At 50.1% G+C, this 114232-nt stretch carries 109 protein-coding genes, 5 tRNA genes, 1 other RNA gene, 1 pseudogene and 1 riboswitch (2 of these 117 only partly in view); of the genes and pseudogenes, 64 read left to right on the top strand and 52 right to left on the bottom strand.

All coding sequences use genetic code 11. The features are described 5' to 3' along the window. A protein-coding gene (locus tag GY634_RS06310; protein ID WP_166407841.1) for an FMN-dependent NADH-azoreductase crosses the window boundary here: on the bottom strand, positions 1-524 show its 5' portion. 109 nt of this gene lie to the left of the window's left edge; the window shows 524 of its 633 coding nt (coding positions 1-524); its start codon is at positions 522-524; its stop codon lies off the left edge, out of view. Positions 525-678: 154 nt separating this feature from the next. Beyond that, a riboswitch (yybP-ykoY riboswitch) is annotated at positions 679-846 on the top strand. A 10-nt stretch (positions 847-856) separates the two neighbouring features. Here GY634_RS06310 and GY634_RS06305 point away from each other — a divergent pair. The 20 genes from GY634_RS06305 (at position 857) to GY634_RS06210 (ending at position 24140) form a co-directional block, all read left to right on the top strand. Next, on the top strand, positions 857-1423 hold the full coding sequence (locus GY634_RS06305; RefSeq protein ID WP_166407697.1) for a TMEM165/GDT1 family protein: 567 nt from the start codon (positions 857-859) through the stop codon (positions 1421-1423). Positions 1424-1691: 268 nt separating this feature from the next. Beyond that, a complete protein-coding gene (gene speE, locus GY634_RS06300; RefSeq protein WP_166407696.1) occupies positions 1692-2948 on the top strand; it encodes a polyamine aminopropyltransferase in 1257 nt (418 codons plus the stop codon). A gap of 261 nt (positions 2949-3209) precedes the next feature. Next, complete coding sequence (locus GY634_RS06295) at positions 3210-4691, top strand: ABC transporter substrate-binding protein (RefSeq protein ID WP_166407695.1); 1482 nt, start codon at positions 3210-3212, stop codon at positions 4689-4691. Further along, positions 4688-5602, top strand: coding sequence for an ABC transporter permease (locus GY634_RS06290; protein ID WP_166407694.1), 915 nt, complete (start codon positions 4688-4690; stop codon positions 5600-5602). The genes GY634_RS06295 and GY634_RS06290 overlap by 4 nt, the downstream gene beginning before the upstream one ends. Next, positions 5602-6498 carry an ABC transporter permease gene (locus tag GY634_RS06285; protein ID WP_242683623.1) on the top strand — a complete coding sequence of 299 codons (897 nt, stop codon included), beginning with the start codon at positions 5602-5604 and terminating at the stop codon, positions 6496-6498. Before GY634_RS06290 ends, GY634_RS06285 begins: the two co-directional genes overlap by 1 nt. A 1-nt stretch (position 6499) precedes the next feature. Then, complete coding sequence (locus GY634_RS06280; RefSeq protein ID WP_166407693.1) at positions 6500-7489, top strand: ABC transporter ATP-binding protein; 990 nt, start codon at positions 6500-6502, stop codon at positions 7487-7489. Next, positions 7486-8466, top strand: a complete 981-nt coding sequence (locus GY634_RS06275) for an oligopeptide/dipeptide ABC transporter ATP-binding protein (protein WP_166407692.1) — start codon at positions 7486-7488, stop codon at positions 8464-8466. Before GY634_RS06280 ends, GY634_RS06275 begins: the two co-directional genes overlap by 4 nt. 22 nt (positions 8467-8488) lie before the next feature. Next, positions 8489-10084 carry an ABC transporter substrate-binding protein gene (locus tag GY634_RS06270; RefSeq protein ID WP_166407691.1) on the top strand — a complete coding sequence of 532 codons (1596 nt, stop codon included), beginning with the start codon at positions 8489-8491 and terminating at the stop codon, positions 10082-10084. Between the two features lie 29 nt (positions 10085-10113). Beyond that, positions 10114-11712: an ABC transporter substrate-binding protein gene (locus GY634_RS06265; protein WP_166407690.1), complete on the top strand. Its 1599-nt coding sequence runs from the start codon at positions 10114-10116 to the stop codon at positions 11710-11712. Then, on the top strand, positions 11709-13268 hold the full coding sequence (locus tag GY634_RS06260) for an amidohydrolase family protein (RefSeq protein ID WP_166407689.1): 1560 nt from the start codon (positions 11709-11711) through the stop codon (positions 13266-13268). The genes GY634_RS06265 and GY634_RS06260 overlap by 4 nt, the downstream gene beginning before the upstream one ends. Positions 13269-13356: 88 nt before the next feature. Then, complete coding sequence (locus GY634_RS06255; RefSeq protein WP_166407688.1) at positions 13357-14031, top strand: GntR family transcriptional regulator; 675 nt, start codon at positions 13357-13359, stop codon at positions 14029-14031. After that, on the top strand, positions 14021-14551 hold the full coding sequence (locus GY634_RS06250; RefSeq protein WP_166407687.1) for an ureidoglycolate lyase: 531 nt from the start codon (positions 14021-14023) through the stop codon (positions 14549-14551). The genes GY634_RS06255 and GY634_RS06250 overlap by 11 nt, the downstream gene beginning before the upstream one ends. Then, complete coding sequence (locus GY634_RS06245) at positions 14538-15443, top strand: polysaccharide deacetylase family protein (protein ID WP_166407686.1); 906 nt, start codon at positions 14538-14540, stop codon at positions 15441-15443. Before GY634_RS06250 ends, GY634_RS06245 begins: the two co-directional genes overlap by 14 nt. A gap of 88 nt (positions 15444-15531) precedes the next feature. After that, positions 15532-16899, top strand: a complete 1368-nt coding sequence (locus tag GY634_RS06240) for an amidohydrolase family protein (protein ID WP_166407685.1) — start codon at positions 15532-15534, stop codon at positions 16897-16899. 24 nt (positions 16900-16923) lie between these two features. Further along, positions 16924-18294, top strand: coding sequence for a dihydroorotase (locus GY634_RS06235; protein WP_166407684.1), 1371 nt, complete (start codon positions 16924-16926; stop codon positions 18292-18294). Continuing rightward, positions 18291-19568: a Zn-dependent hydrolase gene (locus GY634_RS06230; RefSeq protein WP_166407683.1), complete on the top strand. Its 1278-nt coding sequence runs from the start codon at positions 18291-18293 to the stop codon at positions 19566-19568. Before GY634_RS06235 ends, GY634_RS06230 begins: the two co-directional genes overlap by 4 nt. A 203-nt stretch (positions 19569-19771) precedes the next feature. Further along, entirely contained in the window at positions 19772-20563 is a 792-nt protein-coding gene (locus GY634_RS06225) for a DeoR/GlpR family DNA-binding transcription regulator (RefSeq protein ID WP_278249018.1), read from the top strand. A gap of 438 nt (positions 20564-21001) precedes the next feature. After that, positions 21002-21514: a hypothetical protein gene (locus GY634_RS06220; protein WP_166407681.1), complete on the top strand. Its 513-nt coding sequence runs from the start codon at positions 21002-21004 to the stop codon at positions 21512-21514. A 71-nt stretch (positions 21515-21585) separates the two neighbouring features. Continuing rightward, positions 21586-21949: a transfer-messenger RNA gene (ssrA, locus tag GY634_RS06215) on the top strand. Positions 21950-22142: 193 nt separating this feature from the next. Further along, complete coding sequence (locus tag GY634_RS06210) at positions 22143-24140, top strand: DUF4139 domain-containing protein (RefSeq protein WP_166407680.1); 1998 nt, start codon at positions 22143-22145, stop codon at positions 24138-24140. 48 nt (positions 24141-24188) lie between these two features. On the opposite strand, the gene modD is transcribed toward GY634_RS06210, so the two are convergent. From modD to GY634_RS06195, 3 genes are all read right to left on the bottom strand, one after another. After that, the gene (modD, locus tag GY634_RS06205) at positions 24189-25052 is read right to left on the bottom strand and encodes a ModD protein (protein ID WP_166407679.1); all 864 of its coding nucleotides are present in this window, start codon (positions 25050-25052) and stop codon (positions 24189-24191) included. A gap of 153 nt (positions 25053-25205) precedes the next feature. Beyond that, complete coding sequence (locus GY634_RS06200) at positions 25206-25562, bottom strand: DUF6693 family protein (RefSeq protein WP_166407678.1); 357 nt, start codon at positions 25560-25562, stop codon at positions 25206-25208. Positions 25563-25715: 153 nt separating this feature from the next. Then, positions 25716-26057: a two pore domain potassium channel family protein gene (locus GY634_RS06195; protein ID WP_166407677.1), complete on the bottom strand. Its 342-nt coding sequence runs from the start codon at positions 26055-26057 to the stop codon at positions 25716-25718. A 201-nt stretch (positions 26058-26258) separates the two neighbouring features. On the opposite strand from GY634_RS06195, the gene GY634_RS06190 reads away from it, so the two are divergent. Continuing rightward, positions 26259-27029 (top strand): class I SAM-dependent methyltransferase, encoded by a 771-nt coding sequence (locus tag GY634_RS06190; RefSeq protein WP_166407676.1) that lies wholly within the window; start codon positions 26259-26261, stop codon positions 27027-27029. Between the two features lie 139 nt (positions 27030-27168). Here the strand turns inward: GY634_RS06190 and GY634_RS06185 are convergent, their stop codons facing one another. Then, positions 27169-28179: a GlxA family transcriptional regulator gene (locus GY634_RS06185; protein ID WP_166407675.1), complete on the bottom strand. Its 1011-nt coding sequence runs from the start codon at positions 28177-28179 to the stop codon at positions 27169-27171. A 115-nt stretch (positions 28180-28294) separates the two neighbouring features. Here GY634_RS06185 and GY634_RS06180 point away from each other — a divergent pair, with 115 nt between their 5' ends. From GY634_RS06180 to GY634_RS06160, 5 genes are all read left to right on the top strand, one after another. Beyond that, on the top strand, positions 28295-29323 hold the full coding sequence (locus GY634_RS06180) for an ABC transporter substrate-binding protein (RefSeq protein WP_166407674.1): 1029 nt from the start codon (positions 28295-28297) through the stop codon (positions 29321-29323). Positions 29324-29422: 99 nt separating this feature from the next. Continuing rightward, positions 29423-30457, top strand: coding sequence for an ABC transporter ATP-binding protein (locus GY634_RS06175; protein WP_166407673.1), 1035 nt, complete (start codon positions 29423-29425; stop codon positions 30455-30457). A gap of 3 nt (positions 30458-30460) precedes the next feature. Further along, positions 30461-31291, top strand: a complete 831-nt coding sequence (locus GY634_RS06170; RefSeq protein WP_166407672.1) for an ABC transporter permease — start codon at positions 30461-30463, stop codon at positions 31289-31291. After that, positions 31291-32079 carry an ABC transporter permease gene (locus tag GY634_RS06165; protein WP_166407671.1) on the top strand — a complete coding sequence of 263 codons (789 nt, stop codon included), beginning with the start codon at positions 31291-31293 and terminating at the stop codon, positions 32077-32079. Before GY634_RS06170 ends, GY634_RS06165 begins: the two co-directional genes overlap by 1 nt. A 26-nt stretch (positions 32080-32105) precedes the next feature. After that, the gene (locus GY634_RS06160; RefSeq protein ID WP_166407670.1) at positions 32106-33119 is read left to right on the top strand and encodes a proline racemase family protein; all 1014 of its coding nucleotides are present in this window, start codon (positions 32106-32108) and stop codon (positions 33117-33119) included. Between the two features lie 54 nt (positions 33120-33173). Here the strand turns inward: GY634_RS06160 and GY634_RS06155 are convergent, their stop codons facing one another. Continuing rightward, positions 33174-33923, bottom strand: coding sequence for an SDR family oxidoreductase (locus tag GY634_RS06155; protein ID WP_166407669.1), 750 nt, complete (start codon positions 33921-33923; stop codon positions 33174-33176). A gap of 173 nt (positions 33924-34096) precedes the next feature. Between GY634_RS06155 and GY634_RS06150 the strand changes: the two genes are divergently transcribed. From GY634_RS06150 to GY634_RS06140, 3 genes are all read left to right on the top strand, one after another. After that, the gene (locus GY634_RS06150) at positions 34097-34792 is read left to right on the top strand and encodes a tellurite resistance TerB family protein (RefSeq protein ID WP_166407668.1); all 696 of its coding nucleotides are present in this window, start codon (positions 34097-34099) and stop codon (positions 34790-34792) included. Positions 34793-34958: 166 nt separating this feature from the next. Beyond that, positions 34959-36098 carry an acyl-CoA dehydrogenase family protein gene (locus tag GY634_RS06145; protein ID WP_166407667.1) on the top strand — a complete coding sequence of 380 codons (1140 nt, stop codon included), beginning with the start codon at positions 34959-34961 and terminating at the stop codon, positions 36096-36098. A gap of 97 nt (positions 36099-36195) precedes the next feature. Further along, positions 36196-36951 carry a class I SAM-dependent methyltransferase gene (locus GY634_RS06140; protein WP_166407666.1) on the top strand — a complete coding sequence of 252 codons (756 nt, stop codon included), beginning with the start codon at positions 36196-36198 and terminating at the stop codon, positions 36949-36951. A gap of 79 nt (positions 36952-37030) precedes the next feature. Here GY634_RS06140 and bfr read toward each other — a convergent pair whose 3' ends face one another. Further along, entirely contained in the window at positions 37031-37507 is a 477-nt protein-coding gene (gene bfr / locus GY634_RS06135; RefSeq protein WP_166407665.1) for a bacterioferritin, read from the bottom strand. A gap of 146 nt (positions 37508-37653) precedes the next feature. After that, positions 37654-38124: a MarR family winged helix-turn-helix transcriptional regulator gene (locus tag GY634_RS06130; protein ID WP_166407664.1), complete on the bottom strand. Its 471-nt coding sequence runs from the start codon at positions 38122-38124 to the stop codon at positions 37654-37656. Between the two features lie 215 nt (positions 38125-38339). On the opposite strand from GY634_RS06130, the gene GY634_RS06125 reads away from it, so the two are divergent. Further along, on the top strand, positions 38340-39491 hold the full coding sequence (locus tag GY634_RS06125) for an FAD-dependent monooxygenase (protein ID WP_166407663.1): 1152 nt from the start codon (positions 38340-38342) through the stop codon (positions 39489-39491). A 67-nt stretch (positions 39492-39558) separates the two neighbouring features. After that, the gene (locus GY634_RS06120; protein WP_166407662.1) at positions 39559-40872 is read left to right on the top strand and encodes an MFS transporter; all 1314 of its coding nucleotides are present in this window, start codon (positions 39559-39561) and stop codon (positions 40870-40872) included. A 73-nt stretch (positions 40873-40945) separates the two neighbouring features. Here GY634_RS06120 and GY634_RS06115 read toward each other — a convergent pair whose 3' ends face one another. From GY634_RS06115 to GY634_RS06095, 5 genes are all read right to left on the bottom strand, one after another. Then, positions 40946-41836: a DMT family transporter gene (locus tag GY634_RS06115; protein ID WP_166407661.1), complete on the bottom strand. Its 891-nt coding sequence runs from the start codon at positions 41834-41836 to the stop codon at positions 40946-40948. 148 nt (positions 41837-41984) lie between these two features. Next, positions 41985-42599, bottom strand: coding sequence for an isochorismatase family protein (locus GY634_RS06110; protein WP_166407660.1), 615 nt, complete (start codon positions 42597-42599; stop codon positions 41985-41987). Further along, positions 42592-43638, bottom strand: coding sequence for a 2,5-dihydroxypyridine 5,6-dioxygenase NicX family protein (locus tag GY634_RS06105; RefSeq protein ID WP_166407659.1), 1047 nt, complete (start codon positions 43636-43638; stop codon positions 42592-42594). The genes GY634_RS06110 and GY634_RS06105 overlap by 8 nt, the downstream gene beginning before the upstream one ends. Positions 43639-43650: 12 nt before the next feature. Further along, positions 43651-44481 (bottom strand): alpha/beta fold hydrolase, encoded by an 831-nt coding sequence (locus tag GY634_RS06100; RefSeq protein ID WP_166407658.1) that lies wholly within the window; start codon positions 44479-44481, stop codon positions 43651-43653. Further along, positions 44478-46754, bottom strand: a complete 2277-nt coding sequence (locus GY634_RS06095) for a xanthine dehydrogenase family protein molybdopterin-binding subunit (RefSeq protein ID WP_166407657.1) — start codon at positions 46752-46754, stop codon at positions 44478-44480. Before GY634_RS06095 ends, GY634_RS06100 begins: the two co-directional genes overlap by 4 nt. A gap of 221 nt (positions 46755-46975) precedes the next feature. On the opposite strand from GY634_RS06095, the gene GY634_RS06090 reads away from it, so the two are divergent. From GY634_RS06090 to GY634_RS06080, 3 genes are all read left to right on the top strand, one after another. Further along, entirely contained in the window at positions 46976-47446 is a 471-nt protein-coding gene (locus GY634_RS06090) for a (2Fe-2S)-binding protein (RefSeq protein WP_166407656.1), read from the top strand. Between the two features lies 1 nt (position 47447). Further along, the gene (locus tag GY634_RS06085) at positions 47448-50279 is read left to right on the top strand and encodes a cytochrome c (protein ID WP_166407655.1); all 2832 of its coding nucleotides are present in this window, start codon (positions 47448-47450) and stop codon (positions 50277-50279) included. 116 nt (positions 50280-50395) lie between these two features. Beyond that, positions 50396-51004 carry a flavin reductase family protein gene (locus GY634_RS06080; protein WP_166407654.1) on the top strand — a complete coding sequence of 203 codons (609 nt, stop codon included), beginning with the start codon at positions 50396-50398 and terminating at the stop codon, positions 51002-51004. Between the two features lie 22 nt (positions 51005-51026). Here GY634_RS06080 and GY634_RS06075 read toward each other — a convergent pair whose 3' ends face one another. From GY634_RS06075 to GY634_RS06045, 7 genes are all read right to left on the bottom strand, one after another. Beyond that, positions 51027-51917 (bottom strand): LysR substrate-binding domain-containing protein, encoded by an 891-nt coding sequence (locus GY634_RS06075; protein ID WP_166407653.1) that lies wholly within the window; start codon positions 51915-51917, stop codon positions 51027-51029. Between the two features lie 43 nt (positions 51918-51960). Continuing rightward, the gene (locus GY634_RS06070) at positions 51961-52716 is read right to left on the bottom strand and encodes a maleate cis-trans isomerase family protein (RefSeq protein WP_166407652.1); all 756 of its coding nucleotides are present in this window, start codon (positions 52714-52716) and stop codon (positions 51961-51963) included. A gap of 222 nt (positions 52717-52938) precedes the next feature. After that, positions 52939-53955, bottom strand: a complete 1017-nt coding sequence (locus GY634_RS06065; protein ID WP_166407651.1) for a TRAP transporter substrate-binding protein — start codon at positions 53953-53955, stop codon at positions 52939-52941. 47 nt (positions 53956-54002) lie between these two features. Then, positions 54003-55283 (bottom strand): TRAP transporter large permease subunit, encoded by a 1281-nt coding sequence (locus tag GY634_RS06060; protein WP_166407650.1) that lies wholly within the window; start codon positions 55281-55283, stop codon positions 54003-54005. Between the two features lie 8 nt (positions 55284-55291). Then, entirely contained in the window at positions 55292-55834 is a 543-nt protein-coding gene (locus GY634_RS06055) for a TRAP transporter small permease (RefSeq protein ID WP_166407649.1), read from the bottom strand. Between the two features lie 128 nt (positions 55835-55962). Continuing rightward, positions 55963-56793: a class II aldolase/adducin family protein gene (locus tag GY634_RS06050; protein ID WP_166407648.1), complete on the bottom strand. Its 831-nt coding sequence runs from the start codon at positions 56791-56793 to the stop codon at positions 55963-55965. Positions 56794-56919: 126 nt separating this feature from the next. After that, positions 56920-57822, bottom strand: coding sequence for a LysR family transcriptional regulator (locus GY634_RS06045; protein ID WP_166407647.1), 903 nt, complete (start codon positions 57820-57822; stop codon positions 56920-56922). Positions 57823-58028: 206 nt separating this feature from the next. Here GY634_RS06045 and GY634_RS06040 point away from each other — a divergent pair, with 206 nt between their 5' ends. Genes GY634_RS06040 through GY634_RS06030 form a run of 3 tightly spaced genes read left to right on the top strand, consistent with a single transcriptional unit; the run spans position 58029 to position 60893 of the window. Continuing rightward, positions 58029-59327, top strand: a complete 1299-nt coding sequence (locus tag GY634_RS06040; RefSeq protein WP_166407646.1) for an MFS transporter — start codon at positions 58029-58031, stop codon at positions 59325-59327. A gap of 19 nt (positions 59328-59346) precedes the next feature. Then, complete coding sequence (locus tag GY634_RS06035; RefSeq protein ID WP_166407645.1) at positions 59347-60459, top strand: aminotransferase class V-fold PLP-dependent enzyme; 1113 nt, start codon at positions 59347-59349, stop codon at positions 60457-60459. Positions 60460-60473: 14 nt separating this feature from the next. Next, positions 60474-60893, top strand: coding sequence for a hypothetical protein (locus GY634_RS06030; protein WP_242683621.1), 420 nt, complete (start codon positions 60474-60476; stop codon positions 60891-60893). 6 nt (positions 60894-60899) lie between these two features. Here GY634_RS06030 and GY634_RS06025 read toward each other — a convergent pair whose 3' ends face one another. Continuing rightward, positions 60900-61430: a helix-turn-helix domain-containing protein gene (locus GY634_RS06025; protein WP_166407644.1), complete on the bottom strand. Its 531-nt coding sequence runs from the start codon at positions 61428-61430 to the stop codon at positions 60900-60902. 120 nt (positions 61431-61550) lie between these two features. On the opposite strand from GY634_RS06025, the gene GY634_RS06020 reads away from it, so the two are divergent. Next, positions 61551-61790: a hypothetical protein gene (locus tag GY634_RS06020; protein ID WP_166407643.1), complete on the top strand. Its 240-nt coding sequence runs from the start codon at positions 61551-61553 to the stop codon at positions 61788-61790. Positions 61791-61868: 78 nt separating this feature from the next. Here GY634_RS06020 and GY634_RS06015 read toward each other — a convergent pair whose 3' ends face one another. The 5 genes from GY634_RS06015 to dtd all read right to left on the bottom strand — a co-directional run bounded on the left by GY634_RS06015 (position 61869) and on the right by dtd (position 65785). Then, complete coding sequence (locus tag GY634_RS06015; RefSeq protein ID WP_166407642.1) at positions 61869-62375, bottom strand: SUKH-4 family immunity protein; 507 nt, start codon at positions 62373-62375, stop codon at positions 61869-61871. Positions 62376-62611: 236 nt separating this feature from the next. Further along, positions 62612-62688: transfer RNA gene (locus tag GY634_RS06010), tRNA-Met, on the bottom strand. Positions 62689-62810: 122 nt separating this feature from the next. Further along, the gene (locus tag GY634_RS06005; RefSeq protein ID WP_166407641.1) at positions 62811-64541 is read right to left on the bottom strand and encodes an FMN-binding glutamate synthase family protein; all 1731 of its coding nucleotides are present in this window, start codon (positions 64539-64541) and stop codon (positions 62811-62813) included. A 383-nt stretch (positions 64542-64924) separates the two neighbouring features. Then, positions 64925-65332 (bottom strand): HIT domain-containing protein, encoded by a 408-nt coding sequence (locus GY634_RS06000; RefSeq protein WP_166407640.1) that lies wholly within the window; start codon positions 65330-65332, stop codon positions 64925-64927. Positions 65333-65344: 12 nt separating this feature from the next. Further along, positions 65345-65785 carry a D-aminoacyl-tRNA deacylase gene (dtd, locus tag GY634_RS05995; protein ID WP_166407639.1) on the bottom strand — a complete coding sequence of 147 codons (441 nt, stop codon included), beginning with the start codon at positions 65783-65785 and terminating at the stop codon, positions 65345-65347. Positions 65786-65893: 108 nt separating this feature from the next. Here dtd and GY634_RS05990 point away from each other — a divergent pair, with 108 nt between their 5' ends. After that, on the top strand, positions 65894-66709 hold the full coding sequence (locus GY634_RS05990) for a siderophore-interacting protein (protein WP_166407638.1): 816 nt from the start codon (positions 65894-65896) through the stop codon (positions 66707-66709). 27 nt (positions 66710-66736) lie between these two features. Here GY634_RS05990 and GY634_RS05985 read toward each other — a convergent pair whose 3' ends face one another. Together GY634_RS05985 and GY634_RS05980 are read right to left on the bottom strand one after the other, a co-directional pair. Next, positions 66737-67759: a PTS sugar transporter subunit IIC gene (locus tag GY634_RS05985; protein ID WP_166407637.1), complete on the bottom strand. Its 1023-nt coding sequence runs from the start codon at positions 67757-67759 to the stop codon at positions 66737-66739. A gap of 53 nt (positions 67760-67812) precedes the next feature. Continuing rightward, complete coding sequence (locus GY634_RS05980) at positions 67813-68610, bottom strand: BUD32 family EKC/KEOPS complex subunit (protein WP_166407636.1); 798 nt, start codon at positions 68608-68610, stop codon at positions 67813-67815. A 109-nt stretch (positions 68611-68719) separates the two neighbouring features. Here GY634_RS05980 and GY634_RS05975 point away from each other — a divergent pair. The 8 genes from GY634_RS05975 to GY634_RS05940 all read left to right on the top strand — a co-directional run bounded on the left by GY634_RS05975 (position 68720) and on the right by GY634_RS05940 (position 74879). Continuing rightward, positions 68720-68804 (top strand) — tRNA-Leu (locus GY634_RS05975). Positions 68805-68881: 77 nt separating this feature from the next. Next, positions 68882-68966 (top strand) — tRNA-Leu (locus tag GY634_RS05970). 259 nt (positions 68967-69225) lie between these two features. Continuing rightward, positions 69226-71646 carry a ribonuclease R gene (gene rnr, locus GY634_RS05965; protein ID WP_166407838.1) on the top strand — a complete coding sequence of 807 codons (2421 nt, stop codon included), beginning with the start codon at positions 69226-69228 and terminating at the stop codon, positions 71644-71646. Between the two features lie 14 nt (positions 71647-71660). Then, a complete protein-coding gene (rlmB, locus tag GY634_RS05960; protein WP_166407635.1) occupies positions 71661-72410 on the top strand; it encodes a 23S rRNA (guanosine(2251)-2'-O)-methyltransferase RlmB in 750 nt (249 codons plus the stop codon). Positions 72411-72542: 132 nt separating this feature from the next. After that, complete coding sequence (locus GY634_RS05955; RefSeq protein ID WP_166407634.1) at positions 72543-73772, top strand: cystathionine gamma-synthase family protein; 1230 nt, start codon at positions 72543-72545, stop codon at positions 73770-73772. A 303-nt stretch (positions 73773-74075) separates the two neighbouring features. Further along, positions 74076-74348 carry an HU family DNA-binding protein gene (locus GY634_RS05950; protein ID WP_166407633.1) on the top strand — a complete coding sequence of 91 codons (273 nt, stop codon included), beginning with the start codon at positions 74076-74078 and terminating at the stop codon, positions 74346-74348. Between the two features lie 81 nt (positions 74349-74429). Beyond that, positions 74430-74505, top strand: a tRNA-Val gene (locus tag GY634_RS05945). A 298-nt stretch (positions 74506-74803) separates the two neighbouring features. Then, positions 74804-74879, top strand: a tRNA-Val gene (locus tag GY634_RS05940). 223 nt (positions 74880-75102) lie between these two features. Here GY634_RS05940 and GY634_RS05935 read toward each other — a convergent pair. Next, positions 75103-75876, bottom strand: a complete 774-nt coding sequence (locus GY634_RS05935) for a MipA/OmpV family protein (protein WP_166407632.1) — start codon at positions 75874-75876, stop codon at positions 75103-75105. A 271-nt stretch (positions 75877-76147) separates the two neighbouring features. Between GY634_RS05935 and GY634_RS05930 the strand changes: the two genes are divergently transcribed. From GY634_RS05930 to GY634_RS05905, 6 genes and pseudogenes are all read left to right on the top strand, one after another. After that, the gene (locus GY634_RS05930) at positions 76148-77209 is read left to right on the top strand and encodes a sulfate/molybdate ABC transporter ATP-binding protein (protein ID WP_166407631.1); all 1062 of its coding nucleotides are present in this window, start codon (positions 76148-76150) and stop codon (positions 77207-77209) included. Between the two features lie 146 nt (positions 77210-77355). Then, entirely contained in the window at positions 77356-78159 is an 804-nt protein-coding gene (locus GY634_RS05925) for an energy transducer TonB (protein WP_166407630.1), read from the top strand. 12 nt (positions 78160-78171) lie between these two features. After that, positions 78172-79188 (top strand): MotA/TolQ/ExbB proton channel family protein, encoded by a 1017-nt coding sequence (locus GY634_RS05920; protein ID WP_207625528.1) that lies wholly within the window; start codon positions 78172-78174, stop codon positions 79186-79188. Positions 79189-79190: 2 nt separating this feature from the next. After that, the gene (locus tag GY634_RS05915) at positions 79191-79670 is read left to right on the top strand and encodes an ExbD/TolR family protein (protein WP_166407629.1); all 480 of its coding nucleotides are present in this window, start codon (positions 79191-79193) and stop codon (positions 79668-79670) included. A gap of 112 nt (positions 79671-79782) precedes the next feature. Next, positions 79783-80457, top strand: coding sequence for a response regulator (locus tag GY634_RS05910; protein WP_166407628.1), 675 nt, complete (start codon positions 79783-79785; stop codon positions 80455-80457). A 67-nt stretch (positions 80458-80524) separates the two neighbouring features. Beyond that, positions 80525-81567, top strand: a pseudogene (locus GY634_RS05905) (sensor histidine kinase). On the opposite strand, the gene GY634_RS05900 reads toward GY634_RS05905, so the two are convergent. From GY634_RS05900 to GY634_RS05870, 7 genes are read right to left on the bottom strand one after another with little or no spacing between them, the layout of a single operon-like run. After that, the gene (locus GY634_RS05900) at positions 81552-83147 is read right to left on the bottom strand and encodes a TerC family protein (RefSeq protein ID WP_166407627.1); all 1596 of its coding nucleotides are present in this window, start codon (positions 83145-83147) and stop codon (positions 81552-81554) included. The pseudogene GY634_RS05905 and the gene GY634_RS05900 overlap by 16 nt on opposite strands. A 58-nt stretch (positions 83148-83205) precedes the next feature. After that, positions 83206-83607, bottom strand: coding sequence for a monovalent cation/H(+) antiporter subunit G (gene mnhG / locus GY634_RS05895; protein WP_166407626.1), 402 nt, complete (start codon positions 83605-83607; stop codon positions 83206-83208). Beyond that, the gene (locus GY634_RS05890) at positions 83604-83885 is read right to left on the bottom strand and encodes a K+/H+ antiporter subunit F (protein ID WP_135866849.1); all 282 of its coding nucleotides are present in this window, start codon (positions 83883-83885) and stop codon (positions 83604-83606) included. The genes mnhG and GY634_RS05890 overlap by 4 nt, the downstream gene beginning before the upstream one ends. Next, on the bottom strand, positions 83882-84370 hold the full coding sequence (locus GY634_RS05885; RefSeq protein ID WP_166407625.1) for a Na+/H+ antiporter subunit E: 489 nt from the start codon (positions 84368-84370) through the stop codon (positions 83882-83884). Before GY634_RS05885 ends, GY634_RS05890 begins: the two co-directional genes overlap by 4 nt. Further along, positions 84367-85998, bottom strand: coding sequence for a monovalent cation/H+ antiporter subunit D (locus tag GY634_RS05880; protein WP_166407624.1), 1632 nt, complete (start codon positions 85996-85998; stop codon positions 84367-84369). The genes GY634_RS05885 and GY634_RS05880 overlap by 4 nt, the downstream gene beginning before the upstream one ends. Further along, positions 85998-86345, bottom strand: a complete 348-nt coding sequence (locus GY634_RS05875; RefSeq protein ID WP_166407623.1) for a Na+/H+ antiporter subunit C — start codon at positions 86343-86345, stop codon at positions 85998-86000. The genes GY634_RS05880 and GY634_RS05875 overlap by 1 nt, the downstream gene beginning before the upstream one ends. Then, positions 86345-89296, bottom strand: coding sequence for a monovalent cation/H+ antiporter subunit A (locus tag GY634_RS05870; RefSeq protein ID WP_166407622.1), 2952 nt, complete (start codon positions 89294-89296; stop codon positions 86345-86347). Before GY634_RS05870 ends, GY634_RS05875 begins: the two co-directional genes overlap by 1 nt. A 206-nt stretch (positions 89297-89502) precedes the next feature. Between GY634_RS05870 and hemN the strand changes: the two genes are divergently transcribed. Together hemN and GY634_RS05860 are read left to right on the top strand one after the other, a co-directional pair. After that, positions 89503-90933 carry an oxygen-independent coproporphyrinogen III oxidase gene (hemN, locus tag GY634_RS05865; protein ID WP_166407621.1) on the top strand — a complete coding sequence of 477 codons (1431 nt, stop codon included), beginning with the start codon at positions 89503-89505 and terminating at the stop codon, positions 90931-90933. Positions 90934-90957: 24 nt separating this feature from the next. Beyond that, positions 90958-92124 carry an NAD(P)H-dependent flavin oxidoreductase gene (locus GY634_RS05860; RefSeq protein ID WP_242683620.1) on the top strand — a complete coding sequence of 389 codons (1167 nt, stop codon included), beginning with the start codon at positions 90958-90960 and terminating at the stop codon, positions 92122-92124. A 2-nt stretch (positions 92125-92126) separates the two neighbouring features. Here GY634_RS05860 and GY634_RS05855 read toward each other — a convergent pair whose 3' ends face one another. Beyond that, entirely contained in the window at positions 92127-92621 is a 495-nt protein-coding gene (locus tag GY634_RS05855; RefSeq protein WP_166407620.1) for a hypothetical protein, read from the bottom strand. 150 nt (positions 92622-92771) lie between these two features. Between GY634_RS05855 and argG the strand changes: the two genes are divergently transcribed. Then, complete coding sequence (gene argG, locus GY634_RS05850; RefSeq protein WP_166407619.1) at positions 92772-94103, top strand: argininosuccinate synthase; 1332 nt, start codon at positions 92772-92774, stop codon at positions 94101-94103. Positions 94104-94210: 107 nt separating this feature from the next. Here the strand turns inward: argG and argF are convergent, their stop codons facing one another. Next, the gene (gene argF / locus GY634_RS05845; protein ID WP_166407618.1) at positions 94211-95152 is read right to left on the bottom strand and encodes an ornithine carbamoyltransferase; all 942 of its coding nucleotides are present in this window, start codon (positions 95150-95152) and stop codon (positions 94211-94213) included. A gap of 196 nt (positions 95153-95348) precedes the next feature. Here argF and GY634_RS05840 point away from each other — a divergent pair, with 196 nt between their 5' ends. Further along, a complete protein-coding gene (locus GY634_RS05840; RefSeq protein WP_166407617.1) occupies positions 95349-95639 on the top strand; it encodes a DUF3579 domain-containing protein in 291 nt (96 codons plus the stop codon). A 168-nt stretch (positions 95640-95807) separates the two neighbouring features. Here GY634_RS05840 and rpsT read toward each other — a convergent pair whose 3' ends face one another. The 9 genes from rpsT to GY634_RS05795 all read right to left on the bottom strand — a co-directional run bounded on the left by rpsT (position 95808) and on the right by GY634_RS05795 (position 102325). After that, entirely contained in the window at positions 95808-96074 is a 267-nt protein-coding gene (gene rpsT, locus GY634_RS05835) for a 30S ribosomal protein S20 (RefSeq protein ID WP_166407616.1), read from the bottom strand. 55 nt (positions 96075-96129) lie between these two features. Next, the gene (murJ, locus tag GY634_RS05830; RefSeq protein ID WP_166407615.1) at positions 96130-97683 is read right to left on the bottom strand and encodes a murein biosynthesis integral membrane protein MurJ; all 1554 of its coding nucleotides are present in this window, start codon (positions 97681-97683) and stop codon (positions 96130-96132) included. Next, entirely contained in the window at positions 97683-98441 is a 759-nt protein-coding gene (locus GY634_RS05825) for a 3-hydroxyacyl-CoA dehydrogenase (RefSeq protein ID WP_166407614.1), read from the bottom strand. Before GY634_RS05825 ends, murJ begins: the two co-directional genes overlap by 1 nt. A gap of 71 nt (positions 98442-98512) precedes the next feature. Then, the gene (gene adk / locus GY634_RS05820; RefSeq protein ID WP_166407613.1) at positions 98513-99169 is read right to left on the bottom strand and encodes an adenylate kinase; all 657 of its coding nucleotides are present in this window, start codon (positions 99167-99169) and stop codon (positions 98513-98515) included. Positions 99170-99261: 92 nt separating this feature from the next. Beyond that, positions 99262-100026 (bottom strand): 3-deoxy-manno-octulosonate cytidylyltransferase, encoded by a 765-nt coding sequence (gene kdsB, locus GY634_RS05815; protein WP_166407612.1) that lies wholly within the window; start codon positions 100024-100026, stop codon positions 99262-99264. Beyond that, positions 100023-100205, bottom strand: coding sequence for a Trm112 family protein (locus GY634_RS05810; protein WP_166407611.1), 183 nt, complete (start codon positions 100203-100205; stop codon positions 100023-100025). Before GY634_RS05810 ends, kdsB begins: the two co-directional genes overlap by 4 nt. 70 nt (positions 100206-100275) lie before the next feature. Continuing rightward, positions 100276-101319, bottom strand: a complete 1044-nt coding sequence (gene lpxK, locus GY634_RS05805; RefSeq protein ID WP_166407610.1) for a tetraacyldisaccharide 4'-kinase — start codon at positions 101317-101319, stop codon at positions 100276-100278. Further along, on the bottom strand, positions 101316-101723 hold the full coding sequence (locus tag GY634_RS05800; protein ID WP_166407609.1) for an ExbD/TolR family protein: 408 nt from the start codon (positions 101721-101723) through the stop codon (positions 101316-101318). The genes lpxK and GY634_RS05800 overlap by 4 nt, the downstream gene beginning before the upstream one ends. Then, positions 101720-102325, bottom strand: a complete 606-nt coding sequence (locus tag GY634_RS05795) for a MotA/TolQ/ExbB proton channel family protein (RefSeq protein WP_242683619.1) — start codon at positions 102323-102325, stop codon at positions 101720-101722. Before GY634_RS05795 ends, GY634_RS05800 begins: the two co-directional genes overlap by 4 nt. Positions 102326-102722: 397 nt before the next feature. Here GY634_RS05795 and xseA point away from each other — a divergent pair, with 397 nt between their 5' ends. Further along, positions 102723-104051, top strand: a complete 1329-nt coding sequence (xseA, locus tag GY634_RS05790; RefSeq protein WP_423227289.1) for an exodeoxyribonuclease VII large subunit — start codon at positions 102723-102725, stop codon at positions 104049-104051. A 57-nt stretch (positions 104052-104108) separates the two neighbouring features. Continuing rightward, positions 104109-104690, top strand: a complete 582-nt coding sequence (gene sodB, locus GY634_RS05785) for a superoxide dismutase [Fe] (RefSeq protein WP_166407606.1) — start codon at positions 104109-104111, stop codon at positions 104688-104690. A gap of 111 nt (positions 104691-104801) precedes the next feature. Here the strand turns inward: sodB and GY634_RS17320 are convergent, their stop codons facing one another. Then, complete coding sequence (locus tag GY634_RS17320) at positions 104802-105266, bottom strand: DUF192 domain-containing protein (RefSeq protein ID WP_166407605.1); 465 nt, start codon at positions 105264-105266, stop codon at positions 104802-104804. Positions 105267-105297: 31 nt separating this feature from the next. Further along, the gene (locus GY634_RS05775; RefSeq protein WP_166407604.1) at positions 105298-105540 is read right to left on the bottom strand and encodes a cold-shock protein; all 243 of its coding nucleotides are present in this window, start codon (positions 105538-105540) and stop codon (positions 105298-105300) included. Between the two features lie 157 nt (positions 105541-105697). Between GY634_RS05775 and clpS the strand changes: the two genes are divergently transcribed. The 5 genes from clpS to GY634_RS05750 all read left to right on the top strand — a co-directional run bounded on the left by clpS (position 105698) and on the right by GY634_RS05750 (position 112018). Further along, positions 105698-106021, top strand: coding sequence for an ATP-dependent Clp protease adapter ClpS (gene clpS, locus GY634_RS05770; protein ID WP_166407603.1), 324 nt, complete (start codon positions 105698-105700; stop codon positions 106019-106021). An 87-nt stretch (positions 106022-106108) separates the two neighbouring features. Then, positions 106109-108445, top strand: coding sequence for an ATP-dependent Clp protease ATP-binding subunit ClpA (gene clpA, locus GY634_RS05765; RefSeq protein ID WP_166407602.1), 2337 nt, complete (start codon positions 106109-106111; stop codon positions 108443-108445). Between the two features lie 5 nt (positions 108446-108450). After that, positions 108451-109725: a paraquat-inducible protein A gene (locus GY634_RS05760; protein WP_166407601.1), complete on the top strand. Its 1275-nt coding sequence runs from the start codon at positions 108451-108453 to the stop codon at positions 109723-109725. A 2-nt stretch (positions 109726-109727) separates the two neighbouring features. Then, on the top strand, positions 109728-111401 hold the full coding sequence (locus GY634_RS05755) for a PqiB family protein (RefSeq protein ID WP_166407600.1): 1674 nt from the start codon (positions 109728-109730) through the stop codon (positions 111399-111401). Further along, positions 111401-112018, top strand: coding sequence for a PqiC family protein (locus GY634_RS05750; protein ID WP_166407599.1), 618 nt, complete (start codon positions 111401-111403; stop codon positions 112016-112018). The genes GY634_RS05755 and GY634_RS05750 overlap by 1 nt, the downstream gene beginning before the upstream one ends. Before the next feature lie 10 nt (positions 112019-112028). Here GY634_RS05750 and dut read toward each other — a convergent pair whose 3' ends face one another. The 3 genes in view from dut to lspA are tightly spaced (at most 19 nt apart) and all read right to left on the bottom strand, a layout consistent with a single transcriptional unit that may run on beyond the window. Then, positions 112029-112478: a dUTP diphosphatase gene (gene dut, locus GY634_RS05745; RefSeq protein WP_166407598.1), complete on the bottom strand. Its 450-nt coding sequence runs from the start codon at positions 112476-112478 to the stop codon at positions 112029-112031. Between the two features lie 9 nt (positions 112479-112487). Then, positions 112488-113684, bottom strand: coding sequence for a bifunctional phosphopantothenoylcysteine decarboxylase/phosphopantothenate--cysteine ligase CoaBC (coaBC, locus tag GY634_RS05740; RefSeq protein WP_166407597.1), 1197 nt, complete (start codon positions 113682-113684; stop codon positions 112488-112490). A 19-nt stretch (positions 113685-113703) separates the two neighbouring features. Beyond that, a protein-coding gene (gene lspA / locus GY634_RS05735) for a signal peptidase II (protein ID WP_423227288.1) crosses the window boundary here: on the bottom strand, positions 113704-114232 show its 3' portion. 29 nt of this gene lie beyond the right edge of the window; only the last 529 of its 558 coding nucleotides appear in the window; the start codon falls outside the window, past its right edge; its stop codon occupies positions 113704-113706.

Below are 114232 nucleotides of genomic sequence, written 5' to 3'. Positions count from 1 at the left end.
TCTACGTCAGTAATGCCCATGAAGCCGAAGATCACGCGCAAGAAGCTTTCTTGGTGCTCCATGGCTTGGCCTTGCTCAGATATGCTGTATACGCCGCCACGTGAGGACGCAATAATTACTTTTTTACCACCTGCCAAGCCTTCAGGGCCATTGGCGGTGTAGTGGAATGTGCGACGTGGTTGCAAGATGCGGTCTACCCATGCCTTAAGCTGGCTAGCAATGGTGAAGTTGTAGAAGGGGGCGCCCAACACAATCACATCTGCTGCTAAAAATTGGCTAACCAGGGCTTCGGACACCGCATTTTCACGAGCGGCTTCTTCTAGTACTGAGGCGGGCATGTCTGGTGTGCGAAAGCCTATAGCGATTTGGCTTAAGTGGTTTGGGGCTGATACAGCCAAGTCCAAGTAATCAACACGTGTATCAGGGTGACGTTCCAGCCACTGCTCAACGATAAAAGCGCTAAGTTGACGAGAAACAGATTTGTCGCCGTTGATGCTGGAGTCAATATGTAGCAAGGTTTGCATGATGTGTAGTACCCATAAGTCATTTGATGGGATCATTATGCAATTTTTTAAAGTAATGATTTAGATCATCAATATCAATTAGTAATTGTTTAAATGGCAACAATTGGCTTTAGACCACATGGGTTGGTCTTTATGGTTAATAGCTGCTATGATGACGCTCGTCATTGGGGAGTAGCCGCTCTTCTTCTAGAGGCACATGTCAACACACTTGCAAGTTCGCTTGCATGGCATGCGCAGCACATAGCCTGGCAAGACCTTTGACTACACCATCCCCGGAATGGCCGGAGGGGTGGCGTAGTCAATCGTCCTAAATCCGGCCAGGAATATGTATCATGCAGGCTTTTCTTGTTTCTACCGGTATAGTCGCGTTAGCCGAAATCGGTGATAAAACCCAACTCTTGGCATTTATTCTTGCCGCACGATTCAAACGACCCTTACCCATTATTGCCGGTGTGCTGGTAGCAACACTGCTGAACCACGGTTTGGCGGGCGGTTTGGGAGCCTGGTTATCTGATGCCCTTAATCCACAAGTCTTAACGTGGATATTGGCGATTTCTTTCTTAGTGATGGCGGGCTGGATGTTGATTCCAGATAAGCTGGATGAGGACACCAGTATCACTGCACGCCACGGTATTTTCGTCACCACTGTCTGTACCTTTTTTATTGCCGAAATGGGCGATAAAACGCAGTTGGCAACCGTGGCATTGGCGGCTCAATACGAAGCCTTCTGGTCGGTAGTGATAGGTACTACATTAGGCATGATGATTGCTAACGTGCCCGCTATTTTCATTGGTCAAAAATTAGCAGAACGCTTACCCGTCAAAATGGTGCATGCCATAGCGGCCTGTGTGTTCTTGGTTTTGGGTGTAATCGCCCTATACAGCGCGATACAGGGCTAAACACCCTTAAAAGTTATGGGGGAATTGCTCCCCCTAACTTGCAATATCTGAGGCTTATTTACGGTTATTGCATCCTATTTCCAACGGAAAAGAATGTAATTGCTGTTAAGCTGTTTTTTTTGAATAAACTTATATTTATTTCGCTATATGTTGTTGTATAGTGATGTGTTTTTCACGTGAAGCCAATGTTAGCGATCTAGCGGCTGGCTTCGGCCTTTTTTCAGCCCATCCTCGGGTTGGATTCCTTTCCCCAAGGAGCGATTGTCTTATGCAAGGCCTGCACCTTACAGCAGATTTGTACCAGTGCGCTGGTGACCGCGCGTTCTTCGTAGACGAAGACGCTTTAGCCGCTTTGTGTCGTCAACTGACAGAGCAGTCCACGCTTACCATCGTAGGTGAGAAATGGGTAACCTTTCCTGAGTATCAAGGTGAACCTGGTGGCGTAACGGGAACGTTGCTTTTAGCAGAGTCCCATTTAGCGTTGCATACTTGGCCTGAACGGGCGGGTGTGACGTTAGACGTGTATGTTTGCAACTTTAGTTCAGACAACTCGGCCAAAGCACAGTTGTTAATCGATGGCTTAATTGAGGCCTTTAAGCCCGGCCAAGTACAACGCAACAACCTGTTGCGTGGCGACGAGCATGGCCCCGTGGGCAGTGGCGAATTGTTGCTGGAAAACCTGAACCAACACGCGGTGTATGGCTTCCGTTTCCCAGAACGTTTGCTGGCCAAACAAACGCAATACCAATACTTAGAATTGCTGGATTCTCCAGAGCTAGGCACGACGCTGCGCTTGGATGGCTGTTTAATGACAGCCGAGAACGAAGAATTCTTCTACCATGAAGCGCTGGTGCACCCCGCCATGCTAAGTCATCCAGATCCACGTTCAGTGCTGATTATTGGCGGTGGTGATGGTGGTGCATTGGAAGAAGTGCTGAAGCACGATACCGTTCAACAAGCCACCTTGGTAGATTTAGACGGTGATGTGATTGAAGTAGCGCGTAAGCATCTGACCAGCATTAACCGTGGTGCTTTAGATAGCCCGCGTGCGAAGGTGTTGGTTGGCGACGGTGCCGAATTTGTACGCACCACCGAGCAACGCTTTGATGTAGTGCTGTTAGACCTTACCGACCCTGAAACACCAGCCGGTCCGCTGTACACCATTGAGTTTTTCGAGTCCTGTAAAGCGGTGCTGAAACCTGGTGGTGCGGTAGTGTTGCACATCGGTGCACCATTCTACGAGCCAGAACAAATCAGCAGCATGCTTAACAAGCTGGGTACCGTGTTTGAGCAAGTCAGCCCGTTTGGTCTGCATATCCCCTTGTACGGTGCGTACTGGGGCTTGGTTGTGGTGTCAGATAGCTTGGCACCTAAAACTGTGGCTGCCGAGGTCATAGAGCAACGCTTGGTAGACCGTGATATTACCGACTTGCAGTACTACAACAGTGAAATACATGGTGCGCTTTTTGCGTTGCCTAACTACTATAAAAACTTGGTGCCTGAACTGGTAACCACAGAAGCTTAAGTAGGTAGATAAGCCAATAGGCTTATTACAAAAAAAGCAGCAGTATCTAAACGCCTGAATACGGTTAACGCCGATTCAGGCGTTTTTTTTTCGCCTATTTTTAACGCGGTTGTCGTGCTTGTTAGTCATGGGAACTTGTTAATAATTAATAGGTTATGTGTGGTAAGGGTTTTCCTGATCCGTTTTATTTTCCAGCTCAAATTTTTTTGGTGTAATCTTGGTATACCAAGAAAATACATGAAAGTGCGATGGGGAGTAAGGATGGAAAGAGACAAAAAAGCACGCCGTTTGAGGGTATTGCTTAAGCACGAAACTATAGCGTTGGTACCCAATGGGTTTAACTCAGACTCAAGCAGTTCTACGGCTATTTTGCGCCTCACCTGCCAAGGTTTGCTGAAGCAGGATTTTGATGGAAGGTTGGTGCCCGATTTGGCGCAAAGTTGGAGCGTGTCAGACGATTTGTGCAGATACCGCTTTCAGCTACGTCCTGGGTTGACGTTTCACAATGGCAGCGCCTGTGATGCGCGCAAAGTGGCATGGAACTTTACACGCTTGTTCAGTGGGGCAGTAGATAGTCTGCTGACGCGTGATTATCAGGATATTGAAGCCATTCATGTTCTGAATGACCATGAACTAGAGTTCGTGTTGAAACGTCCTAACGAGGCTTTTCTGCCGAACTTGGCATGGCGTACCTACATCGTGGACGACACCTATGATCAGCCCTGTGGCACAGGGCCATTGCGCTTGCAAGCATGGCAACGAGGAAGCCACGTACTGCTCAGCCGTTTTGATGGTTATCAGGGGCCACATGCTGCGCCTGATGTGGACGAAGTGTATTTGGAATTCGCCCCCGGAGTAGAGCAGCGTTTAGCCCGCATTCGGCAAGGCGATATAGACATAGTAGAAAGTGTGCCCACCTCTGCTGCGGCAGCGCTAGAAGCAGATGGCGTATTACATGCTCAGTTAACAGCCTCTAAGCATCGCAGTGTGATGTATTTCAACTGCCGTGCGGGCAGCGTATTGCAAGACCCTAAGGTGCGTTTGGCGTTGGCGCATGCAGTGAACCGCGAAGCCTTAATGCAGGCTGTCACTGGTGGTTCGGGTGAGGTGGTGGATGGCATGTTAGCTGCAGCAGACCCATTTTTTGTCGCCACAGACCCTATTGAATACAAACCAGAGCGAGCTCGTCAGTTATTAGCAGAAGCGGGTATTGATAGCAGTCAGGTGTTTCGTATGGTGACTACCAATACAGCGCCTTTCTCGCTGGTGGCGGAACACGTAGGTAACGACTTGCGTGCTGTAGGGCTAACGGTGCAGTTCACTGGCTATGACGACCCACCATGGTGGCCGTATATGTATCTGCGTGGTGGTTGGGATATTTGTTTGCAAGGAACGCCCGCTAGACCGCATCTGGATACGTTGTTGGGGCGCGAGTTGCATAGTCAAGGTGGCTTTAATGCGGGGGGGTATACCTGCGCAGAAATGGATGCCTTGATTGATGGTGTTAGGGGGGAGGTAGATGGCCAGAAACGCCGCCAAAGTTATGCACGTATTCAACATAAGGTTCAGGCGGAGCTGCCATTTTTCTCGTTATTCGCCATGGACAATATGGTGGGCTGGTCGCCTCTGGTCACAGGGTTCACACCACATCCCAGTGGTGGCATAGATCTGAGTGGTGTGAAAAAGCTGGATACCCAGATGGCACCACCACATCAGTTCGCTACAGAAGGGGAGCGACGATGATTAAGTTAATTCTGGTTCGTCTGTTTCAGGCGTTCATGACGGTATTGATGACTAGCCTCATTATTTTTGTATTGGCGCGTTCTTCTGGTAGCCCTGCTGACTTGGTGTTGCCGGCCGACTCTACACCGGCTGAGCGTACGGAATACATAGAGCGTATGGGGTTGGATAAACCTATTGCTCAGCAGTATTTGATCTTTTTGGGTGATGCGATTCAAGGGGATTTCGGGCGTTCTATACGAACGGGGGCTCCCGCTACAGAACTGGTGTTTGAACGTATAGGCCGCACGCTGATTTTGGCGACCTCGGGGTTGTTAGTTGCCATCATTATTAGTATTCCGCTAGGAGTATTAGCGGCCACCAACCGAGGAAAAGGGTGGGATAAGTTCAGCATGAGCTTTGCCTTGTTGGGGCAATCTACGCCGGCTTTCTGGCTAAGTGTGATGTTGATACTGATTTTTGCAGTGCATCTGCGGTGGTTGCCCAGCTCGGGAGCAGGCTCGTGGAAGCACTTTGTACTGCCTAGTCTAGTGTTGGGCTGGAGTATTAGTGCCGGGATTGTACGGTTGCTGCGCTCTTCGATGTTAGAGGTATTGGGTGCCGAGTTTGTGAAGTTGGCGCGTGCCAAAGGCCTGAAAGAAAACAAAGTGGTGTGGAAACATGCGTTGCGTAATGCGTTGATTCCTGTTGTCACATTCATTGGCTTTATGTACGGCGTGATTATCGCGTCAGGGGTGGTAATTGAGGTGGTGTTTGGTTGGCCAGGGTTGGGGTATCTCGCCTATGAGTCGACGTTGTGGCGTGATTTCCCTGTGCTACAGCTGTCGGTGCTGGTCTACACCGTTTTAATTGTGGGTATCAACTTTTTGGTGGATTTGGCCTATGGCCTGATTGATCCACGTGTACGGAGCTGATGATGCAAGCCTCTATTACTCAAAATACGGCCCCTGTAGGCCGACTACGAAAAATCATCACGCAGATACGGCAAAGCAAAGCCCCGTGGGTGGGGTTGTTGATGGTGCTGATCACGATGTTGGTGGCATTGTTTGCGGACTACTTAGTCTTGCATGATCCACTGGCTATTAACCCTGCTGCCGCATTGCGTGCGCCGGTGTTCCTAGAGGGTGGGGATTGGACATACCCATTAGGCACAGATCGTTTAGGCCGTGATGTACTTAGCCGCATTATTTTAGGCACACAGGTGTCCCTCAGTATTGCCATTGTGACCATTGTGTTGGGTGGTGCTTTGGGAACGGGGTTGGGGTTATTAGCTGGCTACCGTGGTGGCTGGGTAGATGCCTTGATTATGCGTACCGCCGATGGTTTCTTGGCCTTTCCTAGTATTTTGTTGGCCTTGGTATTGGCCGTCACTGTAGGCCCTAGCTTCTGGGTGGTGGTGATTGTGCTGGCGTTGGTGTTGTGGGCGCGTTTTGCCCGCTTGGTACGGGGTGATGTGCTCGCGCTTAAAGACAGAGACTTTGTGTTGTTGGCCAGAGTAGCGGGTGCGGGTGGTTTCCGTATTGTGTTTAGACACATTTTGCCCAACGTCGCGAACACCTTGTTGGTATTGGCAACGCTGCAGGTGGGTTGGGCCATTATCGTTGAAGCCTCGTTGACCTTCCTGGGGGCGGGGGTGCCACCGCCTACTCCTACATGGGGTGGGATGGTTGCTGAAGGCTTGGATTATGTGGAGTCAGCATGGTGGATTTCCACTATGCCTGGGTTAGCCATTTTGTTTGTGGTGTTCTCCTACAACCTAGTAGGCGATTGGGTGCGTGACGTGCTTGATCCTCAGTTGCGGAATATCTGACATGACTACACAACATAAATCAGCGCCTGTTTTGGCGGTAGAAAATTTACAAACACGGCTCTACAGCAAACGTGGTGTGGGCTATGCCGTAAACGATGTGAGCTTCGAGCTGTACGCTGGCCAAACCTTAGGTTTGGTAGGCGAGTCGGGTTCTGGGAAAAGTTTGACCTGCTTATCGGTACTGCGATTAAACCCGCAACCGGCTTCTAAAGTAACGGGGGGGAAAGCTCTCTTTAATGGCAACGATTTACTCAAGATGAGCGATGACGAATTGCGCTCCTACCGGGGTAAGCATATTGCCATGATTCTGCAAGACCCTATGCGAGCGTTGAACCCGGTACTCACCATTGGCGAGCAGATGAATGAAGCGTTGATACTGCATAGGCAATTGCAGGGTGAGGCGTTGCATTCGGCGGCCTGTGAGCTGCTAGAGAAGGTGCGTATTCCTAATCCAGCAGAGGGCTTAAAAGCCTACCCGCATCATTTCAGTGGCGGCATGCGACAGCGTGTAGTGGGGGCGATGGCGATGGCGGGGAATCCCCAAGTCATTATTGCCGACGAGCCTACCACGGCATTAGATGTGACTGTGCAGGAAGAGTTTTTGGCACTGTTAAAACAATTGCAAAACGAGGCAGGGTTGGGTGTTTTGCTGGTGACGCACGACTTTGGTGTGGTAACCCGAATGTGTGATCGGGTTGCGGTAATGTACGCAGGGCGCATCGTAGAGCTGGCAGAAACTGGCGAGCTGTTCGATAAGCCTTTACACCCGTATACCCAAGCGTTGTTGAAATCAGTGCCCGATGTATCCAGTAGGGATGAGCGCTTGTTCTCTATAGAAGGGCAGCCGCCATCGGTGTTTGCTCCCTTACCAGGTTGTGCTTTTGCACCGCGCTGCCCACAGGCAACGGCGCGTTGTCATCAAGAGCGTCCCGAGCAAGTGCAGATAGGAAACCGAAAAGTAAGTTGCTGGTTGTACGAGGAGGCGTTATGACTCAAGTCGCGTTGCTAGAAGGTAGAAAACTACAAAAAACCTACCGACGTAAAGGCGTGTTTACTAAAGGGGCTGAGATACGCGCAGTAGAAGAAATCTCGCTGTCTGTAGCCAGTAAAGAAACGGTGGCTGTGGTGGGAGAATCCGGCTGCGGAAAAAGTACTACTGCCAAAATGCTATTGGGCTTAGAGGAACTGAGTGCGGGTGGGGTGTACTTCGAGGGGGAGGACCTTGCCGGTGCGAATGCGGATCTGCGTAGACGGTATAGATCAGGTGTGCAGGCCGTTTTTCAGGACCCATGGAGCTCGTTGAATCCACGCATGCGGGTCTACGACATTATTGCGGAACCCATGCTGATTAATGGCTTTGATAAAGCCCATATTGATCGTGCTGTGTACCAAAGTTTGGACGAAGTAGGTCTGGAAAAAGCGGCTGCTAATAACTTCCCGCATGAGTTTAGCGGTGGTCAGCGTCAGCGTATTGCCATTGCTCGAGCGGTGGCATTGCGCCCGCGAGCCATTGTGTTGGACGAGCCTGTTTCGGCATTAGACGTGTCGGTACGTGCACAGATCATGAACCTGCTTAAAGACTTGCAGCAGTCTTTGGGTATGGGTTATGTGCTGATTTCTCACGATTTGGCCACAGTACGATTTTTAGCCACGCGTGTGGTGGTGATGTACAAGGGGCGCATTGTAGAGCAGGGCGAATCGGAAGCGTTGTTCCGTGACCCTAAGCATCCCTACACCGCGAGGTTAATAGAGGCGGCGCGCATACGTAAGCCAGGTGATATTACCTCGGCTGCGCCTTTGCACAATAGCCCGCCACCTGGAGTGAGCAAAGCAGGATGCATGTTTGCAGAAAGGTGTGCCGTAGTGATGCAGAAGTGCTGGCAAGAACGTCCAGAGCTGCTGCCGGTGGCTACGGATTACGAGGTGGCTTGCCACCGTTGCGATATACAGGGCAGCGCACTGTCCTAATCAGTATGGCAGGGGAGACAACATGACAATGACATTTAAAAAACTATCAGCCGCCTTGTTTTTAGCGGGGCTTTCTATGACGGCTACGGTGGTGCAAGCCGCCCCCGAAGGGACCTTGACCGTAGTAGTGCCTAACTTTGGCCGTGAGGTGCTGGATTTGGGTAAAACCTCTACCCAAGATTTGCAATATACCGGCCACATACACGAACCCTTAATTGGGGCAGATGTGGATGGAAAGCTATCGGCGGAGCGCGGGTTGGCGAAAAGTTGGTCCATGAGTGAAGACGCTCGTACCTACACACTGAATTTGCGCGAGGGGGTGAAGTGGCACGATGGTAAACCCTTCACCGCAGACGATGTGGTGTTTAGTTTGACCGAGCGTTTTGTGGCGCCCGATGCGGTATGCACATTTTGCAAGCAGTTAGAGCAAGTAGAGCAAGTGGAAGCGGTAGATGATCACACGGTGAAAATCATGCTTAAAGAGCCAGACCCTGCATTCTTAGCCGTACTCACTGCCCGGGATGGCGACATCCGCATGTTGCCTCGTCATGGTTATCAGAAGGTAGAGGGCGGCTATGAAATGGTCGGTGACCCTATAGGTACCGGGCCATGGAAATACAAAAACTTTGAGCGCGGCATGGAAATGCTGCTGACGGCGAATACGGAATACTGGGATGCTGATCGCGTCCCCGATTTTGAAACCCTACGTTTAGTGCCACGTAGTCAGCCCAGCACACGTTTGGCCATGGTACGAGCAGGTGAAGCAGACATGGCATTTGTGGACCCTCGCCAAGTCATAGAGGCCAAGAATGCAGGCTTGAATGTATTGGTGGCTAAAGGTTCTGCCTTGGGCACGTTGTCTTTCTATGGGTGCTGGCAAGAGCAGATGTTGTGTCACCAACAGGCTTTTAGGGAAGCCATGGTGAAAGCCATTGATATGGATGCCGTAATTAAAAGCATTTACCCCGAAGGAACGGGGGAGCGCTTAGCAACGGTGTATTGGACAGAAGGGTCGCTAGGTGATGATCCAGCACTCAAACCCTATGCGTATGACCCAGCTCGTGCGGCCGAGATTCTAAAAGAAATTGGCTATACCGGTACGCCAGTGAAGTTGTGGTCAGTGCGCACCAATGCCATGCCAGAAGCTCCTGAGATTATCGAGTTGGTGGATGGTTACTTGCGTGCAGCAGGGTTTAAAACTGAAGTTACCCCAATGGAGTTTGGGGCATTTCGCCCCCGTTATGCTTCCAGCCCTCAGCGCTGGGAAACCAATTACGCGGCACATTTGTACTTAAATGGTGCAGGTCCGCGTCCCACCATCATGCCTAATCTTAAGGTGGGCATGATCAGCCATGAAAAAGGAGGGTTGATTCAAAGCTACTGGAATATGCCGTGGATGGATCAGCAATGGGATCACCTGAGCAGCTTGACCTCATTGGAAGAACTGGATGTGGCCTTACGAGACCTTAACCGTCAGGTCTACAGCGAATACAGTTTCCACCCCGTAGTGATGCGTAACCAAGTAGCGGTAGCTGGACCGCGTGTACAGAGCTGGGCGCCTACCCCTTATGGATTTGCTTGGCACCTTGAAACCGTACGTCGCAATGATGCGCAATAAACCAAAAATCAACGATACGGAAGAGACAAATGAATACGAATCTGAATATGTTGAGCAAGCTGTTAGGGGCTACGGTGTTGACGCTGGGAGCCTTGGTACAGACTTCGCCTGTGGTGGCTGCACCCGAAGGTACGCTAACGGTAGTGGTACCTAACTTTGGTAGAGAAATGCTGGATATGGGCAAAACCTCTACGCAAGACTTGCAGTACACCGGTCACACCAATGAACCCTTAATTGGGACGGCGCCTAATGGTCAACTAGCGGCCGAGCGTGGTTTGGCTGAATCGTGGACGATGGATGATGGTGCTAAAGTCTTCACCATTACGTTGCGTCCTAATGTGCTGTGGCACGATGGCAAGCCTTTCACCGCAGACGATGTGGTGTTTAGCTTGGGTGAGCGCTATGTGGCAAAGGATGCCATCTGCACGTTTTGCCGTTTGCTGCAAGTGATAGACACGGTGACAGCCGAGGATGATCTCACCGTTAAGATAGTGTTAAAAGAGCCGGATCCATCTTTTATGGCCGTGCTAAGCGCGCGTGATGGCGACATTCGCATACTACCTCGCCACAACTTTAAGCCTACCGCAGAGGGGTTTGAGATGATTGCAGGGCCTATTGGTACAGGGCCTTGGAAGTTCGCCGAGTTTAATCGCGGCGTTGATATGTTGCTGACAGCCAATGAGTCGTACTGGGATCCAACCCGTATTCCTGATTTTGCAGAGTTACGGTTAATTCCACGTAGTCAGGCCAGCACACGTTTGTCTATGGTGCGAGCCGGTGAAGCCGACATGGCATTTATTGATCCTCGTCAGGTGATTGATGCCAAAGCAGCCAAGCTGGATATTTTGACTAACCGTGGGTCCTCTAAAGGAGGGCTATCGTTCTACGGGTGCTGGCAGGAAGAAATGCTGTGTCATCAGCAAGACTTCCGTGAAGCACTGGTGCGAGCCATCGACATGGATGCCATCATGAAAAGCATCTACCCCGAAGGTACGGCCGAACGCTTAGCAACAGCTTACTGGACAGAAGGTTCTCTGGGGTATGACCCCGCACTTGAGCCCTATAAGTATGATCCGCAACGTGCTGCAGAGTTGCTGAAGAAAATTGGCTATGACGGTACGCCGGTAAAACTGTGGTCAGTACGTACTAATGCCATGCCTGAAGCACCAGAGATTATGGATTTGGTGGACGGTTACTTACGTGCTGCGGGTTTCAAAACGGAAGTGACGCCTATGGAGTTTGGAGCGTTTAGACCGCGTTATGCCTCAAGCCCACAGCAATGGGAAACCAATTACGGTGCTCACCTGTATTTGGATGCCGGTGCGCCACGACCGTCTGTGATTCCAGCACTGCGTGTGGGAATCATTAGCCAAGAAAAAGGTGGTCTGATCCAAGGCTATTGGAACCTGCCAAAAATTGATGCGGAATGGGATAAGTTGATTTCGCTCACTACCTTAGAAGAACTGGATGCGGAATTGAAGCAATTGAATCACCAACTCTATGGTGAATTTAATAGTTATCCAGTGGCCTTGCGTTATGAGGTCACTGCAGTGGGGCCAAGGGTAAAAAGCTGGACACCTTCCGCCTTTGGCTTGGCATGGCATTTGGAAACGGTTAAGAAAAAATGACGACTGCACAGACTTTTTCATCAGCCTCACTGGTACGTGGACGTTACATCATCTGTAAGGTAACGGGGCGCGATCAGGTAGAGCTACTGGAAAATGCTGCGCTGTACCAAGAGGCCGGGCGCATTGTCGCCCTAGGCCCTTGGGAACAGTTACGAGCACGTTATCCAGAGGCTCAAGTTGTAGGCGATGGTAGCCATGTAGTGATTCCTGGTTTGGTGAATGGCCACCATCATGTAGGGGTGACGCCGTTTCAGTTGGGGTCTCCCGATTTGCCATTAGAGCTGTGGTTGGCACATCGACTACGTGCTAGAACAGTAGACCCTGAACTCGATACGTTGTATTCAGCATTCGAGCTGGTGGCCTCTGGGGTGACTACCGTGCAGCATTTGCATGGCAGGGTGTTACCGCCTATTAGTCAAATTGGTGCTTATGCAGATACGGTAATAGGGGCCTATGCCAAGCTGGGTATGCGGGTGTCGTACTCCTATGGTTTACGGGATCAAAACCGTTTGGTGTACGAAGCAGACGACCAGTTTGCTCAGCGTTTGCCTGCGGGGCTGGGTGATGCCTTCAGGCAGTGGTCTAGCGCACAGCACATGCCGCTAGAAGACAACTTTAGTCTATTCGAGACGCTGCATCAGCGCTATAAACAACATCCTTTGGCACGTATACAGCTGGCACCAGTAAACTTGCATTGGTGTTCCGATCAGGCCTTAGAACGTGTGGCAGCGTGTTCGGAAACGCACCAAGCGTGTATGCATATGCATTTGCTGGAAACACGTTATCAGTGGGAGTATGCTCGACGCCGCACCGGAGGTTCTGCCGTTAAGTATCTGGATAAGTTTGGCTTGCTAAATCCCAGAATGACGTTAGGGCATGGCGTATGGCTAGAAGAAGACGAGCTGGATTTATTGGCCGAGCGTGGTGTGGGGGTGTGCACCAATGCCAGTTCAAACTTGCGTTTGCGCAGTGGCATCGCTCCTTGGCGGCAGTTCCAGAAACGCGGTATTTCTGTTGCGCTGGGTATTGATGAAGCTGGTATTAATGAAGACCGTGACATGCTGCAAGAGATGCGCTTGGTGAAGCATTTGCATCGTGTTTCAGGTATGGATCCTTCTGATGTGCCTACGGCAGAAGATGTCTTGCAGATGGCGACCGAAGGGGGCGCGAACAGCACGCCTTTTGCGGCAGATATTGGTGTGTTGGCGGTTGGTAAAGCGGCGGATGTGGTGCTGCTTAACGATGCGTTATTGCGCTATCCGTATTTGGATCCAGTAGTAAGCGTGGTGGATGCCATCTTACATAGGGCACAGCGTAATGCTGTGGAAACCGTGATGGTAAACGGGCAGGTGATTTACGCGGATAAACGTTTTGTTAAGGTGGATCAGCAGGCCGTTTTGGAAGCGTTGGCAGATCAATTGAAGCAGCCATTGACGCCGGCAGAGCACGAACGTCAGGCCTTCTCCGAGGCGTTATTACCGCACGTGCAGCAGTTTTATGCGCACTATTGTGCAGATTGTGGAAAAAAACACTGGCCTTATCGTGCCATTGATTGAGTAGGAGAATCAGGGCAGTGGGGCTGACAGAGACAGATCAGAATAATTTCCCAGGTTCAATGGGACCTCAAGAAAAAGAGAGAAAGTAGTGAGTGAAAAAACCAAAATTGTGCCGACAGCAGCCTTAAGCGCGACGGAGCGTACGTATCGCGATGTGTTGAATTGGATTGAAAATCGCGAACTCGCTGCGGGCGATGTGTTGGATGAGCGCCGGTTGTCAGAGGCCTTGAGTGTGTCACGCACTCCACTACGCAGCGCATTAAGCCGACTGTTGGGGGAGGGCTACTTGGTACGTTTAGCCAATGGTGCAATGGTGGTGCGGGAAATCGGTGTAGGAGAGGTTCTAGAACTGCTGTATATACGGCGTTTATTGGAGCCAGAAGCTGCCATGTTGGCAGTCGAGCGAATTCCCCAACAACGCTTACATAACCTGAGAGAAGAGTTGAGCAACCCCCATGTGATGGACCAAGGTGGTCCTGAAAGCTGGCGTAAGGGGGATGACGTGCACGATCTGATCACCGAGTTTTGCAGCAACCGTTCGCTTGCTGATGTGATTGACCAAGCCAGAAAACGTATACGTGTGTCCAACATCGAGCGAGTACCGGGTCGAGGCGACCATGCCGATGACGAACACTTAAGCATTGTGCAGGCCATGATAGATCGCAACCGCGAGGCCGTACATACCAGCGTGTTGAAGCACTTGGACAACATACGTGATGGGTTCTTAGCTGCTTTTGGAGTGGGCATACAACATGACCGATAAATTACGTGCAGTACAAGTAGAGCCCTTATCCGCAGAGATGTTCCGCCCCTATGGTCGGGTCATTGAGTATGGCGGAGTACCAGGCAGGCACTATGTGCCAGAGGCCTTTGATAGAGCCTGCGACTTAACCTCGCCCAGCTTGTGGTTGCGCCGCGTGAAAGGACGTCGCGATTTACCCATGTTGGTGCGCCATTTAGAACGTCACCCCTATTCGGCCCAGACCTTTTTGCCTACACGCGAATTTAGGCATTTGGTGGTGGTGTGTGCAGCGCAGGCAGATGGTAACCCCGACCTCTCTACCCTAAAGGTGTTTGCCGCAGGCCCAGGGCAGGGCGTGTGTTATGCCCGTAATGTGTGGCACCACGGGTTGACCATCTTGGATGATGAGGCCGATTTTATTGTGGTGATGAGCCTAACAGGTAAAGGGGAAGACGACGTGTTCATGGATTTGGCACAGCCCATAGAAATTCATGACCAGTCGGGGGTGTTACGGGAGGCCAAAGGACATGAACCAGCATGAGGTTGTACGTGATTTCATCGGCTATGGTGCAACACCACCACAGGCACAGTGGCCGGGTGGTGCGCGTCTAGCTATTAATTTCTGCCTGAACTTTGAAGAGGGCGCTGAACTGTCTGTGGTAGATGGTGATGCCATTACCGAATCCGCGTTAACCGAAGGTGGTGCAGGAGTGGCTGGGCAGCGTGATTTGGCGGCGGAGTCCATGTTTGAATATGGCAGCCGCGTAGGCTTCTGGCGTTTGGATAGGTTGTTGGCAGAGCGCAATATGCCAGCAACGGTAATGGCCTGTGCCCAGGCGTTGGCGAGACACCCAGAGGCGTGTGCGCGAATTAATGAACGTAATTACGATATTTGTGCGCACGGTTTGCGGTGGGAACATCATCAGGGTTTAGCGATGGATGAAGAGCGTTCGCGCATACAGCAAGCCTTGGCATTGATACAGCAAAGCTTGGGTAGACCTGCCGAAGGCTGGTATTGCCGTTATGGTCCTAGTCCAAACACCCGCCGGTTGGTGGTGGAGCAAGAGGGGCTGCTGTATGACTCAGATGCCTACAACGATGATCTACCGTATTGGGTGAATGTGCAGCAACGCTCGCATTTGGTGGTGCCGTACAGTTTGGTGAATAACGACACTAAATTCATGCGTGGTGCCCTAGCGTCTGGTTCTGACTTTTATACGGCCTTGCGTGATGCTTTTGATTTCCTCTACGAGGAATCGGCACATACCCCGCGCATGATGTCGGTGGGGTTGCATTTACGCGTAGCGGGGCACGCAGGGAGAGCGGCGGGGTTAGCCCGTTTCTTAGACCATATCGCCACCAAACAGGATGTATGGGTGTGTAGACGTGCAGACATTGCACGGCACTGGATGACAGTGCATCCCCCTTCCTAGGATTTCCTCGCAGTACTGATTCTTTTTGATGAACTGATATCCCCAAAAAAGCGGGAGGGTGACGTGCGCCCTAAAAAAGGAGACAACCATGACATATGTGATTCACGGAGCAACACTAGTTCAGTGCGACCAGAAGGGCACGATTATCAATGATGGGGCTGTGGCCGTAGTAGATGGAAAAATTGCTGCGGTAGGGCGCTCTGCCGATATTCTGGCGCGTTACCCCACAGTAGAGCGTATTGATGCGACAGGCAAAGCGTTGTTGCCTGGTTTTATTAACTCGCACACGCATTTAGTGCTTACCGTTATGCGCGGCACCATTGAAGACTATATGGGCGAGGTGATCTATGGCTATATGGGGCCTATCACCTTCATCATGACCCCAGAGGAGCGTGCTGCGATGGCAAGGCTGGGGGCTTTAGAGGCATTACGTTCAGGCACCACTACCGTTAGCGATTCCAGTCGTTTTGTAGGCAGTTATGCGGATGCTGTGGTCGATACTGGACTGCGTGTGGTGTTTAGCGAGTTGGGGGCGGATGCGCATAACTTAAAAATGGCCTCTGGCGAATACCACTATGAGCGAGATTGGGGCCAACAATACCTAGACCGTACTGAGGCATTAATTGAGCGTTATCACGGTGCCAAAGGTGGGCGTATCCAATGTCAGGTAGCATCACATGCTCCCGACAATTGCTCACCGTGGATGCTAAAAGAACTACTGGATATTGCGCATAAACATAATGTGAAGCGTAACGTGCATTTGGCGCAGTCGCGCGCTGAGCTGAAACAAATACACCAACTGACGGGCAAAACGTCGGTGGAGTATTTGTTGGATCAGGGCTGGCTAGATGCAGATTTAACGGCGGCGCACTGGACACACTGCACTGAAGCAGACATTGATATTTTGGCCCGTCAAGGCGTGCACATGGCACATTGCCCAGCAAACTCCTCCAGACGTGGTCCGCATCAGGTGAAAGTGGGTTATGCCATGAAGCAAGGCGTAAACATTGCTTTTGGTACCGACAACATGACTGAAGACATGTTTAAAGCCATGCAGTTTGGCATTGTGGTGCATAGGGGGAGTGCCGGAGGTGGCGTAACACCTCAGCCACAAGAAATTCTGAATTGCGCCACGCGTAATGGGGCGCAGGCCTTAGGGCGTGTGGATGAACTGGGCTCTATTGAGGTAGGTAAACTGGCGGACATGACGTTGATCAGCTTAGCGCATGCTCGTATGCGTCCTGTAAACCAGATTGTTTCGAACATTGTGCATTACGCCGATCCAGGTGTGGTGGACTCCGTCATTGTCGAAGGGGAATTCTTAATGCGTGACGGCAAGGTAGTAAGCATGGACGAGGCGTTGGTATTAGAGCAGGCCGAAAATGCAACAGCGCAAGCGTGGGAGCGTTTGCTGGCCAGCAATAAAGCCTTGCCTTCACTACGAGCACCTCGTTAAGCGCACAGAAACTAGGAGACAACAATGAGTGAATTTGATTTGGTGGTACAAGGCAATATTGTGGGCGCAGACCGCATACGCTTTGATGGTTGGTTTGCCGTGCGTGATGGTAAAGTTGTAGCCACTGGCGATGCCGCGAATCGACCGGCTGCACGTGAGTTTATGGATGCCAGAGGGCGCTGGGTGATTCCTGGCGTGTTAGATGGGCAAGTGCACTCGGGTAGCCAAGCTAATCAAGAAGGCATAGGAATGGCGTCGCGAGCGGCAGCAGCAGGTGGCATTACCACCATGGTAGAAATGCCGTATGACGATCCCGAACCCGTGGCCTCACGCCCCCAGTTGGATAGAAAAATCCAACTGATAGAAAAAGACAGTCATGTGGATGTGGCGGCTTACGCCACCTTAAATAACGAACATGGTTTAGAAGCTATACCTGGCTTGATTGAGGGTGGTGCCTGCGCGTTTAAGTTTTCTACGTTCGAAGCCAGCCCTAATCGTTTTCCTCGTGTAGAGGAGGACGTGTTGTACGAAGCATTTAGGCTAATCGCCCCGTCGGGGTTGGCGTGTGGGGTGCATAATCAGAATCAGGAGATCACACGTAAAAACATTCTGCGCATGACTGAAGAAGGTGATACGGGTTGGGATGCCTTTTTACGTGCTCATCCACCGCTAGTAGAGAATTTGGCAACGGCCACTATTTACGAGTTAGGGGCATTAACGGGGGCTAGAGCACACGCTGTACACGTATCGCTGTCGCGTGGTTTTGAGCTTTGCAATATGTATAAGCAAGCAGGTACAGCAGCCAGCATAGAAACCTGCGTGCAATACTTAATGCTAAATCACGAGGAACACACTAAACGCTTTGGTGCCTTAACCAAGCATTACCCACCTATTCGCCCCAAAGCAGAAGTAGAAAAACTGTGGACTCACATAGGCAATGGGGAATGCACCTTCGTCTCTTCTGACCACGTGAGCTGGGGCTTAGAACGTAAATCAGACCCCAATGTGTTTAAGAATTCCTCTGGTGGTCCGGGCTTGGAAACTTTATTGCCAGCTTTATGGACAGGCTGCATAGAGCATGGTTTGTCACCCACGATGGTGGTGCAACTGCTGTGTGAGGGCCCTGCCAAACACTTCTTGTTAGAACACCGTAAAGGACATTTGAATCCAGGGGCAGATGCCGATTTTGTGATTGTGGATCAAGAGCGTTATGTGTTTGACCCAGCCAAGAGCCTGTCTGCGGTGACATGGAGCTCGTTTGAAGGGCGCGAATTCATGGTGAAAGTGGCGGCTACCTTCTTACGAGGCCAATTGGTGTGGGATGGTGTTGCTGTACGCAACCACGCTGGTGATGGGCAGTTTATTCGGCCGCATCGAGCAGGGGGCACTGTATGAGTCACACCCTTACAGCCATGCAAGCGTTAAGCAGTCAACGTTTATGGCAGCGTTTAGAAACGCTGTCCACCTTTACTGACCCGGATCGCCCCTGGACACGTAGGGCGTTTAGCCCACGTTTCATGGCATCACGTGAGTGGCTAACCGAGCAAATGCAGCAAGCAGGTTTGTCGGTACGCATAGACAGTGGTGGCAATCTGATAGGCCGTTTAGAGGGGACGCAACCCCATGCCAAACCCATCATGACAGGCTCGCATTCGGATACGGTGTTTGATGGCGGTAGGTACGACGGTATTCTTGGTGTGCTAGCGGGAATAGAAGTTGCTCACGCCTTACACGATAGCAATCAACAGTTAGAACACCCTTTTGAGGTGGTGGATTTTTTGTCTGAAGAGCCTAGCGATTTTGGTGTGTCGTGCGTAGGCAGTCGAGCCATGGTAGGCGCGTTAAGTGCTGACATGCTGGCGCAGCGAGCTTCGGGCGCAGGTACCTTGGCCGAGGCGATCACATTAGTGGGCGGAGACCCAACGCAACTCACACAACCTTTATATAGCTCGGGTGACTTACATGCTTTTGTGGAGCTGCACATCGAGCAGGGGCCTGTACTAGAGCGCCAAGATATTCCTATTGGTGTAGTGACCGACTTAGTGGGAATACGACGCTTTAGAGTCGTCATTACTGGGCAGCCTGATCATTCAGGCACTACCCCTATGGATCACCGTAAAGATGCACTGGTTGGGGCCGCCATACTGATACAAGCTACCCAGCAGAAAGCCATACAGATGAACTCTGAACAGCGCTATGTGGTATCTACCGTGGGGTATTTGTCCGTTATGCCCAATTCCTCTAACGCGGTGCCGGGCAAGGTAGAGCTCATGCTAGAAATACGTAGCAATGAAGACCACGTGGTAGAGCATTATGGCGAACAGCTATTTAGCATGCTACAGCCAGAGTTGCAGGCTCTGGGGCTACAACTGCACACCGAATCAGTCAGTCACGGTAAACCCACCCGTTTTGATGCTGAGGTAGTGGATAGGATTGAGCACTCGGCTGGAGTACTGGGTTATCCCTCTTTACGCTTACCCAGCGGAGCAGGGCATGATGCCGTGTATTTGGCGGGTATTGCGCCAGCAGGCATGGTGTTTATTCCGTGCTTGAATGGCCGTAGCCACTGCCCCGAAGAGGGTATACAGCTAGCGCATATGGAAGCGGGGCTAAAGGTGCTGTTGCAAAGCATACAGACCATAGATCAGCATGTGTTTAATCAGAAATAGAGAGAAATGCTGCCGATACGCAATGCTTTTCGGCAGCAGTAAGCACGTTACAAGCCGATGATTCTGGGGGCATTTACATAAAGAGTAAGGGATGTTGGCGCTAGATTGGCGAAGTTGAATGTAAACCCTGATGCTATTCTGTAGAGAATTAAGCAAGAGGCGGGTTGGAATAGGCCTGTCCATTTTGAAGATCTGGGTTTGCTATGTTGCCTGTTGTTCCTCCCTCGTTAAATCATCGTCGTGCCAGCATATTGGAGATGATTCAACATCGTGGCTATGTAACGATCGAGGCACTGGCTGCGCATTTCAATACATCCCAGCAAACCATACGGCGCGATTTCAGCTATTTAGCTGAGCGTGGTTTGGTGCAGCGCTGCCACGGCGGCGCGATGAAGGCAGCCATTACTTTCCAGAAATTACCGGTTGAGCGGGCATGCGCTATTCGGCCTTTGGCAGAGTTGGCCGTAGCGCATATACAGCCAGGCATGACTATCTATTTGGACGCGGGCGAAGAGAGTAGTGCCGTCGCCTCAGCATTGTTGGCCAGCCAGACGCGTTGCAGAGTGATTAGTAATAATTTAGATATAGCTCAGCGCTTAAGTGCCAGCCCTGCGATTGAGGCCATTATCCCCGGTGGCTCAGTGAAACGCTTAACTAAGCGCGATGTCTTTATTGCGCATGGCGACTTAGTGATGAATATCGTACGTATGTTTCACTACGATATTGCGTTCATGAGTGTGCAAGCTTTTGATGAAGAAGGCACCGTCATGCAAGAGGATCTAAGCGAGGTGGCACTAACGCAGGGGGTCATTGAGCAAACCGATAAAGTGATCGCTTTATCTTCTCAAATCCGGCAGGACGCTAAAGCCAATATACGGGTATGCAAAGCAATAGCATTTGATGGCTTCATTTGTAATGAAGCCTTGCCTGGTTGGCTCGCTGATGCGATGAAGCAAGCAAATGTTGCTGTACAGGTTGCCAATACCAGTATGTGAGCCTGATCGTACTCAGTAATCCCGGCTAAGCAATAACACTAGAACAATTGTTGAGCCAGAAGCAATCAGAATAGCAGGGAGCAGATCTGTGCTGAGATAGTAAAGATCAATCATGGGGTCCCTCAAATATTTAACTATGTTGTCCAAGTTGGGCAATAAATACTAAGGTGCTACATAGGTCCACAAGTGCTACAAAAGTCTACATAAAGTTGCATTGGTAGATGTTTGTATTACATCAGAAAACTTTGCTTTCGTTAACGTTTGACACTTAAAAGAGTTGTAACTATTTTTAAGTATTATCGCAATAATCACCCCATTATGGGGGTGGACTATTTGCGCTGGCGCAAGAAACCGCAGAATAAGATGTGGGAGTGGTGGTACAGACAAAGGCGCAGGTACACTATCTGCTACGATTCCTTTTTTGAATTTTGGTGATTTATGATTGGTCTAATTGTGGCGGGCGCAGTAGGGTTGTATTCCATCTACGTGTTGATACGCTCTGGCGGTATCCTGTTTGGTGTGGCCGATGTAAATGCTGAACAACGTAAGCGCGCGTGGACCCAAGGTGGTGTTGCTGCCGTAGCGTTATTGTTGTGTGTGTTTTGGTACAACCTGTATTACGACAGCCCAGAAGCCAAGCAAGAGCGCACTCTAGCCGCACAAGAAACGCGCTGCACAGATGTATTGGAAGCGTACAAAGCCACGCAAATTTTGGTGCGTGAAGCCAGCAAAGCAGACATGACCTTATCTTTTGCTTTTGTGCCTACGCACGAATCTAAAATGGTCAGAGCATGCGAGTTCATTATTCAAGCCCCTGCTGATCGTGTCATCATTGAAACAGGTCGTAGCGACAACGCGATATTCACAGCAAGCGTGCGTTATATGAAAGACAGCGATGCATGGGAAATGACTGGCTTGGAATGGCAAGAAAACAGCACGGCAACAGAGTAAAAAAATTGCAGCGGCATTGGTGCTAGCAGCGCTAACCATGTATACTAGACACACTGCATAAACGAACATTTGGGGCCGATCTGGCTTCGACGTGGGTCGCGAAGCAGAGCAGGGCATGTCGAGCACCAGTAAGCTCGTAAATCCACTGGAAAACTTTAAACGCAAACGAAGAGCGTTTCGCACTAGCCGCTTAAGCGGCTTTGCCGCTGCACTAATTTGTTCTTGGGTTAGGTTAGGCAACTAACAGCAGCGTCACTTACAAGAAATCGAATTTGGTTGGTTCGCTCAATCAAGTTTTAAATCTAAGCGAATCGCTAAGGAAAGGCCTGTTGATGGGCATAATCCGAGGTTAAATTCTAAAATATATCAACTAAACATGTAGAACTGCCTGTAGAGGGCTTGCGGACGCGGGTTCAATTCCCGCCGGCTCCACCAGTACATACTACGCTGCTAGCGTAGTTAAAAGGGTCAGACGAAAGTCTGGCCCTTTTTTGTGCCTGTGGGTGGCGTGTGATATCGCTTTCCCCCTGCCAATAGTGTTAGCTTTACTTACCTTGCAGCATGACACTGTGCCGCTCAATACTACATAATGTTCCTATCTTGTTTCTTGCTTGTTAGGAATACGTTTATGTCCGCTTTACCTTTGTCTATTGCTAGGCTTCGCACTACCACTCAGTTAGGTCTTACTCTTGGTCTTTGCTTGTGGGGAGGTACAACGTGGGCTGATTCTATACGTGAAATTAGCCTGTCTACAGCAGGGATTGCCGAAGTAGTACGCCAAGTCAACATTCCTGAGCAAGGCCCAGTCAGCTTAACCGTGCCGTTGGATCAAGTTGATGATGTGCTTAAGACCTTGTTGATCAGCGATGCAGAACAACGTATTCAAAGCCTAACCTTGGCGGGTAAAGCGCCACTAGACAGCAGTTTGGCAGGATTGCCTTTTAACGAATCTAGTCTTAGCTCTATTCATGCCTTGGCCAGTAGCTTGCGTGGGGTAGAGGTACAAGCGTATTCGCAAGGGCGTAGTGTGCGAGGCACGCTATTGGGTGTAGATGTTCAGGAACAGGATCAAAAAACGGTTTATTCCCTGTCGTTACTGAGTGCAGAAGGGCAAGTGCAAACGGTAGAGCTAGGCCCTGACAGCAGCTTGCAAGTACTGGATTCCCGTATTCAGGCACAGTTACAGCAAGCTAGCCAAATTTTGGCACGACAAACCAACGACAACAGCCGAGAGTTGCATCTTTCTTTAGCGCCAACCAAAGCCAAAGAGCTAGAGTTGCGCTACCTCATCGCGGCACCCATCTGGAAAACTACCTATAGGCTGTTGCTAGACAACGAGAATAAAGCGCGTCTGCAGGCATGGGCCGTTGTAGAAAACACGACGGGGGAGGACTGGAGGGATATTAGTCTAACGCTGAGTTCGGGGTCGCCCGTGGTGTATCAGCAAGCCTTGTTGCAACAGTATTGGCATACGCGCCCTGAACTTCCTGTTGCGGTAGGTAGCAGTACAGCGCCGGCACCGGATAACTTTGGGGCTAGTGTTGCCAATTTTGCGCCTGCGCCTATAGCGGCCGCTAAGATGGTGATGCGAGAAGATCGCAGCATGGACATGAGCGATAGGGTCAGGCAGCGTAGTGGGGCTTCGGCTGGTGTGGCTGGCGGTGTAGCAGCCATTGCGGATGAAGGCCAAACGGTTGTGCGTTTTACCATTCCTAATCCCGTGAATGCGGCAAGTGGCCAAACTATTTCCGTGCCTTTCCAGGACCAGCAGGTACAAGCCGAGGACGTGTCTGTTTATTTTCAGAACCAAAACAGCCCGCATCCTAGTGCAGCGATTTATCTGAAAAATACCTTAGACAGTAGTTTGCCGCCTGGGATTATCACTGTGTTTGATCGCCAGTTAGGTCATATTGGTGATGCGCAACTAACGGGCTTGCCCAGTGGTGAGGCGCGTTTGATTTACTTTGCTAGGGATAACAAAGTACAAGTTCATCAAGAGCGTAGTTCTGCTCGTGAAATCACGCAAACCCAAGTGGCCAATGGGGTGGTGCTCAGTACATGGAAACAAAGCCAGCTCTGGACGTATAACGTACAGGGTGCTGCGAAAGAGGCGCGTCAGGTCATTATTGATATGCCGCGACAAGAAGGGTGGGAGTTTTCTAGCTCAGCTACTACAGAGCAAACCAGCCAGAGTTACCGCTTAAGAGTCACGGTTCCCGCAGGGGAAACGGTACAAGTGCAGGCCACCTTTAGTCGCCTGGATGCTGAAGAGCTTAGGTTGGATGAGGTGGATGAGAGCGTACTGTATAACTGGAATCAGGGCGGGTTAAATGCCAAATGGAAAGCGGCTATGCCAGAGCTTGTTGCCTTACGTGAAAAACAAAGTGTAGCGGCACAAGAGTGGCAACACACACGTGCATTATTGGATGAGCAAGTCTCAGAGCAGGAGCGCGTACGTGAAAACCTAGCTGCAGTGAGTGATCAAAGCAATTTGGGTCAGCGTTTTGCACAACAGCTAGAGGCTTTGGAAGACAGAATTGCCGAATTGCGCAAGCAAGCACTGGAGCAGGATGCAGTGTGGCAAGCAGCACGTAAGAAATTCCAAGAAGCGCTAAGTAAGCTGTAGAAGCATGTCAGCGGGGCTGTATGACAGCAGCCTCGCCTTGGTGCCAGTCTACAGGCGTTCAACAACTACACTAATATCCGCAGGTGGGCCGTAGTACAGGCTGCTGGTGACTAAACCATCAACACCACAATTCGCGTAGTTTGCGGCGTTGTCTGTAGTGATACCCCCAGCAGCCAGCAGTTTTAGTGCGGGAAATTGCTGACGTAAGGTCGCGCACCACTCTTGCAAGTGGGCTGGGGCAACTTTATCAAACTGTATAACGTCAGCGCCTGCGTCAACGGCGAGTAAGGCTTCTTCCAGTGTGGCAGCTTCTATCACTACTTTTTTCTCTGCCAAACCGTTGGCATTGAGCTTGAGTTTTTCTTTGACCACGGCCCAACCATTTTCAGCCAAAAGCGCACGGTGCTGAGGAAAGACCAAAATGGTTTCTGATAACCCTAATCGATGCGGCCACGCACCACCAGCCATAGTGGATTTAATCGCAATACGACGTAAACCGGGCGGGTGTTTGCGGGTAGTGAGTATGCCTACATTAGGGTTAAGGTGTTTGACGGTTTCTACGAGTTGATGGGTACGCGTCGCGACAGAACAGGCGTACTCCAGTAGGTTTTGGCCTACTTTCCATACGTCTAATAATGCTTGTGCAGGGCCTTCTGCGGTGACTAAGGCTTGGCCGTCGTTGGCGTGCTGTCCACTAGGTAGGTGCTCTATAGCGCTAACCTGGCGCGTGTGCAGTAGTCTCACGACCTCCTCGGTGCAGGCGCTGACCGTCGCGCCGCGAGTACGCCATGTAATGCGTGCAGACTGATTGCCTATATGCAGTAGGGTGCTAGTAAGGTCTAGGTAGCCTATGTCCTCTTTAAGCCAGTCTTCCAGAATCGACGTTTCAAAAAATACATGGGCATGGTTCATCGTAGGCGACCTCAGCAGAAAAATTAACGCTATAAGGTATTGTAGACAGCGCTATGAATAAAAGGGAAGCTCAGCGCTAGAGGGGTGGGATGATATGTCACAGGCATGAAAAAACCGCCCGTAGTGGGCGGTTAAAAGGTTTCTACTGCGTGTTTAGAGTACGTCGTTTACGCCAATGATTTTGGTATGGCTCATGCAGTGTGCATTGATTTTGTACATGAAAATCAAGTAACCCAAGCCTAGGGTTAGCACACTAATAATGGCCCACAACACAATATTGCCAATGATGCTGGCCAAGTCTATGGTGCACACCAGTCTACCTACACGTTGGCCTTGCTGGTCATACGCATAAGTTTGGCTGATGATGAATTTCTGCATGTAATACGGAAACACAAATAGCGCTAAGCCAAAAGTGACAATACTGAGCAGTATCCAAATAATGCCGTGGCCAATAATTTCTGCAATAGTAAGCTCAGACTTTAATTGCAGATTCGTAAATGATGTAGACATGCTTAATTTCCCTATGCGCAAATATGGGTGAATGGATATTCAAAGCTAGAGGGAATATAGCCAAATTCGCACTAGGGGTAAGGATGCATGTATTACTAATTGTTAATGGACATGGTCGTGTGAGGATGCGCCTGCCATCAAATAGGTAGAAATTCAGTCTTCATCCAAGTGAAATTTGTGCATGATTCGGTGTGCTACGGGGGCCAAGATCACGCCTATAGAGGCAATGAATAGCAAGCCCGTTACAAAGCCATAGGTGGCAATAAAAAGTTTGCCGGCAATGCTTTGAGGCATGCTGTGTGTGCCTATGCCACCCAGCAACAGTGCCGTGTTTAAAAATGCATCATGCAGTGAAATGTCTTCAACGGCGACTTGGCCCAATACGCCAAATAAAAACACCAGCATAATTAATGCTAATGCGGCAAGCGTGTGCCAGAGCATGCGTTTGAGAAAGTCGCCTCGGGTTAAAAGAGGGCTTCCTTTTTTTTCATACATGTCAGTCTCTCCCATAAATCTACAGCCTGATCAGCGAGAGTGTACCCCGCAGTGTAGAGAGAATGTGTGGATGAGGTTTTTAGGGCAAAGCGCCGTCGTAATGCTATCTGTCTTACGGGTGTTTTTTATACCAGTATGAGCAATGGTCTTGTACTGGTTTATAGACCTGTTAGGGTAGAGCTTCTTTAACTGGAGAACGACATGCGCACCCATAATGAATCCGTGAACAGCCAATTTGACTCACAAGCCAATGCTTACTTAAGCAGTGCTGTACATGCTCAAGGCGACGACTTGAAGGCTGCCGGTGACTATGTGGCGCAGCATATAGCGCCTACTGGTGTGGGGTTGGATTTAGGCTGTGGGGCAGGGCATTTAAGTTTTGCCTTGGCTCCTGCTTTGGCTAAAGTGGTAGCTGCCGATGCCTCGCCTGGCATGCTAGAGGTGGTAGAAAAAGCCGCTGCACAGCGCGGTTTTTCGCATATAGAAACCGTGCAGACTATGGTGGAAAGCCTGCCTTTAGCGGATGCTTCGTTTGATGTGGTAGCAACACGCTATAGTGCTCACCATTGGGGCGATGTACCAGCAGCATTGTCAGAAGCGCGCCGGGTATTGAAACCGGGCGGTGTATTGTTGGTGATTGACGTGCTGGGCTATGAAAACCCCTTGGTCGATACACACTTTCAAACCATTGAATTACTGCGTGATACCTCCCATGTGCGTGACTACGCTGAAACAGAGTGGCAACGTATGTTGGCGGATGCGGGTTTCACCATCGAAGGCACACAAGCATGGCCAGTACGATTGGAGTTCAGCAGTTGGGTAGAACGCATGCGTACGCCAGAACTTAATGTACAGGCTATACGTGCATTACAGAACGTGGCTCCTAAGCAAGTGCATGAGGCATTGCATTACGAAGACGAAGGCAGCTTCACTATGATCACCGGTTTGTTTTGCTGTCGTGGTGTAGCCTGAAACGGGTGTTTGGGGAAGTGTATAAAAATTGCTCTTGCAACCCCAGATGCGCGTAGTTACTGGGTTGGGCGAAGCTGTTATAAAGCAATCCCCAACCTTATGCACAGTTTGTGGGGATAACTACGCATACGCTAAAGCACTACAACATAGAGGGGCCAGCGTGTGTGGTAGCGTGTTGGCGTATGCTTTGAGGGTTGACCTTAAAGTGTAATTTGAACTCTCTGGAAAAGTGCGATGTATCAGCAAAACCGCAATTTAGGGCAATTTGCGTGATGCTATCAGAGGTATTCATCAGCCACCATTTACCATATTCCACACGCATCTTTTGATAAAAGCGGGTGGGACTGGTGTTGAGTTCTTGTTTAAAAAGTCGCTCTAATTGCCGCACACTCATTCCTATGTGTGAGGCTATATCTTGCACGCGTAACCTATCGTCGATGCGCTGTTCAATGTAGTGCACGGCTTTGTGTATACGCGTATCTTTGATGCCGTCCAAGTTGGCGATGAAATGGGCTTGCGGCAGTCGCGCTGGTCGTATGTTGTGCAACATCATATGGCGCAAAACCTGTTGAGCTTTTTCGCGCCCAAAGTGCTGCTTGAGTATGTGCAAGGCGAGGTCTATTGCCGCGGTAGAGCCAGCGCAGGTAATAATCTTGCCTGCATCAATAAATAGACTGTCTACGCTGGTTCTGGCAGAGGGAAAGCGTTTAGAGAACTCATCTACTACGTTCCAATGCACGCACACAGGTAACGACCCAATCAGCTCAGCTTGCGCCAGAGCAAAGGTGCCCGTACAAATGCCCAGCAGGCTTACTTGCTTGGCAGCAGCGTCTTGTAGCCACTGCAGTAGTGGCGTAGAGGGTGAGCGCTCTATATAACTGTTGCCACCACAAATGGCGATGTAGTCAAAATTTTCGGGCTCTATTAACGGGTGTAGCTCGGTCATTAAGGTGCCAGCACTCGACCTTCTGTCTTTGCCGTCCATGCTCATGACCACCCATTTCACATGTATTTGCCGGCTGTGACCACCGTAATCTCCGCCAAGGCGCAATACATCCAGAAAACCGGCAAAAGCCGTAAGGGTGAACTGATCCAAAATGACTATTCCCACCCGTAGCGGGGTGGGGTGAGCGTCAAGGTTTGTCTCCATGTAGGCTCCTTTTTGGGTGTCGTAATAATTCATTTTTTTGTCGTTATTGTTCAATTTTAAATTGAGCTTTGCTCCCATCATAGTGAGTATGAAAAGAAAATAATAGGAGACAACCATGAGAATAGGTTTTGCCACAGCCTTAGCGGGAGCAGTCTTATTTAGTCAAAGTATTCAGGCCGAGGAAGTGCGTGTGGCTTGGTATGGCGGTAACTGGGGGGAGGCGTTTGATGCGTGTATTGCTCAGCCGTTTACTCAAGCCACCGGTATTCGTGTGATTCCAGAAATTGGTACTTCCACCACCAGCTTGGCCAAAATGCGCCAGCAGTCGGCACGCCCGGTACTGGATGTGGTGTTCTTGGATGGTGGGATTAGTGAGGTAGCCGAAGCAGAGGGGTTGCTAGCGCCGTTGGATAGCACAGCGTTACCGAACATGAGTGCTATGCAGCCGCAGGCTATTTACCATGCTAATGGGCAGCCCTTTGCAGTGAGCGTTGGGTATTACTCATTAGGTATAGCCTACGACACACGTGAGGTGCAGCACGCCCCAGAGAGTTGGGAGGCTCTATGGGATAAACAATACGCGGGTGCTGTCATCTTGCCATCCTCAGCGAACTCATCGGGTATTCCGTTCTTGGTGTTCTTAGGAAACATGTTTGGCGCAACGCCGCAAGATATGAGCCCTATGTGGGCGAAACTGAAACAGCTGGATGTGGCCTCGTATTACGACAGCTCCGGTGCAGCAAGCAATGCGTTTCAGGCTGGTGAAGCGGTCATAGGGGCGCACTTTAACGTGGGAGCATGGGACTTAGCTGATAAAGGCCTGCCCATAGGTTTTGCTGTGCCCAAAGAGGGAGTATGGGCGACGGATGCTCGCGTGCACCAAATCAAAAATGCCCCACACCCAGAAGCTGCTCAGCAGTTTATTAACGCGGCTATGACTCCAGCGGCTGCGGCATGTTTAGCAGAAAAACTGTACCTAGGCCCTGCAGTGAAAGGCGTAGAGCTACCAGATACCTTGCAACAGCGTATGCCGTGGGGGCTAAACGGTTCCGTGGATACGCTGAACCTATCGGATTGGACGGCAGTAAACCAAGCCCGTGCCGAGATGACCGATACGTGGAACCGTGAATTAGGTCGTCGCTAAGTCGCACTTTTTACTCTTGATACCGTGTTATCCGGATGGGCATAAGCCCATCTGGCGGGCTACTCGTGCAGTTTGAACATCTAAGCAGGTAAGCAAACTATGAAGCCGTTGTTATCCATCCAAGGCATTAACAAAACCTATTCCAACAATTATCGAGCGTTACGAGACATTCATTTGGATGTAATGCCTGGAGAGTTTTTGACGTTGTTAGGCCCAAGTGGGTGTGGCAAGACAACTCTGCTCACCACGATTGCGGGTTTTTTGCATCCAGACAGTGGTCGCATTGTGTATGACGCTACCGATATTACGTATCTGCCTGCACACCGACGTCAGTTAAATACAGTGTTTCAGAGTTACGCCTTGTTCCCGCACATGAGCATTGTGAAAAATGTGATGTATGGGCCACAGCGTACCGGTGTGCCGGCCGCAGAGGCCAAGCAGCGAGCGCTAGAAGCCTTAGAGCTAGTGGGTTTAGAGGGGTTTGCTGAGCGTATGCCGTCAGAGCTTTCGGGAGGGCAGCGTCAGCGTGTGGCGTTAGCTCGCGCTATTGTGAATAAACCCAAACTGCTGCTGTTGGATGAGCCCTTGTCTGCGTTGGATTTGAAGTTGCGTAAACGTATGCAGATGGAGCTAAAAGCACTACAGGAAAAACTAGCAATCTCCTTCATTTTTGTGACGCACGACCAAGAAGAAGCATTGGCGATGTCGGATCGCATTGTGGTGATGAACCAAGGCAGCATCGAACAAATCGGTACGGGTGACGAGGTGTATAGCCAGCCCGCTACACGTTTTGTTGGTGAGTTTATTGGTGACGTCAATATTTTCCCCGTGCACCATCACGACGCGCAGTGCTGGCTAACCGCAACGCATCAACCTGTACCGCAAGCCAATGCCCAGACTCAGTTGCTGTTAGTACGCCCAGAGGATGTGAGCATCAGTCTGGATAGCAAAGATGGGGTAGCAGCTCAGGTTAATGAGATCGTTAATTTGGGTAGCCACAGCATGTTCTTTTTGCGAGCAGGCGAGCTAGAGGTGACGGTGAGAAGCATGGGGGCAAACACCTTGCATCTACAGAGTGGCCAGACAGTCTTTATACAGATAAATGTCAGCAAGGCATGTCCGCTGGAGGGCTAACAGATGCGTCATTCAAGTTTAGCCAAGCTGCTTTTTGTACCCATCCTGTTTTTTGCATGCTTCTTTTTGTTTCCACTAGCTGTGGTGCTGCTGTCTAGCTTGACTGCTGAGGACAGTTTTAGCCTTGTGCATTATGGCGAAATTTTGCTGGATCAGTATCACTGGAGTGTGATTTGGGTCACGGTAAAGCTGGGGCTGTACACCACGATTATTTGTGCGCTGCTGGGTTATCCCTTGGCGTGGTTTATTGTGCGGCTTGTGCCTAGCCAAGCATGGCGTCGTGCCTTGGTGATCTTGCTGTTAGTGCCTTTGTTTACCAGCAATATTGTTCGTTCATTTGGCTGGATGGTGCTGTTGGGTAGAAATGGTTTCTTAAATAAAACACTGCAAGACCTAGGGTTGATTGATACGCCACTGCGGTTGTTAGGCACCGAAACCGGGATTTTGATTGGTTTGGTCTACATCCTATTGCCTTTTATGGTGATTTCGGTTGGTGCGTCTATCAGCAATATGGACCGTTCTTTGGAATACGCATCGCGAGATTTGGGTGCGAACCCCATGCAGACTTTTTGGTTTATTAACTTGCCGCAAACCATACCAGGTTTGGCATCTGGGGCAATGATGGTCTTTGCCTTGTCAGTCAGTGCGTATGTGACGCCAGCGCTGTTATCGGGTGGTCGAGTAACGCTGTTGTCTATGTTGATCTTCCAGCAGTACAGCACTGTCTTTAATTTTAATTATGGGGGCGCTCTCAGCATTGTGTTGCTGGTGGCTACCTTGGTGTTGGTCGCTTTTGCAAATCGTCTAGGGCGTACCACAGGGGGGAGGGCGTAATGGCTAGAACCGTAGTGTCATTAATTGCTTTTCTGGTGATCTTGTTTTTGATCTTGCCGCTGGTGGTGATCATAGGTTCATCGTTAACCACCAGTAGTTATTTAAGTTTCCCGCCAGAAGGGATCAGCCTGCAATGGTATGTGAAAGTGTTCGAGGACCAAGCCTATATACAAGCCTTCATCTTGAGTACGTGGTTAGCCTTTTGTGCCACGGTGATTGCCATTGTTCTGGGCATATCTGTTGCACTGATCACAGCCCGAGAGACCTTCTTTGGTAAAGACTTTTTAGCGAGCTTGTTTAATGCGCCGTTGATTGTGCCTTATTTGGTCATAGGTTCTGCGTTGTTGCAGTTCACGTCTCAGCTAGGGTTTTCGCAAACATTTTGGTCGTTGTTGGTGGGGCATGTGGTGATCGTGACTCCCTTTGTGATACGTGCTGTGTATGCCTTATTGGATGACAGTCAGTTGCAGTTGGAACGGGCTTCGGCTGACTTAGGAGCCACACCATGGATGACTTTTAGATATATCACCTTGCCTTTAATACGACCAGGCATTGTGTCGGGTGCGTTCTTCGCTTTCATTACGTCGTGGATCAACGTGGAGCTGTCCATGTTCCATACCAATGCGTCGTTGAACACCACTCCTGTGCAGTTATTTAACTACGTGCAGTACTCCGTAGACCCAATGATTTCCGCCGTTTCAGCAATAACAATATTTATATCGTTGATTGTTATTGTGGTTTTGGATTTAACGATAGGTTTGGATGTTTTTGCGAGTGATAAAAAATGACTATGCCAGCGCCTGCATTGATTGGAATGCAAACTACAGATGTATTTGATGTAATTTACACGCATACGGAAGGGGAGCCATTATGCATTATTCATAGTGGCATTCCGTATCCTTTGCAGTCCACCGTTCTGGAGAAAAGGCAGTTTCTTACCCAGAACTATGACTGGGTACGCAAAGCATTAATGCGTGAGCCTCGTGGGCACAACGATATGTTTGGGGTGTTTTTAACACCACCATCCAGCCCTGATTACGATGCTGGTTTGATCTATATAGACGGTGAGACTTACTCGCACATGTGTGGTCACGGCACTATTGCTGTGGCAATGGCAATGGTGGCGCATGGCATGGTGCCTCGTCATCCCAGTGGCGTGACAACCATACGTTTTGAAACTACAGCCGGTTTGGTTGTGGCTGAAGTCACCAGCGACGGTGCAAAGGTATTGCATACTAAGTTTGAAAACGTGCCAGCCTATGTAGAAGCACAAGATATCAAAATTGAACTGCCTAAATATGGCGTGCTGCATGCAGACATCGTATGGGGTGGTAACTACTTTGGCATCATCGATTTGTGCAAAAGTGATCTGCGTATTTCGCCCGATAACGGCCGTGAGCTTATTGAGATGGGTTTGCTAGCACGCCAGCAGATTAATGCGGTGTACCCCATACAGCACCCAACCCAAGCACATATTACGGATTTGAACTTTATTACCTTCTGGCATCAGCCTACGATTGAAGGTGCTATGTACAAAAACGTGCACGTGTTTAGTGCGGGACAGTTAGATCGCTCTCCTGGCGGCACAGGCACCAGCGCCATGATGGCCATGTTTGAAGCGCGTGGAAAAATGGGTATGAATCAACCCATACGCTCCGAAGGCTTGCTGGGTAGCGGCACATTTGAAGGTTGCTTGTTGGGTGAGGTGGACCTTAACGGTAAGCGAGCCGTACGCCCAACTGTGAAAGGTACTGCCAGCGTATTGGGAACGGCACGTTGGGAAATCAACCGTGATGATCCTGTAGCTGCGGGCTTTATTGTTCGCTAATAGGTTACTGGCAGAGCACACTGCGCCGTACTAATAAAGTACGGCGCAGTTGTTTTATAAGCCCCCAGCAACAGGGACGATGGCCCCTGTCATGTAAGACGACGCGGGCGATAGCAGCCAAGCGACGGCAGCTGCGATTTCAGAAGCTTCAGCCGCACGCTGCATAGGGATTTTTCTGGCAATGCGCGTGGCTCTATCGGGCTCACCCGACAACGCATGGATGTCGGTGCGTGTAATACCAGGAGACACTGCATTTACACGAATGCGCTGGGCAGCGACCTCTTTGGCTAGGCCAACAGTGAAGCTTTCTACGGCAGCTTTGGAGGCTGCGTAATGCACGTACTCATTTGGTGAGCCGGTTTTTGCGGCGATGGAGGATACGTTAACAATATTGCCGGCTTGATTGTGCTGCAACCAATAACGTATGGCGTGTTGGCTCATTAGCATTGTGCCCATGACGTTAATCTCAAACACATGGCGTATGGTGGCTTCCTCTACATGTTCAAAGCGCCCGATCACACTGGTGATGCCCGCATTATTCACCAAACCACGTAAGGGTGACAGCTTGTTCGCGGCATCAAATACGGCATCGCGTTTGCTGGCGTCACTAACGTCGGCCTGTAAGGCAACGACTTTCCCAGTATGTGTCTGACAGAGTTCTAGCAACCTACGGGCAGCATCGTGCTGTTGTTGAAAGGTGAAGCAAACGTCATAGCCTGCTTGTGAGCATAGCTTAACGATTTCTGCTCCTATGCCACGAGCACCCCCTGTCACAATAATGCTTTCTTCACGACGGTTTTGCATGCTTGTCTCTTGTTTTGGTTTGGTGTGGTAGCGTTATCGTAGCGTACTACAGCGGGTCTGTAGGCGTGGTTTTTGCTGTAAAGAAGTTAGGGTTTTAAGGTTGTTGATGTTGAACTAATTGCGTAGATGCTTATCCAACAACTACTTTCTACTGTTTTTGGAGTACAAGCCTTATGTCGCTACAGAATATCTTGCAGCAATTGCTGCAGTCTGCTCAGACATATACCAAATCAGCGACTACGACCAATAATGAAGCAACGTCGTCCAACCCTTTTTCTGTGAAAAGCTTTGCAGGTGGTGCGTTGTCTGGCGGGGCGCTGGCCTTGCTGCTAGGTAACAAGAAATTTAGGAAAATGGGTGGTAAGGTGGCTATGTATGGTGGAGTGGCCGCAGTGGGGGCGCTGGCATACAAAGCCTATGGTGATTGGAAGCAAAAGGGTGGGCAACCCGTCGCGAATTCCACCGCTCAGGCGACTACGCCAGCGGCATTTCAGCAATTGCCTGCACCCGTCATGGAACAACAAAGCCGTTTGGTGTTGGCGGCCATGATTGCGGCGGCTAAAGCCGATGGCCATATCAATCAAGAAGAGCAAAGCTTGTTGGATGCTGAAATTGCTAAGCTGCCTACTGTAGAGGCCGAGCAAAAATGGTTGGCTGCGCAGTTAGAAGGGCCAGCAGACCCGGCGGCCATTGCCAAACTGGCGAGTACCCCCGAGGAAAAGGCCGAGGTGTATTTGGTGAGTGTGTTAGTAACCGAAGCCGATACGTTTATGGAAAAAGCCTATTTAGATGAGCTGGCTAAGCAACTGCAGCTAGAGCCAGGTTTGAAAGAGCATTTGGAGCAAACCGCTTTGCAAGTGACCGCGTAACGACAAACGCATAGCGGATTGCGGGAGGGCAAGAAGATAGCTTCTTGTCCTCTTTTTTTGTGCGATCACCTGTGGTATCTACCCGCTAGATGCGGTACTTTGTTAACTAACCACACACTATTAGCAGGGCAGTGTTTTTACTTTTGAATAAATTAAAGGTTGAACTATGCTGTTAACGCCAGAAAACGAGATGGTCCGCGATTCTATTCGTGAGTTTGTGCATCAGAAAATCACGCCTTTTGCAGCAAAGTGGGATAGGGAGTGCACCTTCCCCGCAGAAGCCTTAAAGGGGCTGGGAGCATTAGGGGCATTAGGGGTAGCGATCCCCGAAGCAGAAGGCGGTGCAGGCATGGACTACATGACCTTAGTGCTGGTGTTAGAAGAAATAGCGGCAGGGGATGGCTCCACCTCTACCATTGTGTCAGTACAGAATTCGTTGGTGTGCGGCATACCCTATAAGTACGGCTCAGCAGCGCAAAAGAAAACATGGCTGCGCCCCTTGGCGAGCGGCGAGAAACTAGGTTGCTTTTGTTTGACAGAGCCTCAGGCTGGTTCAGATGCTTCAGCGTTATTAACGACTGCTGTAAAAGACGGCGATTCGTGGGTGCTGAACGGGGTCAAGCAATTTATTACGTCAGGCAAGAATGCCGATGTGGCGATTGTGTTTGCTGTAACGGATAAAGCGGCGGGTAAGAAGGGGATTTCTTGCTTTTTGGTGCCTACGTCTACGCCGGGCTATATCGTATCTGGCATTGAAGAAAAGTTGGGGCAAAACGCCTCAGATACCGCACAAATCGTTTTTGAAAACTGCAGGGTGCCCTTGGATGCTTTGGTGGGCAAAGAGGGTGAGGGCTACAAGATTGCACTATCCAATCTAGAAGAAGGCCGCATCGGCATTGCGGCTCAATCGGTAGGGATGGCGCGTGCTGCATTAGACGCGGCTACGGCCTATGCGCGAGAGCGCGTGACCTTTGGTAAGCCTATTATTGAACACCAAGCTGTGAACTTTCGCTTAGCGGATATGGCGATACAGTTGGATGCAGCGCGTTTAATGGTGTGGCGTGCTGCGCAGCTTAAAGATGCTGGCAAGCCTTGTTTGACCGAGGCATCCATGGCCAAGGTGTTTGCCTCTGAAGCAGCAGAGAAGATCTGCTCTGATGCTATTCAAATTCACGGTGGTAGTGGCTACACCAAAAGCTATGCCGTAGAGCGTATCTACCGAGATGTACGCGTTTCTCAAATTTATGAAGGCGCTAACGACATACAGCGTATGTTGATAGGTAGGGCACTGATCAAGGGTAGATAAGGGTGCGGGTCGCTGAGGATATAATCGTGTGCAAACAGAGGGGGTGCTACGGTATCGCCAGCGATATAAAGATGAGATGTAGGCGTAATCAAATACTATGAAAAATAAATATGGGCAGTTGTCCTCACTGGTCTATGAGGTGGATAAACCCGTGGGCGTTTCGTTTGGCGATGTGGAGTACTACGTAGATCGTTTGCGTGATGTGCATGGTCTGATTTTGGAGCCAGGTGTTGGTAATGGGCGCTTCCTGGTGCCATTGCTCAAAGCGGGTAAAACCGTTGTGGGCTATGACGCCTCGCCCAATATGTTAGAGGTGGCTCATGCCGCCTTGGCACAGCACAAGGTAAAAGCTGACTTGGTTGTGGGAGACTTCGCCAGCTTCCAAACAGAGCAGCGTTTTGATGCCATTGTGATACCGGCAGGCACCTTTCAGCTTATAGACTCTTTTAATGTGGCGATGTTGGTATTGGCACGTTTTTACCAGCAGCTCAATAAAGGCGGTAGGTTGATGCTAGATCTGGATGCGGCACAAGCTATCTTTAACAGCAAACCGTCTATGCGTAAGTGGCAGGTCAGTGATCACGCCCTTGTTACCTTAGCGAGCACACCGCTATCTATTGATTACGCGAATCAAGTCAGCACCGAGTTGCATCGTTACGAACTATGGGAAAACGGGCAATTAGCACGCACAGAGCTGGAAGAGTTCTCTTTACGTTGGTGGAGCCCCAGTGAAATTAAGATGGCCATGCAATTAGCTGGCTTTTCTAATGTGGCGGTCTCGGGTGGCTATGAGTATGGTCGTGCGCCCCACAGTAATGATGAGTTAATTAGTGTGGAAGGGGTAAAAAACTAAGGCCACACTACACAGTGTGGCCTTAGGGTACGTGTTAGGACTATGGCTTGCGTAACATCGCGGCCATAGTCTACGGTACTTAGATTTCTGTACCCATTTTGGCTTGCAGGTAGTTTGCCATCCCTACTTGTTTGATCAGGTTGATCTGTTTTTCCAGCCAGTAGGTGTGGTCTTCTTCGGTGTCACGCAGTTGCGCCAGCAGCATGTCGCGGCTGTTGTAGTCGCCTAAGCGTTCGCACAATGCCATGGCTGCTTTCAGGTTGTCGCGCACACTGTATTCGGTGTCTAGGTCTTTTTGTAGCATTTGCTCAACGGTGTCACCAGGTGTGAACTCGTGAGGGCGCATATCGGCCTTGCCACCTAAGAACAGAATGCGGCGCAAGATAGCGTCTGCATGCTGTGTCTCTTCTTCCATTTCATGATTGATGCGCTCGTAGAGTTTCAGGTAACCCTGATCCTCGTATTGACGTGAGTGCACAAAATACTGATCGCGAGCCGCTAGCTCGCCACGCAACAGCTCATTCAAACATGCGATGATTTCCGGGTGGCCTTGCATATACGCTCCAAAACGATGAATTATCAGACTATGGCGTAAGTATAGTGCGATCCGCAGCCTTGGGGAAACACATGGGCAGGGTAAGGTGTTTCTAATCGTTGATCAGAAACAAAGGTGTGGAAACTATTTATGCTTAGTGGCGCGACTTAACTAGGCTCATCACCGCTGTCATCACTCATTTTTTTCAGCAAATAAATGATAGCAACCTGCTCGGCTGGGTTAAGTCGTTCCACAGTCAGTTGGCTAATACGCTGTGCTTTGGGAATGATGGACTGAATCAGTGTTAGACCGTCGGCGCTCAAACTAATAATCACTTTGCGCTTGTCGTCGTCGCTGGTGGACAACTGCACCAGCCCACGGGCTTTTAGCCTAGTGATAATGCCGCGGATGGTGGCTTGGTCTACCGCAGTGGCTTCTACCAGCTCTATCTGTGAGCTTGGCCCTTTATCGTATAGCGCGCAAAGCGTGACGAACTGTATGGCAGTTAACTGAGGGTCACCGATATTGTTCTGAAAAATAGCGGTGTGCCGTTGTGTGGCACGGCGTAACAAGTGGCCGATTTGCTCAGTAACGTCATAGTCCGAACTGCTATCTATAGTCTGATTTTCTTCCGCCATCTGCATGTTTTTATGTGTTTGAGTGAGACAGAAGCTAAGTATAGCGCGTTGCTAAGGGGCGTGCTAACACAACTCATAAAAAGCGTGTGCACTATAAAGGTGATGGTTTTATTAGAGAAAACCCCTAATATCATTTGATATAAATCAATATAAATAGTGTGTACACTTTAAATGTGGATGTTTGAAGCATAGACAGTTATTGGAGTACATATCAAATGGTTAAAAAAGTTGGCATAGCAATTGTGGGCGCGGGGATTGGTGGCGCTGCCGCTGCGGCGTTGTTACAGAAGGCGGGTTTGGATGTAGAGCTTTTTGAGCAAGCTGATGCGTTTTCGCGTTTGGGCGCAGGCATCCATATTGGTCCCAATGCCATGCGAATTTTCAGAAAAATTGGCTTAGAGAAGCAATTGGAAGACATGGGTTCACACCCTGACTTCTGGTTTAGTCGCGATGGGGTAAGTGGCGACTATTTGGCGCGTATCCCGCTGGGTGAGTTTGCTAAGAAAGAATACGGAGCATCCTATATCACCATTCATCGCGGTGATATGCACGAGTTGCAGATCAATAGCTTGAAGCCAGGCTCGGTGCACTACGGTAAGCGTTTGGAGTCATTGCACGAAGAAGACGGTTATGTACGTCTGGTGTTTAAAGACGGTACCGAGGTGCATGCCGACTTGGTGATTGGTGCTGATGGTATTCACTCTAAAGTGCGCGAAACTTTGTTGGGTGTGGAAGTGCCCACTTACAGTGGTTGGGTGGCACACCGTGCCCTGATCCGTGGTGAAAGCTTGCGCAAGTTTGCCGACGAGTTTGAGCCTTGTGTGAAGTGGTGGCGTCCAGACAGCCACATGATGGTGTACTACACCACCGGTAAGCGTGATGAGTACTACTTCGTGACCGGCGTGCCGCACGAGGCATGGGATTTCAAAGGGCCGTTTGTGGATAGCAGCCAAGAGGAAATGCTACAGGCGTTTGATGGCTATCACTCTACGGTGCAAAACCTCATTCGTTCTACCGAAAATATTACTAAATGGCCTTTGCTGAACCGCAACCCCTTGCCGTTGTGGAGTCGTGGGCGTTTGGTGATGTTGGGCGATGCGTGTCACCCTATGCGCCCTCACATGGCACAAGGTGCGTGTATGGCGATTGAAGATGCCGCTATCTTGGCGAGGTGTTTGGAAGAAACCGGCGTGGACGATTACGCCACTGCATTCTCGTTATACGAGGGTACACGTAAAGAGCGCGCCACCAAAGTACAGGCAGTTTCTAACGGCAATACATTCTTGCTGCAGCAGGAGGATCCAGCTTGGGTGTATGGCTACGATGTGTACGCTGACCCACTGAAAGTGGCAGATTTACAAGCTTAATAAAAAAAACATACGCATTCCCTAATAGGGAATGCGTTCATGATTTAGCAGCATTAGGGGACAAATAATGCACACAGAAACTGCTACGGTTTTTACGAAAACCATCGATAACAATAACAATGACCTTTATAAAAAAATAACGTGGAAGCTCATTCCATTTTTATGTTTTTGTTATTTAGCTGCGTATCTGGATAGGATCAACGTGGGTTTTGCTAAATTGCAGATGCTGGAAGACTTGCAATTTAGTGAAACGGTTTATGGCTTGGGTGCAGGGCTGTTTTTTGTGGGGTATATCCTTTTCGAGGTGCCCAGTAACTTAGCCCTCGAGAAAGTGGGAGCGCGAGTATGGATTGCTCGCATCATGATCTCGTGGGGTGTGTTGTCGGGCATGACGATGTTGGTGAGCACGCCAGCGCAGTTCTATACCATTCGATTTTTGTTGGGGGCGGCAGAGGCAGGCTTTTTGCCTGGTGTGCTGTACTACCTGACTACATGGTTTCCTACTTACCGACGCGGGAAAATTATCGCGTTGTTCATGATAGGTTTGCCCTTATCTAGCGTGATTGGTGGCCCAATTTCAGGTTGGATTATGAGCCATTTTGATGGGCTGTATGACTTCCGTGGTTGGCAGTGGCTGTTCATGATTGAAGCGGTACCTAGTATTTTGTTGGGTTTTCTGACATTTTGGGCGCTGCCTAATCATTACGACAAAGCTAAGTGGCTCACCGCAGAGGAAAAAGAGCTGCTGCGAAAAGATTTGGAAAACGATGATAACGAAGGCAAAGGCATTAAAACCAGCTTTAAAGATGGGTTCTTTAACATCAAGATTTGGATGCTGGGTGCCATCGACTTCTCTATTTTGTTAGGGGCCTATGCGATTGGCTTCTGGATGCCCACTTTCATTCGTAACACCGGAGTGGTGGATACCTTCCATATTGGCTTGTTGTCGGCCATTCCTAGCATTGCTGGGGTGATTGGTATGCTGGCGATTGGTGCAAGTTCAGACCGTCATCGTGAGCGACGCTGGCACTTATGTATTCCGTTGTTGGTGGGGGCGGCTGCCTTGGCAACCAGTACCTTTGTGGCCGACAACCTGATCTTAACGGTGCTGATGTTTACTATTGCATCGGGTGTGTTGTTAGGGGCTGTGCCGGTATTCTTTAGTGTGCCTGCAACCTTCCTTAAAGGTACCGCTGCCGCAACCGGGTTTGCACTGGCGTGTTCGTTGGCAAATATCGCTGGTCTAGTCAGTAACTCCTTAATTGGTGTGGCGACTGACCTAACCGGTACTAGCCATGCAGCACTGTGGTTCTTCTCGGTGTGTTTGGTGGGTAGTGGTTTGTTAGCGCTAGTCTTTCCTGCGAAAGTGGTGAACCGTTAATAGTGTGGAACTACGCTGTAAAAAAAGCCCAGAGTAATCACTCTGGGCTTTTTTATTGGCATTGATACGGGCTTCATTGTCTGCGTGTGGCAATGAGTGGCCATTTCCATCCCAAGACCATTGCTGCAGCAGCAAGTAAGATGGCTGTGATGCCAAGAATCTGCAGGGGGTGCAATCGGTGCCCAAAAGCCAAGGCGTCCACCAGAAAGGCGACTGCTGGATAAATGAACGACAGGGCACCAGTTAGCGAAGTGGGTAATCGTTGTATGGCGCTATAGAGCAAGATATACATTAATCCTGTATGTACGACACCTAAGGTAATCAAAAAGGTCCAGCTGGCGGGAGCAATGGCGTCTTGATTGCCTAGTACAACGGGTAGCAGCAGTAGTGTTCCCACTAGCACTTGTACTAGGGCGATAAGGTGGTGTGGCATGCCTTTAAGTTTTTTGGTGATGAGTGCGGCCACCGCATAGCAGAATGCTGCGCCCAGAGACATCAAAATCCCAATTAGATAACTGTTGCCGCTGGCGGAGGTATCGGGTTTAGCCAAAACGATCAGCAGTACGCCAGCAAAGGAAAGCAGTAGCCAACCTACTTTAGAACGTGTGAGCTCTTCTCGTAGCAGTAGCGCACCTAGCCCTACCAACATGAATGGCTGTGTGTTGTAAACCGCTGTGGCAATGGAAATGGACGAGCGAGAGTAGGCGGCGAACAGTAAGAGCCAGTTAATGACAATAGCGACGCCACCCAGTGCAGCAAGTAGTAATTGTTTGTTGGTGGCGTGTTCGCGTCGCAGTAGCCCCATGGCCGCACAGACCGGCAGCAATATGGCGATGGCAAATAAGCAGCGCCAGAATACAACTTCGGTTACTGGGCGCCCCGATAGTACGACGAACCAGCAGATGGTACCGGAAATCACCATTGCTGCAGTCATCTCTATGGTGCCACGCGTGTTGTCTATCATTCATATCTCGTTGTGTAGGGGTGCACAGTGTATAAGGAATTTAGAAAATAGGGAGCACAGCACAAAGAAGGTGTTGTTGCATTGGAAAACAAGAAGCCCAGAGTCAGTGCTCTGGGCTTCTTGTATGCCTAACCTAGCAGTGTGGAGTTTAATCCAGCAAGGCTTTGGTTTCTTCTAAGGTAGCCACGTAAGCGTATTTCTGCTTCATGTCGAACAGATTGGCGTTGTGCGGATCAATGGCGCGGTCGCCTACGCAATCTGATACCACCAAGGGTCTAAAGCCTAACTGCATCGCATCGACTACCGAAGCGCGTACGCAACCGCTGGTAACCGCACCAGCAACGACCAGGGTTTGCACGCCGCGTTGGGTTAGCCATGCGGCCAGTGATGTGCCAAAGAAGGCAGAGGGTACGGTTTTGCGTACGACTAACTCACCGGCTACGGGCGTAAGCTCAGGAACAATATGGCTGATCTCGGCATCTTCTAACAAGGTCAACATACTGGGTACTTTGATGCTGAAGATGTTGTTGTCAGATTGATCGTCAGCAAACACGATACGAGTGTGGGCAACTGGCCAGTTTTTCTCGCGTGCAATGGCTAACAGCTCTTGGGTTTTTTCGATGGCTTGAGGGATATTCCCGCCACCAAATACCTCGGGGTCAGCAAAGCCGTTTACTAAGTCGATAATCAATAAACCAAAAGGTGCTACAGGTTCTAGCGTGGCACCAAAGCCTTGTTTGGCGTATACATCATTACTACTCATGGGATTCTCCGTCTTGTACTTTGCCGGCTTTGACTACACAAAGGTCGTCTAGGTAAACATCGCAGCGACGCAAAGGTATATCAATGTGGCAGGCCGTTGTGCGGTCACCGCCTGCTTCATTATTAGGGCCTAATGAGAACAAGAAGTTACCCTCAAACGCACGGGCATCCATGCCTATGGTTTGCTCTTTGTCGTACAGATCTAGCGTAGACCAGTGGGCGCGAGGCTGTAGCCCCCAGCCTATGTGCGAAATAGCAAAGCCTTCGGGGTCGTTAAAGCTAAGCATGTATTCATGCAATAGCTCAGCATCTATGCCACCTTCGATTTTGGTGGCATAGCCGTTTTCTACCGTTAGCGTAATGGCTTCAGTGGCGTATCTTTTCTGTGGTAGCAGAATGTCGCCTTTGTCGATCACGATGGTGCCTGAGGCGCCACCTTCATTAGGCCAGGTCAGCACGAAACCGCTAGGCCAGTGGTCCCAACGACCGGGTTCGTCCACAAAGCCGTATTCGCTAATCGCAGGGAAGTCGCCAATAGGGCAGTACAAGTTTGTGCCGCCGGGCGAGGTAACGCGCATGGATTTGGCTTGTTCAATCAACTTAGCAGCTTTGAGCACGCGGGTGCGGTCTTGAGCGCTAGGTACGGTACGTACCAAAATCTCAGGCGGTTCCACCGCCAACAAGATTTTGGTGCCAGCCTCTAGAATTTCGCCTTGCTCGGGAGAGAACAACAGCGTCATCAAATCCAGCACCAAGTCGCTGGCTTTAAGGTTGGCGATGGCAGCAGGGTTGTTGGTAATGGGCGTTGTGCCCAAGTACGACAACGAATCTCGGCTCAGCGCTTTTTCAGCATTGACTGGTGGCAAATCAAGGCGGTTCACAATTGCGCCTTTCAACTGTGCAGCAATGGTGGCGCACCGCATGGTTTGTTCGTTGGTGGAGTTACTGGTCAAAATCGTAACGACTTGGTTTTTCTCTAGCTTGGATAGCGTTAAGACTTCTAGCCAAGCATTAATCAGTTGGTAATCACTTACGGCCATGTTGAGTCTCTGTTAAGGGTTAAGGGCGGTACCCAAGAAGTCACCAAAGGCTTGGTAAAAGCCTTCCTCGTTGTCCCAAGGAATCATGTGGCCTGCGTTAGCAACGTGGCTAATGGTTAGGTTTTTGATCAGGCCTTGGATTTCCTCGGCGTCCTCGGGGCGTACAACATCGCCGCGCTCTGCAATCATCAGCATGGTGGGCAAGGTTAGTGCAGCAAAGTTGGCGTGTACGTCATCGTTTTGGAAGTCGTTAAAACTTTGGATGATGGCGCTTTCGTTGCAGGTGTGCAGCCACTGGGCACGCAATTGCAACTGCTCTTCTGTCCATGTGGGGCAGAAGGCGCGCATGTCATCAGCGTTGCAGCCTTTGCGGGCCATTGCCATGGAATCTACATACCATGGTAGTTTGGCGGGGTATGGGCGACGGTCTGGCCCGGATACGGGGGGGTCTACCATGACCAAGCGTGTGACAGCATCGGGATGAAGCGCAGCAGCGCGTGCGCCAATGCGCCCACCCATAGAGTGTCCTACTAGGCTGTATTTTTTCAGCCCTAGCGCGTTAGCAAAAGCGATCACATCCTCGGCTTGGGCTGTAAGGCCGTAGTCTAGGCCGTCTTCGGCAGAGCTTAAGCCACGACCGCGCACGTCTAGTACGTAGGTGTCAAAGTATTGGCCAAAACGCTCGGCGACAAACCCCCAGGTTACGGCTGGGCTGGTAATGCCGGGAATAATAATGATGGCTTCACGCTGCTGTTGTGCGGCATCGCTGGGGTTGCCGTAGCGTAAGTAGTGTTGACGTATGCCGTTGGCGTGCACGTTGCCGCCATAGAGATAGGTGCTCATTGCGTAATTGCTCCTCTAGAATTTATAAGTGATGACTGCAGGCGCTGGCTGACGCGCTGTGCCGTGAAAGGCGCCTCGTAAAAACGTATATTGGTAGCGTCAAAAAGTGCGTTCGCGATAGCGGGTGCGCACGGTAATGAGCCAGATTCGCCAGCCCCTAAAGGGTCATCGTTTTGCCTATCCATCAGAACAATGTCTATGGGTGGTAAATCGGTGAATTTCAGAATGGGGTATGAGCCCCATTCCAAGGTGGTGACACCTTTTTCATCAAAGCGCACTGACTCAAATAGGCTGCGGCTAAGCGATTGAATAATGTTGCCGTGCAGTTGATGCTGTACACCGGCGGGGTTCACCATTTGCCCAGTGTCTTGCCCAACTACAATGTGTTTGATCACAATTTTCCCGCTGGTGGCATGTACCTTCAGGTCTAGTACCCATGCTGACCACGCTGCTCCAAACCCGGGGAATTTACTGTGTATGTAGCGGGCGTATGCCACACCACGGCCGTGCATCCAACCGTCGTTATCGGCGTGCCCGCGTGAGCCTTGTGCAAAGGGTACCCATTGGGCTTTCTCGGCAATGCTAGACAATAGTTCTTGAGCGCGGGTGTCGTTATGCAAATGCTTCAGCCTAAAGGCGACTTGATCGTGGCCTACGGCGCTCGCTAATTCGTCCACCATGCAGTCATGCGCAAAACTATTGGGGAGAGCAGACACGCCACGCAGCCACGAGGCCCGCACAATAGGTGGCATGTCATTGCACACAATATGTTGGCTAGGGTAATGGTAGGGTGGGACGGCAGTGCGGTCTCCCATTTGTAGCGTACGCGGGTTGGCGGCTGTTTTCCCTATGAGTAATGCAGCGAGTAAGGGTGCGTCATTAGATGGGTAGTGTGTGGCGAAGCCATAATGCAGTAGCTCGCCGTCTGGGCTAACGGATGCCGTATTGAGCATCAGTTGTGCAGCACCCTTTGGTTCCCAGGCGTGTTCTTGTTCGCGGCTCAGTTGTACACGTACAGGTTTGTTGATGAGCTTAGAGATCAGCAAGGCATCTGCACACACGTCATCCGCACAGTTTCGGCCATAGCAGCCCGACGCTTCGTGTCGGATAATTTCTATGCTGCCTTCTTCTAGTTCAAACAGTTCGGCTAGTTGTGTGCGCAGCATGTGCGGGTTTTGGGTGCCAGACCAAATGCGCGACAGTTGCGGGGTAAATTCGGCCACAGCACACGAAGGGCCAATAGAGGCATGCAACTGAAATGGCCATACGTACTCATTACTAAGCGTGATGCTGCCGGTAGGGGCGGGGTCTGTATGTTCGTGGGTGGTGTCTTTTAAGAGGCGAGCCGTTTGTGGATTCGCTTTTAGTGCGCTGCTTACGTTCTCTAATGAGGGCAGGGCAGGAATATCGCGCCAGTTCACCTTTATCATGCGGGCAGCTTGAATGGCGTGCTCTTCTCGTTCTGCTACCACTGCTACAAAGTCACCTTCAGCAACGACCTGTATGGTAGGGCTAATGTGTTGAACCGAGGTAGCGTCTACAGACACCAGGCTATGGCCGATAAAGTCACCGCTGTCCCGACCGGCATAAGGTGGACGTATAACGCGTGCGTGCCACATGTTGGGTACTTCTACGTCATGCACGTAGGTAAACTGACCCACTGCTTTTTTAGGGATATCCACGCGCGGTGATGAGGTGCCGACTATAGTAAGCAGCTCGCGCGGTTTGGTGGTGGTATCCATGTCCAAATAGGCGTGTAGCTGTATGCCTTTAACGGCGTCCTGATATGACACCTCCAAACCATTGGGGCCTAGGATGTGGCCATTTTTAACCTGCAATTGCTGTGCATCTACGTGCCAAGCGGTTGCTTGGTGCTGCAGCAGTAATTGTTTAGCTTGTGCTGCTGCTTTACGTAAGGGGATGGCCGAAATCTGTATAGAGGCGCTAGCAATAGTAGGGCCTTGATTGGGCGAGGCCTCGGTATGACCTAGCACCATGCGTAGTTGGGTGGTTTGTATATCTAGCTCGTCGGCCACAATTTGGCCTAGGGCTGTTTGAATGCCGGTGCCTAGATCCACATGCCCGTTAAAGGCATAAATGTGTTCAGAGGTGATGGCGACAAAAATATCGTCGTGCTCTTGTAAGTACGTTGAGATCACTCCGGGTTGGCCGGCAACGGGTTGTGGCGGCAAGCTGGGCGCGCGCAAAATCAACAAACAATCTTGGCTGTTGAGTAGATGTTGCTGCAGAAGCCGAGGGGAGTGCTCAAGCATGAGGGATCCTACAATTGAAACTGTGCTCATATCTGTAAATTAGAGCGTATACGCTTGATATTGATTATAGGGAAAACTTTGGGTTGTGGTGTCTATAAAAATTATTTTAGGTATAAACCCTTATCTGCATTAAGTATCCATGCGCCACTAGATTGTTTATATTTTAAGCAATTTTATAGTTTACGGTTTTTTTAGAGCGTATAGACTTTTTTGGTGTGCGAATGTCTAGTCCGGTTTCAATGCGGTTAAGGGTAAATAATCAAGAGCGGGAGGTACAGGTCAGCCCTGACACACCGTTGCTATACGTATTGCGTAATGATCTTGGTTTTAAAAGTCCAAAATTTGGTTGTGGTTTAGGTGAGTGTGGGGCCTGTACGGTGCTGGTAGATGGTGTGGCGGCACGCTCTTGTGTGGTGACGTGTGCAGCGGTGAAAGACTATGCCATTACTACACTTGAGGGTTTAGCGCCCGATGGTGAGCCCAACAAGGTGCAACAAGCGTTTATTGATCATCAGGCTGCCCAGTGTGGTTACTGCATGAATGGCATGATCATGACAGTGCAAGCGCTATTACTGCGCAATGCGCACCCTACGGAAGAAGAAATACGCAACGAGTTGCGTCACAATCTTTGTCGTTGTGGCACGCATATGGAAATTTTAGCGGCAGCACGTGCAGCCGCTCAGGCGGTGTAGGATGCGGGCACTCTATTCAGTAGTACAGCACGGCGACTCCGCGTTAACCACAGAGCCTGAAGCGGTGGCTTTACCCTCGTTGCAATACGCATTGTATGCAGCGGTGGTGTATCCTCCGCTGTCGCTATTACAACAGCCTCTTACAGCAGGGCAGGGGCATTTCTACAGCGCCATAGATTGGTCGGCGGCTGAGCGTGTACCCGGTGTAGTGAAGTGTGTGGCTCAAAAAAATTTCGTGGCGGTGCTTGCCTCTCAAGAAAGTACAGCCAAGCAAGCTAGGGCGTTAGTGCGGATAGAGTGGGTAGACACTCGTGCTACGACTACGGCCGATGACAGGGCCTCTGGCTATAGCTGGGATGCCTCGGTTGATAACGACTTGGCATGGTCTGTTGCACAGTACGAGCAAGAACAATTGCGTGTATGGGTGAGTACTGCTTTTCCGCATCAATTACGCGATGAACTAGCAGCCTTAACGGCGTTACCGGCTGAACGCATACATCTTTATCAGTGCGTGGAAGCGTTAACAGAAGCCTATGACGAAGCGGTACAAGCGGCACTGTTGGCCCTACAGGTCACACAGCCAGTGGTGGTGCGGGCAGAAACAGGTTTGCAAACCATCAAGTTGGTTTGGCGTGATCAGCAAGACGGTAGTTGGCAGAGTAATGTGGTGCCGGGCTTAGGCTGTTCGGTAGCAGCGAGGTTATTAGGCTGGCATGGTTCACCGGACTATGGTGTGCAGGTGGCAACCGACTACCTAGGCGCGCGCGAATATGCTCAAGCTGAATGGTTGGCTCCTGTGGGCGCGCAGCGTAATTATGCGGCAGCCTTAACGTTTGCTGCTGAATCCGAGTTTGATGAAAGCCTGCGTGCCAGTGGTGCAGACCCCCTGCAAGAGCGCTTATCGAAAATCGATGATGAGCGTGGGCGACGCCTCATACAGCGAGCCGCGGAACAAGCGGGTTGGGTGGATGCAGAAGGTCTGCCTTGTACGCCCCAGAAGCAAAACCACGGTTATGGTTTTGCTTACGTGAAAGCCTATGATTACGAGCAGAAACCGGCGCAAGCCGTGTGGTCAGCGTGGGCGGTAGAGCTGGCTGTGGATACGCAGTCACAGCAGTTAAACCTGCAAAAAGTGACGGTGGCATTTGATAGTGATCAGCATGTGCCACAAGAGGCATCGCAGCAAGTGCAGATTAAACATCGCATCTCGCAGTGGACGCAGCGATTATTGGGGAATGCAACGCCGCCTGCTTCTGGCTCATCTACTGCCACGCCGCGAGAGGCAGCAGAACCCCCTGCTACTGAAATACAGGTGATCAACCAAAGTGCGGTGGTGGGGCAGGCGTTGGCGTGGAGTACAACAGCAGAGTTGCCTGCCGCTGCGGCAATTGCGAATGCCGTTAAAGATGCAACGCAGATTAGGTTGCATCACGCACCGTTAGATTTGTCTCTTGCTTCGCAGCGATGGGCCTTAGACAACAAGGCGGCTGCCAAATCTACGACCTCTAAGAGATGGTTGGGTTGGTTGGCGGGAGCAGCCAGTGCGGCAGCGGGCTTGTTGGTGGTGGCATCGCCGTGGCGACCTGCTATTCCCCCCGTACCTAGAATTGATACGTCTATTTTTTCGGATATAGCCATAGAGCGAGGGCGCTTGGTCGCGTTGGCGGGTGATTGTATGGTGTGCCATACCGCTGATGGACAGCCAACGAATGCAGGTGGTTTGGCCTTGGATACCCCTTTTGGGAAAATCTTTACCACAAACATCACCCCCGACCCTGAAACAGGTATAGGTACATGGTCGTATAAGGCTTTTGAGCGTGCCATGCGCGATGGGATTCACCGCGATGGTTCGCATCTGTACCCGGCGTTTCCGTATACCTCGTATGCCAAACTTAGCGATGAAGACTTGCAGTCGCTGTATGCGTATTTAATGACGCAAGAATCTGTGCACGCTCCCAACAAGCAGCACGAGCTGAGTTTCCCTTTTAACGTTAGGCCGGCGTTAGCGGGGTGGAATGCGTTATTTCATACCGATAGACAGGCGTATCAGTATGACGAGGGGCAAACGGAGTTGTGGAATCGTGGTGCCTATTTGGTTAATAGCAGTGGACATTGCATGGCCTGTCATTCCCCGCGAAATAGCTTAGGTGGCGAGAAAAAAGGTAAATACTTTTTGGCGGGCGGTGAAGTGGATGGTTGGGAGGCCCCTGCCTTGAATGCATTGGCTAATGCCAAGGTGCCATGGACGGAAGACGCTTTGTTTACCTATCTACGTACCGGGCAATCTGTGGAGCACGGTGTGGCGGCTGGGCCGATGGGGCCTATTATTGAGGGTTTGGCTGAGCTTCCCGAATACGATGTAAGGGCTATGTCGCACTACTTGTTGAATTTGACTGGGCGTACCGACACGGCCCCCGCAGCGTCTTTGCCAGCAGTGGCAGCTACGCAGGTCCAGCAGTTGGAGCAGCAAGCGCAAATGCCGCCTACAGATGTGTGGCTAATGCCGGGTAGAAGCATTTACGAGGGGGCGTGTATGGTGTGCCATGATAGCCAGTCTGGGCCTGCGTTGTTTGGGGCTAGGCCATCGCTAGCGGTGAATACCTCGCTGCACAGTGATTCGCCAGATAATGTGATTCAGGTGATTTTGCATGGCATTACTAGACCCTCTGCGCCCGCGTTGGGGAATATGCCAGCGTTTAAGCATAGCTTGAATGATCAGCAGGTCACCGACTTACTGCAGTATCTACGCAGGCAATATGCGCCAGATAAGCAGCCATGGCAAAACATCACTGAAAAAGTACAGCACATTCGTCAGCAACCTGGGCATTTGTAAACAGCTAAAGGCTACGGTGCTGGTAGTGCAAGGTGCGCAACTGCTGCGCATCTTGCTACTATGCTGAGTAGCTAAGCGGGGCGCAACATTATCTACAGGGCATAAGTTAGGTACAAATGACTACGCATTTTTATGAGCCTAGCCAAGGGCATGGGCTAAAGCACGATCCTATGAGCGCTATAGTGGGGCCACGGGTGATTGGTTGGATTGGTACGCAGTCTACCGATGGGGTACTGAATTTAGCACCTTATAGCTTCTGTACGATGTTTAACTACCGGCCACCCATTATTGGTTTTTCCAGCGTGGGCTACAAAGACAGTGCGCGTAATGCAATCAGTACAGGTGTGTTTACGTGGAATCTGGCTACTAGAGCACTGGCCGAGCAAGTGAACCTAAGCAGCATAGAACAGCCCGTGGATGAGTTTGCCTTCACGGGGCTTACGCCATGTATGGGCGATAAAGTGACTGCACCCTATGTGTCAGAAAGTCCGGTGTCGTTAGAGTGTAGAGTGTCGCAGCACTTTGAACTTACTGGTAGCGATGGTAAGGGGGCAGGGGCGTGGATGGTGTTTGGCGAAGTAGTGGGCGTACACATTGCTACTGAGCATATACGCGATGGGGTGTATCACTGTGCTTCGGCGCACCCGGTATTGCGTGGTGGTGGTCCTAAAGACTATTACGAAATCACCGACGACACACTTTTTGGCCTATACCGGCCACGTTAAACGCTAGTCACGAGCTGGGTGTTTACTTAGGTGCTTCGGCCAAGAGTAAGGCGAGTAGACTAGCCGCGCTGGGTGATAGTTCGCTTTGCTTACGCACCCCCACCAGTAGTTCGCGCGAGCGCCACGCATCGCGTAGGGCAATGGTGCGAGTATTGGGTATATGGTAAATCTGCGTACTTTCACGCGGCAAAATCCCAATACCTATGCCTGCGTTAATCAGTAAACACATGGCATCGTAGCCCGATACTTCAGTTTGAATGGATAACGCACGGTTGTGTTCCATCGCAATTTTGCTGATCTGATAATGGATGTGCGTGCCTGCGAACAGCGAAATATGGGCGTAATCCAGTGTTTGGATGAAGTCTATTTCAGTGTACTGGGCTAGCGGGTGCGATTGCGGCACTAGTACGACCAGCTCATCATGCCTAAAGGTGAAGGTTTCGATGCTGGCTTGAAAAGGTAGGCGAGTGAAAATGCCTAGTTCAGTTTTGCCTTCAGACAGTGCATTGATAATATCCAAGCTGTTTTTTTCTTCTAGCTGCAACTGCACTTGCGGAAACTGCTGAGCAAACTGCCCGAGTACAGCAGGTAAAAACTGCGTCACCGCCGAGGTGTTCGCCATGATGTGTACTTGGCCATGCTGGCCTTTGGCGTAAGCGTGTAGGCGGGTTTCTAAATCATAGGCATTATTTAATAATGCACGCGCACGGTATAACAGCTCTACCCCGGCAGGGGTGGGGCTAATACCTTTGTTGGTGCGATAAAGCAGAGGGGTGTCTAGATGATGCTCTAGGTCAGCAAGGCGGCGGCTGACGGCTGCACTAGCGATGTGCTCAAGTTCTGCCGCCTTACTGATGGTCCCTTCCTCTAAAACACGAACGAATAGCTTTAATGTCAGCAAGTCCAGTTTCATGCATGACATCATAGCGTTTTTTCGCCGTATTCAGTGTTGGAAGTTACGGTTTAACGCCAGACAAAATGTGGCCTGCGTTAGGTACGCGAGTTTCTAAGCCCAGCGTTTTCAGCATTTGGTAAACCGTACATACGGCGGCTGACAACACGGGTTTGCCAATCATGTCTTGGGCGCGCTGAATAGCTGCTAGCGATGGCATTTGTACGCAAGCGGACAGCACGACGGCATCTGCGTCTTTGTAATCCAAGCGTTTAACGTGTTCCAGCAGGTTCTCTGGGTTTAGTAGGCCAACTTCCAAGTTATCGGCTACTTCTAGGCTGATGGTATCCAGCACTTCAACCCCTTCGGCGCGGATGTAATCGGCTACGCGCTGCGTTAGAGGTTTCATGTAAGGCGTGATAATGGATACCTTATTGAAGTTGAACTCTTTCAATGTTTCAACCAAGGCGCCAGCGGAACTGAGCACAGGAATATCCACGCCGTTGTCGGTAACGACTTTTTGCAGACGCTCTTGGGATACGCGGTGGTAACCGTCGCCTTGCGCCATGATGGCAACCAAGCATGCGTAGGCCATTACATCCATGCGGGCATCGCTAAGTTCTAGCACGCAGCGGTCGCTAGCAATGTCCATGGCTTTGAGTTCTTCGGGCGTTACTTTCATCATGCGCATACGCGATGAATGGAAGGTAAAGCGCTCATCAGGAAACTCAGCATAGCGCGCTTGCAGCATCGCTGGAATTTCGGTTTCCATGGTGGTGTTAGAACTAGGAACGACTTGTCCGATGCGGTAGGTTTTCATATTGTGCCTCGACTAGATGAATAGTTATGGTTCTATTTTGCGAGGGCGGGGCACCGGGGTAAAGCGCCATTCGGTCAACGTGCTATCGCAAATGGCGATGGTGGAAGTGTGGTCTGGCACGATGGTTGTGAAAAGTTGGGCTGGCTTCTTATTGGTTTCATATAAGGATAAGGAGTGGGTTTTGAGCCTACTCCTTATCGTTGCTGTTTCATTATTGGGTAGTTATTTACTGCGAATTTTGGTGATTTCGGTCATTATCTCTGTCACTGCCTCTGATCCGATTTGAGGAGTGTATTTGTCGGTGATGGTTTGTGTTGCCTCACGCATTCTGTTGATTTCGTCTGGGGAAATGGAGGTAACCTGAGTGCCATTTGCTTGAATGGTAGTGAGTGCTTTGGCTTCCATTTCACGAGAAACTCTACGTTGCTCGTCTTTAGAATCACGTGCAGCATCCATCAAAACCTGGCGCTCAGCGTCTGAAAGTTTGTTCCAAGTTCGCTCACTAAAGAGCAGAATCAGAGGATTGTAAATATGGCGGGTCAGAGCCAAATGTTTTTGTACTTCGTCAAATTTATTGGTTTCAAAAGCGACCACCGGATTATCTTGGCCGTCTACAGCACCAGTTTCCATCGCTGTGTAGAGTTCGGTAAATGCCATTGGAACGGCATTTGTGCCTAGGGCTGAGAAGGAATCCAGTACTAAAGGTGTTTCTAGCACCCGAATTTTTAATCCTTTTAAGTCTTCTAGCTTATTGACAGGGTGTTTGCTGTTGGAGATGTTGCGAAAGCCGTGATCCCAGTAGCCTAGGCCAACTAAGCCCGTTGGCAACGCTTCTAGGTACTTATTGCCTACAGGGCCATCTAAGACAGCATCTGCTTCAGTTGAGTCTTGAAAGAGGAAAGGTAAATCAAAAATACTGTATTTGGCATCTAGACCAACCAGTAAGCCAGGAGGCATGGTAGTAATATCTAATGTGCCTCCTTGGAGTGATGAGACTGTTTGCAAGTCGCCCCCCAAAGTGCCGTTAGGAAATAGTCTAACGGTCATTTTTCCATCGCTTTTTTCTTTAACTAGCTCAGCAAATTTCTGAGCACCATAACCCATGTGACTTTCAATGGGTTGTACAAAAGAAAATCTAAAAGTTCTTTCTTGTATGTCATTAGCTAAGACTTGGGGGGAACAGGCCATCATCACTGGTAGAGCTAAGGATAGCAGTGATTTTTTGATTGAGGATTTCATTGTCAACTCCGAAATTTATTGTAAGTGTGAGATGAAAAGTAAAATGATTAGCCCGTAAACCATTGAGCGGGAACGGTTACTAACCAAGGGAAAATAATCATGAGTAATAAAATGGTTAGCTGAGCCAGAATGAAAGGGAAAACGCCTTTTAACATGTCATCCATACCTATCTTTGCCACACCTCTTACAACTGTTAAAACAGAGCCTACTGGCGGTGTAATCAAGCTGATAGAGCAGGCGACTATAAATAAAACACCAAAATAAATTGGGTCTACTCCTGCTTCTTTCACGACAGGGAGCAATACAGGGGTTAGGATCAGAATGACTGGGATCATGTCCATAGATGTGCCTACCACAATCACTAAACCGATGATGACGGCAGTCAAGAGTAGGGGGTGATCCATGAAGGGCTCAAGTAGGCTGATTAGGCTTCCGGGGATATCGGCAATTGTGATCATCCATGCAGATACTAAAGCCGAGGCAATTAAGAACATGACGATGGCACTTGTTTTAATCGTGCTGTTTAGTACCTCATAAAGATCATGTAATGACATCTCCTTGTAAACGCAGATGGATACGAACAAGGAGTACACCACAGCAACTACAGCGGCTTCAGTGGGTGTGAAAACACCGAAACGTAGTCCTACGATGATAATTACAGGCAACATCATTGCCCATATACCATCGGCTAATGCCGAACGTAGCTCGGCACGTGAGCGTTTTGGCGGCATTATCATGCTTGAGTTACGGATTTTCAGCCACCATGCGAATGCTAGGCCAAGGCCAATGAGGATGCCTGGTACGATGCCTGCTAGAAAAAGTTTGGTAATGGAAAGCCCACCAGCGACTCCGAATACGATAAAGCCAATAGAGGGAGGGATGATGGGAGCAATGCAGCCTGAGGCTGCAATGAGCCCAGCAGAGGTGCTTTTGTCGTAGCCAGCTTTTACCATCATGGGTAACAACAAGGCTGAGAGGGCTGCTGCATCAGCTACAGCAGAGCCTGATAGGGCGGCAATTAAGCATCCAGCCAAAATAGCTACATAGCCTAAGCCTCCTTTGATGTGGCCTAAAAGCGCCATAGCAATATTAACGATTCTTCTTGATAACCCTCCGGTGTTCATGATTTCACCGGCGAGCAAGAAAAAGGGAACAGCCATTAGGGCAAAGCTGTTGGCTCCATTAATGAGGTTTTGAGCAATGATTTGTGCATCAAAAAGATCCAAATGCGCCATTAGCGCTATGCCGGATAGAAGTAGAGCGTAGGCAATGGGAATGCCTATCGCCATTGATGCTAGTAATGAGCTTAGGAAGATTGTAATAACCATGAGACTTCCTATGCTGGAGTGGAAGGAGGGAGGGGGTTCTGCTCAGGAGGAAGGGTTCCAACCGCAAGGCTGACCTCACGGTCATCCATTTTTCCTGTAAGCGAGCGAATCAGACTACAGAGTAATAAGCCTCCAGTGGTAACGCTAAATAGCACGCCAACGCCATAGACTGCTGCCATTGAAAGGCCGATAACGGGGGTTAGTGTGGCCAGATTTATGCTGGCTTGTTCCCAACTACCGATGAGTAATAACCAAGTGACATAAAGCATTAGAAGTTGAGAAAGTACTAAACAGGTTCGACGTTGTTTAGGGTTAAGGCGTGACACCACAGAATCAATCCCTAAGTGAAGGTGTTCACGTAATGCTATGGCAGCCCCAAGAAAGGTGATGTAAATAAACAAAAGGCGTGAAGCTTCTTCCGAGAAGGTGATGCCAGAGTTGAATAGGTAGCGAAGAACTACGTTGCCAAATACAAGGATGACCATCAAAACCAAACAGGTGATGGCGGTAATTTTTAAGAGAGAAAACCAGAGGTCGCTCAGTCTTTTCATCGTGTCTCCTTTTTCTTAACCCCTCTGAATTTATAACTATTGTTGAGGGGTTTTTACCAGCTGGTGTGGCGAGATGTTTGCGAGGGGAATAAGAGCCCGATCTTAGCGCTCTGATCGGGCTCTTTTCGTTACTCAAACATTTCTGGCTGTGTTGCAGCAACGTGTTCGTATAGTGCTTGGAAGTGCAGCCAACCTATGTATTCGCTGCCAACATGCTCACGGCTATAGCGTGCTTTTTCTGGGGGGACAAGAAGAGGGGGTTGGCCAGTAGCTTCTATTGCAAGCTGCTGTTTGCAGCAGCGCTCTAAAGCAATAAACCAGAAAGCTGCTGAGTCAATGCTGTGACGACTGGCAGTTAATAAACCGTGGTTTTGATGAATAGCTGCTTTGACGTCTTTGAAATAATCTGCAACGGACCAGCCTGCTTTTTCCTCAACCGCGACTTGACCTGCCTCATTACGGATTACTACATGGTCCTCAAAGAAAGCGGCAGCATCTTGGCTAATGGGGGCTAGGGGTTTACCTAATGATGCAAAGGCCGTGCCGTATTCGGTATGGGCATGACACATAGCCACAATATCAGGGTGTCGTTCATGTACGGCAGAGTGCAGGACGAAACCGGCACGGTTAAGAGCATAATCTCCCTCAATTACTTTACCGCTATGGTCGGCAAGAATGAGGTTGGATATGCGTACTTGTGAAAAATGTACACACATTGGATTGGTCCAATATAGCTCTGGATGCTCAGGGTCACGTACAGTAAGGTGTCCAGCAAAACCATAGTCAAAGCCATGTAATGCAAATGTTCTACAGGCAGCAACAAGGCGTTCCTTACGGTATTGACGCTCTTCTGCGAAAGAAGAGAAGGTGGGGACCTCAGGGTAAATCAAACCTGATTGTGTAGGTTGATATATGGACTCACGTCCATTCAGATCAATATGGGAAGTAGAGGTATTCATGCGGGCTCCTATTTTTGATGTATCAATAATTGATGTTTCAATAATAGGAGTGTGGCTGAGGAGGGAACAATAGACCCCTCGGGATAAGACTTATTACAAGGGGTAATAAATTAGAGGGGGCTATATTTACTCCCAGGGTGGGGTGCCAAAGATGCCCCTAAAATACTCTACAAAAACTCGAATACGGGGAACGAGACGTCGCTCAGGCAGAAAGACGGCGTGGATTGCTGTTTCATCACGAGCTAAATAATCCGTTAGTAGAGGGATTAAAAGCCCTGAGCGTATAGCGGGTAGTGCCAAGTGTTCAGCACAACGCATGATACCTACTCCAGCTAAGCACATTTGAAAAATGGCCATTCCGCTGATACTACTGAAGTTGCCATTGACTAGGAACTCTTCACGCTTGCTATTGATCATGAATGGCCAGCGATTCAAATGGCTTTGTGGGCCGTGCCAGGCTAAACATCGGTGGTGTTTGAGCCCATGAGGGGTGATAGGCTGGCCAAATTGTTCTATGTAGCGTGGAGAGGCGATGACAATGCGTTGTAAGTTACAGAGTTTTCGGCTGGTTAGCGAAGAGTCGCGCAGAGTTCCCATTCGGATAGCTACATCAATATCGTCTTCTATTAGGTTGGATAATGAATCAGAGAGTGAGAGCTGTAGTTTGATACGAGGATAGCGCTCTAAAAACTCAGGCAAATTCGGGACCAACTGATCTGTGCCAAATGCTAATGGTGCGCTAATGCGTAAGACGCCACTGGGTTCTGTGGTGGTGAACTGTGACTCTGCAGAATCAAGGTCATTTAGTATCGTATTGCATGAGTTCAGGAAGTGTTCACCTTCAGCTGTGAGGCGTTGAGTACGTGTGGAGCGGCGCAGTAGCAATACTCCTAAACGTTTTTCTAAGGCTGAAATTTTTTGACTGATAAATGATTGGCTAACGCCCAGAATATTGGCAGCAGCTGTAAAGCCTCCCGTTTCTGCTACTGTTTTAAATACACGTATTTCGATTAGCCTATTGTCTTTCATAGCATTAACGCAATGTCTCGTATTTGTTGTGGGAGTTATTTTGAGTATTCGTTGAATGCTATCACGAGAGCTAGGAGGAGGCTTTGGGTAAGATGGTGCGGTTTACCTAGTGTAAATGCGTAGTTGAGGGCTAAAGCATTCCTCCGTATACTCTGTTTAGTCACACTAAACAACAAAGCGCAAAAGCGCGACAGGACGGACGAGACATGCAGAACCCTCACACAGCCTCTGTGCAGTCAGAGGTGTCGCCCTGGCGGGCGGCCAGTGCCGCAGGCTTGGGCACGATGATTGAATACTACGATTTCCAACTTTACGGTGTATTGGCGGTGATGCTAAGCATGCTGTTTTTTGTGGGAGAGAATGAAAATGCCGCCTTGTTGTCTACCTTAGCTATTTTTGGTGGTGCTTTTTTGGCTAGGCCCTTAGGTGGCATTTTCTTTGGCTGGTTTGGAGACAGGCATGGACGTACCGCTGCCTTAATGGTCACGATCATCGGTATAGGTATAGCCAGTGCATTGATGGGAATGTTGCCTACGTATGCCACCTTAGGGTTAATGGCTCCTGCCTTGTTGCTATTGTGTAGATTGCTACAGGGCTTTTTTGCGGGTGGTGAGATTACCGGTGCAGCGACCTATGTGGCCGAATGCTCTCCAGCAAATAAGCGCGGTTTTTTTGGTGCGTTTAACCCCGCCGCTGCTACCTTGGGCTTGTCGTTAGCAACGGGTGTGGCGGGCTTGGTGAGCACTGTTTTTGGTAAAGAAGCGATGCAAGAGTGGGCGTGGCGCATTCCTTTTTTGCTCTCTATACCGTTAATTTTGCTATGCGTATGGGCGCGTTCCCGTATCGAGGACTCTCCACGATTTCAAGAGCTGCTTAAAGCGCATAAACCGGAGCACTCGCCCATATCGGTGATTTTTCGTGAGCATAGTCGCCCCTTGCTGCAGGTGATTGCCATTGGTTTTGCGCAAAATGCGGCTGGCTATGTGGGGGTGGTGTACTTAAGTACGCACCTGACGCGTACCTTGAAATATGACGCTTCGGCCGTGTTTTGGCTGGTGTCGGTAGTGACATTGATTTCCGCTTTTTTAATGCCGTTTGCGGGCGGATTGTCGGACCGTTTTGGGCGTAAACCGCTATTAACCATAGGCTTGCTGGGCTATATGCTGTTGGTGCCATTAACTATGTGGGTGGCATCGTGGGGTAGCTTTGTGATGGCGGCTATGGCTGTGGCGATTTCTATTATTCCCTTCATTATTGTGCAGTCAGTGGGCTATCCGCTGTATGCCGAGTTGTTCACTACGCGAGTGCGCTACAGCGGGGTATCGCTGGGGTTCAATATCGCCACTATTTTGGGTGGTGCGACAGCTCCTTTTATTGCGTCATGGTTAAGCACGCAAACAGGTTCTAGTATGGCGCCAGCTTTCTATGTGATGGCAGCTGCACTGGTGGGCATTATCGCGCTGCGAAGCGTGCAAGAAACATCCGGCCGCGCATTGGCTGATTGATTATTAAGGAAGTGCAACGATGTCAGGTTATTTTCTCTATCACTCCATTGGCATGTTTGAGGGCAAGCATGCTGCCATGCAAGCGCAGTTGGATGAATTCACTAAAAGCTGGTCGGCGCTGGATGATGGGCAGTGGGGCTATGCATTAGGTCAAAAACAAGCCTTTATTAATGGCTGGGCAGAGCTAATTGGTGCGCGTCCGCAAGATATAGCCTTGAGTGAAAACGTGACCGGTGGGCTGTACAGTATTTTGGGTTCCTTGCCCGATCAGGTGCTAAAAGGGCGTACGTTGTTAGTGGCGGGTGATTGCTTTCCTAGCTTGCATTTTCTGCTGCAAAAGCTGTCACAGCGCTTAGGTTTTAGTTTGCGTACTGTGCCTTTAAGCCAAGGGTGTGCTTACGTGACTGATGATGATTTCATCAAGGCATGGGATGACTCGGTAGGCCTGGCGCTAGTAACGTGGGTAAGCTCTACTACCTCGCACCGCGTGGATGTAGACCGCATGGCGCAGTGCGCGCGTGACCATGGCAGCTTAATGGCGTTGGATCTTACGCAAGCAGCAGGCTTAGTACCGTTCACAGTGCACGATGATGTGGCTTTTACCTTATCGGCTTCCTTGAAATGGGTGTGCGGCGTGGCGGGGGCGAGTTTGCTGCACGTGCGACCTGATTTAATAGAGCAGTGCGAACCCGAGTTCCGTGGGTGGTTTAGCCAAGGCAATCCCTTTAATTGGAATTTGGATCAGTTTAGCTATGCCCCTGATGCGCGTCGTTTTGATCATGGTACGCCGTCAGTATTGGCTAGCATTGCGTCGTTGCCTGGCCTGCAGTTTGTGTTAAATGCGGGCGTGCATAGCTTATGGGAACAAAATCAAGCGCTAACCCGTATTATCTTTGAGCGAGCGAAGCAACAAGGATGGCAGGTGCTCACGCCACTTTCAGCGGCAGAGCGGGGCGGTAGTGTCATGCTTAAAGCTAGTAGTGCGGCGCGTGCTAAAGCCTTGGTGGATGCGCTGCGTGAGCAAGAACTGTATTGTGATCACCGTGATGCCGTGCTGCGTTTATCGCCAGGTAATGTGTGTCTTGAACAAGATGTGCTGCGCTTGTGCGATACCTTACAGGCGGGCTGGTAATGCAGGGATCAATAATGGAAAAAACATGGGCACACCAAGCCAGTCGCCGTATAGAAAAACCAGCCTCTGAAGTAATGGCTTTTATGGCTGACTTGCAGTTATTAGGTCAGTGGTCGTTAGGGTGCTTTGATACTAAACCGGTAGCGGATGGCGTAGTGGTGGGCACGTCTCTCTTTGATGGCGGGCAAACCCACGTCAGCGTGGAGGTGCTGCCAGAGCAGGGCTTACTACGTTATTGGGTGGGTGGTGCAGAAAAGCGCAGCCCACGTATCAGTGCATGGGTGCAAGCCGTAGCTGAGCAGTCGTGTGTGCTGGTGATGATGGCTACGCGTAGCGACGACATGAGTGAAGAGCGCTGGCAGCGGTTACAGCGTTGTCATGAAACCGAGTTGGATATGATCCAGGCGCAACTGCATAGCGGTTGGCGTCGCTAAGCTGCTTTAGTAGCTAGGGGGTGTGATAGCCACAATAAACCGCACATCCGCATCATAGGGGTTGCGGTAGGCATGGGGTAGGCTGGAGTCAAAATAACAGCTATCCCCCAACTCTAGCGAATGGGTTTGCGTATCCACATCCACCAATAAACGGCCTTGCGTCACTACCACGCATTCCTCGGCAGGGTGGCTCCAGCGTTCGCCAACCGAAGCTCCACCTGGTGGCAGAAAGCCCTCTAGCATTTCAATTTTTCCTAGCCCCGGTGATATGCGGCTGTACTGCACGCCAGAGGCGGATTGCAGTCGCATACGCTCACTTTCTCGCACCACAGACACTTGCTGCAGGCTATCGCCTAGCAACGAGAAAATAGGTGTGTCTAAGGCCTTAGCGATTTGACGTAACGTATCTAAGCTAGGTTGCGTCAGCCCGCGCTCCACTTGGCTAATCAAACCGGGAGAGACCTGAGCTAATTCAGCGAGCTTGCGTAGCGAGAGTTTTTTGTGCTCCCGCAGTTCGCGTATGCGTAGAGTAGTCATGAGGGGTCGTTGCTTGTTGTCGTGTTATTTGAAATTATTAAACGCCGCACTATTAGGAGTTTACAACGAAGCTGGGGGCGTAATACTTACTCGCACACTAACAGTGCGATAGATGCAGCCATGCTAGGTAGTACACAGCAGGCAGCAACTACCAAAATCTTATCCATTTTTGAGCGTAGCGATGGCTTATTGGATGAAGACCGCTTACTGGTGGATTTGGCGATTTGGTATAGCAGTAGATACGAGGCCATTGTAATGAGGCCGGTAGTCCACCCAAGTTGTGTTCTAGGTGTGAAGTTGCCGGGTATGCCTAGCACCCAAGGAATAACCAGCAAGCCGCAAAGCAGCGCTACAAGATAGGGGATAAACGTCAACACGATTTTTGGCATGGTGCATTTTTAGTATGTGGGCGTGGTGAGAGTATAGGTGGCTTGGAGGCTAATCAGGCAGCGTTTCAGTGTGCCACATAGTGCCAGGTTTGGCAGCGCTAGGGTCTACTTTCTGGATAGCACTCAGCGGGGAAACGGTGGCGTCGGAGTGCAAGTGTTCCTGATAGATGCACAAGCACTCTAGGAACTGGGCCAAGCTAGAGTTAATCAAAATGCGTTGGTTGTTATTGTCGTGATTGAAGTAGATGACTTCCTTGGTGGTGGTATCAATGCCTAGTAAATCCCCATAGGAAGTTTGCCCTAGCGGAAAGAATTGTGCGGGTATATCACCAAACTCTCGCAGGCTGTTTATGTCTTCAGCCGCATAACAAGAAAAATTCAGAAAAGGTGGAGCGCTTTCTGGTAGGCCTTCTTCTAACAAAAGTTGTGTGGTCTCGGCATCAAGCTCTGTTAATGCCTCGCGTTCGAACGTAATGAAAGCATCAAGCTGTAGGTCTAGCTCTGGCGGTGTTTGCGGCAGTCCCGCGCAAAACCGTTGTTTGAATGACGGGCTCATGTGGTGATCTTTCTTGGTGTGTTCTGGCTGATGCTAATAGCGGTGAAGTGTGGCCCTGTGCTGCTGATAGGGCTAGAGGGTAAATTCTACTCCTGTTGCTTGCTTTGCTCATGAGCTTGCCGCGTATGACGGAAAACAAAAAAGCCACCCATGAGTGTGGGGTGGCTTCATTATGGCTAGCAAGTCTACGCAGGCATAAAAAAACGGCCTACATTGCTGTAGGCCGTCTTGTATCTTGGTGGCTCATCCCTGATTCGAACAGGGGACCTGCGGATTATGATTCCGTCGCTCTAACCGGCTGAGCTAATGAGCCAAGAACGTTAATATAGCACCATGACTTTCATCTTGGCAAGCACTTTTTGAGGAAATATTACAAAAGATGAAAAAAGATATAAAAAAAGCCCCTTCGAGCTAGTGAAGGGGCTTTTTGGGTGCTTAGGCTTGTTCAGTTTCGGCGCTATTGTCTACGTCTCTAGGCTTTACTGTGGGGCCTTCTGCGTTGGCATGTGTGCTGGCAGGGCGGTGTTTTTGACCTAGGCCAGACAGTGCAGCACTTAGGCTGTACAGCGGCTCAAAGGATTCCGCTTGTGCCATAGGCCAACCCACTCGGAAAATGGTTTGTCGGTATTTCTCTTCTAACAGTTCGCCTTTTTCCAAATCAGGGAACATGGCAGACAACACACGAATCTCACCGTTAGGGATACGCTTAGCGATGTGGTGCGGGCGCAGTTCGTTAGGGTGGTGCAGGCCTGCGGCTTTAAGCAGATCGGCCAAGGCTTTAAGTGTATTGTTGTGGTAGTTAGCAGCACGACGTGATTTGTCAGATACCACCAGAGCTTCTTGTCGGCGTGGGTCTTGGGTAGTCACGCCTACTGGGCAACGACCTGTGTGGCACGTAAGCGCTTGAATACAGCCAATCGCAAACATGAAACCACGAGCACTGTTACACCAGTCTGCGCCCAAGGCCATGATACGGGCCATATCAAATGCACTAATGATCTTACCGGATGCACCAATGCGAATGCGCTCACGCAGGCCAATACCTACTAGCGTGTTATGCACCAAACGCAGGGATTCGCGTAGGGGTGTACCCACGTGGTCAATAAACTCTACCGGTGCGGCACCCGTACCACCTTCGGCACCGTCAACCACGATGAAGTCAGGGGTGATGCCTGTTTTCAGCATGGCCTTGGCAATGGCGAACCACTCCCATGGGTGGCCAATGGTCAGTTTGAAGCCAACTGGTTTACCGCCAGACAGTTCACGCAGCTTAGCAACAAACTCTAGTAGTTCAATAGGAGTAGAGAAAGCGCTGTGTTTAGCAGGTGACAAGCAGTCTTGCCATACCGGTACTTCACGTGCAGCAGCAATCTCGGGGGTAACTTTAGCGCCAGGCAAAATACCACCTTGGCCAGGTTTAGCACCCTGAGACAGCTTGATCTCAATCATTTTGACGTTGTCTTGGCGGGCGCGTTCGGCAAAACGCTCGGGCGAGAAGTTGCCTTTGTCGTCCCTACAGCCAAAGTAGCCAGAACCAATGTTCCATACCAAGTCGCCACCGTACATGGTGTGGTAACGGCTGATACCGCCTTCACCGGTGTCGTGAGCAAAGTTACCAATCACTGCGCCTTTGTTTAGTGCCATCACGGCGTTTGCAGACAGGGCACCAAAACTCATGGCCGAGATATTAAATACCGACATGGAGTAAGGTTTGGTGCAATCAGGCCCGCCCACTAGTGTGCGGAAGTTACTGTCCGGAATCTGACAGGGCTGCATGGAGTGGTTGATCCACTCGTAGCCGCTGCCATAGATTTCTTGTTGCGTACCAAAGGGGAGCTTATCTTCTTGTTGCTTGGCGCGTTGGTACACCAACGAGCGCTCGGCGCGCGAGAAGGGGGACTCTTGGTTATCACCCTCAATAAAGTACTGGCGTATTTCCGGACGGATGAATTCGAATAGGAAGCGCAAGTTACCAATAACAGGATAGTTCCTGCGAATGGCATGACGCGTTTGTTTTAGGTCGACCAGACCTAGGATGGATAGACCAATAAAAGGCAGGGCCAAAATAAGCCACCATGCCGTATTGGTGATAGACAAAATAGTGAACACGACGGTGCCCAAGAATACGACGTAAAGGGCGGTGTAGCGCGTCAGTAAGCGATGCATGAAAAAAGCTCCAAGCTTCCTAGTAAATTTACAGCGGTTTTGGTGAATCTACGATACAGAAAATAAAGTATATACAGGAATGATTAGCGGAATACAGAGGGACTACCCTCGGCAATGCGGGTACAACGTAAAGCATAGACAAAAGCCATGTAAATAAGTTGCGGTCTGTATATATAACTATCTGTTATCTATGAATTTTATGGGTTTTGATTGGGCGTAGCAAACTTCTGTGGTTGTAGCTAGCCGTCACGCTGTGAGAAGAGCGTTAAAACGACACTGGTTCCGTACAATTTTTATAAAGTGGCTCTTTTCTCTAATCAAGAAAAAAAGTTATGAAAATATAAAAAAAATTACAGAATGCGTTATTGCGTTGCAGCAAAAAATCAGGATTTCAGCAAAAGATTACGCAAGGTACTGAGTATGTTGTCGTGGTTTGAAGGAGGGTAGGGTAAGGCGGCTTGTTTACCCCAAACAGGGCTAGGCCACGCTGGATCGTGGTGATGGCGTGCAATCACGTGCATATGTAATTGCGGCACCATGTTGCCTAGCGTGGCTACATTCATCTTGTTAGCTTGATAGTAGTCGTGCATGCGTTGCGCAACCAGATTGGTTTCTTGCCATAGCTTCTGTTGGTCTGCAGTGCTTAGGTCAAAAATCTCACGAATATCGGCTTGTCTGGGAACAAGAATCACCCACGGGTAGTGCTGGTCGTTCATAAGTAGAACCTTGCATAAGGGCAGGTCTCCAATTTCCAGTGTGTCGGCAGCCAGTGTGGGGTGTAGGGTAAACATGATTCAGTTGCTCTATTGAATATGCAAGGGAAGGGTGACAGGGCCGTTATTGACTAAGGTCACCTGCATGTCAGCGCCAAATACGCCAGCACCCACGGTGTGGTGCATGGTTTTGGCTTTGTCTACTAAATAGGTATAAAGAAAGCGTCCAAGCTCTGGTGGTGCGGCACGCATGAAACTAGGTCTATTGCCCCGGCTGGTGTCGGCAGCTAAGGTGAACTGACTGACTAATAACAAACCGCCTTGTGTTTGTTGTAGGCTCAGGTTCATCTTGCCTTCGTCATCATCAAAGATGCGCAGTTTGAGCAATTTGTTTAGCAGTTGGTCGGCGGTTTCAGGAGTGTCGGTGGGTTCGGCACATACTAATACCATCATGCCAGCTTGAATGCGGGCAACTTCAGTATTGGCTATGGTGACGCTGGCCGATTTTACGCGTTGTACCAGCGCTAGCATGCGGTGTGCTCCATAAAACGGGAATGGGTTTGAATCGAGAATGAGAATAGTTTACTATTTGTAATCACGATCAAGGACTAGAAAGAGATAGCGGCAAGCAGATTGTGCATGCTGCGATTTGTAAGGAAGATTACTGTGCAAGAATCATCGTATCACATCGAAAAACAGATCCATCCCATTAAAGTACGTAGCGCATGGGTTAAGGCTATTGCTAGGCCTACGCCTCACATGGCACGCATCACGTTGCAGGGCGATGATCTGCAAGATTTCCACTCTCCTGGCTTTGATGATCACGTCAAACTCTTGTTTTCAGAGCAGGCGGGTCAAGAGTTTACGGTGCCACTCGTAGGTGAGCGTGGTTTGGTGTTTGAAGAGGGGCAAGTCAAACCGGTTATGCGCGATTACACGCCTTTGTCTTACGACAATCAAAGCCGCGAAATGGTGATTGATTTTGTGTTGCATGGTACAGGGGTGGCCTCTACGTGGGCCGAGCACGCTAAAGTGGGCGATCGCCTTGTTATGGCTGGCCCGCGCGGCTCAATGTTGATTCCCACCGTATTTGACTGGCAGGTTCTAGTGGGCGATGAAACAGCATTGCCTGCGATCAGTCGCCGGTTGCGTGAGCTTAAGGCCGGAACGCAGGTTACTGTCGTGGTGCAGCTTAATCATGCAGATGCCGCATTGCCGCTGGCAAGTGATGCCGCTATAGATGTGCGCTGGGTGGTAGAGGCAGATGCCGATGCGGCTACGCAAAAAATGCTGCAAACCTTGCAAGCGTTAACCGTGCCTGCGCAAGGCGAAGGTTTTGCATGGGGGGCTGTAGAGTATGCGCAAGTAACGCCTGTACGTGAAGTGCTGATGCAGCGCTTTTCATTGGATAACGCTAGAGTGAAAGTGTCTAGCTACTGGCGCCGCGAAGCATAACGCTGACGCCAGTATAAGGGGGGGGGCTTATTTGTCGGTATGCAAGGTTAAGTCACCTGCCTTAATCCACCCTAGGCGTCTGCCAAACCAAGCAAATAGCAAGCACAACGCGGCTGGCAAAATGAAGTGCAGTAGGGCAATGGACATCCATACTGAGCTGCTGTATCCCATCGCTTCTAAGGTTCCCACTTGGCCTACCAAGCCGCTGGTGCCCATCCCCGATCCGGTGGGGATGTTGCGCATGTCAAAGACTAAGGCGCCGATGGGAGCCAGAATGGCCGAGGCCAATACAGGTGGAATCAGAATAAAGGGGTTGCGTACTATATTAGGTAGTTGCAGCATGCTGGTGCCTAAACCTATGCCTAATAGCCCCGAAGTACCATTTTCTTTGTAGCTCATGGCGGCAAAGCCTACCATTTGAGCGCAGCAGCCAATAGTGGCAGCACCGCCGGCAAGCCCCCCTAACTGTAATGAGATAGCGAGTGCGGCGCTAGACATGGGGCTGGTCAGAATAATGCCCATCACTACCGCAATAATAATGCTCATGAAGAAGGGTTGCAGAGTAATGGCCCACTCTATGGTTTCACCAGTGGTGCGCATCATATCGCCCAGCCAAGGTGCTACCCATGATGCGATGAGGGCGCCACTAATCAACGCGCTGGCTGGGGTGGCAATAATATCTATAGGCGTGCTTTTGTGTACCAGTTTGCTGAGCTCGGTGCTGATGGCTACCGCCACAAAGCAGCCCACAGGGCCGCCGCCTACTTTGACAGCTAAGGTACCCACGATGGCGCTAGCAAACAGCACCATGGGCGGAGCTTGTAAGCCATAGGCAATCCCTACACCAATAGCGGCCCCCATACCGGATTGAGCCATGGCTCCCACTTCTATCAACCAAGGCAGATCCATCCAACTGCCCACGGTTTTTAAAATCAGTCCAATAACTAGCGAGCTAAACAGCCCCAGAGTCATGTAATTGAGGGTTTGGATACCGTATCGTTGCAGGGAAAACTCAATGTTCCGTGAACGTAGAAAAGCCGCTACAGACATATAAACTCACTTTGAGTATAAATAAGATCTGCTAAGTGTATAGGAAGGAGGGCCTAGTTAGATAGAGCTTGTTGCAGTATTTGTGCGAAAAATACAGTACGACGTACGTCTTTACCGTTACGCATTTTGCGTGACATCAATGGCAGTAGTAGGCGTTGCAGTCGATGCAGGTGACGATTCACCTGTTGTAGTGCATGAATAACTAAAGGGTTGGGCGCAGAGAGCAGGTAGTGCTTAAGCAGGTCACTGCCTGTTTTGAGGTCGTCGTGTAAGTAGTGCAGTAGTGAGTTAAAGCACAGCAAGACATCATAGGCTTGGGCTATGTGCAACGGCATGGCATTGCCAGTGTTTTCCTCGAAATCAATGCGATAGATTTTTTGTTCTTGAATTGTCAGGTTACGTACCTGAGCGCCGCCGTGCCATTGGCCGCGGGTATGCAGTTCTACGAGTGACTCAACAATGCTGTGCAGCAGGGTGGGGTTTTTGGGTTCTTGGTTTAGACGACTCTGTACCGATTGACCCGTGTGAGTCATGACCAAGTAATCCGGTGTGAGTAGTAGCACGTCGGGTACAGCGATATTGTGCTGCTTAAGCTCGATAAGCCGTTGGGCTTCATACGAAATGCCCCCAAGTCGTAGGTGCTTGGGGTTAATCCATATTTTAAATAGCAGCGAACCAAATAGGGCACTGCAAATTTCTCGCCATGTGCGCCCTGCCTCTTTGCGAGCAAACTTGACCACATAATCCACACCCTCGTAATGCAGCAACTTAGGTCTAACGGGATTCTGTTGCTGTAAGGGTGCAATTTGAGCGATTAACGCTTTAGCAAGAGGATGGTTTTCTGTAAGCATTTGTTCATTTTAATTCGTATGACAAATTTGTGAATGCATAGAGGGATAGTTCTTGCTTTGCATAAAGAGTGTCGCTATAATCTTTTCTTCTTTGGTAAAGCAAAGATTTGCCCAGGTGGCGGAATTGGTAGACGCGCATGGTTCAGGTCCATGTGCCGCGAGGTGTGGAGGTTCGAGTCCTCTCCTGGGCACCAATCAAAAGAGCAATCTTTTGGCCGCATAACAACGTTATTTCATTTGCTTTATTTCAAAGAGGTAGTGTAGTAAAAATGCCCAGGTGGCGGAATTGGTAGACGCGCATGGTTCAGGTCCATGTGCCGCAAGGTGTGGAGGTTCGAGTCCTCTTCTGGGCACCAAATTCCAAAAAAAGCCGATTGTTTAAATAACAGTCGGCTTTTTTGCATTGAACTTCCTGTTAGCGGGTGTGATTGCCATGCAAATTTCACCGACTAGGCTGGATAACCATTGTATGCTATCACTTTGATGAGCGACTTCATCGCGAGGAAGCTGGGTGAGTCATACGCTGCATCCGCCTTCCAGTGCTTAATTTGAACGGGAAGCCTTTTGCTGAAAAAAAATCAAAAAACTCCTCACCGGGGCAAAGCCCCTGAGTCTGTGTCAGAGCAGGGTGCTTACGCGCCACCTCCTGATTTCGATCCTCATATTCCCAGTCGGGAAGATTTCTTGCAGTTCTTGCGAACATGTCCCAAAGGTATTTCTGTCACGGCGTTGGCAAAAAAACTGGGCATGAGTTTTCCTTTACCTGTAGGTGCAGAGCGTCGTTTGGCTGCTATGCAACGTGATGAGCAGATTATGATTGATGATTCAGGTCATATTTCTCTGAATACGCGCTCACAGTTTATAGAGGGCGTAGTACAGGGACACCGAGATGGTTTTGGTTTCCTTATTCGAGACGACGGCGGCCCGGATCTTTACTTGTCGCAACGTGAAATGCTGCGGGTGCTGCATGGCGACCGTGTATTGGTGCGTGCGGATGGCGAATATCGCGGCAAGCCCGAGGCCGTCATTGTCGAGGTACTGGAGCGTCACACGAATAGGTTAGTGGGTCGCTTGGTGATGGAGCACGGTAATTACACCGTGGTGCCAGAAGATCAGCGCATTAAGCATGATATTTACGTAGCGCCTAACGAATTGGCGAATGCGAAACCCGGGCAAGTGGTTGTGGTCGAGATTACCCGCCAACCTGCGCGCCACACTCAGCCTATGGCGAAAGTGGTAGAGGTGCTAGGTGAGGTGGATGATCCTGGTATGGAAATTGAAATTGCGGTACGCAAATTCAATGTGCCGTTTGAGTTTAGTGATGCTGCACGCCATCAAGCAAAGCGCCTGCCGGACGAAGTGCGTCCTAACGACCTTAAAGGCAGAGTGGATCTGCGCGATCTGCCGTTTATTACTATTGATGGCGAAGATGCTCGTGACTTTGACGATGCGGTGTATTGTGAGTCCATCGATATAGGTTTGGGTAAGCGCCCCCGCGCGGGCTGGCGTTTATTGGTTGCGATTGCCGATGTGAGCCACTATGTACGCCCCGGCGATGGCTTGGATGGCGATGCTTTAGAGCGTGGTACCAGTGTGTACTTCCCGCGGCGCGTTATTCCTATGTTGCCTGAATCGTTATCCAACGGTATTTGTTCGCTGAATCCTGGCGTAGACCGCTTAGTGCTGGTGTGCGACATGATTATTCCAGCGGACGGTGCTACGGCGGGGACGGTGACTGCTTATCAGTTTTATGAGGCGGTTATTCATTCGCATGCGCGTACGACATACACCGGCGTCTGGGGGGCGTTGCAGCAGCCTGATGGTCCTGCCGCACAAGACATGGCAGCTATTGTGCCTCAGTTGCATACAGCTTATGAGTTGTATCGCAAGCTGGCTGAGCAGCGCAAAACACGTGGTGCTATTGAGTTCGATACCGTAGAGACCAAAATCGTTTGCAATCCGTTGGGTCGTATTGAGCGCATTGAGCCTATGGTGCGTAATGATGCCCATAAGTTGATTGAAGAGTTTATGTTGGCCGCCAATACGTGTGCGGCTGACTTTATGAGCCGTAGCCGTAGGCAGGGCCTGTACCGTATACACGAGGGTCCTACCCCCGAGAAGCTGCAAAAACTGCGCGATTTCTTACGTACGCTAGGTTTGTACTTGGAAGGTGGTGATGAGCCGGGTACAGAAGATTACGCCAAGCTCATACAAAGTGTGCGTGGTCGTAGCGACTTTGAAATTATTCAGACCATGTGTCTGCGTTCTATGCAGCAGGCTGTATACAGCCCAGAGCGCTTGGGTCACTTTGGTTTGGCTTATAAGTCGTACACCCATTTCACCTCGCCTATCCGACGCTACCCTGATTTGTTGACGCACCGTGTCATCAAAAGCATTTTGCAAGGCAAGCCCTACGAGCCAGACTTGCCTGACGAGGCGGGCGATGCATCGCTTAGTGCCAGCAAGCGTCAACAGGCTAAGTGGGAACGCTTGGGCGTAATGTTGTCGGCGCGTGAGCGACGTGCTGATGAGGCCTCGTACGATGTGCAGGCATGGCTGAAATGCTACTTCGTTAAAGAGCATATAGGCGAAGAGTTCAGCGGGAAAATTACGGGTGTGGCAAACTTCGGTTTGTTTATTACGCTGGATGCGTTGTACGTAGAGGGCTTGGTGCATATCTCCGAGTTGGGGGCAGATTACTTTGTCTTTAACGAGGCTAGCCACGACTTACGCGGCGAACGCACAGGCATACGCTACAAGCTTACCGATGCAGTGCAAGTGCAGGTGGCGAGGGTAGACCTAGAAGCGCGACGTATTGATTTTAGGTTGGTGAAAGGCACGGGCTACGAGGCCTTAATGTCGCCCTCTAACGAAAACGCACGCGGCAAGCCCCAGAAAAAAGCAGCTCCAGCTAAACCCAAAGCCTTAAAAGGTACGTCCAGTGAGCGGCGTGCTACAGCGCGTAAAGCAGCTAAAGCGGCCGCACGCGATAAAAACATTAAAGCCCGCGCAGCCAAAAAGCGGGTTAAACGCTAGTAAGAAGGAACAGTATGTCATTGCAGGTATTGGCGGGTTTTCATGCCATACAATCGCGCATGCGTCATGCGCTTGAGTCTATTCAAGAACTCTACGTAGAAGAGGGTAGACGCGATAAGCGGATGCAGGCTTTTGTAGACCAAGCTCAAGCGCGTGGGTTGCGTGTGATGTTCGTGGACAAGAAACGCCTAGATGGTATTAGCCAAGGTGTGCGCCATCAGGGTGTGGTGGCGTTGGCTAAGGAAGTAGCACTGGCTTTAGATTTAGACGAGTTGTTAGATCAAGTAGAGGATCGTAAAGAAAAGCCATTCTTGTTGCTGTTGGATGGCGTAACTGATCCGCATAATTTAGGCGCATGTTTGCGTACGGCAGATGCGGCAGGTTGCCATGCCGTGATTGCGCCTCGTGATCGTGCGGTAGGCCTGAACGCAACGGTGCGTCGTGTAGCGTGTGGGGCAGCAGAAACCGTGCCGTATCTGACGGTGACGAACTTGGCTCGCACGATGCGCGAACTAAAAGACCGTGATATTTGGTTAGTAGGTACTGACGACGAAGCTACGCATAGTTTGCATGCGGTGGATGCGCGTTCGGCCATGGCGTGGGTGATGGGAGCCGAGGGCGAGGGTATGCGTCGTCTAGTGCGTGAGACCTGTGATGAACTGGTTTCTATCCCTATGTTAGGTTCGGTAGAGAGCTTAAACGTGAGTGTGGCCAGTGCGGTATGCTTGTACGAGACGGTGCGTCAGCGTCAGGTGAGTGTGTAACCGGCTATAATATATAGCCATAATGTATAAGTAACTAACTTTCCCTATGCAGATAAGCCGTCATAATAAATAGTTTGATGACGTTCATGTGTAGGCATAGAGTGTGCCTACATATATTGGCTGAGTACATATATGTCTGCAAATGGGTTTACCACAGAAGTAATTCATTCCGATCGCCGCCAAGGTAGTGAGTGCGGTGCAGTACACCAACCACTGCACCCCTCTACCGAATATGCTTTTTCTGATGCGCGAGAGCTGGCGGCGGTGTTTCAAGGAAAGGCGGGGTTTAGTTACGCTCGTCAAGGCACGCCCACTACAGCGGCGTTAGAAAAACAAGTCACCAAAATGGAAAAGGGCACAGCCAGTGTCAGCTTTGCTTCGGGCATGGCTGCGTTGAGTGCTATTTTCTTAACCCTGCTTAAAGCAGGCGACCACCTGATTTCCAGTAAGTATATCTTTGGCAATACCAATAGCTTGTTTTTGACATTGCAAGGCTTTGGTGTGGAAGTCACCTTAGTGGATGCAACTGACGTAGAGCAGGTAAAGGCAGCACGCAAAGCGAATACTCGCATGGTGTTTACCGAAACGATTGCTAACCCCGGTACGCAAATTGCTGACTTGCAAGGCATAGGAGAGTGGTGCGCACAAGAGGGCTTGCTGTATGTGCTGGATAACACGCTCTCTACACCGTGCTTGTTAACAGGGCGCAGTGTGGGGGCTGGTCTGGTCATGAACTCGCTGTCCAAGTATATAGCGGGCCATGGGCAGGCATTGGGTGGCATGGTAACGGATACCGGCTTGTTTGACTGGACTGACTATCCCAACATTGCCGACGTTTATAGACAAGGTAATCCGCAGTCGTGGGGCTTAACTCAAATCAAGAAGAAAGGGTTGCGTGACATGGGGGCAACTTTGTCCTCTGATGCGGCGCATCGTATTTCAGTCGGGGCGGAAACGCTGCCTTTGCGTATGCAGAAGGCCTGTGATAACGCCAACCGACTGGCACACTTCCTTTCACAGCACCCACGAGTAACGGCAGTGAAGTACCCAGGGCTTAGCTCGCATCCGCAGCATGCACGTGCCCAGCAGCTGTTTAATGGGCAATTTGGGGCGTTGTTGGCGGTAGAGCTGGCTGCGGATATCGATGTCTTCGATTTCTTGAATCGCTTGCGCGTGCTGGCGCTGGCTACACACCTAGGCGATACCCGTAGTTTGACCCTTCCAGTGGCCCATACTATTTATTACGAGATGGGAGCAGAGCAGCGTGCTTTGATGGGAATTGCCGATAATTTATTGCGAATTTCGGTTGGTATTGAGGATTACGCCGACCTAGAAGGTGATTTTTCGCAGGCTCTAGCATAGCGGTTGGGGCTTTTAGCATATTTTCGGACTAGAGTTAAGGGTTGACCTTAAAAATCGTTCCATGAATATGAGAAATATGAAAACATCAGTAAATATGCGGGTTACAGAGCATTAATTGCTTGACAGGGTACTGATTCAAAGGCTTAATACGGCTTAGCTCGCTACGAGACACATCATGAACCGTCAGGTACAGCGCTCAAGTTTTTAGGGCGCTATGTGCACTTGAAAGGCGTGGCTATTTTTTAGCTTAAGCTGTTCCGAATTTTGTGGGCGGCAATTACAAACATCAGGGGTATTCCTTAAATGAACAAAACCGAGCTTATCGACTTCATTTCTAACAAGGCTGACCTGTCCAAAGCAGATGCTGGACGCGCATTGGATGCGTTCATCGATGCGGTTACCACCACATTAAAAGAAAAGGACACCGTAACGCTGGTTGGTTTCGGTACTTTTGCTGTGTCCGAGCGTGCTGCTCGCACAGGCCGTAACCCACGTACAGGCGAAACAATCGAGATCGAAAAAGCTATTGTGCCTAAGTTCCGTCCAGGCAAAGCACTGAAAGATGCAGTAAATTAAAAAATCTTTCAAAAAGTACTTGCAAGGTTTGTAAATCGATCCTATACTTCTGTTTCTGGTTCGGAACACAACAAACCAAATGGGTGCTTAGCTCAGCTGGTAGAGCGGCGCCCTTACAAGGCGTAGGTCGGGGGTTCGATCCCCTCAGCACCCACCATTTGATTTGATGTGAAAACCAAGCAAAGTGAAGCCCTAACGTGAAAGCGTCAGGGCTTTCTTGTTTCTGTAGAGCGGGTTTTTGTATAGCTGTTTGGCTACCCTAAATGAGGGGGAGTGCGCTAGCCGCATCGACTGTAAAAGTGGGTGGTGGCTAGGCGAGTGCAATGCAAAACTCTCAAGAGAGCTACATTTTTAGTGCTTAAAAGATTTTTTAAGATAATTGTGTTTTTCGCTTGACAGGGATTACAAATCTATACTATAGTTATGTTCTTGGTTCAGTACGAAGCAAACCAAATGGGTGCTTAGCTCAGCTGGTAGAGCGGCGCCCTTACAAGGCGTAGGTCGGGGGTTCGATCCCCTCAGCACCCACCATTTGATTTGACGACTAACCAAACACAGTAAAGCCCTAACGTGAAAGCGTCAGGGCTTTTTTGTTTTCTGTGCCTATTAATAATTCATGGCGTAGTTCGTAGGAGTGCGCGATAAGCGTGCTGTCTTCAGATGGGTATACGTAAAAAGAGCCTCATTCAGAGGCTCTTTTAAGTAGGGCAAATTCTACAGGCCGCTTTGCATAGCAAAGCGACTAGGTTGCCGCTTAGAACGAGTAGGTTACGCCTACGCTGCCAAACACGCTAGATTTGTCTTCTACGATGGGGCTATCTGCAGCATCACCTAACAAACGTTTAAAGCCTAGTACACCAACCAGATTCCAGTTTTGGCTCAGTTCTTGGTTCCATGTACCAAAAATGGAGGCTGATTTAAAACCAGAAGAGGGGTTGTAGCGTGTTAAACGGCCACCGCTAGCATTGGCTTCATGCTGCTTCACGCCAAAGAAGGTTTTCATGGAGTCGCCACTCGCCCATTCGGTGTTTGCACCCACACGAAATGTGGTGCCCGCTGCTGACCATACTTGGTAGGAGCCACGGAACTCGGCTACACCACCGTAACCGTTATGCAAAGCTTGGTAGTAGGCTGCGCCCAAAGCCCAGTCGCCAGGACGCCATTCTGTGAACACACCAGCGTTGCCGTGGAATTTAATGCGATCAGTACCTGTCAAATGGGAGGACATGCTTGCGCGACGTCCCAAGCCCATGCCTAGAAACACGCCGGCAGTCCAGTCATTGGTAATGGCAGTTTGCCAGCCTGCGCTAGGTAAACCTGCGCGTGGGGAAATGAAGAAGTTCCCGTTTTTGTAGTCAATGATAGGAGAGGGGAGTGCGCGGTAATCTTCTGCGCCTTCGTACTTGGGAATAAAACCTACACCGACACCAATGGTGTTTTTAGCGTATAGCCCAGTGGATACAAGACCTAGTGTTAGTGCTGCGGTGGAGCACAGCAGTGTTTTGCGCGCAAATGAATAGACAGACATGATAAATAAGAATTTGGTAAGTGATGATAGGCAGAGGGCAAAGCATCTAGGCTGCCACACTCTGTATCGTAGCGTTCTTATATTACCGTGTTTTATGCTGCAAAGCGACGCGCTGTTCGTTTTGTGTTGTTAAGAGTTTTTTCTTTTACTTGCTGTGTTTTTTATGGTTTTTAAATACCTAAAAGTAATAAGTAAAAATTAATTTATTCGTTCTTGAATATGAAAGGCCTTGATAGACTTGGCTTTTGATCACGCTCACCGAGATGTACTCATGAGTATAGAAGTACGGAATTTACGTAAACAGTTTGGTTCATTTACCGCGTTGCACGATGTCTCGTTGGATTTTCCAGATGGCGAACTCGTTGCATTGTTGGGCCCATCTGGCTGCGGTAAAACCACGCTATTGCGCATTGTGGCTGGCCTAGAACACGCTGACGCAGGTCAGGTGGTGATTAACGGTCAAGATATGGCATCAGTAGGTACACGCGAGCGCCAAGTGGGCTTTGTGTTCCAGCATTATGCGTTGTTTAGACACATGACAGTGTTTGATAACGTAGCCTTTGGTCTGCGGGTAAAGCCACGTAAAGAACGTTTGGATGAGGCCGAGATTAAACGCCGTGTAAAAGCGCTGTTAGAGTTAGTGCAACTGGACTGGCTGGGCGATCGCTATCCAGCAGCGTTGTCGGGCGGTCAGCGTCAGCGTATTGCCTTGGCGCGCGCGTTGGCGGTTGAGCCTAAAGTGCTGCTGTTGGATGAGCCTTTTGGTGCATTGGACGCTAAAGTACGCAAAGAATTGCGTAGCTGGTTACGTCGGTTACATGACGAGTTACACATCAGTACCTTATTTGTCACACACGACCAAGAGGAAGCCATTGAAGTGGCTGACCGTATTGTGGTGCTAAATAAAGGCCATGTGGAGCAGCAAGGTAACCCGCAAGATGTGTATGAGCATCCTGCCTCGCCCTTTGTGTATGAGTTTTTGGGTGCAGCCAATAGACTACCGGGAGTGTTGCAATCGGGGACCTTTAAAGCGGATCCTGATTTAGGTCAGTTTTCTGTGGCATTAGATCCTGCTCAAAAAGAAGGCAATGTGGTGGGTTTTGTGCGCCCACATGATATTGAGCTGCTTAACACTACATCGGCACCGGGTGTGTCAGTACATATAGATAGAGTCATTCCTTTAGGTGGAATGGTGCGTGCTGAATTGAAATTGCCACATCAAGATCAGTCGTGGGAAGTAGAGTTCGATCAACTGACGTGGGCGGGTTTGGCGTTAAAAGAAGGTATGCAGGCTGTTGCTAGGCCACGGAAATTTAAAGTTTTTCCAGCGTAAGCAGTAGTTCAAAAGCGAGAATAGGTGAAGGACTGTTCTCGCTTTTCTTTATTCTGTTATTGAGAATAGTTAGCATTACTGTTATTATGGCGTTTTGCTTTTAAGCATGTTCCCAACCTAGTGGGCTAACATTTCCTGAATTGATTATGCAGCAGCTTCACACCTCCTATACCGGTAGCTCCCGCTGGATCCTTAAAGGCACAGCGCTCGCTATAGCTCTGGGTTTACATGCAGGTGTTTTGGCCACCGTGTTCATGAGTGATGAGCCCAAAATGGTTGGTGAGCCAGCCATGGAGCAAATTGTTGGGGTGGACCTCTTAGAGTTTCCGGATCCTGATCCAGGTGAACCGCAATTGGCACAAGCGGAAATAGAACAGCCGCCAGAACCCGAAGAAATTGTGGAAGAAGAACCTGAACACGAGCCGGAAGAAGTAGAGCCGGAACCTGAGCCTGAACCCGTGGTTGAAGACCCTGTGATTCCTGAGCCAGTTGTTCAGCCTAAACCCAAACCAAAGCCTAAACCAAAACCGCAGCCACGTCCTGAGCCTACGCCTAGACCGGAGCCAGTGGAGCAGCCAGCAGCGCCTGCAACACGTAATGTGGCCACAGAAACACCGGCAACGACGCAGTCAGGCGGTCAGCAAGCAGCGCAAACTGTAGACCCGAATAGACCTAGAGTAATTAGCCAAGTGAATTACTTAGGCCCACCGCCTCAGCCTGTATACCCACGAGCGTCAGAACGCAGACGTGAACAGGGGCGTGTGATTGTACGCGTACTGATTTCCACCGAAGGGTCGGTGATTGATGTGAGTGTGCGTACTTCATCAGGGCATAGCCGATTAGATGATGCCGCGATTAGTGCGGTACGTCGTGCGCAATTCAAACCTTATACCGAAAATGGCGTGGCATATCGTGCTATGGCCGATATCCCATTTGACTTTGTTTTATAGGACGTAAATATGATGCAGGAGCTTCTTGAGGCTGCTCTGCTAGGACTGGCGCAGGTGAGCGCAGCGACAGCAGATGCTCAACCCCTTGTTGATGCGGCAATACAGACACAGAATGTAGCCCAACCTGCAGTAGATGCTGCAGCACAGGCTGCACAACCGCTAGTTGGTGCAGCGGTAGAGTTGTCCCAAACCACAGAAATGATTGCCCCAGCGTTGGCTGGTGCTGCCAACGTTCCTGTGATGACACAAGAAGCTGCTTCTACCGGTATGCTGCACTTCATCGCGCAAAGTGACATGGTAGGTAAAAGCCTATTTGTGATTTTGCTGGTGATGTCGTTGGCGAGCTGGTATCTGATTTTTGCCAAAGCCTTTGTGTCTTACCGTTTAAAACGTCGTTCTAACAACTTTCTGCGCGAGTTTTGGGCCGCTAGTTCGTTAGAGCAAGTGGAAAATGAAATCGCTACACATGGTGCAAATGAACCTTTTGCGCACTTGGCGAGTCACGCTATTCATTCCCGTAACCACCATGCGCGTTACGGTGCCCTGAAGCTGGAAGAAAAAGGCTCTACGGATTCATTTGTGATGCGTATTATGCGTAAAGTCATTGATGAAGAAACAGCACGCCTAGAAAATGGCTTAACGCTGTTGGCATCCGTGGGTTCTACTGCACCGTTTGTGGGTCTGTTCGGTACGGTGTGGGGTGTATACCATGCGTTGATCAATATTGGTTTGTCAGAAGAAGTCGCCTTGAACAAAATCGCTGGCCCAGTGGGTGAAGCGCTAATCATGACGGGTTTGGGTCTGGCTGTAGCGATTCCTGCGGTATTGGCCTACAACGCCTTTGTACGTACAAACCGTGTGTACTTGGCCAAACTAGATGCGTTTGCCCATGATTTGTTTACCTTCTTGACTACGGGGCAGCAAGGTCCTGATTCAAACGGTCGCGGTGCTATAGGTACAGCGCCTCGCGTTGATGAACCTGTAGGCGTAGGGGCATCAGTAGCACCTGTACCTGCAGGGGGTGAATAATCATGTCTTTTGGAAGCTTTGATAGCCGTTCCTCATCACAGACAGCCGCCGAAATTAACATGGTGCCGCTGATTGACGTGATGCTGGTGCTGCTGGTGATTTTTCTGATTACCGCACCGTTGCTCACGCATAGCATCAAAGTGCAATTGCCTCAGGCTACCGCTCAGCCTATAGAGAAAGATGCTAAGTCCTTAGATTTGGCGGTGACTCTTGATGGTGCGTTGTTCTTGAACAATGACCCGGTTGCTTTGGAAGACCTGACTCAAACCTTGGCTATTTATGCTCAGGAAAAACCACAGCCAGAAATTCGTATTCGTGCAGACCAAGAAACACGTTATGAAATTTTGGCGCAGGTAATGAGCAAAGCTAAAGCGGCTGGTATGGTGCGCTTAGGTTTTGTGACGCGCCCTGGTGCAGAGCAAGCTGCAACGGCTCCTGCTACGGCCACGGATAAGCCAGTAGGTAATACCGCTGCGCCGTAAAATCCGTTATGCTGTTAAGCCGCAGAGCAGCGGCAGCATTCACCCCGTTGAAGCTTACGCCTCAGCGGGGTTTTTCTTTTTTAGCACCTACCAGTCACGGTGAAATCCGCGTATGCGTCTATTACTTATAGAAGATGATGTCAGTTTAGGGCCTGCATTGCAGGAGTACTTAATGAGTCAAGGCTATGCCGTTGATTTACAGGCTGATGGAGCGGGAGGCTTTAGCGCCTTGTCGGCGGCTGAATACGAGTTGGTGATTCTGGATTTAAACTTGCCTGATATCAGTGGCTTGGATTGGCTGCGAAACATACGTCAAAAAGCGATGACGGTGCCTGTGCTTATTCTGACGGCGCGAGATGAGTTGGAAGATAGGGTAGCGGGTTTAGATGCCGGTGCTGATGATTATGTAGTGAAACCGTTTGAACTGGCTGAGCTTGCCGCGCGTATACGTGCGTTCGCACGACGCAGTGTAGGGCAAGCGCAGTCTGTGCTAGAGGTAGGGCCTCTGCTATTTGATATGGTGAGCCGCGAACTGCGCGTGCATAACCAGCGCTTGGCCTTGTCGGTACGTGAGCTTTCTGTATTAGAAATGCTGATGGCCAGAGTAGGTAAGGTAGTGACTAAGCAGCAGATTGTGGCGTCGCTGTCTGCCAATGATGCTGACTTCAGTGAAAACGCCGTAGAGGTGTATGTGTACAGGTTGCGTAAGCGTTTAGAGGGTTTGCCTTTGCAAATTCAAACGGTGCGCGGTTTTGGGTATTCGCTAGAGCTGTCCAGTGACGCGTAGAAAAGCGAAGGGTATCCCCGCATTTTGGCAACAAAATAGCTTAGCGCGCCACTTGGTGGTGCGGCTGATGCCGCCCATCGTCATGCTGGTGATTCTGGATTTGGCTGTCACCTGGATGCTGACACGCAAAATGCAGATTGAAGAATGGATGCTGCGTGACATTTTTTGGACGATGGCGCTGACCCAACTGATCTTGGTAGGGTTATTTACCTGGGTGTTAATACGTGGTGTACGCAGTGGGCTAGCGGCTATCCACGACTTAGCCGAACAAATTACTGAACGCGACGAAGAGGAAACGCTTAGCCCGTTGAATGTGGCGGGTGTACCTAAAGAGGGTTGCCTTTGGTCTTGCACGTGAACACGTTGCTGGCGCAATTGGATGATACGCTGCAAGCTCAAAAACGGTTTATAGGCCATGCGGCGCACCAGTTCCGTACACCGTTAAGCAGCTTGCGTTTGGAGTCTGAGTTAATGTTGGCTCAGAACTTGCCCGAAGAAGTACGTACGCGAGCTGAGCGCATTAAACGCATTTCAGATCGTATGATACGGTTGGGCGAGCAATTGCTGGTGTTGGCGAAAGCAGATGCCTCTACCAGTCCGCGCGATAGTTTAGAGCGCTTGGACCTTTGTGAGTGGTCTAGGAATACGGGAGGGGAGTGGTTTACTTCTGCCCGAGACAAGGGCATGCAGTTGCAACTGATTGCACCCGATCAGCCGGTGTGGATAGATGCCGATCCTATCTTGTTGGGTGAGTTGTTATCTAACCTAATTGATAATGCCTTGAACTACGGTGTGGGCGGAAATAATCAGCTTTCCATACGTATTAATGCCAATCCCCCATCACTGGCAGTGGAAGACAATGGCGCTGGCATACAAGAGCAAGAAGCGCAGCAGGTGTTCGAGGCTTTTTACCGTTCGCCGTCACAGGCTCATAAGGGGCGTGGTGCAGGTTTGGGCTTAGCTATTGTGCGAGAAATAGCCGTCGTGCATGGTGCATGGGTGAAGTTAAACAGCCGACCGCAGTTTCCGGGAACCCAGATTATGGTTATTTTTCCAGGTCCCCGTATTGGTACACGTTTACGTCGTCAACGTTTTCAGTCTGAGGACTGAGAGGGTTCAGACTCTTCTTCGTGATCGTCGTCAGTGTCTATACGGCTGATGCGTACTTCGCCTACGCGGCGATCTACCATTTCTACGATCTCAAAGCGTAAACCTTCGCTTTCAACCACATCGCCTACCTTAGGTAGCGCATCTAAGCTTTCCAGCATAAAGCTAGCAACGGAGTTAAAGTTGCGGGCAATGCTCAAGTGGTTGGGTAGGTTCAGCTCTTGCGCTAAGTGAAAGAGGTCTGTGCTGCCTTCCACTAGCCATTCGTTATCAGCAACTTTACGTATAGCGGGTTGCTCGTCCTCGTCGGGGAATTCGCCTGCAATGGCTTCTAGAATATCGATAGGGGTAAGCAGCCCCTCGATGGTGCCATACTCATCAGCGACCAAGACAAACTGCCCTTTGGACTGTTTAAGCATCTGAATCACCATCAGTGGGTCAGTGTGCTCGTGCGCAATAATAGGGGCGCGTAATTCAGACCATTGGGTGACGCCATCGTTATCTTTTAGGTCAGCCAGCAAGTCTTTGCTTTTCGCTACACCAATAATGTGGTCTAGCTGGCCATTACAGACAGGTAAGAAGCTGTGTGGTGTGTCGCGTAGCAACTGGCGTATGTCATCCGAAGAGTCTTCTGTGTTCACCCAGGTGATTTCATTTCTGGGTGTCATCAGCGACCGAATAGGGCGTTGGCTCAGATTCAGTACGCCACTGACCATCTTGCGCTCTTCTGCTTTAAAAGCTGATGAGTCTAGGGCGTCATGAATGTCATCACTAGAGGCAGAGCCTTCGATTTCGTCGTCAACAGGTTTGTTGCTGAGCAAGCGCATCACGGCATCGGCGGTTCTGTCGCGCATAGGAATGCGCTCTTGGTGACGCAGCACGCTGCGCCTAGCCAATTGATTAAAGAACTCAATAACAATGGAGAAACCAATGGCAGCGTAGAGGTAGCCTTTAGGAATGGTAAGGCCTAGACCTTCGGCAGCCAACGCTAAACCAATCATGAGCAAGAAGCTCAGACACAGTACGACCACGGTGGGGTGAGCATTCACAAAGCGTGTGAGTGGCTTGGATGCCCACATCATCAAGCCAATAGAGATCACTACAGCCGCCATCATGACGGGCAGGTGGTCTACCATACCAACAGCGGTAATCACGGCGTCTAGCGAGAATACGGCGTCTAAGACCACAATCTGGGCGACCACAATACCGAAGCTTGCGTAGGATTTGTTTTTCTCACGTACTATCGGTGGGCCTTCTAAGCGTTCGTGTAGTTCGCTGGTGGCTTTAAAAAGCAGGAATATCCCCCCCAGTAGCAGGATCAGGTCGCGTCCCGATAAGCTGAAAGGGCCTATGGAAAATAAGGGGGTTTTAAGCGTCACTAGCCATGAGATCACACTGAGCAGCAGCAGTCGCATCACCAGCGCGAGAGATAAACCGATGATGCGAGCACGGTCACGCTGATGCGGTGGCAGTTTATCGGCCAAGATGGCGATAAAAATAAGGTTGTCTATGCCCAGAACGATTTCAAGGACAATTAGTGTAACCAAGCCCGCCCATATGTTCGGGTCTGCAAGCCATTCCATGATTATGTGTGAAGCGAAAAAGAAAAAATAATAGGGTCTTTATATGACAGCAATGTCATTAGAGCTTAGATTCTGCATCAGTTTCCTCTAGAGGAGGGGATTTATGCGGTAAATCCATGTGACCGGGCTCGTTGGGGGCATAGGTAACAGTACGTTGGCTAAGTTCGCGTTTGATGGCAGCGCGCATCAGCAAAATAGCGGTAACAGGTGATGTGATAACCAATAGTAAGGTAATCAATAAGGGGTGAACAATAACGTGATCACTGAGGTAAGAATACATCAACACCATTGCCAACAACATAAAAAACACGCCTAAGGTGTTACCCAATGTTGGTGCATGCATACGGCTAAAGAAGTGCCGTAATCGAATAAGGCCTAAAGATCCCACCAGCGTAACAATGCCGCTTAACACGAGCAGTAGGGCTGTGGGGATACTAATCCAGAGTGGAATGTCGTTCATGGTTCAATGACCTCACCACGTAGCAAAAACTTGGCCATAGCGGCAGAGCCTACAAAGCCAAACAAGGCAATCAACAAAGCAATATCAAAATACAAACGCGAGTCAAAACGCATGCCCAATGCTAGCAAGGCCAGCATGCCGTTTACATACATGGTATCCAGTGCAAGTACGCGATCACAGGCAGTAGGGCCTGTAGATATTCTATAAGCCGCCACACTCATACCAATGACAAAGCATGCCAAGGCAAAAAGGCTAGACCAATAAATGATGCTGTTCATTCAAAAATCTCTATAAGTGGCTGTTGATAGCGTTTCTGTATGGTATCTAGCCACTGCTGTTCATCTTTGAGATCCAACACATGCAGTGTCAGGATATTTTTTTCTTCATTAAAGCCAGACCATACGGTACCTGGTGTGTAGGTCACAATGCAGGCCAACGCACTGAGTCCGTGTGGGTCAGTGATGGTAAGCGGGATGTCCAGAAAGCCAGGAGTGGCGCCGGATTTATCGCCTTTAAGCACGATTCTGCCTACGTCTATATTTGAGTTCACAATGTCTACAAACACGTGCCACATCAAACGCAAGGCAATAAAGGGGTGGCGTAAACTGGCTCGTACAGGACGGAAAGGAATGGCTGCCAATGACAATAAAATGGCGAGCACCGCACCTAAGGCAATGTTACCGGGCGATAGCGAGCTATTGAGTAGCAGCCAAAAAACCAATAAAAAGACAGGAAGAATCAGGAAACTGAGTTTTTTCCTCATGATGTTTCTCCTGTGTTGACGGGGCGGTCGGAGTTTTTCATGAGCACGGCATTAATGTAAGCGCTGGGTCTATCTAAGTAGCGGGCCGTGTCTTCTAAGTAGCTAGTAATGGGACCTGCCTGAATACTTAGCCAGACGCAGATGGTGATCAGTACAGTAACGGGGAATGCTTCGGTAGGGCGCAAGTGCGGCACACTGATATTGTTATGGCTCCAGAACAGTCGGATACCGGTACGAGACAGTGCAATGATGCCGATGAAGCCAGCCAACAACAAGGTGGCTGTAAAAATCCACGCGTTAAGTGGGTCTGGCGTATAACTAGACGCTTGCAGCGCTGCCAGAATTAACGAGAATTTAGCGACGAAACCAGAGAGTGGTGGCAGCCCAATAATAATCAAGGCGCAGGCAATAAAGCTCATACCCAAAAACACCAAGGCGGCGGGAATGGCTCTACCGACTACATCGCTGCTGTCATCTTCGTCGTCGTTATCGGTTAGCGCAAAGGCTTCCGCACTGGCAGCCAAGAAGTCGGAACCAAAACTTTGAGCGCGGTCTACCATTTCTAGCAGCATGAAAAATGCGCCTAAGCCCAGCACGGAACTGATCATGTAATACAGAGCAGGCCCAGTTAGAATCACACCGGGCATGCCCAGTGCGGCCAACAGTGTGCCGGACGATAAAATTACACAGTAGCCCGCCATACGTTGGGTGTTGTGGGCTGCGAGCGTACCTACCGCACCAAAGATTAGAGTAGCCACACCTGCAGGGAACATCCATGCTCCACCAAAGGCAGCGGGAGCACCTGTAGGTTCTAACAGTGTACCTATACGCAATAAGGCATAAATACCTACTTTGGTCATGATGGAAAACATGCCAGCAACCGGTGGGCTGCTGTTGGCATAGCCATCAATTAACCAGTAGTTCAGTGGCCATGCTGCTGCTTTAATAAGGAAGGCAATGCCCAGAACGGCGGCTGCACTTTCAAACAGCAAACGATCGGGCCCCGACAAATGGCCCGCTATCACGGCCAAATGTGCCATGTTCAGTGTGCCAGTCACACCATAAATCAGTGCCAAGGCGATCAGCAGTAAGAACGAGGCAATCAGGTTAACGGCAATGTAATGTAATCCAGCATTGACGCGGGCTTTGCCTGAGCCATGCAGCATTAGACCGTAAGAGGCGGCTAACAGCACCTCAAAGAATACGAACAGGTTAAACAAGTCGCCAGTGAGGAAAGCGCCGTTCAAACCCATTAACAACAATTGAAACAACGGGTGGAAGTGCACGCCCGAGCGATCCCAGCGTGCAGTGGCATATACCCATGTGGTAGCACCCAATACGGCAGTCAGCAACAGCATGAGGGCTGATAGTCTATCAACCACCACCACAATACCGAAGGGGGCAGGCCAGTCGCCAAGCAGGTAGACGCCAACACCGTCAGGCCACAAGGTTTCGATGGTGCCATCGGCCATATTTAACAGCAGCACGGCAACCAGCAATTGCAGCGCAAACGAGATAACGCTGATGACTATCTTGTAACGACGAAACTTATCCTGACGCAGCAGCATTAAACCTGCTGCAATCAACGGAATAATAATGGGGAAAATGGGCAGGTGTTTCAACAGCATCACAGCTCATTATCCTCGCGACCGTCTACGTGGTCAGTGCCGCTTAAGCCGCGGTTAGCCAGTAGTACTACTAGAAAAAGGGCGGTGGTAGCAAAGCCAATCACAATGGCAGTAAGCACCAGCGCTTGGGGAAGGGGGTCAGCATAACTGCTAGGGTCTGCACCCAGTTCAGGGTTGATCACTGCAGGCGCATTAAGCGTGATGCGCCCCATGGAAAAAATGAACAAGTTCACCGCGTAGGACAACAAGGACAGCCCCATGATGACCTGAAACGTACGTGGACGCAGCAGCAGCCAGACGCCTGAGCCTGCCAAAATCCCTATAGCTAAAGAGAGAACGATTTCCATTATTCTTCGGTACGTAGTGAGTTTTGGGGAGCAGGCAATTTGCGGTAGAAACGCAGAGACTGGTGAGCCAGTGCCAGCAACATCAAAATAGTGGAACCTACCACCAGCATGTAAACGCCTATATCAAACAGCAGGGCGCTAGTGGCATGCACGTCTCCTACCCACGGCAGCGTAATGTGCCATTCCAATGCAGCCAAGAAGGGGCGGTTAAACCACCATACGATCATGGCGGCAAAGCCGGCCAGCAACATGCCCAGAGAAATCCACGTTTGCGGGTGCAGCAAGGGGCGGGACTCTACCCACACAATGCCATTCACCATGTACTGTATCAAAATGGCGGTGGCCATAATCAAGCCGCCCACAAAACCGCCGCCAGGCAGGTTGTGGCCACGCAGCAGGAAGTAGATGGAGATCAGTGCAGCAATAGGCAGCAAGACTCGCATCAGTATGGCAGGCACTTTGGTGACCCCATAAGGCACAGCTTGGTTGGGGTCAGGCTCTTCAAACGTCGCGGACTCTAGTGGAGACAGTACTTCAGCTTTTTGTACTAGCTGGCCATATTTATGGCGAATTTCAAGTGGTGTGGTAATGGTTTCGACCGGTGGGCGGAATCGACGCAGCAGTGCATAAACACTGAGGGCCACAATACCCAGTACCGTGATTTCACCAAAGGTATCAAAACCACGGAAGTCCACCAGAATGACGTTCACCACGTTGGCGCCACCGCCTAAAGGTAGGGCTTGTTGTACCAAGAAGGGCGAGACGCCATCTTCAACCGGTGGGCGTGTCATGATGGTATAGGCCAGTACCGATAAGCCAGCACCGGACAGTACCGCAATGGTTAAGTCTCGACCACGACGTCGTAGTGCCTTAAAGCGCGAGAGTGGCGAAATGTCGTCTTCGTCGGTAGGCAAACGTTTAGGCAACCAACGTAAACCTAGAAGAATTAGTACGACGGTAACCACTTCAACAGCCAACTGAGTCAAGGCCAAGTCGGGAGCCGACAGCCATGCGTAGGTCAAGCTGGTAATTAATCCTGCAGCGCCAGAGAGCAGCAGCGCTGCTGGTCTGTGGAATTTCGCTTGGTACGCAGCACCAATAGCACACGCAGCCCCTGCAATCCACATCAACGCAAAAAGCGGATCCATGGTGGTGGACTGCTGCGGAATAAACCAGGTGCCACGGAATAAGGGCAGGGCGGTTACGACTAAGGTGGCCAGCAGAATCAACAGAACTTGGCGTTGTAAGCGCGGCGAATAGGTTTTGTCGATGATGAAGTCTGCTGCGGTTTCAGTCCACCCAAGGAAGGCCTCAAAAATACGCTGACCATCTACACGGTACAAAATAGGTGCACGGTCTGAGCGTCCTTGGCGGTAGTTGTCCAGCAGGAACACCAACATCACACCGGCTAGCATGGCGATAATGCTCATCACCAAAGGCAGGTTAAACCCATGCCAAATACGCAGACTGAAGTCTGGCATTTTAAGATTCAGAATAGAGTGCGCCGCTACATCAAGGAAGGGGGCAACGGTGTAACCAGGGATCATCCCTACGGCTAAACAGATCAACACTAAGATGATGCTAGGAATAAGCATCTGTATAGGCGGCTCGTGTGGCTCACGCGGCAAGTTTTTAGCGGGAGGCCCAAAGAACACCTGCATAATAAAGCGCAAGGAATAGGCCACGCTAAAGGCACTAGCAATCACGGCAATCAGCGGAATCACGTAATCCCACGAACTCCCGTTAGCCGTTTCCACGGCTTCGGCAAAGAACATTTCTTTAGAGAGAAAGCCGTTTAACAGGGGCACGCCAGCCATCGCCGCGGCGGCTACACTGGCTAGTAAGGCTGTAATAGGCATGGCATAGCGCAAGCCAGACAACCTATTTAAATTACGAGTTCCTGTTTCATGGTCCACAATCCCTGTCGCCATAAACAGCGATGCTTTAAAGGTGGCGTGGTTAATGATGTGGAAGATGGCGGCAATCAGTGCCATGGCACTGTTCATGCCCAGCAGCAGGGTGATCAAGCCAAGATGGCTAATGGTGGAATAGGCTAAGACACCTTTCATGTCTCGCTGGAAGGTGGCTAAGTAAGCCCCTAGCAGCAGGGTAATGAGCCCCGATCCACCAATTAAGATGGCCCATTCTGTGGTGCCAGCCAAGACGGGCCAGAAACGTGCCAACAAGAATACGCCTGCTTTCACCATGGTGGCCGAGTGCAGGTAGGCCGATACCGGCGTCGGTGCGGCCATGGCTCGAGGTAGCCAAATATGGAAGGGGAATTGGGCGCTTTTACTTAATGCGCCGGCTGCTACCATCAGCAGCAGCACGGGGTACCACGCGCTTTGGCGTATGCGGTCACCCGAAATGAGAATTTCACCTAAGTCGTAGGTGCCGGCTACTTGGCCCATCATGAGCACGCCCGCCAGCAAACACAGACCGCCGCCGCCCGTGATAATCAGCGACATGCGAGCACCACGGCGCGCGTCTCGTCGGTGATACCAGTAGGCAATCAGCATGAAGGAAGACAGACTGGTTAGCTCCCAGAACACCACTAACTGGATGACGTTCCCGGATAGCACTACCCCCAGCATCGCCCCCATGAAAATTTGCAAAAAGGCAAAAAATCGGCGTACAGGCTCTTGGGCGGAAAGGTAGTAGTGGGCGTAAAGTGCGATTAATGCACCCATCCCCGTGATGATGATACTGAACAACCAAGCCAGACCATCCATGCGTAAATTGAAGTAGATGTTATACGCAGGAATCCAGTCGGAGGAAAACAGTAACACCTCATTACGCGAGATAGCCGGAAAGTTGGCTAAAGTAAAGAGGGCACAGGTTAAGGCAACCATCCCGGCAAGCGGAGCCTGAAGTTTTCGGGAGTCGGCAGATAATAACGATGAGATCAGCCCACCAACGAATGGGAGGGCTAGGATGACAAGCAAAGACATCGGGCTCCGGGGAAGACGAGATGTATAGAACCTAATAACGGGTGATGTTCTAATAATACGATATTACTGGTAATTTCCACACATAATCTGCTAAAAAAAATGAAATTGCTCTGAACGTGCTTGATAAAGGTCAATGAGGAATTGTCCTATTGCGGTCAAAATACTTGATAGCTAGCAAAAGATTTCGTAGGTTTCTGGAGAGTTTCATGGATATTGCACTGGCACAAACCCCACAGCAGCGTGCCACTAAAGAGGCAACTGCTTCGTTTCAAGTTCCAGAGGCATTGATCCGGCGTTTCAATAGTTCGGGCCCACGTTATACCTCGTACCCGACTGCAGACAGATTTCTAGACGAGTTCGCACAGCAACACTATTTAGACGCGTTAGCGATGCGCGCTAGTAGCACGCAGCACATGCCCTTGTCGTTGTACTTCCACCTGCCATTCTGTACATCGCTGTGCTATTTCTGTGCGTGTAACAAAATCATCACACAAGACAAATCGCGTTCAGAAGAGTACCTACGGTATTTGTTTAAAGAAATGGCGATGGTGGTCCCTCATTTGGGTGACGATCGCAAAACGGGGCAGTTGCACCTAGGTGGCGGTTCGCCCACGTTCTTGTCCAACGAGCAAATGTCGTTGCTGATGCAAGAGGTAAGAAAGCACTTTGATTTCACGGGTGATGCAGAAATCAGTGTGGAAATTGACCCTCGCACTATAGATGACCAAATGTTGGCGCATTTGGCGAGTTTGGGCTTTAACCGTACTAGCTTCGGCGTGCAGGACTTTGATGTGGCTGTGCAAGAGGCCATACATCGCATACAGCCTTACGACATGGTTGCCAAAGCGATTGAAACCAGTAGGGCAGTGGGTTTTGAGTCTATTAATACCGATTTGATTTATGGCTTGCCTAAACAAAGCGTGCAAAGTTTTAGCGCGACGCTGGATCAGTTGATAGCACTGCGTCCCGACCGTATTGCCTTATATAACTATGCGCATTTGCCACAGCGGTTTAAGGCGCAGCGGTTAATTAACGAGCAAGATTTGCCCGATGCGGAAACGCGCTTGCAAATCTTTTTGATGGCAACGCAGCGTTTGCTGGATGCGGGCTATGACTACATAGGCTTGGATCACTTTGCTTTACCAGGTGATGAGCTAAGCCGTGCGCGTTTGGATCAAAGCTTACATAGAAACTTTCAAGGTTACACCACACGCGCAGACAGCGATTTGGTGGCGTTTGGGGTATCGGCGATAGGGAAGGTGCAAGGCACCCATGTACAAAACGATAGGTCGCTTAAAGCCTATTACGCCTGTTTGGACGATAATCGTTTGCCGGTAAGTCGCGGCATACAAATGACGGCTGATGATGAACTGCGTGCAGAGGTCATCATGCAGTTAATGTGCAGTATGCCGGTAGATAAAGCGGCAGTCGCGCAACGACACGGTATCGTGTTTGATGAGTATTTTTCCGATGAGCTGCAGCGGTTGAGCCAGTTTGAAGAAGCAGGGCTAATCACTGTTGATGAGCGTATGCTGCGTGTTACCGACACGGGGCGTTTGTTTGTGCGAGGTATCAGCATGGTGTTTGATGCCCACCTGCATAAACGTACAACCGCGACTTACTCGCGGCTTATTTGATGACTAAAAGTTAAAGGACTCCCTGTGTTAGAAACCATTGTTGAGCGGTTACGGTTAAAGGGTAAGGAGTTGCTGCCTGTAGTTCAGGGTGGGATGGGTGTGGGCGTGTCTGCGCACCGCTTGGCTGGCAGCGTAGCAGCGCTGGGAGCAATGGGAACTATCTCCAGTGTGGACTTACGTAGGCACCATCCTGATTTGATGGAGCGCACTCATAAAAGCAAAGACAGCAGCCTAATTGATAGAGTGAATCTGGAAGCGTTGGATAGAGAAATCCAAAAGGCGAAGGCGCTGGCAAAAGGGTGCGGTGCTGTGGCGGTGAACATCATGCGTGCTGTGTCCCAGTATGCAGCGTATGTGAAGCAGGCCTGCGAAAGCGGCGCAGATGCAGTCGTTGTGGGTGCGGGCTTACCTTTGGATTTGCCTGAGCTTACTGCGGATCACCCTAATGTGGCTTTGATCCCGATTTTGTCGGATGCCCGGGGTATTCAGTTGGTGTTGCGTAAATGGATGCGTAAAAACCGTTTGCCGGATGCCATCGTTATTGAGAACCCTAAATTTGCAGCAGGCCACTTGGGCTTGGCCGATTTAGAACAAATGAACGATCCCATGTACGCCTTCCCACGTGTGTTAGAGGAAACGCGTGAGGTGTTCAAAAAACTGGATTTGGAAAAAGAAAATATTTCCCTGATTGTGGCGGGTGGGATTAACAACCCTGATCAGGTGAAAACGCTATTGGGGCAGGGTGCAGATGCGATTCAGTTGGGTACTGCTTTTGCCGTCACAGAAGAGGGTGATGCCAATATACGTTTCAAGCAAGTGTTGGCGCAGGCTAAGCCTGAGGATATCGTAACCTTTATGAGTGTGGCGGGCTTGCCTGCGCGAGCAGTACGTACACCATGGTTAGATTCTTACTTGCATAAAGAATCTAAACTGCAAGCCGTGGCGCAAGAACGAGCGTGTTCCGAGGGCTTTGATTGCTTGGCACATTGCGGCTTGCGCGATGGCGTAGCCCGTAGTGGTCAGTTTTGTATAGACCGACGATTGGCATATGCCCTAGAGGGTGATGTGGATCGAGGCTTGTTTTTCCGTAGTTCAGAACGATTACCGCTGGGGGAACAAATTGGATCCGTGCGCGACTTGATGGAGTACTTATTGCAAGCTGTGCGCGTAGGCATTCCTGCCCACGCCTAACCTTACTTAACAACTGCCTCGTTTGGGGCAGTTGTTGTATCAACTGGGCTGCTGCGCTCATAGAGTTGCTGAGCTTGCGTAGAGTCCAGTTTAAAGTTGGGATCATCAAAGGTGGCCTGAGGGCTACTCGCCATTTTCTGCAGAAAGTTCTCCCAAGGCTGCGAGGCAGGTTTGGGGGCTTCTGGCGCTTTGCGCAGAGCACGCGATGGGGTTTGTTTTTGCTCAGGCGAATAATTGGCGACATCAAATTGCCCAGTCATAATGCCTATTTCACGTAATACAGCAAAGGCTTGCACGGGATTACGAAATTGGCGTGGTTGGCGGCTTTTGCTGGTGATCAATATAGCCGTCTGAGTAGAACGCATTTGAATCTGAATAAAAAATGCGTCACCTTGCCCTTTCACAATGACATTGGTCACGCCGCCAGCTTGGGTGGCAGCACGCAATTGTGGCAAAGTAAAAGATTGCAGGGTACAGGAGGCCGAGAGGGTGCTCATTGGGTGATCAAAATTACGGTGAAAGTTGTGACAAGTGCACATTATGCCGTGTATCGCCTGATTTCGCATCTTCCGGTAAGTAGAAGCCCCCGTATAACTGTGGGGGCGATATAATGAAAGATTGTTTATTTAGCGTACCGGTCCTTTCTCATGACAACGACTATTATTGAAAATCTTCCAGTAGGTCAAAAAGTGGGCATCGCCTTTTCTGGTGGCCTAGACACCAGCGCGGCCTTACTGTGGATGCGTAACAAAGGGGCTATCCCTTATGCTTACACTGCAAATCTGGGTCAGCCTGACGAGTCGGACTACGAAGCTATCCCACGTGCTGCGATGGCCTATGGCGCCAAAGATGCGCGCTTGGTGGATTGCCGTATGCAGTTGGTGGCAGAAGGTATTGCTGCTTTGCAAAGCGGTGCATTCCACGTCTCTACGGCTGGCGTAACCTACTTCAACACAACGCCTATTGGTCGCGCAGTAACTGGCACAATGCTGGTAGCAGCGATGAAAGAAGACGACGTCAACATCTGGGGTGATGGTAGTACCTACAAAGGAAACGACATTGAGCGTTTCTACCGTTATGGTTTGCTGACCAACCCTCAATTGCGTATTTACAAACCGTGGTTGGATCAACAGTTCATCGATGAACTGGGTGGTCGCTCGGAAATGTCTCAGTACATGCAAGAGCATGGCTTTGACTACAAAATGTCTGCTGAAAAAGCGTACTCCACAGATTCCAACATGTTGGGCGCTACACACGAAGCCAAAGACTTGGAATTCTTGAACAGCGGCATCAAGATCGTTAAACCTATTATGGGTGTAGCGTTCTGGCGTGACGACGTAGAAGTCAAAGCGGAAGTGGTAACGGTACGCTTTGAAGAAGGTCAGCCTGTAGCACTGAACGGCAAAGAGTTTGCTAACCCTGTTGAGTTGATGCTGGAAGCTAACCGCATCGGTGGTCGTCACGGCTTGGGCATGAGCGATCAAATCGAAAACCGTATTATCGAAGCGAAAAGCCGTGGTATTTACGAGGCTCCAGGTATGGCATTGCTGCACATTGCCTACGAGCGCTTGGTGTCTGGTATTCATAACGAAGACACTATCGAGCAATACCGTATTAATGGTCTGCGCTTGGGTCGCTTGTTGTACCAAGGTCGTTGGTTTGATCCTCAAGCCATCATGTTGCGCGAATCAGCACAGCGCTGGGTAGCTAAAGCGGTTACAGGTGAAGTAACGCTAGAGCTGCGTCGTGGTAATGACTATTCTATCTTGAATACAGAGTCGCCTAACCTGACTTACAAACCTGAGCGTTTGACGATGGAAAAAGAGGGTGATGGCACCTTCTCTCCACGCGATCGTATTGGTCAGCTGACAATGCGTAACATGGATATCATCGATACCCGTGAAAAACTGTTCACCTACTCTGAGGCAGGTTTGCTGACTTCGGGTTCTGGTGCAGAGATGCCTAAGCTGAAAGGCTAATGGTTAAGTGAGCAGCCTAAATCGGGTTGCTCTACTTACTATCCTATGCAGCAATAAAAAAGCCACCCAATGGGTGGCTTTTTTGTGGATGAACACGTTGTGTGGCCTTAGTCGTCCAACTGGCCCAGCAACAAGAATTCCATCAACGCTTTTTGTACGTGCATACGGTTTTCAGCTTCATCCCATACAACGCTTTGGTCGCCGTCTATCACGTCAGCGCTAACTTCTTCGCCGCGGTGAGCGGGCAAGCAGTGCATGAAAAGGGCGTCTGCGTTGGCCTCGGCCATCATGTCGCTGTCTACGCACCAGTCGGCAAAGGCTTTGCGGCGTGCTTCGTTTTCATCTTCAAAGCCCATGCTGGTCCAGACATCGGTGGTGACGAGGTCAGCGCCTCTGCAGGCTTCCATGGGGTCAGTGAATTCTTGGAACACAGCAGGGTCAGGGGTGCCGATAAGGTTTTGATCCAGTGTGTAGCCTTGCGGGGCTGAGATATGCAGTTTGAAGCCTAGTAACTCAGCAGCTTGCAGCCAGGTGTAGGCCATGTTGTTGCCATCGCCTACCCATGCCACGGTTTTGCCTGCAATACTGCCACGGTGTTCTATGTAGGTGAAGATATCGGCCAAGATTTGGCAGGGGTGATATTCATTGGTTAAACCGTTGATGACGGGCACACGAGAGAACTCAGCAAAACGCTCTAGGCGGCTTTGTTCAAAGGTGCGGATCATCACGATATCTACCATGCGTGAAATTACGCGTGCGGTGTCTTCTATGGGCTCAGAGCGGCCTAGCTGAGAGTCATTGGCTGTTAGGTTGATGACTTCGCCGCCTAGCTGATACATACCCGCCTCAAACGAGACGCGAGTGCGGGTGCTGGCCTTCTCGAACACCATCGCCAGAGTACGGTCGTGCAGTGTGTGGTGGGGCTGGTAGTTTTTGAAGTGGTCTTTGATGACGCGAGCTCGGTGCAGAAGATAAAGGATTTCTTCTTTGTTCAGATCACTAAACTGTAGGAAATGCCGTATCGGCGCTGCTTGAACCGTGGTACTCATAAAAAACCCTAGGCAAAAGAAAACATATTACCCTGTAGTCGCCTATTGAGCAAAATTTGCTGTGTATGACAGCTATAAAACCATGCCTTATGAAATTATGTTCATAAAGGTGTAGTGTTGCATGCAATGCGATACAATGCCGATGACGAAAATTTTTTATGATTAAGCTAAAGGCTATTGGGCATTTTGAATTAGCATGACAGGGCAACTCCAGCTTACGATTCACGGAACAACTAATGAAGGTCAGCGTTTCAGACCCAGCGATTGGGCGGAGCGTTTGGCGGGCGTGATGTCTCAATTTAGGCCAGCAGGTGCTGCTGGTGGTCATTTAACCTATTCCCCTTATGTGGTACCCCGATTGATTGATGGGGTGCGCTGCGTGGTTGTGGATGCACGACTAAGGGACTTAGAACCACTGGCGTGGAAATTTGTTGTGGGCTTTGCGCAAGACAACAATTTAAAAACGTCCGGTATGCCAACGGACTAATACGGCCAAAATAAGTGGCTCTTTGTTTTTGGTAAAAAGTGGCGCTATAAATATATACAGCAGCAAAGAAAAAAGTTGGGTTTAGAAAATATTCGGCAATAAAAAAAGGGTGCTTAAGCACCCTTTTTTACGACCAGGTCGCTGCCAATTAAACCCAACTTTCAATCATTAGGCAGCCATTGCCTTAACGGCAGCAGCCAGGCGGCTTTTATGACGAGCGGCCTTGTTTTTGTGAATGATGTTTTTGTCAGCAACGCGATCGATCACGCTGGATGCTTTGCGCAGCACTTCGTTAGCAGCTGTCTGATCGCCAGCTTCTACAGCTTGACGCACACGTTTGATGGATGTGCGCAGCATGGAGCGGATGCTGGAGTTGTGTTTGTTACGTGCCACTGCTTGGCGGGCACGTTTGCGAGCTTGTGCGGAATTAGCCATATGTATAATAAATTGATTAGTAAGTTTAATTGGCAAAGACTAATATTCTAAAGCCTTAATGAGGCCTTGTAAAGTGTCTAAGCCGGAATCCGCACAGTAGTAGCGGGACGAAATAGCTAATGGCGCATGCAAACATGAGCCCTAGCAGATAAAGTAAGCGTACGGCGGGTTGTGCGCGTAGTGCTGTCCAGTCTATGTAGTGGGAACCAGCCCACAGTACCGCCCCTAGAATCAGTAAGGCGGGTAGTACACGAGCAATAAACAGTCCCCAACCTGGGCCTGGGCGGTACAAACCACGCTTATGCAGCAAGGTTAATAGTACCAAGGCATTAATGCTGGCACCTATACCAATAGAGAGCGCTAAGCCAGCATGCGCAAATGCAGGAACCAGCACCACGTTCAATAGTTGCGTCAGAATGAGCACCACAATGGCAATTCTAACCGGGGTGCGTATGTCTTGGCGTGCATAAAAGGCAGGAGCTAGAATTTTCACTGCCAATAAGCCTAATAAACCTACAGAGTAGGCTGCTACGGCTGTACGTGTTTGCGCAACGTCGAAACTGCTGAACTCGCCGTAGTGAAAGAGGCTCGCGACTAGAGCATCTGCAATTAAGGCGAGGGCGAGTGCGCAGGGTAAGCCAAACAAAATAATGAGCTTTAACCCCCAGTCCAATAGCTGCTGGTATTGTTGTGTGGAGTCACCGGCATAGGCAGCCGATAGTTTGGGTAATAACACGGTACCTAACGCTACCCCAAGCAAGGCCGTGGGGAATTCCATCAAGCGATCAGCAAAAGATAGCCACGTTACGCTACCGGGCGTAAGCCATGTCGCAATGTTGGTGTTAATCAGCAAAGATATCTGCGCAACCGATACACCGACGATGGCGGGAATCATCTGCTTCATGATGTGTTGCACAGTGCTGTTTTGCCAGGCACCTCGTATGTTTAGGCTAAAGCGAGGCAGTAGCCCTAAGCGATGTAAGGCTAGCCACTGCACTGCCAGTTGCAATACGCCACCTATCATTACCCCTACTGCGAGCGCATAAACGGGGGTTTCAAAGTATGAGGACAGCAGTAGGCTGGCACCAATCATGCTGATATTGAGCAAGATTGGGGTGAAAGCCGGTATGGCAAACCGGCTCCATGTGTTTAGTACACCCGAGGCGAAGGCCACTAAAGACATGCACAAGATGTAGGGGAACATCATGCGCGTCATCCAGATGGCTGCATTAAATTCAGTTTGTCGCTCTGCGGCGCGTAAGCCGCTGGCCATAAGGCTTACCACCCACGGGGCGGCTAAAATACCTAGTAGGCTCACAAGCATCAGTATGGCTGTCAGTAGCAGGGCTACTTGATCTAATAGCGTGCGTACTTCGTCGTGGCTGTTGTTCTTACGTGCATTGCCTAGGATGGGCACAAATGCTTGTGAAAATGCACCCTCGGCAAATAACCTGCGTAGCAGGTTAGGGATGCGAAATGCCACCCAAAAAGCGTCAGTGAGTGGCCCGGCCCCAAAGGTGCGAGCAATAAGAATATCGCGGGCGAGGCCGGTAATGCGGGACAGCAGCGTAAAGCTGCTGACCGTTGCTGCTGATTTAAGTAAACCCATTAGCGCGGAGCCATGCGGATAGCGCCATCCAATCGAATGGTTTCACCGTTAATCATATCGTTGTCAATAATGCTCAACGCCAGTTTTGCGTAGTCTTCCGGTGTGCCCAGACGGGATGGGAACGGAACGCTAGCCGCCAAAGAGTCTTGTACTTCTTGAGGGAAGCCGAACATCATTGGGGTGCCAAAAATACCGGGAGCAATCGTGACGCAACGAATACCTAACTTGGCGAGGTCGCGTGCGATAGGCAGTGTCATGCCTACTACGCCACCTTTGGATGCGGCATAAGCGGCCTGACCAATTTGGCCTTCGTAGGCGGCAACCGAGGCGGTGTTGATGAGCACGCCGCGTTCTTTGGTAGGCAGTGGTTCGTTGTTGCTCATGGCTTGGGCTGCCAGACGGTTCATGTTGAATGTACCGATCAGGTTAATGCCAATCACTTTTTGGAATAGTGCTAAGTCGTGAGCGCCTTCGCGTCCCACGGTGCGTGATGCGGGTGCAATGCCAGCGCAGTTAACCAAGCCGTAGAAATTGCCCAGTTCTACTGCTTTATCAATCACGCGTTGTGCGTCGTCAGGGCTAGTGACATCGCAATGCACGAAGTGTTGGTTGAGTTCTTTAGCCAGTGCTTCGCCGGCTTCATCTTGTACGTCTGCAATCACTACTCGGGCGCCTTGTGCGCAAAGCTTTCTAACCGTGCCTGCTCCCAGACCGGATGCTCCGCCCGTTACAACAAAAGTATGATTTTTTACCTGCATGAAAGTCTCCGTTAATTACAAAAAAATCCGGCTTTGCCAGTGCCGGATTTATGAATGTAACGTTCTCTGGTTTAGCTGTTTAGCGCTGCCAGAATACGTGCCTTGATTTCCTCTACTGTGCCTACTCCGGAGATTTTACGGTATTTAGGCGCTTTGGCGTCACCTGAGTCAGCCCAGCTAGAATAATAATCAACCAAGGGACGTGTTTGATTGGCGTATACATCCAATCGGTGGCGCACGGTTTCCTCGCAATCATCGTCACGTTGAATCAGTGCTTCGCCAGTAATGTCATCCAGGCCTTCCGTTTTAGGAGGGTTGAAGCGTACGTGGTAAGAGCGTCCGCTTGCCGGGTGTACACGACGACCACTGATGCGCTCAATAATATCTTCGCTTGGCACATCAATTTCAATGACGTAATCCAATGATACTCCGGCATTTTTCAACGCATCAGCTTGAGGAATGGTACGAGGGAATCCGTCGAACAGGTAGCCGCTGGCACAGTCTTCCTGAGTTAGACGGTCTTGTACTAGACCAATAATGATGTCGTCTGATACCAGTTTGCCGGCATCCATCACAGCCTTGGCTTCCAGACCTAATGGTGTCTGTGCTTTAACGGCTGCGCGAAGCATGTCGCCCGTGGAAATCTGAGGAATGGAGAATTCCTGGGTGATGAAAGTGGCCTGGGTGCCTTTCCCGGCACCGGGTGGACCGAGCAGTATCAGTCGCATACGTTCCTCCTGAGGAAAGTGATTTTTTGATTTGTGGGTATGCCGCAATGAATGCGACAAAAAACTAAATAATATGCGCTAACGGAAAGGCCCTATAGGCTATTCCTCACGATATTCCGTACTTTTTCCAGATCTTCGGCAGTATCAATGCCCGGAGCTGGTGGGTGAGCTGAACGGCTAACCACAATGCGGTAACCATGCTCAAGTGCACGCAATTGCTCCAGCAATTCTATTTGCTCCAAGCTGCCTCTAGACAGGGTGGGGAACACTTGTAGAAAGCTGGTGCGGTATGCGTAAAGACCAATGTGCTGAAGGGCGGGTAGCCCATCCGCTAAACGTTGTTTTCCATCAGACAATGCCTCGCGTGCCCATGGGATAGGGGCGCGAGAAAAATACAGGGCGTGATCAGCCTGATCCACCACGATTTTGACGGTATTGGGGTTGAAAAGGGTCTCTGCCTCGGTGATGGGCACGCCTAGTGTGGCAATGCTGGCGCTGGGGGTTTGCGCCAGTGTGTGGGCAACCTGATCGATCAGCGAGGGATTAATGAGCGGTTCGTCGCCTTGTACGTTCACAACAATTTGCTCAGGTGCTACAGCAAGTGTGCGCACAACCTCGGACAGGCGGTCTGTGCCTGTGGGGTGGTCTGGGCTGGTGAGTACGGTTTCTAGGCCGGCTGATCGCGTGACGTGTGCGATTTCTTCAGCGTCGGTGGCGACAATAACGCGGCTGGCGCCAGATTTCAGTGCTTGCTCGGCGGTGCGTACCACCATAGCTTTGCCACCTATGTCTAGCAGTGCTTTATTGGGAAGGCGCGTAGAGGCAAGTCTAGCGGGGATAACGGCAATGAAGCTCATGCGTTATCAGTCTGGGTATCCAGAGGGCGAGCTTCGTTGATCAACATGACGGGTATGCCATCACGTACGGGAAAAGCCAATTGATCAGCATCGCAGATCAATTCCTGATCCTCGGGTTGATACCGCAATTGGGCCTTACATTGCGGGCAGACCAGAATATCGAAGAGGCGGCGTTCCATATGGGCTCCGGCTATACAGCAAAACAAGTAATCAAACAGTGACCCAGCAGTAATGCTGGCAATGAGCATATTAATGCCGTTGCAGTATTTCTAACAGGGGGGTGTGCCAGTCAGCTCTGGAAAAAAGCGCAGAAACTTCGGTGATCCAGATGCGTTTATCGGCAAACTTTTTACATTTTACGGCATCTTTTGGGGTGATTAGTATGAAATCTGCGTCAATTTTCCCAAAAGGGCTGTAACTATAGTCGTAGTGGTCTGGTAAAGACAATGGGGACTGAGGGTTTACCCCAAATTTCTGTAGCATGGAAAAAAACCGCTGAGGCTGTCCTATTGCGGCGACGGCGCTCACCGTTTTGCCACTAAATAGGGACAGCGCTTCGTCGGGGGAGAGGCATTGCCCAGTTTCTAGGTTGCGAAACGCAGTAGGCCAAAGTTGCATACCTACATGAGGTACTCCCTGTATGTACTCAGGCGATGTGCTGATGTCACTCCCTGTTTGCTGCGTCACAATTAGGTCGGCATGTTGTAATTGCGAAGGCAAATCGCGCAGTGGGCCAGCGGGAATGAGTCTGCCATTACCTAGGCCGCGTGCATCTTGCACCACGACTTGTGCGACACGCCCTAACTGCAGATGCTGTAGGCCATCGTCGGCAATCACCACATCGATCTGAGGAAAAGCCTGATTCAGTGCTTGCAGTGCGAGTATGCGTTTAGGGTGTACAGCTACGGGTACGCCGGTCTCTTTAGCGATTAGCGAGGGTTCATCACCTAAGTAATTGGCTTCCGTGTTTTGTGCCGAGAGGTGGGCGTGCTCGCCTATGCGTACACCATAGCCGCGACTAATGACGCCAGGTGTATAGCCGTGCTGACGTAAGGCGGTGATTAGTGCTAGCACCACCGGCGTTTTCCCTGCGCCACCTACGACTAAGTTTCCCACCACAATCACAGGAGTGTGGCTGGTATAGACGGCGTCAGGGTGCTGTTGGTAATAGCGCCGCTTGCGCTGCACAATGCATTGGGTGATACAGGAAAGCGGAAATAAAAGGGTGCTGAGCAAGCCTTTACGTTGCCACGCTTTGTGTATGTGTTGGCTAAGAAAGCTGTGAATACTCATGGCGTGGCTTGTGTGGCAAAGCTGATTTTGGCAAGCTGCAAACGTTGCGCAGCTTCTAGCACGCGCACTACTGATGCGTGTGGGGTGGCGCTGTCCGCATAAATCAGCAGTGGCTGTTGTGCAGATAGCGCTTGCAGTGCTTGTTCTAGGGCTTGGGCAGAGTGGCCATCAATGCTTTGGCCATTCAAGGCGTACAAACCGTCTTGGCTGATCGCCAAAATGTTGCTGTTTTCAAGTGCGGCGGCTTGTGTGACTTGAGGCAGTGTTACGTCTAGTTTTTGTATTTGTGTAAATGTCGTTGTAGCCGTTAAGAAAATCAATACCACCAGCAAGACATCAATCAAGGGAATAAGATTGATGTCTATGGGGGATGCTGAAGGGGAAAAACGGCGCTTGAAGTTCATGTTTGTCGCGACTCTATTAAGCGGTTAAGTCGGCTGGCTTCGTATTCCAGTCTATGCAAAATAAAGTCGGCGCGTGCGCTAAAGAAACGGTGTGCGATCAATGCCACGATGGCAATCAAAATACCAAAGCCGGTGTTATACAGGGCGATGGATATCCCTTGTGCGAGTTGGGATGGATCGCTGCCTTGGGGCTGGTAGGCGCCAAAGAGTTCAATCATGCCTATAACCGTACCGAATAAACCTAATAGCGGGGCGATGACGGCAACTGTAGCAAGTGCGCCTAGGTAGCGGTGTAGTCTGAACGCTAGGTCGCGACCTACTTGCTCGGCGGCTTCTTGTCTGGTGCTGGCGGGTTGGTTTTGTAAGCTTAGGATTTGGGCGCTTAGCATGCCAAAACCGCTGTCTTGTTGCAGTTCTGTTAACTGGTTTTGCGCCACGATGGGCTGAGAGGCCAAGTCGAACGCGCGCTGTAAGGAGCGCTCAGACAGATAGTAGCGATGGCGCAAAGCCAAGCTGCGTTCAAAAATCAGTGCTACACCTATAACGGATGTGGCAATGAGCAACCAGATAGGCCAGCCAGCGGCAGCCAGAATAGAAGACACGTTAATTTCCCTGCGTAACGGTGGCGGGGCCATGAAGCCCAAAACTCTTTTTATTATAATAGAGGCTATTCTAGTGGGGGTGTTTTGGTACAGATCTCTGCATTTTGTGAAGAAGTGTTTTGAGTTCAGTAGCTTAGCCAGACTATCCACAAAATCTGTGGATAATTATGTGCATAAGAGCATTCAAAGGCCGCTGCGACAAGGCTTAGAAGTTCAGTGGTCAAAAAAGTCCCATTTTTTTATATTTTCGTTTTTTTGTTTTATATCAATAGGTTGTGGTTGATAATTGTGGCGAGTTCTGCAAATGATGGGTCATCTAAGCGCAACATAAGAAAATAATGAGCAAGAGGCTACATGTGGAAAAAGCGGCATCTGTCAAGCTCTGAATGAAAAGGATATGTATATGGAATCCGTCATTACGGTAGGGGCGTTGGCACGTCAAGTTAGTACGCTTTTGGGCGAATATTTTTCTCGGGTATGGGTAAAGGGGGAGATTTCCAACTTTACGAGAGCCGCGTCTGGGCATTGGTACTTCACGATTAAAGATGATCAGGCCGCCGTGAAAGCTGTAATGTTTAGGGGCCGAGCTTCTATGGTTTCCTTTACGCCAGTAGTGGGTGAGAAGGTAGAGCTATTAGCTGCCGCCAGTCTATACGAACCGCGTGGCGATTTTCAGTTGCAAGTAGAGGCCATGCGCAGGGCGGGGGTTGGGAACTTGCATGAGGCCTTTTTGCAGCGTAAGCAAAAATTGCAAGATGAAGGTTTGTTTGATCCTGAGCGTAAAAAAGCCATTCCAAGTATGCCGCGTAAACTGGGGGTGATTACCTCGTTGGGAGCGGCGGCTCTGCGAGATGTGTTGACTGCGGTAGAGCGCCGGTTACCGCATGTGGAAGTGATTATTTATCCTGCGTTAGTGCAGGGGGATGCGGCGGCAGCGAGTTTGTGTAAAGCGCTAGAAACAGCCGTGCAGCGCAATGAGGTGGATACCTTATTGCTGGTGCGTGGGGGCGGTAGCCTAGAAGATTTGTGGTGTTTTAATGATGAGGCGTTGGCGAGACTTATCGCAGCAGCACCTATACCGATTATCAGTGGGGTGGGGCATGAAACAGATTTCACCATTGCTGACTTTGTCGCCGATCTACGAGCACCCACACCTACGGCAGCAGCGGAGTTGGCAGGACACAGTCAGGCGCAGTGTTTGCAGCAGTTGCAAGGACTACTGAGTGCGTTGCAGCATAGGCAAGGTCGTATTTTGGAACGCGCGTGGTTACGATTGGATCGCACGCGGGCTGGGCTGATCTCGCCAGAGCAAAAGCTACGTCAGCAGCAGCAACGCTTAGAAGCGTTACAGCATAGGTTGCAGCAGCGCGTGCACACTCAGCTAGAAGCCCATAGATGGCGTATAACGAAGCTACACAAGCAGCTTCAGCAGGCTACTCCCGAAGTGGAGTGGCAGCAGCGTTTATTGGCCACATTGGAAAATAGGTTGGTACAACATATGCCTGCTGAGTTGAAGCGTCAGCAGCAGCGAGTAACGGCCTTACAACAAACCCTGCAAGCATTAAGCCCAATGCATGTTTTAGAGCGCGGCTATGCTATTGTTCGCAATGAAGCAGGGCAAATTGTAAAAAATGCGCTAGACTTGAGCAATAAAGAACAGCTTGATATTCAGCTGGCTCAAGGCAGTTTACAGGCCGAAGTGAAACAAACTCGGGTTCTGTTTTGAGCTTCTAATCGGGTGAGTGTTCACCCTTTTTTCTATAACATCAATAGGGAATAGATCATGGCTTTTACTCTTCCATCTCTTCCATACGATATGTCCGCTCTGGAGCCACACATCTCCAAAGAAACGCTGGAGTATCACTATGGCAAGCACCACCAAACTTATGTGACTAACCTGAACAATCTGGTTGCTGGCACAGAATTTGAGAACGCTTCTTTGGAAGAAGTGGTGAAAAAATCGTCTGGTGGCGTATTTAACAACGCTGCTCAGGTATGGAACCACACTTTCTACTGGAACAGCCTGTCTCCTAACGGTGGCGGTGCTCCTACTGGCGCATTGGCTGATGCTATCAATGCAAAATGGGGTAGCCTAGAGGCGTTCAAAGATGCATTCACAAAATCTGCAGCGGGTAACTTCGGTTCCGGCTGGACATGGTTGGTGAAAAAAGCTGACGGTAGCCTGGACATCGTAAACACTAGCAATGCTGGTACTACGCTGACTACTACTGATGTAGCGCTGTTGACCTGTGATGTATGGGAACACGCTTACTACATCGATTACCGCAATGCTCGTCCTAAGTACCTAGAAAACTTCTGGAACTTGGTGAACTGGGATTTCGCAGCGAAGAACTTGGCTGCCTAATGCTATTTTCATAGCATTTGCCCAACAAGAAAGGCCCTGATCGTTTATAGATCAGGGCCTTTTTGTTTGAGGAGCTTGGCTGGGCTTACAATAGCAGCGTGACAGACTGCATTAATGAGCTATGCCTGTAACGCGGTCGCCCACGCTAATGCCTTGCTGACTGAACCAGCCTTGGTTCATTTCTAGCGCGTAGAAGGCGGGTTGAGTGGGGCAATGCGAGGTTAGGTCTAAGGGTGCCATATCCAAAATATCGGTAATGGTTCCGTTGGGCGATATAAATGCAATGCTAAGCGGGATAAGTGTGTTCTTCATCCAGAAGCAATGATATGAGGCTTCTTCGAAAACAAACAACATCCCGCTGTTAGGGGCTAGGCTTTCTCTGTACATTAAGCCTACGGCTCTGGATTCGGGAGTGTCGGTTATCTCGATATTAATTGTTTTGTCATTAATTGTAATTTCTTGAAATTTATTTGTTTGCTCTGCAAAGGATATGTTTGAGCTGGTTATGAATAAACAAATAACAAGAAATAAGAAATAAAAAACAGGGCGATTTCGCCCTGAGTAGTCTTGTTGCATAATGGTATTAGCTATTATTGTTTATGAGGCATTAGGCCGCTGTGATGTTCAGCGCTTGCTGACCTTTAGGGCCTTGAGCAATCTCAAAGAGGACCTTTTGGCCTTCCTTCAGAGTTTTGAAGCCATTCATCTGGATGGATGAGAAGTGGGCAAATAGGTCTTCACCGCCATTGTCTGGGGTAATAAAACCGAAGCCCTTTGCATCATTGAACCATTTCACGGTACCAGAGAGTTTGGGTGCTTCAGAAGGAGTTGCTGTGGTTAAATCAGACATTACTAATGCCTCTCAAACAAGTGAATTACATACTACATACCCGATAAATCGGGCAGAGAACCTAATCAAGAAGTTGATATATTAATTCAAATCTTGGAATAGTTGCATATTAGATTAAGAATGAATAAATAATCAATTATGGAAATTACCTAGCTTTATGGTTACGCATTTAGAAAATCAGAAAGAAACGGTGCTAGAAAGAGAACACACTGATTTAGCACCACCTCCTAAGTATCAAGTTGTTTTATTGAATGATGATTACACGCCCATGGATTTTGTTGTGGCTGTGTTGCGCAGGGTTTTTCATAAAACAAATGCAGAGGCCGAAAGTATCATGTTGAAAGTGCATCATGAAGGGCGAGGCATCTGTGGTGTTTACACGCGAGATATCGCAGCGACTCGCGTGGAAATGGTGCGGCAACTAGCGGTTGCACATGAGCATCCACTTCAATGTATTATGGAACCAGTGTCAGATCTTTGATGCACATCATGGATGTTTATCTTTAGGATGGTTTGGTCATAGAATAAGGTCTGATGCAGTGTTAATTTTTGCCGTGCAGGAGGAAGCGTGATCTCCGAAGAACTTGAAGTTAGTTTACATATGGCTTTTGTCGAGGCCCGTGCGGCACGACATGAATTCATCACGGTAGAACACCTGTTATTGGCATTATTGGATAATGCTGCGGCAGCTGAGGTTCTGCGTGCTTGTGCAGCCAATCTAGAGACATTGCGGCAAAACCTGAAAAAGTTTATTGCCGAAAATACTCCCATACATCCAGGGGAAGGGGATGTGGATACGCAGCCCACTTTGGGGTTTCAGCGAGTGATCCAGCGTGCCATTATGCACGTCTCCTCTAGTGGGCAAACCAAAACCGAAGTAACGGGCGCTAACGTGTTGGTGGCTATGTATGGCGAGAAAGACTCCCATGCGGTGTACTACTTGCAACAACAAGGTATTAGCCGCTTGGATGTGGTGAATTACTTGTCGCACGGCATTGCCAAGTCTGGTGCGGCTGCCGAGCCCACAGCTCAAGCCGCCAACAAAACAAGTGGGCCAACTGATGCGGGCGCGCAGCGCAGTACATCAGACGCTCAAAAATCTCCTCTGGACCTTTACACGACAAACCTTAACGCCGAAGCAGGCTTGGGGCGTATTGACCCGTTAATCGGGCGTGAAAAAGAAGTAGAGCGTGTGATCCAAGTGTTATGCCGCCGCCGTAAGAACAATCCTTTATTAGTGGGTGAGGCGGGGGTAGGTAAAACAGCGATTGCCGAAGGTTTGGCACTGCGTATTGTGCAGGGCGCTGTACCCGACTTACTGGAAGAGGCCACCGTTTACTCCTTAGATATGGGGGCGTTGCTGGCCGGTACTAAGTATCGTGGTGATTTTGAGCAGCGTTTGAAAGCTGTGCTTAAAGATTTGGGTGAGCAGAAGCACGGCATTCTTTTTATCGATGAAATTCATACCTTGATTGGCGCTGGTTCGGCTTCAGGTGGCACGTTGGATGCGTCTAACCTGTTGAAGCCAGCGTTGTCCTCTGGGAAGTTAAAGTGCATGGGGGCTACTACCTATGCCGAATACCGCGGGATTTTCGAAAAAGATCACGCGTTATCACGCCGTTTCCAGAAAATCGATGTGGTGGAGCCTACAGTGGCTGAAACCGTGCAAATCTTGCGCGGCTTAAAAGGCCATTTTGAAGCACACCATGGCGTGCGTTATACCAATGCAGCCATTGCTGCGGCTGCCGAGCTTTCGGCACGCCACATCACGGATCGCTTCTTACCCGATAAGGCTATTGATGTGATAGACGAGGCGGGCGCTGCCCAGCGCTTGCTACCAAAGTCGCGTCAGAAAAAAACCATAGGCAAGCAAGATATACAAGCCACCGTGGCACAGATTGCACGTATACCGCCTCAAAACGTTTCTAGCGACGATAAGCACAAGTTGGCAACACTAGAGCGTGACCTGAAGTCTATGGTCTTTGGGCAAGGTACTGCGATCGAGGCATTGGCAAGCGCCATTAAGATGTCGCGCTCTGGCCTGGGGCGCCCTGATAAGCCTATTGGCTCTTTCTTGTTCTCTGGTCCTACCGGGGTGGGTAAGACTGAGGTGGCGCGTCAGCTAGCATTTGTGCTGGGCATAGAGCTATTGCGCTTTGATATGTCGGAGTACATGGAGCGTCACGCGGTATCGCGCTTAATCGGTGCACCACCAGGTTATGTGGGCTTTGAGCAAGGTGGTTTACTGACTGAGGCCGTGACCAAACAGCCGCATTGCGTATTGCTATTGGATGAGATTGAAAAAGCGCATCCCGATATTTTCAATATTTTGCTGCAAGTTATGGATCACGGCACTTTAACGGATAACAATGGCCGTAAGGCTGATTTCCGTAATGTGATTTTGGTGATGACTACCAACGCAGGGGCCGAGACGCTCAGTAAATCCAGTATTGGGTTTATGCAAAGCCAATCCGCTGGTGACGAAATGGCAGATATTAAGCGTTTGTTTACGCCAGAGTTCCGCAATAGGCTGGATGCTATTGTGAACTTTAAGCCGTTGTCTAGAGAAGTCATTCTGAAAGTGGTTGATAAGTTCTTGTTGCAACTAGAACATCAACTCAACGAGCGACGTGTGGATGTGGTCTTTAGTGACGCATTGCGTGAGCACTTAGCTGCTAATGGTTTTGATCCAGCGATGGGGGCACGACCTATGCAGCGCTTAATTCAAGATACCATTCGTAGAGCGTTGGCTGATGAGTTGTTGTTTGGTCGCCTAAGTGATGGTGGGCATGTAGAGGTTGATCTGGATGAGGGCGGCAATGTGGTGCTGAAGTTTGGCGACACGAGCAAGCCTGCGGCAGAGCATGCGCAGCCGTCGGATACTGAAGCTGAGTTAATCGACTAACCCACATGAGCGCGAATCACCTGCACGCATGCCCACAATGCGACGCATTGCACATAGATGTGGACTTGCAGGCAGGTGAGTCGGCCGTGTGCGGCCAATGTGCTTCAGTGCTGGATAAAGCCTCCTCCCTGACAGTGTCGGGGTGGTTGGCGCTAGTGCTGGGTGCCATCATTTTGTTTTTATCGGCTAACGTAGCGCCGGTAGTGCATATCACGTTGCAGGGGCATCATATCAGCCCTAACTTTCCCGAAGCGATAGCCTTAAGTTGGCAGCAAGGACACTATTCCTTAGCTGTTATGGGCGGCTTGTTGGGCGTGGTGTTTCCGCTTTTGATGTTGTTGTTTCGCTTTTGGGCCTTGTTGGTTATTCGCGGTGGGCGCACGCCCTTAGACTTTGCGCTGGGGCTACGGGTGTTAGGTATTTTGCAGCATTGGTCACTGGTGCCGGTAGTATTCTTGGCGATGATCGTGGCACTGGTGAAATTTGCTGGTTTGGCTCAAGTAGAACCTGCTTACGGTTTGTGGGCCTATGCCGCTTTGATGCTGGTGTATACTTCTGCCTCGCGTTTAACCGTACAGAAGTTGTGGAATTTGGCGGCTGAAAAAGGCATGGTGCTGCTCAGTGTGCCGGTGAATCCCGACGATTATATTGGTTGCTCGGTGTGTGGTTTGGTACAAACCACGCCAGAAGACGGCGACCAATGTTTGCGTTGTAATGCTGCGTTGCATAAACGTAAACCGGATATGCAAAACAGAGCATGGGCCTTTTTGCTTACCGCAATGCTGTTATATTTACCCGCTAATATTTTGCCTATTATGGTACTAAACACGCCTATGGGGTCATCGTCTCATACGATTTTAGGTGGGGTCATTGAGCTGTGGGAAAGCAACTCCGCTGATTTGGCGTTGATTGTATTTACGGCCAGTATTGTTGTGCCATTTACGAAGTTTGTGGCGATGGTGGTGCTGTTGTGTGGTGCGCACCGCTGGAAAGGGCGGGTGGTGCAACGTCAGCGTACCCGTATCTATGAGCTGGTAGAGTTTATAGGTCAGTGGTCCATGTTGGATGTGTTTGTGGTGTTGTTGTTGGGGGCGATGGGGAATTTCCCCGGGCTGTCACAAATCATTCCTGGCACGGCGGCCTTAAGTTTTGGTTTGGTGGTGGTGTTGACCATGCTGTCAGCACTGAGTTTTGACCCTAGGGTAGGCTGGGATTCACGTACTGCACAGCAGCGACCTATTAAAGCTATTCGGGAAAGTAGCGACTTGAAGGTAGAGTAACTATGCAAACAGACGATCAGGACAGCGTATCGACGCAGCCAGAAGCGCCTACCGCGCGGCCGGTTCGTGAGCCCACGCGCGTACAGCGCGAGAAAAGACGATTTTCGTGGATATGGCTGGTGCCTATTGTGGCATTAGTCGTAGGTGCGTCGGTACTGATCCGGCACTGGGTTAACACGGGCCCAGTGATCACCGTGAGCTTTATTGCTGCTGAAGGTATTCAGGCTGGGCAAACAGAGCTGCGCTATAAAGATGTGGTCATCGGTAATGTCACTGGGGTGACGGTGGCACCTGACCGTAAACAGGTGTTAGTGCATATACAGTTGCATAAGGACGGTGCGGACTATATCACTCAGGCTGATTCTAAGTTTTGGGTAGTGCGTCCCCGATTGGGCATTAGCGGTGTGTCTGGCCTAGGGACTATCTTATCGGGTGCTTTTATTAGCGTAGATGCGCCCTCAAAATTAGATACTAAAGCGGATCCAGTCACATCCTTTGTGGGATTGGAAATTCCACCAGAAATTAGTAGCAGTAGCCCTGGTACGCGCTTTAGCTTGTTAGCCCCAGATTTGGGGTCGCTAGAAATAGGCTCGCCGGTGTACTTTAGGCAGGTTAATGTAGGTCAAGTGCTGGGCTATAGCTTGGATGATCAAGGTAGAGGGGTGAATATTCAAGTGTTCATCAATGCTCCTAATGATCGTTTTGTGACTGAGGCTTCACGATTTTGGAACGTGAGCGGCATTAATATGTCGTTTAATGCCGATGGCTTTGCGGTAAGCACGACGTCGGTGATTTCGCTGTTGTCGGGTGGTGTGGAGTTCAGCATGGGTGACGAGGGTGAGGACGCTCCTCGCGCTAAGTCCGGTGCAACCTTTGAGCTCTTCCCTGGCGAAGCACAAGCACAAGCTAGACCTGATGGCGAGCCGTTTGAACTGGTGTTCCACATGTACCAAAGCGTTCGCGGTTTGAAAGTAGGTGCCTCTATTGACTTTCAAGGGATGGAGTTGGGTAAAGTTACCAGTATAGAAATGGATTTGGATGCCGATAAGCGGCGCTTCTATACCGTGGTACGTGGGAATATCTACCCAATGCGTTTGGGCTCAATCTATGAACATATTAAGAGCAATCTAGCAGGCGATGACGAACCTGTGCGTAGCTTTGTCTCTACCTTGGTGAGCAATGGCTTGCGTGCGCAGATGCAGACAGCAAACTTGCTGACTGGCCAACAGTTTATTGCGCTGGATTTCTTCCCCGGAGCAGAAAAGGTAGCGTTTAATGCCAGCAGCACACCGTTAGAAATTCCGGTGATCAAAGGCGATTTTGACCGCTTGCAACAACAAATCTTGTCTATTGTGAACAAGCTGGAGGCATTGCCATTGGATCAGACTGTGAAGTCGCTGAATGCAAGCTTGCAGCAGTTGACTGACTTGACCAAAAAATTGGATAACGGTTTGGTGCCTGTAGCCGCCGATACTTTGAAAGCGGCTCAGCAAGCCTTAGCAAGTGCCAATATGTTGTTGTCGGAAAACTCTCCGATGACAGGTGGGATTGAGCAGTTGATGCTAGAAATGAATCGTACCTTAAGAACCGTAAATGGCTTGGTTGAAGAACTGCAAAGCCAGCCATCGTCATTATGGCGTGGCAGATCAGCAGATAAGTTACCGGAGGCTAATTGATGAAAGCAAAACTTGGTGTGATGGTCTCTTCTTTGCTGTTGGTGGCGTGTTCTACCGTTCCTAGCCCACGTTTCTTTAGCTTGGTACAGGAGCAGCAAGCTCCTGTCGCTCAGGCAGCCAACAAGGCGGTGCTGGTTCAGACGGTCAAAGTGCCAGCGCAATTAGATAGAAAGCAAATTGTTCTGGATTTGGGTACGGCGCAAGAGGTGCAACTGCTGAATGATTACCAATGGGCAGCCGCTTTAAGTGAAGAGTTACAGCAAGCCTTAAGCGTGAACCTTACGCAGGGTTTGGGCGTGCCTAGTGCTGAAATGAGCCGTCAGGAAGACCGTATCCCTTACTGGCGCATTGATGTGGATGTGCAGCGCTTTGAGTCCAAGTATGGGCAGTCTGTACGCCAAGAGTACTCATGGCGATTAAGCCCTGTGCATTTTCAGGGTAATACCATGCTATGCCGCATTACGTTACAGCAGCCTGCGGGTAGTGGGGTAGAGGGATTGGCTCTGGCGCACCAAGAATTAGTGCAGCGTTTCAGCCTAGTGATGATGCAGCAAATGCAATCTGGGCAAGCGCCGCAGGCTGAGGGAGTGATCCAAAGCCTGCAGTGTTTGAGTTAACTCGTAGGTTTTACGCGCGGCCTGTGCTGCCAAAGCCGCCAGCGCCGCGTGAGCTGTCTTCAAAGTCTTCTACGATGTTCAGATCTAGCTGAACTACCGGTACTACTACCATCTGAGCAATACGCTCCATGGGGTTAATGGTGAATGTGGTTTGGCCACGGTTCCAGACAGACACCATCAACGGGCCTTGGTAATCAGAATCAATTAAACCCACCAAGTTACCTAGTACTACACCGTGTTTGTGGCCCAAACCCGAGCGTGGCAGGATCATGGCTGCATAGGCAGGATTAGCAAGGTGCATGGCCATGCCTGTAGGGATCAATTCGCAGGCACCAGGAGCCAACTCAAGCGGCTGATCCAAGCAAGCACGCAAGTCTAAACCAGCAGAGCCAGGTGTAGCGTAAGTGGGCAATTCAGCGCGTAGGCGCTCATCCAGAATCTTGATGTTAACGGTTTGCATAGTCAAAAATTAGGGTTCCAGTTGAAGGGCGATGCGCTGTATTAGCTTGCGGGCAGCAGTAAGCTTATCCGTAGCAGGCCACGCGTCATGACCTTGTTCATCAAAAATAACCAGTTCAGTGTCGTCAGCGTGCATGGCGCGTTGTGCTAAGTTGCCGACTAGCAATGGAATGTTTTTACGTCGACGTTTGGCCTCGGCAAAGCTCAGTAACTGCTCGGTTTCGGCTGCAAAGCCTACGCAGAAAGGTCTGTCAGCAAGGGCAGCCACCTCGGCCAGAATGTCGGGGTTGGGGGCAAACTCTAACTGAGGGCTATCTTGTGTTTGGTTTTTCTTTAGCTTTTGATCGCTGGCATTGGTCACATACCAGTCGGCAACGGCTGCGACCGCAATGAATACATCGCTGTGCGGTGCTCGTTGCATAACGGCTTTGTGCATGTCGCGGGCGCTTTCAACGCTAATACGTTGCACGGCATAGGGAGCAGCCAGATTAACAGGGCCAGAAACTAGCTCTACCTCAGCGCCAGCCTCTCTAGCGGCTTGGGCAAGCGCGTAACCCATTTTTCCGGAAGAACGGTTGGTAATCACGCGTACCGGATCAATGGCTTCGCTGGTAGGGCCAGCAGTAATCAGTACTTTTTTACCTTTCAACAGTTTGGGCTGAAAGAAAGCACGTATTTCACTAAGCAATTGATCGGGTTCTAGCATGCGCCCATCACCAAACTCACCGCAAGCTTGATCGCCATGACCAGGGCCCAAAATAATGACACCGTCTTCACGCAGTTGTTGGATATTGCGCTGTGTAGCGGGGTGCGCCCACATTTCGCGGTTCATGGCAGGAGCTACTAGCAAGGGGCAGTTGCCACGCGCCACGCATAGCGTGCTAAGTAGGTCGTCGGCGAAGCCGTGCGCTAGTTTAGCAATGAAGTCGGTGCTGGCAGGGGCGATCAGAATGGCATCAGCTTGACGACTAAGCTGTATGTGGGCCATGTTGTCATTGGGGCGGGAATCCCAAATATTGCTAAATACTGGGCGCCCAGACAAGGCTTGCATGGTGACAGGAGTGATGAATTGCTCGGCGGCAGAAGTCATCACCACATCAACGCTTGCGCCTAAGTCTTTAGTACGGCGTACCAGCTCAGCAATTTTGTAACAGGCAACGCCTCCTGTGAGGCCAAAAACCAGGTTTTTCTGGGTTAGCTCGCGCATGGTCGTGTGTCCTGAAAGATTAATCGTCTTGGGATTGACGCTGTTTACGTACGCGAAGAAACTCGTCAATCAACAATAGAATAGCACCGCACGTGATGGCGACGTCTGCAATGTTGAATGCTGGAAAGTACCAGCCTTTCCAATGAAACAGTAGGAAGTCGACGACATGGCCATGTAGCAGGCGGTCGATAACGTTACCCAAGGCGCCACCCAAAATGAGGCTTAAGGACGCGCAGAACATCCGTTGACCGGGGTTGCGGCGTAGCCAATACAAAATAAGGGTGCAGGCAACAGCGGCGATGCCTAAAAAGAACCATTTTTGCCACCCAGATCCACCTGCCAAGAAGCTAAATGCTGCCCCGGGGTTGTAGAGCAAGGTAAAGTCAAAAAATGGGAATACAGTCCAGCGCTCTGCGTAAAGCAGATTCTGGTTGAAATAGCTTTTGCTTTGCTGGTCAACTAAGACGATGACCAACGCAAGCAATAGCCACCCCCAGAACAGCCGGCGATCAGCCGGCTTACTGGGGTTGCTGAGGTTATTAGCGACA

The sequence above is a fragment of the Paenalcaligenes suwonensis genome, assembly GCF_011290505.1.
Classification (GTDB): Bacteria; Pseudomonadota; Gammaproteobacteria; order Burkholderiales; family Burkholderiaceae_B; genus Paenalcaligenes; species Paenalcaligenes suwonensis.
Note: the sequence above shows the minus strand (reverse complement) of the source record. Positions and strands in the feature narration are given on the sequence as shown.

Coding starts and splice junctions, on each gene's coding strand:
- GY634_RS05810 (WP_166407611.1), bottom strand. CDS start 100,205: ATGGAACGCCGCCTCTTCGATATTCTGGTCTGCCCGCAATGTAAGGCC.
- kdsB (WP_166407612.1), bottom strand. CDS start 100,026: ATGAGCTTCATTGCCGTTATCCCCGCTAGACTTGCCTCTACGCGCCTT.
- GY634_RS06190 (WP_166407676.1), top strand. CDS start 26,259: ATGCGCACCCATAATGAATCCGTGAACAGCCAATTTGACTCACAAGCC.
- GY634_RS06240 (WP_166407685.1), top strand. CDS start 15,532: ATGACATATGTGATTCACGGAGCAACACTAGTTCAGTGCGACCAGAAG.
- GY634_RS05915 (WP_166407629.1), top strand. CDS start 79,191: ATGTCTTTTGGAAGCTTTGATAGCCGTTCCTCATCACAGACAGCCGCC.
- argF (WP_166407618.1), bottom strand. CDS start 95,152: ATGAGTACCACGGTTCAAGCAGCGCCGATACGGCATTTCCTACAGTTT.
- GY634_RS06265 (WP_166407690.1), top strand. CDS start 10,114: ATGAATACGAATCTGAATATGTTGAGCAAGCTGTTAGGGGCTACGGTG.
- GY634_RS05825 (WP_166407614.1), bottom strand. CDS start 98,441: ATGCAGGTAAAAAATCATACTTTTGTTGTAACGGGCGGAGCATCCGGT.
- GY634_RS05910 (WP_166407628.1), top strand. CDS start 79,783: ATGCGTCTATTACTTATAGAAGATGATGTCAGTTTAGGGCCTGCATTG.
- GY634_RS06305 (WP_166407697.1), top strand. CDS start 857: ATGCAGGCTTTTCTTGTTTCTACCGGTATAGTCGCGTTAGCCGAAATC.
- GY634_RS05890 (WP_135866849.1), bottom strand. CDS start 83,885: ATGAACAGCATCATTTATTGGTCTAGCCTTTTTGCCTTGGCATGCTTT.
- GY634_RS06145 (WP_166407667.1), top strand. CDS start 34,959: ATGCTGTTAACGCCAGAAAACGAGATGGTCCGCGATTCTATTCGTGAG.
- GY634_RS06200 (WP_166407678.1), bottom strand. CDS start 25,562: ATGTCTACATCATTTACGAATCTGCAATTAAAGTCTGAGCTTACTATT.
- adk (WP_166407613.1), bottom strand. CDS start 99,169: ATGCGACTGATACTGCTCGGTCCACCCGGTGCCGGGAAAGGCACCCAG.
- GY634_RS05930 (WP_166407631.1), top strand. CDS start 76,148: ATGAGTATAGAAGTACGGAATTTACGTAAACAGTTTGGTTCATTTACC.
- GY634_RS06000 (WP_166407640.1), bottom strand. CDS start 65,332: ATGTTTACCCTACACCCCACACTGGCTGCCGACACACTGGAAATTGGA.
- GY634_RS06170 (WP_166407672.1), top strand. CDS start 30,461: ATGCGTCATTCAAGTTTAGCCAAGCTGCTTTTTGTACCCATCCTGTTT.
- GY634_RS06080 (WP_166407654.1), top strand. CDS start 50,396: ATGACTACGCATTTTTATGAGCCTAGCCAAGGGCATGGGCTAAAGCAC.
- sodB (WP_166407606.1), top strand. CDS start 104,109: ATGGCTTTTACTCTTCCATCTCTTCCATACGATATGTCCGCTCTGGAG.
- xseA (WP_423227289.1), top strand. CDS start 102,723: ATGTATATGGAATCCGTCATTACGGTAGGGGCGTTGGCACGTCAAGTT.
- GY634_RS06140 (WP_166407666.1), top strand. CDS start 36,196: ATGAAAAATAAATATGGGCAGTTGTCCTCACTGGTCTATGAGGTGGAT.
- GY634_RS06225 (WP_278249018.1), top strand. CDS start 19,772: ATGTTGCCTGTTGTTCCTCCCTCGTTAAATCATCGTCGTGCCAGCATA.
- GY634_RS05950 (WP_166407633.1), top strand. CDS start 74,076: ATGAACAAAACCGAGCTTATCGACTTCATTTCTAACAAGGCTGACCTG.
- rlmB (WP_166407635.1), top strand. CDS start 71,661: ATGTCATTGCAGGTATTGGCGGGTTTTCATGCCATACAATCGCGCATG.
- modD (WP_166407679.1), bottom strand. CDS start 25,052: ATGAACCATGCCCATGTATTTTTTGAAACGTCGATTCTGGAAGACTGG.
- GY634_RS06180 (WP_166407674.1), top strand. CDS start 28,295: ATGAGAATAGGTTTTGCCACAGCCTTAGCGGGAGCAGTCTTATTTAGT.
- GY634_RS06020 (WP_166407643.1), top strand. CDS start 61,551: ATGCTAGGTAGTACACAGCAGGCAGCAACTACCAAAATCTTATCCATT.
- GY634_RS05920 (WP_207625528.1), top strand. CDS start 78,172: ATGCAGGAGCTTCTTGAGGCTGCTCTGCTAGGACTGGCGCAGGTGAGC.
- GY634_RS06250 (WP_166407687.1), top strand. CDS start 14,021: ATGACCGATAAATTACGTGCAGTACAAGTAGAGCCCTTATCCGCAGAG.
- GY634_RS06035 (WP_166407645.1), top strand. CDS start 59,347: ATGTCAGGTTATTTTCTCTATCACTCCATTGGCATGTTTGAGGGCAAG.
- GY634_RS06120 (WP_166407662.1), top strand. CDS start 39,559: ATGCACACAGAAACTGCTACGGTTTTTACGAAAACCATCGATAACAAT.
- GY634_RS05900 (WP_166407627.1), bottom strand. CDS start 83,147: ATGGAATGGCTTGCAGACCCGAACATATGGGCGGGCTTGGTTACACTA.
- GY634_RS06065 (WP_166407651.1), bottom strand. CDS start 53,955: ATGAAATCCTCAATCAAAAAATCACTGCTATCCTTAGCTCTACCAGTG.
- GY634_RS06015 (WP_166407642.1), bottom strand. CDS start 62,375: ATGAGCCCGTCATTCAAACAACGGTTTTGCGCGGGACTGCCGCAAACA.
- lpxK (WP_166407610.1), bottom strand. CDS start 101,319: ATGAGTATTCACAGCTTTCTTAGCCAACACATACACAAAGCGTGGCAA.
- clpS (WP_166407603.1), top strand. CDS start 105,698: ATGGTTACGCATTTAGAAAATCAGAAAGAAACGGTGCTAGAAAGAGAA.
- GY634_RS06245 (WP_166407686.1), top strand. CDS start 14,538: ATGAACCAGCATGAGGTTGTACGTGATTTCATCGGCTATGGTGCAACA.
- dut (WP_166407598.1), bottom strand. CDS start 112,478: ATGCAAACCGTTAACATCAAGATTCTGGATGAGCGCCTACGCGCTGAA.
- GY634_RS06055 (WP_166407649.1), bottom strand. CDS start 55,834: ATGAAAAGACTGAGCGACCTCTGGTTTTCTCTCTTAAAAATTACCGCC.
- GY634_RS06125 (WP_166407663.1), top strand. CDS start 38,340: ATGGTTAAAAAAGTTGGCATAGCAATTGTGGGCGCGGGGATTGGTGGC.
- GY634_RS06230 (WP_166407683.1), top strand. CDS start 18,291: ATGAGTCACACCCTTACAGCCATGCAAGCGTTAAGCAGTCAACGTTTA.
- GY634_RS06155 (WP_166407669.1), bottom strand. CDS start 33,923: ATGCAAAACCGTCGTGAAGAAAGCATTATTGTGACAGGGGGTGCTCGT.
- GY634_RS06185 (WP_166407675.1), bottom strand. CDS start 28,179: ATGGAGACAAACCTTGACGCTCACCCCACCCCGCTACGGGTGGGAATA.
- GY634_RS06220 (WP_166407681.1), top strand. CDS start 21,002: ATGATTGGTCTAATTGTGGCGGGCGCAGTAGGGTTGTATTCCATCTAC.
- GY634_RS06165 (WP_166407671.1), top strand. CDS start 31,291: ATGGCTAGAACCGTAGTGTCATTAATTGCTTTTCTGGTGATCTTGTTT.
- GY634_RS17320 (WP_166407605.1), bottom strand. CDS start 105,266: ATGCAACAAGACTACTCAGGGCGAAATCGCCCTGTTTTTTATTTCTTA.
- GY634_RS06235 (WP_166407684.1), top strand. CDS start 16,924: ATGAGTGAATTTGATTTGGTGGTACAAGGCAATATTGTGGGCGCAGAC.
- GY634_RS05935 (WP_166407632.1), bottom strand. CDS start 75,876: ATGTCTGTCTATTCATTTGCGCGCAAAACACTGCTGTGCTCCACCGCA.
- GY634_RS06105 (WP_166407659.1), bottom strand. CDS start 43,638: ATGGCCGTAAGTGATTACCAACTGATTAATGCTTGGCTAGAAGTCTTA.
- rpsT (WP_166407616.1), bottom strand. CDS start 96,074: ATGGCTAATTCCGCACAAGCTCGCAAACGTGCCCGCCAAGCAGTGGCA.
- GY634_RS06280 (WP_166407693.1), top strand. CDS start 6,500: ATGACTACACAACATAAATCAGCGCCTGTTTTGGCGGTAGAAAATTTA.
- GY634_RS06195 (WP_166407677.1), bottom strand. CDS start 26,057: ATGTATGAAAAAAAAGGAAGCCCTCTTTTAACCCGAGGCGACTTTCTC.
- GY634_RS06085 (WP_166407655.1), top strand. CDS start 47,448: ATGCGGGCACTCTATTCAGTAGTACAGCACGGCGACTCCGCGTTAACC.
- GY634_RS05750 (WP_166407599.1), top strand. CDS start 111,401: ATGAAAGCAAAACTTGGTGTGATGGTCTCTTCTTTGCTGTTGGTGGCG.
- GY634_RS06005 (WP_166407641.1), bottom strand. CDS start 64,541: ATGCATCGCTTACTGACGCGCTACACCGCCCTTTACGTCGTATTCTTG.
- GY634_RS06175 (WP_166407673.1), top strand. CDS start 29,423: ATGAAGCCGTTGTTATCCATCCAAGGCATTAACAAAACCTATTCCAAC.
- GY634_RS06040 (WP_166407646.1), top strand. CDS start 58,029: ATGCAGAACCCTCACACAGCCTCTGTGCAGTCAGAGGTGTCGCCCTGG.
- GY634_RS06045 (WP_166407647.1), bottom strand. CDS start 57,822: ATGAAAGACAATAGGCTAATCGAAATACGTGTATTTAAAACAGTAGCA.
- GY634_RS06110 (WP_166407660.1), bottom strand. CDS start 42,599: ATGAGTAGTAATGATGTATACGCCAAACAAGGCTTTGGTGCCACGCTA.
- GY634_RS06115 (WP_166407661.1), bottom strand. CDS start 41,836: ATGATAGACAACACGCGTGGCACCATAGAGATGACTGCAGCAATGGTG.
- GY634_RS06090 (WP_166407656.1), top strand. CDS start 46,976: ATGTCTAGTCCGGTTTCAATGCGGTTAAGGGTAAATAATCAAGAGCGG.
- GY634_RS06130 (WP_166407664.1), bottom strand. CDS start 38,124: ATGGCGGAAGAAAATCAGACTATAGATAGCAGTTCGGACTATGACGTT.
- GY634_RS06150 (WP_166407668.1), top strand. CDS start 34,097: ATGTCGCTACAGAATATCTTGCAGCAATTGCTGCAGTCTGCTCAGACA.
- GY634_RS05885 (WP_166407625.1), bottom strand. CDS start 84,370: ATGAGGAAAAAACTCAGTTTCCTGATTCTTCCTGTCTTTTTATTGGTT.
- GY634_RS06095 (WP_166407657.1), bottom strand. CDS start 46,754: ATGCTTGAGCACTCCCCTCGGCTTCTGCAGCAACATCTACTCAACAGC.
- GY634_RS05990 (WP_166407638.1), top strand. CDS start 65,894: ATGCTGCGATTTGTAAGGAAGATTACTGTGCAAGAATCATCGTATCAC.
- GY634_RS05985 (WP_166407637.1), bottom strand. CDS start 67,759: ATGTCTGTAGCGGCTTTTCTACGTTCACGGAACATTGAGTTTTCCCTG.
- murJ (WP_166407615.1), bottom strand. CDS start 97,683: ATGGGTTTACTTAAATCAGCAGCAACGGTCAGCAGCTTTACGCTGCTG.
- GY634_RS06290 (WP_166407694.1), top strand. CDS start 4,688: ATGATTAAGTTAATTCTGGTTCGTCTGTTTCAGGCGTTCATGACGGTA.
- argG (WP_166407619.1), top strand. CDS start 92,772: ATGACAACGACTATTATTGAAAATCTTCCAGTAGGTCAAAAAGTGGGC.
- GY634_RS05855 (WP_166407620.1), bottom strand. CDS start 92,621: ATGAGCACCCTCTCGGCCTCCTGTACCCTGCAATCTTTTACTTTGCCA.
- GY634_RS06295 (WP_166407695.1), top strand. CDS start 3,210: ATGGAAAGAGACAAAAAAGCACGCCGTTTGAGGGTATTGCTTAAGCAC.
- GY634_RS05980 (WP_166407636.1), bottom strand. CDS start 68,610: ATGCTTACAGAAAACCATCCTCTTGCTAAAGCGTTAATCGCTCAAATT.
- GY634_RS06075 (WP_166407653.1), bottom strand. CDS start 51,917: ATGAAACTGGACTTGCTGACATTAAAGCTATTCGTTCGTGTTTTAGAG.
- GY634_RS05875 (WP_166407623.1), bottom strand. CDS start 86,345: ATGGAAATCGTTCTCTCTTTAGCTATAGGGATTTTGGCAGGCTCAGGC.
- speE (WP_166407696.1), top strand. CDS start 1,692: ATGCAAGGCCTGCACCTTACAGCAGATTTGTACCAGTGCGCTGGTGAC.
- GY634_RS05800 (WP_166407609.1), bottom strand. CDS start 101,723: ATGAACTTCAAGCGCCGTTTTTCCCCTTCAGCATCCCCCATAGACATC.
- GY634_RS06210 (WP_166407680.1), top strand. CDS start 22,143: ATGTCCGCTTTACCTTTGTCTATTGCTAGGCTTCGCACTACCACTCAG.
- GY634_RS05840 (WP_166407617.1), top strand. CDS start 95,349: ATGACAGGGCAACTCCAGCTTACGATTCACGGAACAACTAATGAAGGT.
- GY634_RS06260 (WP_166407689.1), top strand. CDS start 11,709: ATGACGACTGCACAGACTTTTTCATCAGCCTCACTGGTACGTGGACGT.
- GY634_RS06285 (WP_242683623.1), top strand. CDS start 5,602: ATGATGCAAGCCTCTATTACTCAAAATACGGCCCCTGTAGGCCGACTA.
- GY634_RS05880 (WP_166407624.1), bottom strand. CDS start 85,998: ATGCTGTTGAAACACCTGCCCATTTTCCCCATTATTATTCCGTTGATT.
- GY634_RS05760 (WP_166407601.1), top strand. CDS start 108,451: ATGAGCGCGAATCACCTGCACGCATGCCCACAATGCGACGCATTGCAC.
- GY634_RS06270 (WP_166407691.1), top strand. CDS start 8,489: ATGACAATGACATTTAAAAAACTATCAGCCGCCTTGTTTTTAGCGGGG.
- GY634_RS05925 (WP_166407630.1), top strand. CDS start 77,356: ATGCAGCAGCTTCACACCTCCTATACCGGTAGCTCCCGCTGGATCCTT.
- GY634_RS06160 (WP_166407670.1), top strand. CDS start 32,106: ATGCAAACTACAGATGTATTTGATGTAATTTACACGCATACGGAAGGG.
- GY634_RS05870 (WP_166407622.1), bottom strand. CDS start 89,296: ATGTCTTTGCTTGTCATCCTAGCCCTCCCATTCGTTGGTGGGCTGATC.
- GY634_RS06060 (WP_166407650.1), bottom strand. CDS start 55,283: ATGGTTATTACAATCTTCCTAAGCTCATTACTAGCATCAATGGCGATA.
- coaBC (WP_166407597.1), bottom strand. CDS start 113,684: ATGCGCGAGCTAACCCAGAAAAACCTGGTTTTTGGCCTCACAGGAGGC.
- GY634_RS06100 (WP_166407658.1), bottom strand. CDS start 44,481: ATGAGCACCTATCTCTATGGCGGCAACGTGCACGCCAACGGCATACGT.
- mnhG (WP_166407626.1), bottom strand. CDS start 83,607: ATGAACGACATTCCACTCTGGATTAGTATCCCCACAGCCCTACTGCTC.
- GY634_RS06025 (WP_166407644.1), bottom strand. CDS start 61,430: ATGACTACTCTACGCATACGCGAACTGCGGGAGCACAAAAAACTCTCG.
- GY634_RS05955 (WP_166407634.1), top strand. CDS start 72,543: ATGTCTGCAAATGGGTTTACCACAGAAGTAATTCATTCCGATCGCCGC.
- bfr (WP_166407665.1), bottom strand. CDS start 37,507: ATGCAAGGCCACCCGGAAATCATCGCATGTTTGAATGAGCTGTTGCGT.
- GY634_RS06050 (WP_166407648.1), bottom strand. CDS start 56,793: ATGAATACCTCTACTTCCCATATTGATCTGAATGGACGTGAGTCCATA.
- GY634_RS05775 (WP_166407604.1), bottom strand. CDS start 105,540: ATGTCTGATTTAACCACAGCAACTCCTTCTGAAGCACCCAAACTCTCT.
- hemN (WP_166407621.1), top strand. CDS start 89,503: ATGGATATTGCACTGGCACAAACCCCACAGCAGCGTGCCACTAAAGAG.
- GY634_RS06030 (WP_242683621.1), top strand. CDS start 60,474: ATGGAAAAAACATGGGCACACCAAGCCAGTCGCCGTATAGAAAAACCA.
- GY634_RS05755 (WP_166407600.1), top strand. CDS start 109,728: ATGCAAACAGACGATCAGGACAGCGTATCGACGCAGCCAGAAGCGCCT.
- GY634_RS06275 (WP_166407692.1), top strand. CDS start 7,486: ATGACTCAAGTCGCGTTGCTAGAAGGTAGAAAACTACAAAAAACCTAC.
- dtd (WP_166407639.1), bottom strand. CDS start 65,785: ATGCTAGCGCTGGTACAACGCGTAAAATCGGCCAGCGTCACCATAGCC.
- GY634_RS06070 (WP_166407652.1), bottom strand. CDS start 52,716: ATGAAAACCTACCGCATCGGACAAGTCGTTCCTAGTTCTAACACCACC.